The 103,558-nt window shown below is 74.4% G+C and carries 89 protein-coding genes and 1 pseudogene; 52 read left to right on the top strand and 38 right to left on the bottom strand.

Going from position 1 to position 103,558, the window contains the following annotated elements:
* Positions 1-135: 135 nt before the first annotated feature.
* Together ABT263_RS18905 and ABT263_RS18900 are read right to left on the bottom strand one after the other, a co-directional pair.
* A complete protein-coding gene (locus ABT263_RS18905; protein WP_329489157.1) occupies positions 136-1,773 on the bottom strand; it encodes a DNA repair helicase XPB in 1,638 nt (545 codons plus the stop codon).
* An 82-nt stretch (positions 1,774-1,855) separates the two neighbouring features.
* Positions 1,856-2,266, bottom strand: coding sequence for a hypothetical protein (locus ABT263_RS18900; RefSeq protein ID WP_329489158.1), 411 nt, complete (start codon positions 2,264-2,266; stop codon positions 1,856-1,858).
* A gap of 103 nt (positions 2,267-2,369) precedes the next feature.
* Between ABT263_RS18900 and ABT263_RS18895 the strand changes: the two genes are divergently transcribed.
* Entirely contained in the window at positions 2,370-2,630 is a 261-nt protein-coding gene (locus ABT263_RS18895) for a hypothetical protein (RefSeq protein ID WP_329489159.1), read from the top strand.
* Between the two features lie 34 nt (positions 2,631-2,664).
* Here ABT263_RS18895 and ABT263_RS18890 read toward each other — a convergent pair whose 3' ends face one another.
* Positions 2,665-5,220, bottom strand: coding sequence for a helicase-associated domain-containing protein (locus ABT263_RS18890; RefSeq protein WP_352291482.1), 2,556 nt, complete (start codon positions 5,218-5,220; stop codon positions 2,665-2,667).
* A gap of 235 nt (positions 5,221-5,455) precedes the next feature.
* Here ABT263_RS18890 and ABT263_RS18885 point away from each other — a divergent pair, with 235 nt between their 5' ends.
* Positions 5,456-6,421, top strand: coding sequence for a hypothetical protein (locus ABT263_RS18885; protein WP_352291481.1), 966 nt, complete (start codon positions 5,456-5,458; stop codon positions 6,419-6,421).
* 24 nt (positions 6,422-6,445) lie between these two features.
* Here ABT263_RS18885 and ABT263_RS18880 read toward each other — a convergent pair whose 3' ends face one another.
* Positions 6,446-7,081 carry an NAD(P)-dependent oxidoreductase gene (locus ABT263_RS18880; protein WP_352291480.1) on the bottom strand — a complete coding sequence of 212 codons (636 nt, stop codon included), beginning with the start codon at positions 7,079-7,081 and terminating at the stop codon, positions 6,446-6,448.
* Between the two features lie 157 nt (positions 7,082-7,238).
* Here ABT263_RS18880 and ABT263_RS18875 point away from each other — a divergent pair, with 157 nt between their 5' ends.
* A complete protein-coding gene (locus ABT263_RS18875) occupies positions 7,239-8,003 on the top strand; it encodes an SDR family NAD(P)-dependent oxidoreductase (RefSeq protein ID WP_352291479.1) in 765 nt (254 codons plus the stop codon).
* A gap of 116 nt (positions 8,004-8,119) precedes the next feature.
* Positions 8,120-8,719 (top strand): TetR/AcrR family transcriptional regulator, encoded by a 600-nt coding sequence (locus tag ABT263_RS18870; protein WP_352291478.1) that lies wholly within the window; start codon positions 8,120-8,122, stop codon positions 8,717-8,719.
* 37 nt (positions 8,720-8,756) lie between these two features.
* Here ABT263_RS18870 and ABT263_RS18865 read toward each other — a convergent pair.
* Positions 8,757-9,411: pseudogene (locus tag ABT263_RS18865) on the bottom strand (TIGR03086 family metal-binding protein).
* On the opposite strand from ABT263_RS18865, the gene ABT263_RS18860 reads away from it, so the two are divergent.
* Complete coding sequence (locus ABT263_RS18860; protein ID WP_352291477.1) at positions 9,396-10,178, top strand: DUF6597 domain-containing transcriptional factor; 783 nt, start codon at positions 9,396-9,398, stop codon at positions 10,176-10,178. The pseudogene ABT263_RS18865 and the gene ABT263_RS18860 overlap by 16 nt on opposite strands.
* Here the strand turns inward: ABT263_RS18860 and ABT263_RS18855 are convergent.
* Positions 10,154-10,537 (bottom strand): ArsR/SmtB family transcription factor, encoded by a 384-nt coding sequence (locus ABT263_RS18855; protein WP_352291476.1) that lies wholly within the window; start codon positions 10,535-10,537, stop codon positions 10,154-10,156. The genes ABT263_RS18860 and ABT263_RS18855 overlap by 25 nt on opposite strands.
* Before the next feature lie 149 nt (positions 10,538-10,686).
* On the opposite strand from ABT263_RS18855, the gene ABT263_RS18850 reads away from it, so the two are divergent.
* Positions 10,687-11,685 (top strand): zinc-dependent alcohol dehydrogenase family protein, encoded by a 999-nt coding sequence (locus tag ABT263_RS18850; RefSeq protein ID WP_352291475.1) that lies wholly within the window; start codon positions 10,687-10,689, stop codon positions 11,683-11,685.
* 96 nt (positions 11,686-11,781) lie between these two features.
* Here ABT263_RS18850 and ABT263_RS18845 read toward each other — a convergent pair whose 3' ends face one another.
* From ABT263_RS18845 to ABT263_RS18815, 7 genes are all read right to left on the bottom strand, one after another.
* A complete protein-coding gene (locus ABT263_RS18845; RefSeq protein WP_352291474.1) occupies positions 11,782-12,276 on the bottom strand; it encodes a SitI3 family protein in 495 nt (164 codons plus the stop codon).
* A gap of 23 nt (positions 12,277-12,299) precedes the next feature.
* The gene (locus tag ABT263_RS18840) at positions 12,300-13,643 is read right to left on the bottom strand and encodes a putative T7SS-secreted protein (RefSeq protein ID WP_352291473.1); all 1,344 of its coding nucleotides are present in this window, start codon (positions 13,641-13,643) and stop codon (positions 12,300-12,302) included.
* A complete protein-coding gene (locus tag ABT263_RS18835; RefSeq protein WP_352291472.1) occupies positions 13,643-13,969 on the bottom strand; it encodes a hypothetical protein in 327 nt (108 codons plus the stop codon). Before ABT263_RS18835 ends, ABT263_RS18840 begins: the two co-directional genes overlap by 1 nt.
* A 156-nt stretch (positions 13,970-14,125) precedes the next feature.
* Positions 14,126-15,100 carry an ABC transporter substrate-binding protein gene (locus ABT263_RS18830; protein ID WP_352291471.1) on the bottom strand — a complete coding sequence of 325 codons (975 nt, stop codon included), beginning with the start codon at positions 15,098-15,100 and terminating at the stop codon, positions 14,126-14,128.
* Between the two features lie 91 nt (positions 15,101-15,191).
* Entirely contained in the window at positions 15,192-16,013 is an 822-nt protein-coding gene (locus ABT263_RS18825; protein ID WP_329489168.1) for an ABC transporter ATP-binding protein, read from the bottom strand.
* On the bottom strand, positions 16,013-17,065 hold the full coding sequence (locus ABT263_RS18820) for a FecCD family ABC transporter permease (RefSeq protein WP_352291470.1): 1,053 nt from the start codon (positions 17,063-17,065) through the stop codon (positions 16,013-16,015). Before ABT263_RS18820 ends, ABT263_RS18825 begins: the two co-directional genes overlap by 1 nt.
* On the bottom strand, positions 17,062-18,120 hold the full coding sequence (locus tag ABT263_RS18815; protein ID WP_352291469.1) for a FecCD family ABC transporter permease: 1,059 nt from the start codon (positions 18,118-18,120) through the stop codon (positions 17,062-17,064). Before ABT263_RS18815 ends, ABT263_RS18820 begins: the two co-directional genes overlap by 4 nt.
* A gap of 135 nt (positions 18,121-18,255) precedes the next feature.
* Here ABT263_RS18815 and ABT263_RS18810 point away from each other — a divergent pair, with 135 nt between their 5' ends.
* Positions 18,256-18,894 (top strand): HAD family hydrolase, encoded by a 639-nt coding sequence (locus ABT263_RS18810; protein WP_329489171.1) that lies wholly within the window; start codon positions 18,256-18,258, stop codon positions 18,892-18,894.
* Between the two features lie 12 nt (positions 18,895-18,906).
* On the opposite strand, the gene ABT263_RS18805 is transcribed toward ABT263_RS18810, so the two are convergent.
* Positions 18,907-19,143, bottom strand: a complete 237-nt coding sequence (locus ABT263_RS18805; RefSeq protein WP_329489172.1) for a hypothetical protein — start codon at positions 19,141-19,143, stop codon at positions 18,907-18,909.
* 453 nt (positions 19,144-19,596) lie between these two features.
* Here ABT263_RS18805 and ABT263_RS18800 point away from each other — a divergent pair, with 453 nt between their 5' ends.
* A complete protein-coding gene (locus tag ABT263_RS18800; RefSeq protein ID WP_329489173.1) occupies positions 19,597-19,980 on the top strand; it encodes a cold-shock protein in 384 nt (127 codons plus the stop codon).
* Positions 19,981-19,996: 16 nt separating this feature from the next.
* Here ABT263_RS18800 and ABT263_RS18795 read toward each other — a convergent pair whose 3' ends face one another.
* The 4 genes from ABT263_RS18795 to ABT263_RS18780 form a co-directional block, all read right to left on the bottom strand.
* Entirely contained in the window at positions 19,997-20,842 is an 846-nt protein-coding gene (locus ABT263_RS18795) for a 1,4-dihydroxy-6-naphtoate synthase (protein ID WP_329489174.1), read from the bottom strand.
* A complete protein-coding gene (locus ABT263_RS18790; RefSeq protein WP_352291468.1) occupies positions 20,835-21,629 on the bottom strand; it encodes a futalosine hydrolase in 795 nt (264 codons plus the stop codon). The genes ABT263_RS18795 and ABT263_RS18790 overlap by 8 nt, the downstream gene beginning before the upstream one ends.
* Positions 21,630-21,640: 11 nt before the next feature.
* On the bottom strand, positions 21,641-22,174 hold the full coding sequence (locus ABT263_RS18785; RefSeq protein WP_329489176.1) for a hypothetical protein: 534 nt from the start codon (positions 22,172-22,174) through the stop codon (positions 21,641-21,643).
* Positions 22,175-22,267: 93 nt separating this feature from the next.
* Positions 22,268-23,632 carry an MFS transporter gene (locus ABT263_RS18780; protein WP_352291487.1) on the bottom strand — a complete coding sequence of 455 codons (1,365 nt, stop codon included), beginning with the start codon at positions 23,630-23,632 and terminating at the stop codon, positions 22,268-22,270.
* Between the two features lie 554 nt (positions 23,633-24,186).
* On the opposite strand from ABT263_RS18780, the gene ABT263_RS18775 reads away from it, so the two are divergent.
* Together ABT263_RS18775 and ABT263_RS18770 are read left to right on the top strand one after the other, a co-directional pair.
* On the top strand, positions 24,187-25,065 hold the full coding sequence (locus ABT263_RS18775; RefSeq protein ID WP_329492206.1) for a DUF3027 domain-containing protein: 879 nt from the start codon (positions 24,187-24,189) through the stop codon (positions 25,063-25,065).
* A gap of 220 nt (positions 25,066-25,285) precedes the next feature.
* Positions 25,286-28,591: a sacsin N-terminal ATP-binding-like domain-containing protein gene (locus ABT263_RS18770; RefSeq protein WP_352291467.1), complete on the top strand. Its 3,306-nt coding sequence runs from the start codon at positions 25,286-25,288 to the stop codon at positions 28,589-28,591.
* Here the strand turns inward: ABT263_RS18770 and ABT263_RS18765 are convergent.
* From ABT263_RS18765 to ABT263_RS18755, 3 genes are read right to left on the bottom strand one after another with little or no spacing between them, the layout of a single operon-like run.
* Positions 28,536-28,937, bottom strand: a complete 402-nt coding sequence (locus tag ABT263_RS18765; RefSeq protein ID WP_352291466.1) for a hypothetical protein — start codon at positions 28,935-28,937, stop codon at positions 28,536-28,538. The genes ABT263_RS18770 and ABT263_RS18765 overlap by 56 nt on opposite strands.
* An 18-nt stretch (positions 28,938-28,955) precedes the next feature.
* Positions 28,956-31,448, bottom strand: a complete 2,493-nt coding sequence (locus ABT263_RS18760) for an HAD-IC family P-type ATPase (protein WP_352291465.1) — start codon at positions 31,446-31,448, stop codon at positions 28,956-28,958.
* A 52-nt stretch (positions 31,449-31,500) separates the two neighbouring features.
* Positions 31,501-31,803: a DUF2530 domain-containing protein gene (locus ABT263_RS18755; RefSeq protein ID WP_352291464.1), complete on the bottom strand. Its 303-nt coding sequence runs from the start codon at positions 31,801-31,803 to the stop codon at positions 31,501-31,503.
* Between the two features lie 314 nt (positions 31,804-32,117).
* Here ABT263_RS18755 and ABT263_RS18750 point away from each other — a divergent pair, with 314 nt between their 5' ends.
* The 4 genes from ABT263_RS18750 to ABT263_RS18735 all read left to right on the top strand — a co-directional run bounded on the left by ABT263_RS18750 (position 32,118) and on the right by ABT263_RS18735 (position 35,799).
* Positions 32,118-33,578: an NCS2 family permease gene (locus ABT263_RS18750; RefSeq protein ID WP_352291463.1), complete on the top strand. Its 1,461-nt coding sequence runs from the start codon at positions 32,118-32,120 to the stop codon at positions 33,576-33,578.
* Between the two features lie 310 nt (positions 33,579-33,888).
* The gene (locus ABT263_RS18745; RefSeq protein ID WP_352291462.1) at positions 33,889-34,431 is read left to right on the top strand and encodes a hypothetical protein; all 543 of its coding nucleotides are present in this window, start codon (positions 33,889-33,891) and stop codon (positions 34,429-34,431) included.
* A gap of 375 nt (positions 34,432-34,806) precedes the next feature.
* The gene (locus tag ABT263_RS18740) at positions 34,807-35,397 is read left to right on the top strand and encodes a DUF6313 family protein (RefSeq protein WP_352291461.1); all 591 of its coding nucleotides are present in this window, start codon (positions 34,807-34,809) and stop codon (positions 35,395-35,397) included.
* Positions 35,398-35,400: 3 nt separating this feature from the next.
* Positions 35,401-35,799 carry a hypothetical protein gene (locus ABT263_RS18735; protein ID WP_352291460.1) on the top strand — a complete coding sequence of 133 codons (399 nt, stop codon included), beginning with the start codon at positions 35,401-35,403 and terminating at the stop codon, positions 35,797-35,799.
* Positions 35,800-35,882: 83 nt separating this feature from the next.
* On the opposite strand, the gene ABT263_RS18730 is transcribed toward ABT263_RS18735, so the two are convergent.
* Positions 35,883-36,332 (bottom strand): VOC family protein, encoded by a 450-nt coding sequence (locus ABT263_RS18730; protein ID WP_352291459.1) that lies wholly within the window; start codon positions 36,330-36,332, stop codon positions 35,883-35,885.
* 131 nt (positions 36,333-36,463) lie between these two features.
* Between ABT263_RS18730 and ABT263_RS18725 the strand changes: the two genes are divergently transcribed.
* Complete coding sequence (locus ABT263_RS18725; protein WP_329489183.1) at positions 36,464-37,387, top strand: DUF4231 domain-containing protein; 924 nt, start codon at positions 36,464-36,466, stop codon at positions 37,385-37,387.
* A gap of 186 nt (positions 37,388-37,573) precedes the next feature.
* A complete protein-coding gene (locus ABT263_RS18720; RefSeq protein ID WP_352291458.1) occupies positions 37,574-39,286 on the top strand; it encodes a hydrogenase maturation protein in 1,713 nt (570 codons plus the stop codon).
* A 118-nt stretch (positions 39,287-39,404) separates the two neighbouring features.
* Here ABT263_RS18720 and ABT263_RS18715 read toward each other — a convergent pair whose 3' ends face one another.
* Positions 39,405-40,187, bottom strand: a complete 783-nt coding sequence (locus ABT263_RS18715) for an MHYT domain-containing protein (RefSeq protein ID WP_352291457.1) — start codon at positions 40,185-40,187, stop codon at positions 39,405-39,407.
* Between the two features lie 351 nt (positions 40,188-40,538).
* Complete coding sequence (locus tag ABT263_RS18710) at positions 40,539-40,943, bottom strand: VOC family protein (protein WP_329489186.1); 405 nt, start codon at positions 40,941-40,943, stop codon at positions 40,539-40,541.
* 247 nt (positions 40,944-41,190) lie between these two features.
* On the opposite strand from ABT263_RS18710, the gene ABT263_RS18705 reads away from it, so the two are divergent.
* The 7 genes from ABT263_RS18705 to ABT263_RS18675 all read left to right on the top strand — a co-directional run bounded on the left by ABT263_RS18705 (position 41,191) and on the right by ABT263_RS18675 (position 48,349).
* Positions 41,191-41,913: a WXG100-like domain-containing protein gene (locus tag ABT263_RS18705; protein WP_329489187.1), complete on the top strand. Its 723-nt coding sequence runs from the start codon at positions 41,191-41,193 to the stop codon at positions 41,911-41,913.
* Positions 41,910-42,899 (top strand): nucleic acid/nucleotide deaminase domain-containing protein, encoded by a 990-nt coding sequence (locus ABT263_RS18700; RefSeq protein ID WP_329489188.1) that lies wholly within the window; start codon positions 41,910-41,912, stop codon positions 42,897-42,899. The genes ABT263_RS18705 and ABT263_RS18700 overlap by 4 nt, the downstream gene beginning before the upstream one ends.
* 36 nt (positions 42,900-42,935) lie before the next feature.
* Positions 42,936-43,496, top strand: coding sequence for an SUKH-4 family immunity protein (locus ABT263_RS18695; protein ID WP_329489189.1), 561 nt, complete (start codon positions 42,936-42,938; stop codon positions 43,494-43,496).
* A 16-nt stretch (positions 43,497-43,512) separates the two neighbouring features.
* Positions 43,513-44,349 (top strand): nucleic acid/nucleotide deaminase domain-containing protein, encoded by an 837-nt coding sequence (locus tag ABT263_RS18690; protein WP_352291456.1) that lies wholly within the window; start codon positions 43,513-43,515, stop codon positions 44,347-44,349.
* A 66-nt stretch (positions 44,350-44,415) separates the two neighbouring features.
* Positions 44,416-46,236: a hypothetical protein gene (locus tag ABT263_RS18685; protein ID WP_352291455.1), complete on the top strand. Its 1,821-nt coding sequence runs from the start codon at positions 44,416-44,418 to the stop codon at positions 46,234-46,236.
* 41 nt (positions 46,237-46,277) lie between these two features.
* Entirely contained in the window at positions 46,278-46,712 is a 435-nt protein-coding gene (locus ABT263_RS18680) for a MarR family winged helix-turn-helix transcriptional regulator (protein WP_329489192.1), read from the top strand.
* 134 nt (positions 46,713-46,846) lie between these two features.
* Positions 46,847-48,349 carry an MFS transporter gene (locus ABT263_RS18675; RefSeq protein WP_352291454.1) on the top strand — a complete coding sequence of 501 codons (1,503 nt, stop codon included), beginning with the start codon at positions 46,847-46,849 and terminating at the stop codon, positions 48,347-48,349.
* Positions 48,350-48,397: 48 nt separating this feature from the next.
* Here ABT263_RS18675 and ABT263_RS18670 read toward each other — a convergent pair whose 3' ends face one another.
* On the bottom strand, positions 48,398-48,916 hold the full coding sequence (locus ABT263_RS18670; RefSeq protein WP_352291453.1) for a GNAT family N-acetyltransferase: 519 nt from the start codon (positions 48,914-48,916) through the stop codon (positions 48,398-48,400).
* Positions 48,917-48,961: 45 nt separating this feature from the next.
* Between ABT263_RS18670 and thpR the strand changes: the two genes are divergently transcribed.
* Positions 48,962-49,549 (top strand): RNA 2',3'-cyclic phosphodiesterase, encoded by a 588-nt coding sequence (thpR, locus tag ABT263_RS18665; RefSeq protein WP_352291452.1) that lies wholly within the window; start codon positions 48,962-48,964, stop codon positions 49,547-49,549.
* Between the two features lie 412 nt (positions 49,550-49,961).
* On the opposite strand, the gene serC is transcribed toward thpR, so the two are convergent.
* Positions 49,962-51,080: a phosphoserine transaminase gene (gene serC, locus ABT263_RS18660; RefSeq protein ID WP_329489198.1), complete on the bottom strand. Its 1,119-nt coding sequence runs from the start codon at positions 51,078-51,080 to the stop codon at positions 49,962-49,964.
* Between the two features lie 133 nt (positions 51,081-51,213).
* A complete protein-coding gene (locus ABT263_RS18655) occupies positions 51,214-52,314 on the bottom strand; it encodes a citrate synthase 2 (RefSeq protein ID WP_329489199.1) in 1,101 nt (366 codons plus the stop codon).
* Between the two features lie 323 nt (positions 52,315-52,637).
* Between ABT263_RS18655 and pdxH the strand changes: the two genes are divergently transcribed.
* The 12 genes from pdxH (at position 52,638) to ABT263_RS18595 (ending at position 72,093) form a co-directional block, all read left to right on the top strand.
* Complete coding sequence (pdxH, locus tag ABT263_RS18650; protein WP_380382261.1) at positions 52,638-53,363, top strand: pyridoxamine 5'-phosphate oxidase; 726 nt, start codon at positions 52,638-52,640, stop codon at positions 53,361-53,363.
* Between the two features lie 158 nt (positions 53,364-53,521).
* Complete coding sequence (gene fxsA / locus ABT263_RS18645; protein WP_329489200.1) at positions 53,522-53,707, top strand: FxSxx-COOH cyclophane-containing RiPP peptide; 186 nt, start codon at positions 53,522-53,524, stop codon at positions 53,705-53,707.
* 106 nt (positions 53,708-53,813) lie between these two features.
* The gene (locus ABT263_RS18640; protein WP_352291451.1) at positions 53,814-55,151 is read left to right on the top strand and encodes a TIR-like protein FxsC; all 1,338 of its coding nucleotides are present in this window, start codon (positions 53,814-53,816) and stop codon (positions 55,149-55,151) included.
* The gene (fxsT, locus tag ABT263_RS18635) at positions 55,141-59,154 is read left to right on the top strand and encodes an FxSxx-COOH system tetratricopeptide repeat protein (protein WP_352291450.1); all 4,014 of its coding nucleotides are present in this window, start codon (positions 55,141-55,143) and stop codon (positions 59,152-59,154) included. Before ABT263_RS18640 ends, fxsT (ABT263_RS18635) begins: the two co-directional genes overlap by 11 nt.
* A 44-nt stretch (positions 59,155-59,198) precedes the next feature.
* A complete protein-coding gene (locus ABT263_RS18630; RefSeq protein ID WP_352291449.1) occupies positions 59,199-60,371 on the top strand; it encodes an FxsB family cyclophane-forming radical SAM/SPASM peptide maturase in 1,173 nt (390 codons plus the stop codon).
* Positions 60,372-60,374: 3 nt separating this feature from the next.
* Positions 60,375-61,412, top strand: a complete 1,038-nt coding sequence (locus ABT263_RS18625) for an aKG-HExxH-type peptide beta-hydroxylase (protein ID WP_352291448.1) — start codon at positions 60,375-60,377, stop codon at positions 61,410-61,412.
* Positions 61,413-61,877: 465 nt separating this feature from the next.
* Positions 61,878-62,063: an FxSxx-COOH cyclophane-containing RiPP peptide gene (gene fxsA, locus ABT263_RS18620; RefSeq protein ID WP_352291447.1), complete on the top strand. Its 186-nt coding sequence runs from the start codon at positions 61,878-61,880 to the stop codon at positions 62,061-62,063.
* Positions 62,064-62,124: 61 nt separating this feature from the next.
* The gene (locus ABT263_RS18615) at positions 62,125-64,512 is read left to right on the top strand and encodes an FxsB family cyclophane-forming radical SAM/SPASM peptide maturase (RefSeq protein ID WP_352291446.1); all 2,388 of its coding nucleotides are present in this window, start codon (positions 62,125-62,127) and stop codon (positions 64,510-64,512) included.
* A gap of 133 nt (positions 64,513-64,645) precedes the next feature.
* Complete coding sequence (locus ABT263_RS18610) at positions 64,646-65,356, top strand: AAC(3) family N-acetyltransferase (RefSeq protein ID WP_352291445.1); 711 nt, start codon at positions 64,646-64,648, stop codon at positions 65,354-65,356.
* A gap of 209 nt (positions 65,357-65,565) precedes the next feature.
* Positions 65,566-66,933, top strand: coding sequence for a TIR-like protein FxsC (locus ABT263_RS18605; protein WP_352291444.1), 1,368 nt, complete (start codon positions 65,566-65,568; stop codon positions 66,931-66,933).
* 150 nt (positions 66,934-67,083) lie between these two features.
* Complete coding sequence (fxsT, locus tag ABT263_RS18600; protein WP_502885817.1) at positions 67,084-71,076, top strand: FxSxx-COOH system tetratricopeptide repeat protein; 3,993 nt, start codon at positions 67,084-67,086, stop codon at positions 71,074-71,076.
* A gap of 48 nt (positions 71,077-71,124) precedes the next feature.
* Positions 71,125-72,093 carry a 2-hydroxyacid dehydrogenase gene (locus ABT263_RS18595; protein ID WP_352291443.1) on the top strand — a complete coding sequence of 323 codons (969 nt, stop codon included), beginning with the start codon at positions 71,125-71,127 and terminating at the stop codon, positions 72,091-72,093.
* A gap of 45 nt (positions 72,094-72,138) precedes the next feature.
* Here ABT263_RS18595 and ABT263_RS18590 read toward each other — a convergent pair whose 3' ends face one another.
* The 3 genes from ABT263_RS18590 to ABT263_RS18580 form a co-directional block, all read right to left on the bottom strand.
* On the bottom strand, positions 72,139-73,065 hold the full coding sequence (locus ABT263_RS18590) for an alpha/beta fold hydrolase (RefSeq protein WP_352291484.1): 927 nt from the start codon (positions 73,063-73,065) through the stop codon (positions 72,139-72,141).
* A gap of 58 nt (positions 73,066-73,123) precedes the next feature.
* Complete coding sequence (locus tag ABT263_RS18585; protein ID WP_329489210.1) at positions 73,124-74,059, bottom strand: DUF4231 domain-containing protein; 936 nt, start codon at positions 74,057-74,059, stop codon at positions 73,124-73,126.
* Between the two features lie 175 nt (positions 74,060-74,234).
* Positions 74,235-74,999 (bottom strand): sugar isomerase domain-containing protein, encoded by a 765-nt coding sequence (locus ABT263_RS18580; RefSeq protein WP_352291442.1) that lies wholly within the window; start codon positions 74,997-74,999, stop codon positions 74,235-74,237.
* 220 nt (positions 75,000-75,219) lie between these two features.
* Here ABT263_RS18580 and ABT263_RS18575 point away from each other — a divergent pair, with 220 nt between their 5' ends.
* Positions 75,220-75,912: an iron-dependent transcriptional repressor DtxR gene (locus ABT263_RS18575; protein ID WP_352291441.1), complete on the top strand. Its 693-nt coding sequence runs from the start codon at positions 75,220-75,222 to the stop codon at positions 75,910-75,912.
* A 576-nt stretch (positions 75,913-76,488) separates the two neighbouring features.
* Here ABT263_RS18575 and ABT263_RS18570 read toward each other — a convergent pair.
* A complete protein-coding gene (locus tag ABT263_RS18570) occupies positions 76,489-77,196 on the bottom strand; it encodes a bifunctional DNA primase/polymerase (protein WP_352291440.1) in 708 nt (235 codons plus the stop codon).
* A gap of 306 nt (positions 77,197-77,502) precedes the next feature.
* Between ABT263_RS18570 and ABT263_RS18565 the strand changes: the two genes are divergently transcribed.
* Positions 77,503-78,879, top strand: coding sequence for an NsdA family TPR-like regulatory protein (locus ABT263_RS18565; RefSeq protein WP_329489213.1), 1,377 nt, complete (start codon positions 77,503-77,505; stop codon positions 78,877-78,879).
* Between the two features lie 173 nt (positions 78,880-79,052).
* The gene (locus ABT263_RS18560) at positions 79,053-80,207 is read left to right on the top strand and encodes a hypothetical protein (RefSeq protein WP_352291439.1); all 1,155 of its coding nucleotides are present in this window, start codon (positions 79,053-79,055) and stop codon (positions 80,205-80,207) included.
* A gap of 99 nt (positions 80,208-80,306) precedes the next feature.
* On the opposite strand, the gene ABT263_RS18555 is transcribed toward ABT263_RS18560, so the two are convergent.
* Positions 80,307-81,608, bottom strand: coding sequence for an ABC transporter substrate-binding protein (locus ABT263_RS18555; RefSeq protein ID WP_352291438.1), 1,302 nt, complete (start codon positions 81,606-81,608; stop codon positions 80,307-80,309).
* A gap of 245 nt (positions 81,609-81,853) precedes the next feature.
* On the opposite strand from ABT263_RS18555, the gene ABT263_RS18550 reads away from it, so the two are divergent.
* Together ABT263_RS18550 and purU are read left to right on the top strand one after the other, a co-directional pair.
* Positions 81,854-82,297, top strand: a complete 444-nt coding sequence (locus ABT263_RS18550) for an SCO4402 family protein (protein ID WP_442906840.1) — start codon at positions 81,854-81,856, stop codon at positions 82,295-82,297.
* A 169-nt stretch (positions 82,298-82,466) separates the two neighbouring features.
* Positions 82,467-83,333, top strand: coding sequence for a formyltetrahydrofolate deformylase (gene purU, locus ABT263_RS18545; RefSeq protein WP_380382233.1), 867 nt, complete (start codon positions 82,467-82,469; stop codon positions 83,331-83,333).
* Between the two features lie 87 nt (positions 83,334-83,420).
* On the opposite strand, the gene ABT263_RS18540 is transcribed toward purU, so the two are convergent.
* Together ABT263_RS18540 and ABT263_RS18535 are read right to left on the bottom strand one after the other, a co-directional pair.
* Positions 83,421-84,605 (bottom strand): zf-HC2 domain-containing protein, encoded by a 1,185-nt coding sequence (locus tag ABT263_RS18540; protein WP_352291436.1) that lies wholly within the window; start codon positions 84,603-84,605, stop codon positions 83,421-83,423.
* A complete protein-coding gene (locus ABT263_RS18535) occupies positions 84,602-85,408 on the bottom strand; it encodes a sigma-70 family RNA polymerase sigma factor (protein ID WP_352291435.1) in 807 nt (268 codons plus the stop codon). The genes ABT263_RS18540 and ABT263_RS18535 overlap by 4 nt, the downstream gene beginning before the upstream one ends.
* A 545-nt stretch (positions 85,409-85,953) precedes the next feature.
* Between ABT263_RS18535 and ABT263_RS18530 the strand changes: the two genes are divergently transcribed.
* Positions 85,954-86,508, top strand: coding sequence for an ATP-binding protein (locus tag ABT263_RS18530; RefSeq protein WP_352291434.1), 555 nt, complete (start codon positions 85,954-85,956; stop codon positions 86,506-86,508).
* A 393-nt stretch (positions 86,509-86,901) separates the two neighbouring features.
* Here the strand turns inward: ABT263_RS18530 and ABT263_RS18525 are convergent, their stop codons facing one another.
* Positions 86,902-87,879 (bottom strand): GlxA family transcriptional regulator, encoded by a 978-nt coding sequence (locus ABT263_RS18525; RefSeq protein ID WP_329489220.1) that lies wholly within the window; start codon positions 87,877-87,879, stop codon positions 86,902-86,904.
* A 162-nt stretch (positions 87,880-88,041) separates the two neighbouring features.
* Here ABT263_RS18525 and ABT263_RS18520 point away from each other — a divergent pair, with 162 nt between their 5' ends.
* The 4 genes from ABT263_RS18520 to ABT263_RS18505 all read left to right on the top strand — a co-directional run bounded on the left by ABT263_RS18520 (position 88,042) and on the right by ABT263_RS18505 (position 91,686).
* Positions 88,042-89,433 (top strand): MFS transporter, encoded by a 1,392-nt coding sequence (locus tag ABT263_RS18520; RefSeq protein WP_352291433.1) that lies wholly within the window; start codon positions 88,042-88,044, stop codon positions 89,431-89,433.
* Between the two features lie 21 nt (positions 89,434-89,454).
* Positions 89,455-89,982, top strand: coding sequence for a GNAT family N-acetyltransferase (locus ABT263_RS18515; protein WP_329489222.1), 528 nt, complete (start codon positions 89,455-89,457; stop codon positions 89,980-89,982).
* A gap of 106 nt (positions 89,983-90,088) precedes the next feature.
* Positions 90,089-90,430, top strand: coding sequence for a DUF4229 domain-containing protein (locus tag ABT263_RS18510; RefSeq protein WP_329489223.1), 342 nt, complete (start codon positions 90,089-90,091; stop codon positions 90,428-90,430).
* 62 nt (positions 90,431-90,492) lie between these two features.
* Positions 90,493-91,686 carry a LacI family DNA-binding transcriptional regulator gene (locus ABT263_RS18505; protein ID WP_352291432.1) on the top strand — a complete coding sequence of 398 codons (1,194 nt, stop codon included), beginning with the start codon at positions 90,493-90,495 and terminating at the stop codon, positions 91,684-91,686.
* A gap of 221 nt (positions 91,687-91,907) precedes the next feature.
* On the opposite strand, the gene ABT263_RS18500 is transcribed toward ABT263_RS18505, so the two are convergent.
* Positions 91,908-93,116 carry an MFS transporter gene (locus ABT263_RS18500; RefSeq protein ID WP_352291431.1) on the bottom strand — a complete coding sequence of 403 codons (1,209 nt, stop codon included), beginning with the start codon at positions 93,114-93,116 and terminating at the stop codon, positions 91,908-91,910.
* A gap of 428 nt (positions 93,117-93,544) precedes the next feature.
* On the opposite strand from ABT263_RS18500, the gene ABT263_RS18495 reads away from it, so the two are divergent.
* Complete coding sequence (locus tag ABT263_RS18495) at positions 93,545-94,891, top strand: dicarboxylate/amino acid:cation symporter (RefSeq protein WP_352291430.1); 1,347 nt, start codon at positions 93,545-93,547, stop codon at positions 94,889-94,891.
* A gap of 112 nt (positions 94,892-95,003) precedes the next feature.
* On the opposite strand, the gene ABT263_RS18490 is transcribed toward ABT263_RS18495, so the two are convergent.
* Both ABT263_RS18490 and ABT263_RS18485 read right to left on the bottom strand, forming a co-directional pair.
* Positions 95,004-96,770: a DUF1906 domain-containing protein gene (locus ABT263_RS18490; RefSeq protein ID WP_352291429.1), complete on the bottom strand. Its 1,767-nt coding sequence runs from the start codon at positions 96,768-96,770 to the stop codon at positions 95,004-95,006.
* Between the two features lie 602 nt (positions 96,771-97,372).
* Positions 97,373-97,576: a cold-shock protein gene (locus ABT263_RS18485; protein ID WP_057227626.1), complete on the bottom strand. Its 204-nt coding sequence runs from the start codon at positions 97,574-97,576 to the stop codon at positions 97,373-97,375.
* 322 nt (positions 97,577-97,898) lie between these two features.
* Here ABT263_RS18485 and ABT263_RS18480 point away from each other — a divergent pair, with 322 nt between their 5' ends.
* The 5 genes from ABT263_RS18480 to ABT263_RS18460 all read left to right on the top strand — a co-directional run.
* A complete protein-coding gene (locus tag ABT263_RS18480) occupies positions 97,899-98,798 on the top strand; it encodes a menaquinone biosynthetic enzyme MqnA/MqnD family protein (protein WP_352291428.1) in 900 nt (299 codons plus the stop codon).
* 161 nt (positions 98,799-98,959) lie between these two features.
* Positions 98,960-100,669: a serine/threonine-protein kinase gene (locus ABT263_RS18475; protein ID WP_352291427.1), complete on the top strand. Its 1,710-nt coding sequence runs from the start codon at positions 98,960-98,962 to the stop codon at positions 100,667-100,669.
* A gap of 92 nt (positions 100,670-100,761) precedes the next feature.
* Complete coding sequence (mqnC, locus tag ABT263_RS18470; protein WP_329489229.1) at positions 100,762-101,985, top strand: cyclic dehypoxanthinyl futalosine synthase; 1,224 nt, start codon at positions 100,762-100,764, stop codon at positions 101,983-101,985.
* A 63-nt stretch (positions 101,986-102,048) separates the two neighbouring features.
* Positions 102,049-102,729 carry an amidohydrolase family protein gene (locus ABT263_RS18465; RefSeq protein WP_352291426.1) on the top strand — a complete coding sequence of 227 codons (681 nt, stop codon included), beginning with the start codon at positions 102,049-102,051 and terminating at the stop codon, positions 102,727-102,729.
* 231 nt (positions 102,730-102,960) lie between these two features.
* Positions 102,961-103,558, top strand: a 598-nt coding sequence (locus ABT263_RS18460; RefSeq protein WP_352291425.1) for a hypothetical protein, incomplete at its 3' end; no start/stop codon positions are given.

Raw genomic sequence — 103,558 nt, 5'->3', positions numbered from 1 at the left:
GGCTCGACGACCGGCCCTTCCTTCTCGCCCATGTCCTGTCCGTTCCGGCCGGCCAGAGCCCTCAGCCGGGCCCCGGCCAGCCTCCCAGATCACGGGCTTACACGAACTTTCTGACACGCTCAGCGCCGCCGGGATTTACAGCACGTCGTCCGCGTCGATGATGCGGTAGGCGTAGCCCTGCTCCGCCAGGAAGCGCTGGCGGTGGGCGGCGAAGTCCTGGTCGACGGTGTCGCGGGCCACCACCGAGTAGAAGTGCGCCGAGTGCCCGTCCGCCTTGGGGCGCAGGACGCGGCCGAGCCGCTGGGCCTCCTCCTGGCGGGAGCCGAAGGTCCCGGAGACCTGGATGGCGACGGTCGCCTCGGGCAGGTCGATGGAGAAGTTGGCGACCTTGGAGACGACCAGGACGCTGATCTCCTTGGTGCGGAAGGCCTCGAAGAGCTTCTCCCGCTGGGCGTTGCTGGTCTCGCCCTTGATCACCGGGGCGTCCAGCACCTCGCCGAGCTCGTCGAGCTGGTCGATGTACTGGCCGATGATCAGGGTCTGGTCCTTCTCGTGCTTCTTCACCAGCGCCTCCACCACCCGGCGCTTGGTCGCCGTGGTGGCGCAGAACCGGTAGCGCTCCTCGGGCTCGGCGGTCGCGTAGGAGAGCCGCTCGGAGTCGGTGAGGGTGACCCGGACCTCGCAGCAGTCGGCGGGCGCGATGTAGCCCTGCGCCTCGATCTCCTTCCAGGGCGCGTCGAAGCGCTTGGGGCCGATGAGCGAGAAGACGTCGCCCTCGCGCCCGTCCTCGCGGACCAGGGTGGCGGTCAGGCCGAGCCGGCGGCGGGCCTGGAGGTCGGCGGTGAACTTGAAGACCGGCGCGGGCAGCAGGTGGACCTCGTCGTAGACGACCAGGCCCCAGTTGCGGGCGTCGAAGAGTTCGAGGTGGGCGTAGACGCCCTTCCGCTTGGTGGTCATCACCTGGTAGGTGGCGATGGTGACCGGGCGGATCTCCTTGCGCGTCCCGCTGTACTCGCCGATCTCGTCCTCGGTGAGCGAGGTGCGCTTGACCAGCTCGTGCTTCCACTGCCGCGCCGAGACGGTGTTGGTGACCAGGATCAGGGTGGTCGACTTGGCCTCGGCCATCGCCGCCGCGCCGACCAGCGTCTTGCCGGCGCCGCAGGGCAGCACGACCACGCCCGAGCCGCCGTGCCAGAACCCCTCGACGGCCTGGGCCTGGTAGGGGCGCAGCTGCCAGCCGTTCTGGTCCAGCTCGATCGGGTGCGCCTCGCCGTCCACGTACCCGGCGAAGTCCTCGGCGGGCCAGCCGAGTTTGAGCAGGACCTGCTTGATCTGGCCGCGCTCGGAGGGGTGCACGACGACGGTGTCCGGATCGATCCGGGCGCCGACCAGCGGGGCGATCTTCTTGGAGCGCAGCACCTCCTCCAGCACCGGCCGGTCGGTGGTGGAGAGCACCAGCCCGTGGACGGGGTGCTTGGTGAGCTTGAGCCGGCCGTAGCGGGCCATCGTGTCGGCCACGTCCACCAGCAGCGCGTGCGGCACCGGGTAGCGGGAGAAGTTGACCAGGGCGTCGACCACCTGCTCGGCGTCGTGCCCGGCGGCACGGGCGTTCCACAGCCCGAGCGGGGTCACCCGGTAGGTGTGCACGTGCTCGGGCGCGCGCTCCAGCTCGGCGAACGGCGCGATGGCGCGACGGCAGTCGGATGCCCTGGGGTGGTCGATCTCCAGAAGAAGAGTTTTGTCGCTCTGGACGATGAGCGGTCCGTCGTTCACGCGGGGAAGCCCTCCACTGGCTGACAGGTCTGCAGGGACGCAGACCCTCCAGTGTCGCGCATTCCGCCGCGAACCCGGAGGGCTACTTCCACTCGTGCACGGTGACCTTGCCGGTGCCGCTGCCGTCGGTGTCGTACTCGAAGAGTCCGACGGTGTCGTTGAGCTGGGCGAAGGACTCGGACTGGCTCTCGAAGAAGATCGCGCCGCGCCACGCCATGGCGCCGCCGGGGCCGGTGAAGCGGCCGATGCCGCTGCCGTGCCAGCTGTAGCCCTCGCCGCGCTCGCTCATGCCCACGCCCTGGCCCTCGCCGAACAGCGTGCCGTCCGAGCGAAGCTGCGACTCGTAGGTGGCGAACTCCCTGACCCCGACGCCGAGGACGTCGCCGGTCGCCTCGAACGAGACCTCGACCACGGGATGGATGCCGTCCGTGGTGGCCAGCACCCGCCGGCCGGTGTCCCTGGTGGTCTGCGTGACTATCCGGTTGCCGAGCACGATGACTCCCTTCGCGAGCCCCCACCTTCCGGAGTACGCCGGGTGCGACCGGCTCGTCAACCGCGGGCAGTGACCGGTGGACCGGTCGGTCGTTGTGCGGGGCATGAACAAGTCGAAGCGCGCCCTCACCGCCCTCGCCCTCCTCGGTTCGGCCTTCGCCGCGACCGCCTCCTCCGCCGGCTCGGCGCACGCCCTCGCGGGCATCGGCGAGGGCCCGGGCGGGCTGATGGCCGCCCCCGCCTTCCTGCTCGCGGACACCGTCGGCGGCGGCAGCCTGCCGGTCGGCCAGGGGGACATCGCGGCCATGGCCGACAAGGCGATGCAGGAGAAGGCGAAGGAGCAGGCCGCCAAGCAGGGGCACTGACCGCCGGTCGCCGGGCGGTTGCCCCGGGAGGGCGCTACTCCTCCAGCTCGGCCACGCCGGTGATCCGGTGCAGGGCGAACGTGCGGAGTTCGTCCGCGTGGTGGTCGAAGGCGGTGACGAAGCCGCCTTCGACCTTGACCGGGTCGATGATGCGCTGGCTGGCGATCCCCTCGGCGTTCAGGTAGCCGATCCACATCCGCTCGCCGAGCAGGACGGCGGTCTGGAGCGAGGCGAGGGTCTCGGCCGCCGCCGTGCGGGGGAGCCGGCGCGGGTCGGGGGCCGGCTCCCGGCGGACGGCGGTGGCGGCGCGGTCGCCGGCCCGGATCGCCTTGATGGCGGCGGCGAGCAGGACGTCGTCGGGCGTCGGGGGACCGTCCGGTACCGGTACGGGGGCCGCGCGCGGCGGGGTGCGGTGGCTGTCCGGGCGGGTGATCAGGACGTCGCCCTCGGCGGACTCGGCCGCGGGCGCGTAGCCCATGGTGCGCAGGGTGGCCAGCAGGACGTCCGGCGCGGCCTGGGAGGCCAGGACCGTCGGGGCGAGCAGGCGCAGCCGCAGGTCGACGGAGCGCCGGTCGGCCAGCACCTCGCCCAGCAGCGCCGGGTCGTCGCAGCGCAGGTACGAGGAGGCGGCGCCGACCCGCAGGATGCCGTGCCGCCGGGCCACGTCGTCGATCAGGTAGCTGAGCGGCTGCGGGACGGGCGTGCGGGAGTGCTGCTCCAGGAAGGCCTGGAGGTCGGCGGCGCTGCGGCCGGCGTCGAGGGCGCGGCGGACCGACTCGGGGGTGAACCGGTAGACGGTCGCGCCGCCCTTGGACTCGATGTCGGCGCAGAGCGCGAGCGCCTGGGCGAGCGGGGTGAGCAGCGGGCCGGGCGCGATCGCGGTGAGGTCCGGCTGGAGGATCACGTGGTCCAGCGGCCGCGGCAGCAGCGGGGCGAGCACCTCGGCCGGGTCGGCCTCGGCGGTGAGCAGCGCGCGGCCGGGGGAGGCCAGTGCGCCGCGGCCGGTGATGCCGAGCAGTTCGGCCTCGGCGAGGGTCCAGCCGACGAGGTCGTCCCGGAGGTCGCGCCCCGGACCGGCGGCCGGGTGCGCCCCGGCACCGCCGTGCGGCCCGTCGGCGGCGGGCCGGGCGGTGACCGGTCCGCCGCGCAGCGGGCGCTGCCACCGCAGGGTGGGCAGCAGTTCGTCGGCGGTGGCGGGGGTGCCGGGCGGCAGCTCGGCGAGCAGGGCCAGGGCGGCCCGGCGCACCGACGGGGCCAGGGTGCGGTCGAGTTCGGGGCCGAGGGCGGCGCGCGGCTTGCCCTTGCCGTCCGGGGTGCCGGTGAGGGCCGGGACGCGGGTGGCGGTGAGCCAGCCGGCGGCCAGGGCGGCCCAGCGGTCGGCGGTGTCCTGCTGGAGCCAGCCGTCGTACGCCGGGGTGGGGGACCAGCGCTCGTCGGCCTCGCCGTCCGGGGCCAGCAGGCCCGCCGTGTAGGCGAGTTCGAGCCAGAACGCGGTCTGCTGCTCGGTGCTCTCCAGGGTCTGGGCGGTGCGCTTGAGGTCGCGGACGCCGAGGCCGCCGGCGCGCAGGGTCGGCGGCGGGTTGAGGCCCCAGAGGTCGAGCAGCTCCTCGACGGTCCGGACGGCGGTGTACGCCTGCCCGGCGGCGGCGCCGTCCACAGCCTGGGGATCGCGCGCGGCGGCGGCCGGGGCCGGTTCGGGCTGGACCGGCTCGACCAGGCGGTGGGTGCGGCCGCCGCGCAGGTGCAGGGCGAGCTCACGGGGCAGCACCACGCTGCCGGGGCTGCTCGGCAGCAGCAGGCCGCGGGCCAGCAGCCACTCGACCGGGCTCTGCGCGTCCTCGGCGGTGACCGGGCGGGTGGCGTCCGGGACGGTGCCGGTGGGCGGGCCCCAGACCAGGCGGTCCAGCAGGCGCAGGGCCGGCTCGGGGGCGGTGGCGAGCAGCGCGTCGCACCGGGCGCGGTCGGTCAGCAGGGCGGTGAGCGCGGCGACGGCGGTCACCGGGTCGGGCGTCGGCGGCTGCCCGGCGGAGACCAGCAACTGCTGGATCCGGGCCGGGGACATCCCGGCGGTCGCGTCGGCGAGCGTCGGGCCGAGGCCGGTGCGGCCGGGATTGGCGGCGGTCGGCGCGAGTGCCTCGCGGGCGGCGATGACCAGTCGCAGCCCGTTGTCGGGGCCCCAGAGCAGCGCCCGGTCGCGCAGGGTGGCGAGGGCACGGGGGAGCGCGGCGGTGACGGCGGCCCGGTCGGCGGTGCTCAGCGGGGTGGCGCCCGGGTGCGGCTTGACCTTGGCGGGGCCGGTCAGCAGGGTCCGGACGGTCGCCGGGGGCGCGCCGTCGGGGGCGGCGGCCAGGGCCTCGGCGACCTGGAGGGTGAAGCGGTCCAGCCGCTCCAGGGCGCGCAGTGCGGAGGCCCGGGAGGAGAGCCGGGCGGCGAGCTGGGTGAGGTCGCCGGGGACGGGGTTGAGCAGGTCGGGGCGGGACCGGAGCAGGGCGGCGAGGTCGTCGTCCGCGCGGCTGCGGAGCTCCTCGGCGAGGGTGCGGGGGCCGGCGGGCGCTTTGCCGGTGCGTTGGGGGCCCTGCTGTGTGGTCATTCGACCTAGGTTAGTCGGGTCGGGTGGTGGTGGGGATCCGTCGTCGGAGGGTGATCCGGCCGTGGTCGCCCGGGTGCGCGAGGCGGTGGACCGGCCGGTGGGCGGACCGGGCTCGCGTGGGTGGGGGCCGGGTGGGTAGCGTCACGAGCAGCGGGGATCCGCGGGGCCCGGCGCGGTCCCGCGCGGTCCCGCGAGGTCTTCGGGGACGGGCTCGGGCGAGGCGGGGTGCTGGGTGATGGCGGACGGCGAGTGGTGGCGCAGGCGCGGGCCGTGGAGCGAGCCGTCCGGCGGCGGTGACGGCGCGCGCGGTGGGACGGGTGACGGCGCGGGCGGTCGTGCGGGCGGTGCCGGTGCGGCCGGTGGTTCCGGCGGCCCGGCCAACGAGGACAGCGTGTACGCCACCGGCGCGCCGGTGGCGTACACGCGCCCCTCCGCCCCGCCCGCGCCCCCGCGGTCGGGGCGGCCGGCCGGTCCGGACGACCAGGGCTCGCCGTGGGTGGCGGAGTCGTTCCGGGACGCCCCGGCCGACCCGGACGCCCTGCCGTCCCCGCAGCTGTACGCGTCCTCCGACGCCGGGGGCTGGGATCTGGTGATGCTCAACTTCTCGGACGGTCCGGGGGCGGCGATCACGCCGATCCCGGAGCAGCGGGCGGAGGACGGGGAGGCGGCCGCGGCGGCCGGGCCGCCCGCCGAGCCCGACCCGGCCGAGGGCAAGGACAAGGGCAAGCGCAAGAACAAGGACAAGGGCGCGAGCGGGCCGGGAGCCGGGGGCCGGGCGCGGGGCCGGGGGAAGACGCCGCCGCCCGAGCCCGCCGCCGCGCCCCCGAAGCCGTCGGCGATGGCCGGCCGCCGCCCGTCGCCGCTCCTGCTGCTCGCCTCGGTGACGCTGGTCGGCGGAGCCGTCAGCGGCCAGATCGTGGTGATGCTGGTGGGCTGGGCGCTCGGCTACATGTCCCGTCAACTGAGCGATCTAACCCGGAAGTTCGCCATTCTCGGGATCCCGCTGGCGACGATCAGCGGGACCAGTCTCTGGTACTGGGGCCGGGCCCAGGGGCGCTGGGGCGGAGGGCTCCAGCCCGGGCAGCCGGCCGGCGAGATCGCCTGGTCGGCGGCCCCGGGGGTGCTCCGCCTCGCGGCCGTGCTGTCGGCGCTGTTCCTGCTGGCCATGGCGCTGAAGAAGCGTGCTCAGCCGGAGGGTTGAGCATTTCGTCGCTGTGCGGGGGAGTCAGCCGTCGGCGATGGCGATCCGGCGGCGGAAGGTCGCCGTGGCGCCCAGGTGCCGGACGATCCAGGCGGCGACCGTGGCACGGTTGGCGGTGCCGGTGCCGGGCAGCGGGAGGTCGAAGGAGACGCGCGGGGCGGCCGCCGGCGGGCCGTCCTTGAGCATCGGGGCGCGGACGATCGTCCAGGCGGTGTCGGAGCTGCGCAGGACCGCCTCCATCCGAGCCAGGTCGTGGTGGATCTCCCGGTAGAGCCGGTCGACCACCAGGCGCGTCACCACCCGCTGGGCGAAGGGGAGATGACCGGTCTCCAGCCCCGCCGAGGACATCACCACGAGGTGTCCCACCCCGCCGGCCCGGGCGGCGGACACCAACTCCCGCGCGCCGTCCGAGAAGACGGTGGTGGCCGTCCGGCCGGTTGTGCCGAGGGTCGAGACCACGGCGTCCTGGCCGGCCAGCGGTTCGAGCAGGGAACCGGGCCGGCCGACGTCGGCCTGTGCGGTGCGCGGGGTGCCGTGCGCGAAGGGCGGTAAGCGGTCCGGTGTCCGGGCCACCGCCGTGACGGTGTGCCCGGCGGCCAGGGCGAGGTCGACGACCAGGCGTCCGGTGCGTCCGGTGGCGCCCACCACGGCGAGCTTCATGGGGTTCTCCTCGGCTTGGGATTCGGGGCGCCGGGCCGCGGTTCCCGGTACGGGTTCTCGGCCCGGGGCCCGGTGCGGTTCGGTCTTGCCATTCATTCAGACAGACTGTATGACTGAAATCAAGTGAACCACAGACCGACCAAAGGAGCGATGGCATATGGGAGTTCGCTACCCCAACCTGGCCGGAAAGGTCGTCGTGATCACCGGGGGCAGTCGCGGTATCGGTGCGGAGACCGCTCGTGCGTTCGCCCGGCAGGGGTCGGCGGTCGCCGTCCTCGGGCGGGACGAGGCCGCCCTGACCGCCGTCTCCGGGGAGCTGCGCGCGGCCGGCGGCGTCGCGCTCGGCCTGGTCGCCGACTGCACCGACGCCGCCGCGCTCGCCCGGGCGGCGGTCCGGATCGAGGACGAGCTCGGCCCGGCCGACGTCCTGGCCGCGTTCGCCGGCGGGAACGGCTACCCCGTGCCGACCGTCCGGGAGACCGAGGAGCACTGGCGGGCCGTCCTGGACGCCGACCTCACGGCCACCTTCCTCACCGTCCGGGCCTTCCTGCCGGGCCTGCTGGAGCGCGGCAGCGGCTCGGTGATCGCCATGGCGTCCACGGCGGGCCGGCTGCCCGGCGGTTCCTCCGCCGCGTACGCCGCGGCCAAGGCGGGGGTGCTGATGTTCGCCCGCCACCTCGCCCTGGAGGTGGCGGGCACGGGCGTGCGGGTCAACGCCCTCGCGCCGGGCGCCGTCCGGACGGAGCGGACCGCCGCCGCCATGCCGGCCGAGGTGCAGGCGGCGGTCGCCGCCGCCCACCCGCTGGGCCGGCTCGGCGAACCGGCGGACATCGCGGCGGCCGCGCTCTTCCTGGCCTCCACCGCGTCCTCGTGGATCACCGGGCAGACGCTGGACGTCAGCGGCGGGCGGGTCATCGTCTGACACCCGCTCGGCCCGCGTCCGCCCGGCCGGTCGGGCCCGTCGGGGATACTGCCTGTTCACGAGGAGTCCGCCGGCGGTGTCACCGGCGGCGGGCCGAGCGAGTGGAGGCGAGCGCGATGAGCCCCCGGTCCTACCGGATGGGACAGCGGCAGGCGGACGTGGACGGGACGCGCGCGCGGATCGTCGAGGCCGCGCGGGCCCGGCTGGCCAAGACGGGCACGCTGTCGCTGGATGCGGTGGCCCGGAGCGCCGATGTCGCCCGGGCCACCGTCTACTACCAGTTCGGCTCGAAGACGGGCCTGCTGGAGGCGGTCTGCGACGCGCTCGCCGAGCAGGGCGGGATGGCCCGGATCGTCGAGGCCTTCACCCTGCCCGACCCCTGGGCGGCGGTGGACCGCTTCGTCGAGGTCATGGGCGGCTTCTGGGCGGTGGACCGCGTCTGCACCCGTCGGCTGCGCGCGCTGGCGGCCCTGGACGAGGAGGTGGGCCGGGTCGTCCGCGAGCGCGACGCCCGGCGTCGCGAGGGCGCCGAGGTGCTCACCGGCCGGCTCGACGGCGCTGCGAGGGACGCGGCGGCGGTGCTGTTCGTGCTCACCGGCTTCGAGACCTACGACGTGCTGGCGGGCGAGAGCGTCGGCCCCGACGGCGACCTGCGGGCGGCCGTCCCGGCGGTGACCCGCATGGTGCGCGGCGCACTGGGCGGGCCGGCGGTCTGAGGACCGCGGTCGGCGGGGCCCGCTCCCCCGGGGGCGCTCAGACGGCCGGCGCCGCGTCGGTCGGCACCGGAATCATGGTCGGCGCCGGAGCCGCGGCCGGGGCCGGGCTCGGAGTCCACAGCGGGTCGCGGCCGGAGGCGGCGAGGGCGCGGTCGAACAGGGGGGCGTCGGCCGGCACCGGCACCGGATCGGTGAACCCGCCGTACTGGCGGTAGATCCCGGCGTACTCCTCGACCACCCCGAGGACGGTCCCGGCCAGGTCGTCCGCGACCTCGGTCCGCCGGCCGGTGGCCCGGGCGACGTCCCAGCCGTGCACCACCAGCTCCTTGATCAGCATCCGCGCGACGGCGGTCGCGGGCATCGCCGTCCCGCCGAGGTCGATGTCCCCCTCCCAGGCGGCCGGGTCGGCCCAGGCCGCCACGGCCCGGTCCAGCTGGGCCGCGTAGGCGTCGGCCCAGGCGGGGTCGGCGGTGAAGTCGCGTTCGGTCAGCTCCTGCGGCAGCGGCTCCCGGCGGGCCCGGTGCTCCAGGCCGTGGGACGTGTAGAGCACCCAGCGGTTTGACCAGTGCGCGGGTGTCGAATTCCGCGCAGGGGGTGGGGCCGTCCAGCTGTTCCGGCCGGACGCCCTGGGCGAGGCGTGCGGCTTCCGTCGCGGCGCGGGCGGGCAGGGGGTGGAATGCGTGACCGTTCATGTGCCGATCCTGGACCGGCGGGCGTGGTCGACCTGGCCCGGTACGAGCCCGGTCCCGGGCTGGCCCGCCTCGTCGAGTTCTGCTGGCTGGTGCGCTGGGACCGTCGCGGCCTGCCGTGCCACGAGCAGAAGGTGCTCGCCCACCCCAACGTCCACCTGGTCTTCGAGGCGCCGCGGGCCGGCGTCTACGGGGTCGACCGGTCGCTGTTCGTCCGGCGGTTGGAGGGGGCCGGGCACGTGCTGGGGGTGAAGTTCCGGCCGGGTGGGCTCGCTCCGTTCAGCGACCGTCCGGCGGCCGGGTTCGCCGACCGGGTGGTGCCGGCGGCGGACGTCTTCGGCCCGGCGGTCGACCGGCTCAACGAGGCGGTGCTCCGGGGCGGTTCGGAGCAGGTCGGGTCGGTGGACGCGTTCCTGCTCGCGCGGTTGCCGGAGCCGGTGGCGGACCCTTCGGCCGAGCTGGCCGGCGCGATGGTGGAGCGCGTCACCGCGGGGTCCGATCTGCGCCGGGTGGGCGAGTTGGCGGCGGACGGCGTCTCCGTCCGCCGGCTCCAGCGGCTCTTCGCCGAGTACGTGGGCGCGAGCCCCAAGTGGGTCCTGCGCCGCGCCCGTCTGCACGAGGCGGCCCGGCGCGCCGACCAGGGCCTGGACGTGGACTGGGCGGCGCTCGCCGCCGACCTCGGCTACGCGGACCAGGCGCACCTCACCCGTGACTTCACCGCGGCCGTGGGCATGCCGCCGGCGCGTTACGCCGCGGGCGGGCCGGGCTGAGCGGCCGGCGGGCCGCTTCGGCCCCGTTCGCGCTCGACCCGCAGTGCGCCGAGCAGGCCGGGGAAGGCCTCCTCGAACTCCTCGCGGCGCAGCGCGTTCATCCGCGAAGTACCCCGGTAGTACTGGCGGATGAGCCCGGCCTCGCGCAGTACGTGGAAGTGGTGGGTGGCGGTGGACTTGCTGACCGGCAGGTCGATCGTCCCGCAGGCGAGGTCTTCGGCGGCGGCGTCCAGCTCGGCGACGATCCGGCGGCGGACCGGATCGACCACGGCCTCCAGGACTTGCTGAAGGCCGATCTCCCGGACGTCCGGGTGCGGCGGGACGCGGTCCCGCTGCCCGTTGCGCTGCGTTGTCACCATCGATGTCCCCGTCTCTCGCGGCCATGGTACGGCAGCCATCAAAGTACGATAGCCATCAAAGTTTGACAGCTGACGTACTTTCGGATTCAGTGAGCTGCGGCGGCGCGCACTCCGCACCGCCGTCACCGATCGGAAGGGGGCGATGCGCGATGGCCAGGACGGTGCGGTTCCACGAGCACGGCGGGCCGGAGGTCCTGCGGCTGGAGGACGTGGAGGTCGGCTCGCCCGGCCCCGGTGAGCTGCTGATCCGGGTGGACGCGATCGGGATCAACCGGGCCGAGGTGCTGTTCCGCAGCGGCACCTACATCGAGACCCCCCGGCAGTTCCCCGCCGGGCTCGGCGCCGAGGCGGCGGGCGTGGTCGAGGCCGTCGGGGCCGGCGTGACCGGGTTCGAGCCCGGGGAGCCGGTCAGCGTGGTGCCCGCGTTCTCGATGAACGACCACCCCGTCTACGCCGAGCGCGCGATCGTCCCCGCGGCCGCGGTGCTGCACCGGCCCGCCGGGCTCGGCGCGGTCGAGGGCGCGGCGGTCTGGATGCCCTATGTGACCGCCTACGGCGCGCTGGTGGAGGTCGGCGGCCTGCGGGCGGGGGACACCGTCGTGCTGACCGCCGCCTCCAGCAGCGTGGGCCTGGCCGCGATCCAGATCGCCCGGCGGGTGGGGGCGGTGCCGATCGCGACCACCCGCAGCCGGGCCAAGCGGGACGCCCTGCTCAAGGCGGGCGCGGCCGAGGTGATCGTCACGGACGAGGAGGTCGTCTCCGAGCGCGTGGCGGCCCTGACCTCGGGCCGGGGCGCCGAGTTCGTCTTCGACGCCGTGGCCGGCCCCGGCGTGGCGGACCTCGCCAAGGCGGTCGCCCCCGGCGGCACGCTGCTGCTGTACGGGTGGCTGAGCGGCGAGCCGACCCCGTACCCGGCGTTCGAGATCGGCATGCCCGCACTGAACATGCGCAGCTACACCCTGCACGAGACGACGCGCGACCCGGAGCGGCTGCGCCGCGCGGAGGCCTTCGTCGCCTCCGGTCTGCGCAGCGGTGCCTTCACCCCGGTGGTGGACCGCGTCCTCGGCCTGGACGAGATCGCCGAGGCCCACCGCTACATGGAGGCCGGCACGCAGGTCGGCAAGATCGTGGTCACCGTCGACCACTGAGGCGCCGCGGTGCCGGCCGGCAGCGCGGATTCGCCGCCGGTGCGGGAGCGGGAAGTCGGCGGGTCCGACGTCCCGCTCCCGGCGCCGACCCGGAGGTCAGTCGTCCTCGGGGAAGAAGAAGTCCTGCGTCTCCCGCCGGTAGGGCGCCGGCACGGCGGCCAGGCGGTGCGCCGGCCAGAGGTCGGAGCGCTCGTTCAGGGTCAGTTCGCCGCCCTGGCGGACCAGCCAGACGTCCTCGTAGTCGAGGTGCAGCGCGGCGTCGCCGGGGACCCGGCCGAGCAGGCCGAGCGTCAGCCGGACGGTGTCGTCCTGCTGGCCGGAGATGTCGGTGTCCTTGTCCAGGCGGAAGGCCACCGAGACGGTCGCGCCGAAGGGGCGGCCGCCGATCAGCGGGTCCCCCCACGGGATCGCCTTGGTCGCCACCACCCGGACCCAGGTGCCGCGGGCGGTGACGGCGCCGTCGGCGACCAGGGTGCCGGCGTCCTCCCCGGCGCCGAACAGCGCCTGCGGACGGGCGATTTCGTCGAGCTTCTCTGCGACCTCGGCCGCGGTGAGCGGGGTCACCAGGTCGAGGCTGTAGGCAATAGCCATGCTGGGCGTCTCTCTCGGTTCGTCTAGGGGTAGAAGTGGACCACGTTGCCGGACGAGTCGATGACCTTGATCTCCTTGAGACCCTCGATCGGCCAGTCCTGCAGCTGCTTGCGCATGGCGGCCGCGTCGACACCGCTGTCGGAGAGGTTCAGCACGATGCGGTCGGCCTGGCCCGAGTCCACCTTCTTCTGGATGCCGGTGGAGATGGAGCGCGGGTTCGAGGCGGTCGGCGCGTAGCAGTCGAACACCTCGCCCTCGATGCGGTAGTCGGGGTTCTTGGTCGTCCCGGTGACGTTCGGGTTCTGCTCGACCTTGTAGCCGTTGCGCGCCATGATCTCGGCGGACTCGTTCTCCCGCTGGAACGCGCGGACGGTCGTCGCGTCGGCGTTCCTCGGGATGTTGGTGGTGTGCCCCTCCGGTGTCGCGGCCGGGTCCACCCCCTTCGACGGCTGGGTGTGCAGCTCGCTCGACGCGCTGCCACCGCCGCCGCCCTCGCCCTCCATGTGGACCCGGTTGGCGCCCATGGCGTCCTTGCCGATCTCGCTCGCGCCCATGCCGGCCACGCCGAGGCCGGTGGCGATGACACCGGCCGAGAGCACACCGACCGGAACGCCCACGACCGCGCCGACGCCGGTGAGGTCCAGGCCGACGCCGAGGACCTCGCCGCCCGCGCCGACGGTGGCGAGGGCGAGCCCGCCCGCGACCTCCAGGGCGGCGCCCGGGTTGTGCAGCATGGCGTTGCCGACCGAGGCGAGGTCCTCCACGACGACCTGGCCGACGTCGGCCAGGAAGTCCCCCGCGTCGGAGAAGAAGTCGCCCACGCCGTCCCAGAAGCCCGGCTCCTCGGGAGCCTTGTCGCGCGCGGTGGCGACGGTCTTCGCCGCCGTGTCACCGGCGGACTTGAGCTGGCTGCGGGCGTTGTTCAGCGTCGCCTTCGCGCCGTTGCGAGAGCCCTCGCCGGGGTCGGTGAACGGCAGCTCGTGGCCGGCGTTCTTCTCCGCGTCCTGGTGGTCGCTCTTGGCCTTGCTGCTGGCGCTCTGGCCGGCGTCCCACTGCCGGATCGCCTCGGCCGCCTGCCCCTGCGCCCAGGTCAGGGTCGACTGGTAGGCGGTGAGCGCGGTGGCGGCGTTGTGGAAGCAGTCACCGGCCTCCAGCCACTTGCCCGGCTCGCCCTCGAAGGCCTCCCGGAAGGCGTCGCCGGCCTTGCCCGACCACCCCTCGACGGTGTCGATCTTCTTCAGGCCCTCGCCGGTCGAGTGCAGGGTGTCCCCGTAGCTCTTGAGCCAGGCACAGGTGGAGGAGATCGATTCCGGATCGCCCGGTACGAGCTCCTTCGGGTCGGACGTGCTGCCCAGTTCCTTCGCCATCACTTCGCCCCCGGGTCCTCGCCGCTGTCACGGCTGAGGGTTCCGTTCAAGTGGCCGACGACGTGTCCGTCGACCTCGCGGTAGGCCTTCACGCTGGCGTTGAGCCGCGCCGTGACGGACTGTGCGTCCTTGGCCAGGTTCTCCACGCCGAGCTCCCAGCGGGTGCAGAACTTCTCGACGACGTCGGCCAGGTGGCCGTGCCCGAAGTCCTCCTTCTTCGGGTCGAGGTCGCTGACCTTCTTGAACTGCAGCTTCGCCAGGGTGTTCGTGATCCCTGAGGCGGCGTCGTCCAAGGCACCCAGATCGACCTTGAATCCGTCTCCCATGAGTCCCTCCCCCGTGTGGTTCGATCGGGCGCCGTGCGGACGCCCGGGATAGGTGACGCGGGCCCGGATGGTCCGGTTCCGGCCCGGTGTAGTGATCATTGTCCGATTCGGTGAAGACCGCCGGGTACCCGGCCCCGCCGCCCGGGGCGGCCCGCCTCAGGCCCCCAGGAAGCGCTGGAGCTCGGCGAGGACGAAGTTGGCCCCCGTGTACCCGATCCCCTGGAACCAGAGCTGGTCGTCCACCTCGAAGGCCCGGTGGGCGCGTACGGCGCCGAGGCCCTGCCAGGCGGGGGAGGCCAGTACGGCCCTGGTGCCGGCCCGTCCCGGGTCGCCGTAGGTGGCGTACAGCAGCAGGTCGCCGTCGGCCCTGGTGATCTGGTCCGCCGGGATCTCGACGTCGAACTGGTCGACGTTCTGCGCGTCCGGCCGGCCGAGCTGGACGTCGGCCAGCACCGTGCCGAGGAAGTTCTGCTTGGCGTACAGCCGGATGCCGCCGCCCTCGATGAACCTGACCAGGCTGATCCGGCGTCCGGACGCCTTGGCGTTGGAGAGCGCCTGGATCACCTGGGAGACATGCCGCTGGTAGGAGCCGACGAAGGCCTCCGCCGCGTCCTGGCGGCTCAGCGCCTGCGCGTGCAGCTGGACGTTCGCCTTCCACGGGTAGCCGGTGGTCTGGGTCAGCACGGTGGGGGCGATCTCGCGCAGCTGGTCGTAGCGGCCGCCGTCGCGGGCCTGGTTGGAGAGGATCAGGTCGGGCCGCAGGGCGCGGATCGCGGCGAGGTCCGGGGCGCCGATGTCGCCGACCCGGGTGATCCCGGCGAGCCGGGAGGTGGGCCAGTAGTCGGGGAACCCGGAGTCCAGGGGTGCCAGGGCCGCGCCGACGGGGGTGATGCCGAGGGTCAGCGCGGAGTCCAGCTCGGCGGTGTCCAGGGTGACGACGCGCATCGGTGCGCCCGGTACGGTCACCGGGCCCGTCGCGGCGGTGACGGTGGCCTCGGGCACCGGGGTCGGGCTCGGTGTGACGGTCGCGGCGGCGCTGTCGGCGGGCAGGGCGGTCTGCCGGGTGCTGCACCCGGCGAGGGCGGCGGCGCCGAGCCCCGCGAGCAGGGTGCGGCGGGTGATCGGGGGCATCGGCGGTCCTCGGCGGTCCTCGGGCGGGGCGGACAGGGAACGGGCGTACCCGCGGCGGCCGCGGGCGCGTCGATTATGTCCGAATTGCCCGCTAGGCGTCGGCCTTCACCGCCCACGGCGCGCCCGGGACCACCAGCGGGGTACCGGTCACCGGGTCCGGCACGACCACCGAGTCCAGACCGAACACCTCGCGCACCAGCTCCGCCGTCACCACCTCGGCCGGCGGACCCTGTGCGACGATCCGGCCGGCGCGCATCGCCACCAGGTGGTCGGCGTAGCGGGCGGCCTGGTTGAGGTCGTGCAGCACGGCCACCACCGTCCGCCCGCGCTCGACGTTGAGCCGCCGGACCAGGTCCAGCACCTCGACCTGGTGCGCGATGTCCAGGAACGTCGTCGGCTCGTCCAGCAGCAGGATGTCGGTGCCCTGGGCGAGCGCCATCGCGATCCAGGCCCGCTGGCGCTGGCCGCCGGACAGCTCGTCCACGCTGCGCTCGGCCAGTTCGGCGGTGGAGGTGCGCTCCAGCGCCTCGGCGACCGCCCGTTCGTCCTCGGCCGACCACTGCTGCCACCAGCTCTGGTGCGGCTGGCGGCCGCGGGAGACCAGGTCGGCCACCGAGATGCCCTCGGGCGCGGTCGGGGACTGCGGGAGCAGCCCGATCCGCTGGGCGATCCGCTTGGTCGGGACGCGCGCCAGCTCGGCGCCGTCCAGCAGCACCGCGCCCCGCACCGGCTTCAGCAGCCGGCCGAGCGCGCGCAGCAGCGTCGACTTGCCGCAGGCGTTCGGGCCGACGATCACCGTCACCCGGCCGTCCGGGACGGTCAGGTCCAGCCCCTCCACGACCGTGCGCGCCTCGTAGGCGAGGGTCAGGCCCCGGGCTTCGAGACGGTGGGCCGGCGTCGGACGGGCGGACATCAGGAACCTCCACGGCGGGATCGGACGAGCAGCCACATCAGGTACGGCGCGCCGACCAGGCCGGTCACCACGCCGACCGGCAGCTCGGTGGGCGAGAGCAGCCGCCGGGCCAGCAGGTCGGCCAGGACGACCACCAGCGCACCGGTCAGGGCCGAGCAGAACAGCGGGATCTGCGCCGAGCGGGCCAGCCGCAGCGCGATCTGCGGGGCCATCAGCGCGACGAAGTCCACCGGCCCGGCCGCGCCCGCCGCACAGGAGGCCAGCACGACGCCGAGCAGCCCCATGCCGAGCCGGATCCGGTCCAGCCGCAGGCCCAGCCCGACGGCGGTGGCGTCGTCGAAGGAGATCGAACGCTGCGCCCGCGCCGCCCAGAGCGCCACGGGTACGGCGGCCAGCAGCACCCAGGCGAGCCAGCCGGCCTGGTCGTACCCGGAGCCGTTCAGGCTGCCGGTCATCCAGACCTTCGCTGCCTGCGCCTGGAAGCCGTCGCCCTTGGTCAGGAAGACCGAGGTGAGCGAGGAGAGCGCGACGCTGATGCCGATGCCGATCAGTACGAACCGCTGGGCGTGCAGACCGCGCCGCCAGGCCAGCGCGTACACCAGCACTCCGGCCACCAGGCCGCCGGCGACCGCGGCCCACGGCACCTGGCCGGCGGAGCCGACCACGCCGTACGCCATCAGCCCGACCACGGTGGCGGTGGCGCCCCAGGAGACGCCGACCACGTCGGGGCTGGCCAGCGGGTTGCGGGCGACGGTCTGCACCAGCGCGCCGGCCAGGCCGAGCGCGGTGCCGACCAGCAGTCCGACCACCACCCGGGGCAGCCGGAACTCGCCGACCACCAGCTCGTGCGGGCTGGGCCGCCCCAGCACCACCTTCACCACCTCGGCCGGGGAGACGGTGGACTCGCCCAGGCAGAGCGAGGCGACGACGGTGGCGGCCAGCGCCAGCAGCAGGCCGAGCACCGCGACGGCGGAGCGGCGGTGCAGCAGGAAGGAGGCGCGCCCGGCGCGCAGCACGGTGTAGCCCCGCAGCGGGACGGCGGAGGCGCTCACGCGGCCACCACCGTGCGGCGCCGGACCAGCGCGACCAGCACCGGCACCCCGACCAGGGCGGTCATCACCCCGGCGGGCACCTCGGACGGCGGGAAGAGCACCCGGCCGAAGGCGTCGGCGAGCAGCAGCAGCGCCGGGCCGAGCACGGCGGAGAAGGTGAGCACCCAGCGGTGGTCCGCCCCGGCCACCGCCCGGGCGGCGTGCGGCACGGCGAGTCCGACGAAGGCGATCGGACCGGCGGCGGCGACCGCCGAGCCGGTCAGCACGGTGGCCCCGAGCGCGCCGACCGCCCGCACCAGGCCGGTCCTGGCACCGAGCCCCTTGGCGGTGTCGTCGCCGAGCGCCAGCGCGTCCAGCCCCCGCGCCACCGCGAACACCAGGACGGTGCCGACGAGCAGGAAGGGCAGCAGCTGCCAGGCCACGTCGGCGGTGCGTCCGGAGAGCGACCCGACGTGCCAGAACCGGAACTGGTCCATCGCGGCGGCGTCGGTGGTGAGCACCATGGTGTTGAGCGAGGCGATGAACGCCGACATCGCCGAGCCGGCCAGCGCCAGCTTGATCGGGGTCGCCCCGCCCCGGCCCCGGCCGGCCAGGCCGTACACCAGCACGGTGGCGATCACCGCCCCGGCGAAGCCGAACCAGACGTACCCGGTGAGGGTGGAGACGCCGAACGCGGAGATCGCCAGGACCACGCCGGCCGCCGCGCCCTGGCTGACGCCGAGGATGCCCGGGTCGGCGATCGGGTTGCGGGTGATGCCCTGCATGACGGCGCCGGCGAGGCCGAGCGCCGCGCCCACCGCGAGACCGACCACCGTGCGCGGCACCCGCAGCTCGCGGACCACCACGGCGTTGGTGGTGTCCCCGCCGTGCCACAGGGCGTCGAGGGTCTCCCCGAGCGGGATGGTGCGGCTGCCGACGGCCAGGCTGAGCAGGACGGCGGCGGCCAGCAGGGCCAGTGCGGCGGCGAGCCACAGTATTCGGCGGCGCGGCAGCGGGCGCGTGCCGGGCGCGGGTGCGGACCGGGGTGCGGCCGTCGGCGCGGTGGTGTCGGTCATGGCTCTCTCTCGCAGATAGCTCAGGCAAACCTAAGTTCCACGGAGAAGCCGGGGCAAATCGCTCCGGACCCCGGCCGGGAGCCGGACCGGGACGGAGCCGGCCGTTCCGGCGGCGGGGTTGGATAGCCTGGCGGCATGCCTGCGACCCCGGACGTCCCGCTCACCGTCGGCTTCGACCTCGACATGACCCTGCTGGACACCCGGCCCGGTATCCGGGCCACCTATCTGGCGCTCGCGGCGGAGACCGGCGCGCACATCGACGCCGACCTCGTGGTCACCCGGCTCGGCCCGCCGCTGCTGGACGAACTGCGCAACTGGTTCCCGGCCGAGCGGGTGCAGGCGGTCGCCGACCGCTACCGCGTGTTGTACCGGGACCTCGCCTTCGCCCCGACCGTCGCCCTGCCCGGCGCGCACGCCGCGATCGACGCGGTGCGCGCGCACGGCGGCCGGGTCGTGGTGATCACCGGCAAGTACGAGCCGAACGCCCGGCTGCACCTGGAGCACGCCGGGCTGCACGCGGACGCGCTGGTGGGGGACCTCTGGGCGGAGACCAAGGGCGTCGCGCTGCGCGAGCACGGCGCCTCGGTGTACGTCGGCGACCACCTCGGCGACATCCGGGGGGCCAAGCACGCGGACGCCGTGGCGGTCGGCGTGGCGACCGGGCCGTACGGCGCCGAGGACCTGCTGGCGGCGGGCGCGGACGTGGTGCTGGCCGACCTCACCGGCTTCCCCGAGTGGCTGGCCGGCCACCTGGCCGCGCGGCCGGTCGGCTAGGGCACGGGCCGGTCAGGCCCCGGCGTGCACCCGGCGGCGCTGGGCGCGGGCGGAGAGCAGCAGGCCGGTCAGGGCGAGCAGGAAGCCCAGCGGCATCAGCATGCTCAGCCAGTACGCGGCCGTCGGCAGCGGCGTCAGGTGCAGGAACAGCGGGACGAAGGTGACCAGGGTGGCGAGCGCGCCGAACCCGAAGACGATCGCTCCGGCCTTGACGTAGGCGTCGCCGCGGTCGGCGCTCTGGCTGCTCACTGGGGTGCTCCTCTGCGGTCGGTCGGCCGTCCCAGTCTGGCAGAGGACGCCACCCGCGCCGGCGGCGGACGGTTTCGGGGGCGACCCGTCCGGTCACGTTGCGCAGTTTCCCGGAAGCTGGGAGTTTTGATCCCTGCTGGGCGGGGGTATGCACGCTGTGCCGAGGGGTGCGACAGGTGCGCCCCGTCTCCTCAGACCGGGGGTGTGAGCCAGTGGAAAGCGCGAAGCCGCGTCCCGGCCGTGCCAGTACCTGGTCGCCGGTGGCCACCAGAGCCCGGTACGGATCCTCCGCGGATCGCGGATGAGGCAGTGACTGACCGTTAGTCTGCTCTCCACAGCGTGCTGACCATGAGCGCCCCACGGGCGCGGAGCCGAGGTCGGCCCGCCCTCCACCACCCAGTGATCCCCGGCCAGGGCCGGGATCCCTCACACCCACATCGAGGACTGTTCGAGATGCCCACCGGCCAGGTGAAGTGGTTCAACGAGACGAAGGGCTTCGGCTTCCTTTCGCGCGACGACGGCGGCGACGTCTTCGTCCACACCAAGGCGCTGCCCGCCGGTGTCACCGTGCTGAAGCCCGGCCAGCGGGTGGAGTTCGGCGTGGTCGCGGGCCATCGCGGCGACCAGGCGATGGCCGTGCAGCTGCTGGACGCGCTGCCGTCGGTCGCCGCCGCCACCCGCAAGAGCGCGGACGACATGGCGGCGCTGGTGCAGGACCTGATCACCATGATGGACGCGGTGCTGCCCGGGCTCCAGCACGGCCGCTACCCGGCCAAGCCGACCGGCCAGAAGCTGGCCGGGGTGCTGCGCGCGGTGGCCGACCAGTTCGACGTGTAGGCCGGTCCGGCCGTCCTCAGGCGTCCAGCGCACCCGGGTCGAGCGGGGGTACCAGCCCCTCGGCGGCGGCCCGGGTGAGCAGCGCCCGCACCGCGGCGTAGCCGTCCTCGCCGAGGTCGGCGGTGAACTCGTTGACGTACAGGCCGATGTGCTGGTCGGCGACGGCCGGGTCCATCTCCTGGGCGTGCGCGAGCACGTACTCCCGGCTGGCCGACGGGTCGGCCCAGGCCTGGCGGACGGAGGCGCGGATCGCCTCGGTGACCGCGCGCAGCCGTTCGGCGCCGAGCGAGCGCCTGGCGATGATCGCGCCGAGCGGGATCGGCAGGCCGGTCTCGCGCTCCCAGGCCTCGCCCATGTCGGCCAGGCTGCGCAGGCCGTACTGCCGGTAGGTGAAGCGGGCCTCGTGGATCACCAGGCCGGCGTCCACCCGGCCGTCCCGGACGGCGGGCATGATCTCGTGGAACGGCAGGACGACGATCTTCCCCAGGCCGCCGGGCACCGCCTTGGCCGCCCAGAGCCGGAACAGCAGGTAGGCGGTGGACCGCTCGGAGGGGACGGCGACCGTCCGGCCGCTCAGGTCGTCGCCGGTCTCCGGGCGGGTGAGCACCAGCGGGCCGCAGCCGCGGCCGAGCGCGCCGCCGCAGGGCAGCAGCGCGTACTCGTCCAGCACCCAGGGCAGCGCGGCGTAGCTGACCTTCAGGAGGTCCAGTTCGCCGCGCTCGGCCAGGCCGTTGGTGACGTCGATGTCCGCGAAGGTGACCTCGGGGGCGTCCGCGCCGGGCACCAGGCCGTGCGTCCAGGCGTGGAACACGAAGGTGTCGTTCGGGCAGGGCGAGTGGGCGATGGTCAGCCGTTCAGCCACGGCGGGCCTCCTCGGAGGTGGTCAGGAGCTCCGGGTAGGGGAGCGCGGTGAAGGCCCGCTCCAGCGCGGCGAGGGCCTCGCCGATCCGCCAGGCGGCCCGGTCGCGGGGGCCCACCGGGTTGGAGACGGTGCGCAGCTCGAAGACCGGCACCCCGTGCCGGGCGGCGGCCTCGGCCACCCCGAAGCCCTCCATCGCCTCGGCCACCGCGTCGGGGTGGCGGGCGGTCAGGGCGGCGGCGCGGGCGGCGCTGCCGGTCACCGTCGAGACGGTGAGCACGGTGCCGGTGACCACCGGGGAGTCGCCGGCCGCGGCGCCCAGCGCCTCGGCGGCGCGGGCCACGGCGGCCCGGGCGGGGGTGTGCCGCACCGTCCCGAAGCCCAGTTCGGTGACGTCGGCGAAGCCCTCCGGGGTCTCCGCGCCCAGGTCGGCGGCGACGATCGCCTCGGCGAGCACGGTCGCGCCGACCGGCGCGGCCGGGGCGAACCCGCCGCCGATGCCGGCCGAGAGCACCAGGTCGTACTGGCCGACGGCGAGCGCGGCGGACGCGGCCGAGGCGGCGGCGGCCGGGCCGACCCCGCCCGCCAGCACGTCCACCGTGACCCCCGAGGGGTGCTCGGCGCGGTGCAGCCCGCCGCCGGGCACCGGCACCGGGACGGCCTCCGCGCCGTCCTCGCGGCGGCCCAGGCCCCGCAGCACGGCGGCGGCCTCGGCCGGCACCGCGACGACGACGAGCAGTCGGCCCCGCCCGGGGGCCGACTGCTCGTCGTCGTGGAGTCGCGCGGTCATCGGACGGCCGGTCAGGCGTCCTGGGTGTTCAGCTGGAAGTACCAGACGCCGTAGATCGCGTCCGGCTGCTTCGGGTCCGACTCGACCACGGTGACCAGGGTCTTGCCGGAGGCGTTGAGGGCCTTGGAGGCCGACACCGAGCCGGAGTAGGTCGAGCCCTTGGCGGCCGAGGCGAGGATGAAGCGGCCGCCCTGGGCCTGCTGGCCGCCGTTGGTGTTGGCCCACCAGCCGCGGTCGGCCACGTCCGGGGTCACGCCGAGGCCGAGCTGGTCGCTGGCGACCACGTCGGAGGAGGGCAGCTTGCCCTCGTCCAGCGCCTTGCTCGCCCGGTTCTGGCACTCCTCCTGCTGCTCGTCGGTCAGCGGCTTGCCGTCGTTGAAGCAGAACGGCCCGACCTCCATGGAGGACCGGCCGACCGTGAGGGTGACACGGTGGCTGGAGGGTTCTTCCTGGCCCGTCGCGTAGGCGATGGACCCGCCGACCGTGCCGGCGCCGATCACGACGACGGCGCCGACGGCGGCGATGACACGGGTGCTGAGGCTCATGCGTCAGAGGCTACCGGGCTTTGCCGATCACGCTACGCGGGGGTCGGCAACCGCGTGTTGCGGCCCGGGGGCGGTGCGGGGGGCGGCGCGGGGCTAGGCCACCCGCGGGGCGGTCGCGCGGCGCCGGGTGCCCACCTTGAGCAGCGCGCGAACCGTCCAGAGCAGCACCACGCCGACCACGCCGGCCGCCACCGAGAGCCCCAGCGCGCCGTCCAGCGGCAGCAGGATGCCGACCGCGCCACCGGCCACCCAGGACAGCTGCAGCAGCGTCTCCGAGCGGGCGAAGGCCGACGTCCGCACCGACTCCGGGACGTCCCGCTGGATCAGCGCGTCCAGCGCCAGCTTGCCCAGCGAGGCCGCCACCCCGGACGCGGCGGCGACCACCACCACCGTCACCACGCCGTACCAGAGCGCGGCGGCGGCCGTCGCGCAGGTGGCCAGCAGCAGCATCGCGGTGACCGTCGCCTCCGAGCCGCGGGTCCGCAGCCAGGAGCCGAGCACCGAGCCGAGCGCGTTGCCGGTGCCGGCGGCCAGCGCCACCAGGCCGAGCGCCAGGGTCGGCTGCAGCCCGCCGACCGGCTCCTCGCGCAGCAGGAACGCCAGGAACATCACCAGGAAGCCGACCAGCCAGCGCAGGGCCGACATCGCCCGCAGGGCCAGGATCACCGACGGGCCGACGGTGCGCAGGGACGCCTTCGGGGTGCCGGCACTCCTGGCCTCCTCGGCGCCCGGCACGGCGGCGGGCTCGCCGTGCGCCTCGGCGTGCAGGACGGCCCGCTGCTCGCCCTTGGCGGAGTCCACCTCGTGCGGCAGGTGGAAGGCCATCAGGGTGCCGACCACGAAGACCAGGAAGGCGCCGCGCAGCGGCCAGCCCGGCCCGATCAGGTGCAGCACCCCGCCGACCCCGGCCGCCACCATGGTGGCCAGCAGCCCGGCCAGGGTGACCCGGGAGTTCGCCTTCACGAGTGACAGCCGGCTCGGCAGCAGGCGTGGCACCACCACGCTGCGCACCACCCCGTACGCCTTGGACGCCACCAGGACGCCCAGCGCCTCCGGATAGAGCGCCAGCCCGCCGCCGGACACCGTGCCGGCCATCGTCCACGCCAGCACCGCGCGGGCCAGCATCGACATCGCCATCGCGGCCCGCCGACCGTGCGGCAGGCGGTCCAGCAGCGGGCCGATCACCGGCGCCAGCAGCGCGAACGGCGCCATGGTGATCAACAGGTAGAGGGCTACCCGGCCGCGCGCCTCGCCGGTGGGGACGGAGAAGAAGATGGTGGAGGCCAGCGCCACGGTGATCAGCATGTCGCCGAAGGAGTTCAGCGCGTGCAGCTCGATCAGCTTGGCCAGGCCGGACTCCCCGGCGCCCTCGGCGGAGGTCGCCCGGCGGATCCGCCGGCCGGTGCCGTGTACGACCTTTCCGGTTCGGGCGCCGGCCGCGGAGGCGGTGCGGACCAGGAAGTGTCGGCGGGCCTCGGGCGCGCCGTCGAGTTCTCCGGCGGCGTCGGACGCTTCGTCGGCCGGCCGGTCCGGGCGCTTCACGAGATCCACCGGCGGCCCGTCGCCGTCCCGTCCGGGCACCGCCGAGGCGCCCACCTGGTGCGGTTCGCCCGCACCGGGGGCCGGAGCCTGCTGTCGCGGCACGGCGTTCGCCTCGTCGGGGCTGCCGGCCTGCGAGGCGCGCAGTGCGTGCTGCGACGGTTTTTCGTCCGCCACAAGCCCATCCTGCCCCAGAATCGGTACTGCGACGCGGGATTCCGCTCCGCTCGGCGCGGCCCTTCCGGAGCCGGCGGGCGCCCCGGACTGTGCCGGGTGGCCGACCGGCGGGTAGCCTGCCCAGGGTCCGCCCGAACGCGCGCCGGACTCCGGAGGACCGGACGGGCGGCGCGGCCGGTATCCGCGGCGGCCCGTGGTCGCGCAGAATGGTCGAGGGAAACCGAGCCGCGACGGAACAGGCAACACGCCGTGGGCAACAGAAGAACTGGGAGAGAATCGACGCCGTGAGTGCTGCGATGCGAAGCCGTACCCCCGATCGGCTCTGTGCCGAGGCCGTCGAACTCGCCCGGCAGGCAGCGGACGAGGCCGTCGGAGCAGAGACCGTAGGGGCGCACCTCGGCGTCCAGGCGGATGCCGACCGCGTCGTCACCCACACCTTCGAGTGCCTGGACGCGGCATACCGGGGCTGGCACTGGGCGGTCACCGTGGCCCGCGCCCCCCGCGCCAAGAACGTGACCCTGGACGAGGTCGTGCTGCTGCCGGGCGACGACGCCGTGCTGGCCCCGCAGTGGGTGCCGTGGAGCGAGCGGCTGCGCCCCGGCGACATGGGCCCCGGGGACCTGCTGCCCACCGACGCCGACGACCTGCGCCTGGAGCCGGGCTGGACCGGCGAGGACGAGCCGGCCCCGAACTCCGTGGTGGCGCTGGCCGAGGAGGACGTGGTCGTCTCCGACCCGTCGGTCCAGCCGGCCCCGGCCCGCGCCCAGATCGGCGCCCTCGCCGAGGAGCTCGGCCTGGGCCGCAGCCGGGTGCTCTCCCGGCTCGGGCTGCACCTGGCCGCCGACCGCTGGGAGAAGGCGCACGGCCCGCAGACCCCGATGGCACAGGCCGCGCCGGCCTCCTGCGCGAGCTGCGGCTTCCTCGTCCCGATCGGCGGCTCGCTCGGTCAGGCCTTCGGCGTCTGCGGCAACGAGTTCGGCCCGGCCGACGGTCAGATCGTCTCCTTCGCGTACGGCTGCGGCGGGCACTCCGAGGCGGCCGTCATCCCGGCCCCGCCGGCGCCGTCCGAGCTGATCCTGGACGAGTTGGTGGTCGAGCCGCTCCAGCTGCACCCCGACCGCACCTCCGGTTCGGTGGAGCCCGACGCCCCGGCCGAGGAGCTCGGCCACTCCTGAGCACGGTGGCTCCTGAGTCCGGCCACTCCTGAGTCCGGTGGCTCCTGAGCCGGGCCGCGTTCCCGAGCCCGGCTGTTCCCGGACCGGGCCCGGCAGCGGCCCGGAACCGCCCCCACCGGGCGGAACGGCGCCACGGCCCGGGCCCGGTCCGCAGGGAGTGCCCGGGCGGGGGAGAATGCCCCCCGTACGAAGTACAGGGCGGCGGAGGGTGGCAGTTCCAGTGGAACCTCGGATCATCGGCAGCGGCACGGACGAGCACCACGCGGACCCCTTCGGCAGCGCCGTCCTGCGCCGCCGGGTGCTGGACGCCTGGGCCGCCTCCCCGGCCCGGTTCCGGGAGGACGCCAACGCCGAGGAGGAGCTCGCCCTCGGCGGCTACCGTGACCGGCTGGTCGTCGAGTTGGCGCAGAACGCGGCCGACGCGGCGGCCCGCGCGGGCGGTGCCCCGGGCCGGCTGCGGCTGACCCTGGCGGACGGTGTGCTGGCCGCCGCCAACACCGGTGCGCCACTGGACGCGGCCGCCGTCGAGTCGCTCTCCACCCTGCGCGCCTCCTCTAAGCGCGCCGACGAGCAGCCCACCGTCGGCCGGTTCGGCGTCGGCTTCGCCGCCGTCCTCGCCGTCACCGACGAGCCCGCCGTGCTGGGTGCCGACGGCGGCGTGCGCTGGTCGCTCGGCGAGGCCCGCGCGCTGGCCGAGGCGCAGCCGGCGCTCGGCGAGGAGCTGCGCCGCCGCGACGGCCACGTGCCGCTGCTGCGGCTGCCGTTCTCGGCCGAGGGCCCGGCCCCGGCCGGGTACGACACGGTGGTCGTGCTGCCGCTGCGCGACGCCGCGGCCGAGGACCTCACCCGCCGGCTGCTGGCCGGGATCGACGACGCCCTGCTGCTCACCCTGCCCGGGCTCGCCGAGATCGTGGTGGAGACCGAGGAGGGCACCCGCACCCTCACCCGCGGCGCCGCCGAGGCGCGCCCCGACGGCGTCGCCGAGGTGACCGTCACCGACGACGCCGGCGGCCGGCTGCGGCAGACCGTCTGGCAGACCGCCGGCGCCTCCGGCGCCCTGGACGCCGCGCTGCTCGCCGACCGCCCCACCGAGGAGCGCGCCCGTCCGTACTGGACGGTGACCTGGGCCGTCCCGGTCGCCGCCGACGGCAGCCCGCAGCCGACCGGGATCGCCCCGGTGCTGCACGCGCCCACCCCCAGCGACGAACCGCTGGGCCTGCCCGCGCTGCTGATCGCCTCCTACCCGCTGGACTCCACCCGCCGGCACGTCGCCCCCGGCCCGCTCGCCGACTTCGTCACCGAGCGCGCCGCCGACAGCTACGCCGACCTGCTGCGCGCCCGCGGCGGCGACCTCGGCTCGCTCGGGCTCGTCCCCGGCCCGCTCGGCCAGGGCGCGCTGGACAACGCGCTGCGGGCCGGCATCCTCGCCCGGCTGCCCGGCACGCCGTTCCTGCCGCACACCGCACCGGTCGAGGAGGGCACGCCCGCGCTGCGGCCCCGGGACGCCACGGTGCTGGAGGGCGCGGACCACTCGGTCGTCGAGGCGCTGGCCCCGATCTTCCCCGGCCTGCTGCCGGCCGGCCTGGAGCGCCGCACCGAGCTGCGGGTGCTGAACGTGCGCCGGGTGCCGCTGGCCGACGTGGTCGACCAGCTCGGCGGCCTGGACCGCGAGCCCGCCTGGTGGCGCAACCTCTACGCGGCGCTCGGCGCGGCCGACCCGGAGGCGCTCGGCGCGCTGCCGGTGCCGCTCGCCGACGGCCGGACGGTCACCGGTCCGCGCCGGGTCCTGCTGCCCTCGGAGGACGCCGACTGGGCGGCCTTCCCCGGCTACCCCGAGGCGCTGGCCGGCGCGCTGGCCCTGCTCGACCTGCGGCTGGCCCACCCGGAGGCGGCGCACCCGCTGCTGGCCAAGCTCGGCGCCGGCACCGCCACCCCGGCCGGGGTGCTGGACACTCCCGAGGTGCGGGCCGCCGTGGCCCGCTCCTACGAGCTGGCCGAGGACGACCTGGACGCCGCCACCGACGTCGCCGAGTCCGTGCTCGCCCTGGTCAAGGCAGCGGCTCCGGCGGTCGGCGAGCACCCGTGGCTGGCCCGGCTGGCGCTGCTGGACGACGAGGGCGAGCCGGCCCGCGCGGGTGAGCTGATCCTGCCGGACAGCCCGTTCGCCGCACTGGCCCGGGAGGAGGACGCCGGCTGGATCGACGACGAGCTGCTGGACCGCTGGGGCCCCGAAGTCCTGACCGCTGTCGGGGTGTTGGCCGACTTCGTGCTGGTCCGCGCCGAGGACGTGGTGCTCGACCCGGACGACCTGGAGCGGCTCGACCCGACCGCCCCCGCCGACCGCGCGGCCGGCGGCCACCCCACCGGGCTGCTGGACGAGGCGCCCGACGGCCTCGCCGAGTGGGCCGAGGACGCCCTGGAGGCACTGCACGCCGACGACGCCGACCCGGTCGGTGTCCCGCCGGTCGCGGCCGAACTGCTGGTCGTCCGCGACCTCGACCTGGTGGACGACGACGCGTGGCCGCAGGCGCTCGCCGCCCTCGCCCGCCCGCCGTACCGGGAGGCCGTGGTCAACCCCGTCCGCACCCTGCTGCCCGACGGCTCGTACGCGGACCTGCCGCCGTACACCGCGTGGTGGCTGCGCGACCACCCGGTGCTGGACGGCCGCGAGCCGGCCGGGCTGCGGGCGGCAGGGGCCGACCCGCTGCTGCGCGGCCTCTTCGAGGAGGCCCGGACGACGCTGGACGAGCAGTTCCTGCACGCGCTCGGGGTGCGCACCACGCTGACCGCGCTGCTGGCCGAACCGCACGGGCCGGACGAGCTGCTGGACCGGCTCACCGACCCGGCCTCCGTCGTCGGGCACCGTCAACTGCACGGCATCCACAGCGCGTTGGCCCGGGTGGCGGCGGACCGGATCGAGCCGCTGGACGTCGTCCGGGCGCTGCCGCCGCTGGACCGGGAGACCGGCCGCCGACCCGCGCACACGGTGCTGGTGGACGCCACCGAGGCGGTCGTCGCCGATGCCCCGGACCTCGTCCAGCTGCTCCACCCGTACCCGCTGCTGCCGGTCGCCCCGGCGCTGGCCGCCGACCTCGCCGAGCGCCTGCACGTCTCGCTGGCCAGCGAGGTGGCCGGCGGCCGGGTGCTCTCCGAGGGGCAGCTGCACCGGGTGCCCGCCGTGGTCCGCGAGCTGCTGCCCGGCTGCCCGGTGGCCTACGAGGAGCACGAGGAGCTGCTGGTGGTCGGCCCGGACGGCGAGGAGGCCGCCGTGGACTGGCGGTGGGACACCGCGGCGGACGCCCCGGAGGCGCCCTACGACCCGGACGCCGCCGAAGCCGCGGACGAGGACGACGAGTTCGAGCTGCCGCCGGTGCCGGGGCTGCTGCACGCCGCGACCCCGGAGGGTCTGGCGGCCGGTCTCGCCTGGTCGGTCGGGCAGTGGCACCGCCGGTTCGAGGTGCTGGCCGCGCTCACCGAGCCGGACCGCGCCTACGAGCTCTCGGCCGCCCGGGACTTCGAGGGCTGACCGGGCTGGCGGGCCCGCGGCCGGGGCGGCGGGCCGGCGCCCGGTCGGCTCCGGCCGGGCGCGGGTGGGCCGCCCGGTGCCCGTCCCGGCCGGCGGGGCGGGAGCCGGGCCCGGGCGCCCGTGCCCCGGTCCAGCCGGTCCGGGCGGCCGCGCCCAGCCACCGGTAGAGGCCGACCGTGACGGTCAGCCAGAGCACCGCGACCACCACCGGCGCGGCCTTGCGCAGCCACGGCCCCGGTTCGATCAGGGCATCGGCGCCGACCAGGGCGAGCCCGGCCGCCCCGGCCGCCAGCATTCCCCCCAGGAAGGCGGTGAACGCCTCCAAGTCCCCACCCCTGCGCGCCATTCAGGACCCCCTTCGGGGTCAATCATCCGCCTTCCGCCGCATGATCCGCCAGGAGACCTCCAGCAGGAGTCCGGCCACCAGGGCGATGCCGACACCGATCCACGGGTCCCGGGTGCCGGAGAGCGAGAGCTGGAAGAAGTCGGACAGCCACGGGACCGTCAGCACCAGCGTGAACGCCCCGCCCATCGTCGCGATCAGCAGCAGCCGCCACCAGTTGTACGGCCGGGCCACGATCGCCAGCACCCACAACGCCACCAGGAACAGCGTCAGCGTCGCCACGCTGGTGTCGGACTTCAGGTCCGTGGCGTGGTCGGCCCGGGCCAGCGCGTACGCGGTGAAGGTGGCCGTGCCGGCGATGATCCCGCCCGGCACGGCCATCCGCAGCACCCGGCGGACGAAGCCGGTCCTGGCCCGTTCGTTGTTGGGCGCCAGCGCCAGGAAGAAGGCCGGGATCCCGATGGTGAGGGTGGAGAGCACCGTCGAGTGCCGGGGCAGGAACGGGTACGGCGAGTGGGTGAAGATCACCAGGAGGGCGAGCAGGACCGAGTAGACCGTCTTCACCAGGAAGAGCCCGGCCACCCGCTCGATGTTGCCGATCACCCGGCGGCCCTCGGCGACCACCGACGGCAGGGTGGCGAAGGAGTCGTTCAGCAGCACGATCTGCGCGACCGCCCGGGTGGCGTCGCTGCCGGTGCCCATCGCCACGCCGATGTCGGCGTCCTTGAGCGCCAGCACGTCGTTGACGCCGTCGCCGGTCATCGCCACGGTGTGCCCGCGCGACTGCAGCGCGCCGACCAGGTCGCGCTTCTGCTGCGGGGTCACCCGGCCGAAGACGCTGGTCCGGTCGGCGGTGTCGGCGAGCTCCTGCGGATCGGTCGGCAGGGTGCGGGCGTCCAGCGGGTGGTCGGCGCCGGGCAGGCCCAGGTGCGAGGCGACCGCGCCGACCGAGACGGCGGCGTCGCCGGAGATCACCTTGGCCCGGACGCGCTGCCCCTCGAAGTAGCGCAGGGTGTCGGCGGCGTCCTCGCGCAGCCGCTGCTGGAGCACCACCAGGGCGAGCGGCTGGAGGTCGGCGGCCGGGTCCGGGGAGTCCAGCGGGACGGGCGTGCGGCCGAGCAGCAGCACCCGCAGCCCCTTGGTGCCCAGTTCGTCCACCTCGGTGAGGGCCGGGTGGCCGGCGGGCAGCAGCACGTCCGGGGCACCCAGCAGCCAGCTGGCCTCGCCGCCCTGCGGTTCCAGCAGCTGCACACCGCTCCACTTGCGGGCGGAGGAGAAGGGCATCGCCTCGATCACCCGCCAGCCGCCGCCGTTGCCGTGCTCCGTGTCGCCCCTGCCGTACGCGTCGATGACGGCCTGCATGGAGGGATTGGGGCGGGTGTCGGCGCCGGCCATCACCCCGAGCGCCTGCTTGACGACCTCCGGGTCGGAGAGGACCGGCCGGCCCGGCGGCGCGTCCGCCCTCGGCCGGCCGTCGGCCTCCGGCCCCGGCGGCAGGGTCCGCAGCTCGACGACGTCCATGCCGCCCTCGGTGAGGGTGCCCGTCTTGTCCAGGCAGACGGTGTCCACCCGGGCCAGGCCCTCGATCGCGGGCAGCTCCTGCACCAGGCACTGCTTGCGGCCCAGCCGGACCACCCCGATCGCGAAGGCGACCGAGGTCAGCAGCACCAGTCCCTCGGGGACCATCGGCACGATGCCGGCGATCATCCGCCGGACGGCCTCCCTCCAGTCCCGTCCCTCCACCGCGAGCTGGCTGATGATCAGACCGATCGCGGTGGGGATCAGCAGCCAGGTGATGAACCGCAGGATGCTGTCGATGCCGCTGCGCAGCTCCGACTTGACCAGGGAGAACCGGCTGGCCTCCTCGGCCAGCTGCGCCGCGTAGGCCTCCCGGCCGACCTTGGTGGCGGTGAACGCGCCCGCGCCGGCCACCACGAAGCTGCCGGACATCACCTGGTCGCCCGGCTGCTTCAGGACCGAGTCGGGCTCGCCGGTGAGCAGCGATTCGTCGATCTCCAGACCGTCCGCCTCGGTGACCTCGCCGTCGACGATCACCTTGTCGCCGGTGCCGAGCAGCACGGTGTCGTCCAGCACGATCTCGCCGGTGGCGATCTGCTGGACGGCGCCGTCCCGGCGGACCTGCGGTCTGGCCTCGCCGATCAGCGCGAGGCTGTCCAGGGTCTTCTTGGCGCGCATCTCCTGGATGATGCCGATCGCCGTGTTCGCCACGATGACCAGGCCGAACAGTCCGTCCTGGATCGGTCCGACGACCAGGATGATGCCGAACATCACGCCGATGATCGCGTTGAACCGGGTGAAGACGTTGGCCCGGACGATCTCCCGGGTGGAGCGGCTGGACCGCACCGGCACGTCGTTGACGTCGCCGCGGGCGACCCGTTCGGCGACCTCCGCGGTGCTCAGTCCGCCGCGCCGGCCGGGCAGCAGGCCGAGCGGGTGGGCGCCGTCGTGCCGGTCCCCGGGCGTCTCTTCGGCAGGCTGCGCAGGGTGCGTCATGGCACCGACTCTACGGGCGCCTTATGTCCGATGCGTGCTACTAAAGGACTATTCAGTCCGACTGGGTGGCCGGGTCGCCGCCGTCACCGGCGGCGGCCTGCGCCGCGGCCGCGGCGGCCCGGTCGCGGGCGATGGCGTCCCGGCGGGCGCGGCAGTACCAGAGGCCGATCAGGCCGAGGCCGGCGCCGGACAGGCAGATCCACGGCCAGCTGCCGTGGCCGTGGTCGGAGAGGGTGCCCTGGAAGGGGAGCAGGACCAGGAAGGCGACGAACCACAGCACCGTGCCACCGCCGACGATGGCGACGTCGTTGGCCTCCAAGGGCGGGGGCGAGGGGTGCAGCGGGCTCTTCGGCATGAGGCCTAGCGTACGGGGCGGGGTGCGGTTGTCCGCCACCACGCGGGCCGGTCCCGGACACCTTCGGCGGGTGGCCCCGGCATCGCCGCGGCGGTCGGGGCGCGCCCGGGCCGGCGGCCACCCCGCGGTTCCTCGGGTGTGATCGTTCTACGCGCGAAGATAGCGCGTGTGCGATTGGGGAACTCATACTTGTGATTCCGGTTGGCCGCGCCATGCCCAGGACGCCTGTGTTCGTGCCCGTCCCACCGGGCCCGCCCGGCCGCCACCGTCGCTCCGGGTGTCCCCCTCCTCAGCCCCCACCAGAGGACGCACGCATGCCTGTGGCCCAGCCGACCACCGAGTCGCCCGAGCCCGCCTCCAACGCGCCGAAGCCCCCCGCCGGCGCGCTGGACCGCTACTTCCGGATCTCCGAGCGCGGCTCCACCCTGCCGCGCGAGATCCGCGGTGGCATCGCCACCTTCTTCACCATGGCGTACATCCTGGTGCTCAACCCGATCATCCTGGCCAGTGCCACGGACATGACCGGCGCCCACCTGGACAGCGCCCAGCTGGTCACCGCGACCGCGCTCACCGCGGGTCTCACCACCCTGCTGATGGGCGTGATCGGCAACGTCCCGATCGGCCTCGCCGCCGGCCTGGGCGTCAACACCATCGTCGCGCTGCAGCTCGCGCCCAAGATGACCTGGCCGGACGCCATGGGCATGGTGGTGCTGGCCGGTTTCGCGATCATGATCCTGGTCGCCACCGGTCTGCGCGAGCGCGTCATGAACGCCGTCCCGCTCGGCCTGCGCAAGGCGATCGCGATCGGCATCGGCCTCTTCATCAGCCTGGTCGGCCTGGTCGACTCCGGCTTCGTCAGCCGCATCCCGGACGCCGCCCACACCACCGTCCCGCTCCAGCTCGGCGGCAACGGCCACCTGCTCGGCTGGCCGGTGCTGGTCTTCGTGCTCGGCCTGCTGCTCACCCTGGTGCTGGTGGTCCGCAAGGTGCCCGGCGCGATCCTGGTCTCCATCGTCGTGATGACCGGCCTCGCCGTGGTGATCGACAAGGTCGCCGACATCCCGGCCACGAGCTGGGGCCTCACCGTCCCCAGCTGGCCCGGCAACCCGGTGGCGGCGCCCGACTTCGGCCTGGTCGGCAAGGTCAGCCTGTTCGGCGGCTTCGAGAAGGTCGGTGTCCTCACCGGCGTCCTCTTCGTCTTCACCGTCCTGATGTCCTGCTTCTTCGACGCGATGGGCACCATCCTCGGCGTCGCCGACGAGGCGCACCTGCTGGACGCCAAGGGCGACCTGCCCGGCATCAACCGGATCCTGATGGTGGACGGCATCGCCACCGCCGCCGGCGGCGCGACCTCCTCCTCCGCCAACACCTGCTTCGTGGAGTCCACGGCCGGCGTCGGCGAGGGCGCCCGCACCGGCTTCGCCTCGATCGTGACCGGCGCCTTCTTCGTGGTCGCGCTCTTCCTCACCCCGCTCGCCACCATGGTCCCCGCCCAGGCCGCCACCCCGGCCCTGGTCACCGTCGGCTTCCTGATCCTGGCCAACTCGATCAAGGAGATCGACTGGGCCGACTACACGATCGCGATCCCGGCCTTCCTGACCATCGTGATGATGCCGTTCACGTACAGCATCACCAACGGCATCGGCTTCGGCTTCATCGCTTTCTGCGTCCTGCGGCTCGCCGCCGGGCGCGGCCGCGAGGTGCCGATCGCGATGTACGCGGTCTCGGCCGTCTTCGCCTTCTACTACCTGATGCCGGCCCTCGGCCTGCTCTGAGCCGCAGTACTGGCTGTCGCAGTGGCCCCGAACTCCTGGTGAGTGCGGGGCCACCGTCGTTGGATTGCGGGGTCACCTGCGTCGTACTGCGGTCATGGGCTCGGGCGGGGCTGGTGGCGATCCGATCGCTCACGTACGGGAACCAGGTCACCAGGAGTCGAGCGAGACGCTCGGGCCGTTCTGGAGGTAGCGGGCGAGGGCCGTTCCCGTGGTGGAGACGAGCAGGCGGTGGACGGCTTGGCTCCAGGCCCACACTGCCGTCGGTAACCCGACCCGGTGGCACGACGAGTTCCCCTCCATCCGGAACGCGGTGCAGAGCCTCGCCGTGCACCAGCGGGTACCACCCAGCCACCTGTGGGGCCAGCCCCTCCCCACCGAACTGGTCACTGCCATGGCGACGGAGGCCCAGCGGGCCCTCTCCGTCGCCGGGTACCAGCACAACGGCAAGCGGAACGCGGCCGTCGGCGAGGCCGCGAACCACTTCGCAGCCCAGGTCGACCTTGCCGCACTCGTGGCACGGTCCACTGGCCTGGAAGTCGAGCAACCGCACACCGGGGTCTATCTCGGCTACACGGCAGGCCAGTTCCTCGACTTCCACGTGGACGAGGCCCGGTTCGGCGAGGCCAATCTGATCATCTGCCTCAAACACGCCCGGCGCGCGGGGGCCGACAAGGCAAGTGCCACCGTCTTCCTCAGCGCCGCCGGTTACCTCGAATGCGGCGCGTCGTGGGCGGCGGTGTCGTTTTCGACGGGGCACTTACGCCGCACGGCCGGACGCCGCTCGGCGCTGGGGAGAGCGTCACCCTCATCAGCCTCGGCTTCTGCGCGAGTGATCAGGCCAAGCGTGTTCTGACGGACCTTCCCTCGGCTCCCGTGTAGTCACGCCGAGTCAGCTGTCCTCTCCATCCGTCGCCGATCCTCACCCACTGCCCGAGACAGTGGTCGCTTCCGTCGCCAACGGCATCGGCTTCATCGCCTTCCTGAGCCGTAGTTCTACCGGTCGCGGCCCCGTTCCCCGTGGAGGGAACGGGGCCGCTTTCGCGCTCTCGCCGCATGGCGGGGCCGGACTGGGGCAGAATCGGCCACGCCGACGGCGTCGCTGGTGAGGTGGCCGCCGGGTCGGCGTGCGATCAGGTGGGGGGAGCAGTTGGTAGTCGGACCCATTCCGATTCCAGGGCATCTGAAGCTTCCGGCCGGGCGGCAGAAGCTGTCGCGGCGAATACGCCGGGTGTGGCGTTCTCGGAAGGCGCTCGGCGGGACCACGCAGTGGATCATCGACTGGGGCCTGCCCATGGCTGTGGCCATGGGGGCCCTGTTCGTGTTCGCGGCCCGGGCGGACAATCCGCTCGCCGTCTACAAGGTCTTCACCCTGATCGACGCGCCGGAGCACGTGCTGCTCTGGGTGGCGTCCCTGCTCGGCTGGCTCCTCGTCCCTGCCATCATCGGTGGTTTTGCGGGCCACATCATCGCCCAGCGGATCAGCAGCGTGAAGGCGATCTCGACCAACAGCATGTTCACGCGCCGCCCGCTGAGTCGGCGCCTGCGGCCGCCGGGGTTGATCGACGACCTCGGCCCGTACTTCCACGGAACCTATGCGCAGCAGGAGTTCATCGACGCCTGGGTTCGGGTGGTGCACCGCAACGACTGGACGAGGGCCCAGGACCACTGGGAGGTCTTCGTCCGCGACCTTATGTCGACCCAGCAGTACGCCCACCTCGACCGGCACGAGTGCCTGCGCCAGGTGCAGAACGCCGGTCGGATCGTTCTCATGCTCTCCGGGCGGACCGGGGGCTGCATCGTGTGTGACAGGAGGCGGTGACGCGTGCGTTCCGAGGACGCCGTCGAGATTGTCCGGGCCGCCCTGGCCCTGGCTCTGCCGACCGCCAGCGCGGAGGGGCTGACCCGGGCTGCGGAGACCGTGATCCGCTGGGGGGCGGAGGAGGCGACCCAGCAGCTCGACGGGCCCCTGACCACGCGGTTGCTGCTCGACCTGCTCGCCGTCGCCGACGTGCCGCCGCCCGACTTCCGCCCGGCCGAGCCTCAGTGGGAGGGTCGGCTCTACGAAGGTGGGGCGGACTATCGAACGTGGTCCCGCTCCGAGGGGATGCCGCGGCTCCCGTTCCTCCCGCGACCGCCGGACGAACGGATCGATCCGACCTACCCGGACGACCCGGACGGCCGGGAGGGGTGGGGCCCGCGCGGTTCCACCCCGCGCGGCTGAGGTCGCCACCGATCGTCCCGCCGGGCCTCTCCCCGCTTCGTGCGGGGAGGGGCCCGGTGCGTTCGCGGGGGCCGGGGCACTCCCTAGTGGACGCAGAACTCGTTGCCTTCAGGGTCCTGCATGACCGTCCAGGAGCCGCCGGGCTCGTCGACCGCGCGCAGGACGGTGGCGCCGAGGGCCTCCAGTCGCTCCACGGTGGCGCCGCGGGCGTCGGGGCCGGGGTGGAGGTCGAGGTGGAGGCGGTTCTTGGCGGTCTTCGCCTCGGGGACCTGCTGGAAGAGCAGGCGGCGGCCGAGGCCGGTGCCGCTGACCGGGTCGAAGGGCTCGTCGGGGTGGCGGACGCCGGCCAGGGTGCGCCAGGCGGCGCGGCCGTCGGTCTCCGTGACGAGGTCGGGGGTCACGGCGCCGGCCGCGAGCAGGCGGGCGATCAGGGCGCTGTGGTCCTCGACGGTGTAGTCGAGGGCGGCGGCCCAGAAGGCGGCCTGGCGGTGGGGGTCGGCGCAGTCGATGACGAGCTTCCAGTGCAGAGCCATGTAACCCGTTATATCGGTTACCTGACGTGCGATCAATGACCGACTTGATGGACCTGCCAAAAATGGCACTGTGTAGGGCAGTTGGCGTTGGGCATACTGCCTGGACGGGAGACGGGGAGGGGGCTCTACCGATGGTGCAACAGGATCCGCCCGGGGGAGACGAGGCGAGGCTGCTGCCGGAGCTGTTCCGGACGGCGGACCAGGCCTCGCTGGACGGTCAGCGCGAGACACTGCGCTGGTACCGGGGGCTGATCGGGATGCTCGTGATCGCCGCGGTGGTCGGCTCGCTGCCGGGGCCCGAGCACCGGGGAGACAGCGACATCACGCCGCTCTTCTCCGTGGTGGCGTTCCTGGTGGCCGGATACTTCTGGTCACGGCTGCGCCGCAGCAACCCGCAGGGGCGGTGGTACGAGGCCCGGGCGGCGGCCGAGTCGGTCAAGACGCTCGCCTGGAAGTACTCGATGCGGGCCCGGCCGTTCGACGGCGAGGCGGAGTCGGCGGAGGTGGACCGCGGCTACCTGCTCCAGATGGAGGACGTGCTGCACGCCTTCGAGGACCCGGAGATCGTGCCGCCGGACACCACCGTGGAGATCACCCCGGAGATGCGCCGGGTGCGCGCCGAGAGCCTGGTCGCACGGCGGACGTTCTACCTGCGCACCCGGGTCGAGGGGCAGCGCACCTGGTACCGCTCGCGGGCCGAGGCGTGCGAGACGCAGGCGGTCTCCTGGGGGCTGGGGATCGCCGCGCTCATCATCATCGGGGCGGCGGCGGCGATCGCGCAGGCGGTCGGCGCGCTGCCGGTGCACGTCTTCGGGGCCAGCTCGGCGGCGGCCGCCGCGGTGATCGCCTGGACCCAGCTGAAGCAGCTGCGCCCGCTGGCCGCCGCGTACCAGCTGGCCGCACGCGAGCTGGAGAACGTCGGGAACCAGCTCTCCGACCTCGATCTGAAGGCCCCGGACGCCGAGGCCCGCTGGGCCCGGCTGGCCGCCGAGGCGGAGGACGCCGTCTCGCGCGAGCACACCACCTGGCGGGCCCGGCGCGCCTTCCCCCGGTGAGCGGCCGACCCGGTGTGGAATCGGGAGGTCGTGAGGAGATCGGGCGAAATGTACGGGGTGCTGTCGGCACAGGTGTGCGAGGTGGGTGAGGGTCGGCCGGAGAAGCGCCGTCCGTAATCGTTACGTGTCCATGCCCTGGTTTCATCGCCTCCGCGCACGACGTCAGTCACTGCCCGGAGGCCCCCTTTGCGCGTTCTTCTGATCGCCACCGCGTTCAACAGCCTGACCCAGCGCGTCCACACCGAACTCCGCGAGCGCGGTCACGAGGTGGCCGTACAGCTCGCGCTCGGCGACGAGCCGGTCCGGGCCGCCGTGGCCCGGACCGACCCCGAGCTGATCATCTGCCCGATGCTCACCAAGGCGATCCCGAGGGACGTCTGGTCGACCCGGACCGTCCTGATCGTGCATCCCGGCCCGAAGGGCGACCGGGGTCCCTCCTCGCTCGACTGGGCGATCACCGAGGGCGCCGAACGCTGGGGGGTGACCGTCCTCCAGGCGGTGGAGGAGATGGACGCCGGGGACATCTGGGCGTCCGTGGACTTCCCGGTGCGGGCCTGCGGCAAGAGCGAGCTGTACCGGGGCGAGGTCGCGGACGCCGCCGTGGAGGCGGTGCTGCTCGCGGTGAGCCGCTTCGAGGGCGGGCTGTTCACGCCCGAACCGCTCGACTACGACCGGCCGGACGTGGGCGGCCGGCTGCGGCCCTTCCTCAAGCAGGAGGCCCGCCGGATCGACTGGGAGGCCGACGACACCGCCACCGTGCTGCGCAAGCTGCGCGCGGGCGACTCCCAGCCGGGCGTGCTCGACGAACTGTACGGGCGCGAGTACTTCCTGCACGGCGGCCACCCCGAGGACGAGCTGCGCGGCGCCCGGCCCGGCGCGGTGATCGCCCAGCGGGACGGCGCGATCTGCCGGGCCACCACGGACGGCGCGGTCTGGATCCCGCAGCTGCGCCCGCGGCGGACGCCCGGCGGGCCGGCCACCTTCAAGCTGCCGGCCGCGACGGTGCTCGCCGACCACCTCCACCGGGTCCGCGAGGTGCCGGTCACCCCGGCCTCGGCGGCCGGGCGGGACACCTGGGCGGAGATCCGCTACCACGAGCGGGAGGACGTCGGTTTCCTCGAATTCTCCTTCGCCGGCGGGGCGATGAGCACCGAGCAGTGCCGCCGGCTGCTGGCCGCCTACCGGGAGGCGGCCGACCGGCCGACCTCGGTGCTGGTGCTCGGCGCGGCCCGGGACTTCTTCTCCAACGGCATCCACCTCAACGTGATCGAGGGGGCGTCGTTCCCGGCGCTGGAGTCCTGGGAGAACATCAACGCGATGGACGACCTGGTCGAGGCCGTGCTGACCACGACCGACAAGCTCACCGTCGCGGCGCTGGCCGGGAACGCGGCCGCCGGCGGTCTGATGCTGGCGATCGCCGCCGACGAGGTCTGGTGCCGCGAGTCGGCCGTGCTCAACCCGCACTACCGGCTGATGGGCCTCTACGGGTCCGAGTACTGGACGTACACGCTGCCCCGGCGGGTCGGCGCCGAGCAGGCGGAGCAGCTGACCACGCAGACGCTGCCGGTGGGCGCGGCCCGGGCCGAGCGGCTCGGCCTGGTGGACCGGACGGCGGGCGGCGGCGCGGCCGAGTTCCGGGGCTGGGTCGAGCGGGAGGCGGCCGCGCTGGCCGGCTCGCCGGAGCTGACCGGCCGGCTGGTGGAGAAGAAGCGCCGCCGGGCCGAGGACGAGGAGGCGCGGCCGCTGGCCGACCACCGGACGGAGGAGCTGCGGCGGATGCACCGCAACTTCTACCGGGAGGGCGAGCCCTACCACCGGCTGCGGCGCGACTTCGTGCACAAGGTCTGCCCGGTGGCGACGCCGGAGCACCTGACGGGACTGCTCGGCCGACCGGAGTAGCGGGCGGCCGCAGTGCGACCGGCCGGAGTAGCGATCGGCCGGAGTAGCGATCGGCCGGAACGAGGACGGTCCGGTGGGGGCGTCGCGCCGGGGCCGGCGCCCCCACCGGACCGGGCGCTCAGCGCCCGCGGCCGGCCAGCGGGGCGGCCCGGCCGATCAGCACCGGCTGCGCGTTGAGGGTGCTCCGGCTCGGCGAGACCGCGAAGGCCAGCGAGCCGAAGAAGATGTAGCAGCCCAGCCCGACCACCAGCGGGAAGATGAACTGGAGCGCCATCACACCGCCCTGGGTGCCCTGTTCGGCGTCGAGCCGGACGGAGACCGCCGCCATCCCGGTGTAGTGCATGGCGCACACCGCGACGCCCATCACCGGGGCGGCGGCCAGGACGGCGACGGTGCCCTTGATGTTCAGCGCGGCCCAGAGCGCGGCCGTCGCCGCGAAGATCGCGATGGCGACCGAGAGCCCCACCGTGGTGTGGTCGTAGCCGAGGTGGCCGGGCAGGACCATCGCGGCCATGCCGAGGTAGTGCATCGCGGCCACCCCGAGGCCGGTGGTGAGACCGCCCGCGAGCAGCGCGGTGCGGGGGTGGCGGCTGTAGCCGACGGTGAAGATGCCGAGCCCGACCACCGCGATCGCGACGAGCAGGCTGAGCACGGTCAGGCCCGGGCGGTAGGTGATCTCGGCCCCGGTGACGGAGAAGCCGAGCATCGCGATGAAGTGCATCGACCAGATGCCCGCGCCGAGCGACGTCGACGCGAACAGCAGCCAGTACGTCCGGGTGCGGCCCGACGAGACCAGGGCCCAGCGGGCGCTGCGCAGGGCGACGAAGGCGCCCAGACAGGCGACGAAGTACGAAACCGCCGGCGTCACCCAGCCGAGGTCGGCATGGTGGATCTCACCCACGAGGAACTCCTGGACGGATTGGGGGAGGACGGACGCCAGGATCGGGCGGACTCGTCGGCCGGGAACGGCCGGTCATGGATGGCGGCAGTGCCGGGACGCGGCACGTGCGGCGTCGTGGTCCTGCCCGGGGGAAGCCTGGCGTGTGGTGCCCCTGACAACGGGGGACAGTAGCCACTACCGGTGAGTCGCACAATGTTCGATCATTTGGTGAAACCGCAGGTCAGAGCCGTCCTTCACGTGATCGGCAAGATCTCGCCACCAAGCCCTGACGCCGCCTGCGCACGCACACGGGCCCTGCGCATGTGCCGTCCGGGCCCGCTGCGGCGCCGGCGTCCGGCCGCCGGGGCGCGGTCACTCCAAGGGGGCTAGGCCGAACGGGTGGCCGGCCGGGTCGATCAGCACCCTGAGCGTGCGGCCGTGCTGGAACTGCGGCTCGGTGGCCCCGAGCGCGAGTGCCCGGGCGGTGGCCTCCTCCAGGTCGTCGACGTAGAAGTCCAGGTGGAAGTGCTTGCTGCCGTCGGGTTCGGTCCACGGCTCCTGGCGGTACCCGGCGACCCGTCCGAACCCGAGCGGGCTGCCGCCCTCGGGGTTGTCCAGGATGGCGAAGCGCTCGTCCACGTGCCTGGTCTCCCACCCGAGCAGCTCACCGTAGAAGGCGGCCAGCGCGACCGGGTCGGCGCAGTCGATGGTGACCATGGCGAGGCGGGCGAAGCCGGTGTCGTTCTGCTCGGCCTGCTCGGCGGCGACGTCGGTCATTTCTGGTCGGCCCTTCTACTGAGGGGTGGTGCTGGGGCCCGCGTGGATCGGGCCCCAGAACCAGCATCGCACCGGGAGTCACGGAGGGCGCGGCCGGTGGTGCGGGGGGCTCGTGTCCGGCGGCCGTGCGCCGTGGAGCCGGGTGGATCGCTACAGAATCAGGACGTTTCCGCCACTGTCGGTGGGATGCGGGATGTATAAACTTTCGACGATATCGAAGGATTGTTGTTAACCGGGGGGTTCTCCAATGGCGATCGAGCTGCCGAGCGAGGTAGCGACGCTCCTGGACTTCATCGGCATCCACTGGCCCTCGGTCAACGAGGACAAGGTCCGTGAATTCGGGGAGCACGTCAAGGAGTTCGCGAAGGGCCTCGAAGACCTGCACGCGGACTCGACGGCGACGGTCCATCAGCTCGGCGGGGCCTACGAGGGGGCGTCCTACGAGGCGCTCATCGCCAAGTGGGCGCTGATGTCCGACAAGCACTTCAACGAGGTCGTCCAGGCGGCCCACGTGGTGGCGAAGGCGCTGGACACCGCCGCCGACGTGATCGTGGCGATGAAGCTGGAGGCGCTCGGCGAGCTCATCGTGCTGGCCGCCTCCTTCGTCGCCGCCCAGGCCGCCGCGGTGGCGACCTTCGGCCTGGCGGAGGCCGGGGTGATCGCGATCCAGCAGGCCGGGCGCAAGCTGATGTCCTACCTGGCGCACCAGTTGGAGGACCACATCGTCTCCGAGGTGATCGAGGCGGCGATCACCCCGCTGGTGGAGATCGTCTCCGGGGCGGTGGCCGGGTTGGTGTTCGAGGCCGCCGAGGCCGCGCTGAGCGGCGGTGGCGGGTCGGGGGGCACCCAGTTCAAGATCAACCCTGACGCGGTGGAGGCGCACGCCAAGGCCCTGCACGAACAGGCCGAGAAGGTGGCCCAGCACGCGCAGGTCTTCAGCAGCCGGGTCGCGGGGGTGAGTTTCGCGTGACGGACCCGATCGTCAAGGCCCTGGAGAAGGGCGCCCAGAAGCTCGGCAAGGCACTCGCCGACGACATGGGCAAGGCCGCCAAGAAGATGTACAAGCAGGCCGGCGACAACCTGTCGAAGGCCGCCAAGCACCACAAGGACAACGACTCCGGCAACGCCCACACCTTCGACGAGAAGAACAAGGACAAGGCCGCGCCGCCGCCGAAGGCGGGCAGCAGCGGCGGCGACGGGCCGAAGACGCCGCCCCGGAAGTACTACGTCCACGACGACGGCCGGGTCCAGGAGATCAAGGACGGCAAGTTCGTCGACGTCGACGGGAGCGACAAGTCCCTGAAGACCCTGCTGGACGGGGCCTCGGAGAAGGTCAAGGACCCGTCCCCGGACGACCTCAAGGACAAGTACCACGCGAAGAAGTACAAGAAGTCCGACAAGGACGAGGACGGGAACCCCAAGAAGGACGAGAAGGTCCCGAGCAGCCGGATCGACGCTCCGACCCCGCTCTCCCGGGCCGTCGAGGAGGCCCGCCGGGCCCAGGGCGACTACGGCGGCAAGAACTACGCGGCGCTCCGCTACAAGCACCCGGACGGCGACGAGATCATCCTGGTCGGCCGCAGCGGTGACCGGAGCCACTCCGAACGGTCCATCGGCAAGCCGCTGCTCGGCGGCCGGGAGGACCACGTCTCCGAGTTGTACACCGAGCGGGCCCCCTGTCAGGCCAACGAGAACTGCGAGCGCTGGCTCGGCCGGCACTTCCAGCCCAAGAACCCCGACCTCGACGTGAACTACGGCGTGGAGTACGACAGCAAGGTCCCCACGAAGAACCGGGACTGGGGCCACCGGGCGTACCTGGACCAGCTCCACCAGGATCACACCGCGGGCCAGCATGGTGGCACGATGGGCACGAAGGACTTCGACGCGCAGGGGCAGCAGGACAAGGCGGCCCACGAGACGAAGCACGTGGCGAAGAAGGCGAAGCATGGACAGTAGGGCAGTTGGCGGGCGGACCGAGAGGACGGATGACCGGTGCTGGTAGGGATCGACTGGCCCCGGGTCGTCGCCGAGGCCGCGCCCGGCGACCTGTTGAGGTTCAAGCCCGACGAGGCGGCCCGGATCTGGCCGGACGGGGACGGCGCCCGCTTCGTGACGGAGATCGGGGTGCCGTTCTCCAACGGGCTGTTCCGGTTGCTGGAGGAGCTCGCGGACCGGCGGCCCGAGAACCCGGACTGGGCGTTCGCCAGGCCGCTGACCGATTCGCTGGTGGAGACCGAGCACGGCACGCTGCGCCAGTTGGGCGAGTTGTCCAGCGCGTTCGTGTTCGTCAACCTCGACGACGGGACGATCTGGGTCTGCGACCCGGACGCCGACGAGGAGTACCAGCTGATCCACCGTGACATCTCCTCGCTGGCGTACCTGGTGTACAAGATCGCCATCGAGCGGCCGCGGCCCGAGGAACGGCCGACGCCGTACGACTGGGCCGATGCCGAGGAGTACATCCGGGAGGGCATGGGCCGCTGGGACGATCTGCCGTTCGGCAGCGAGGCGGAGTTCTGGAACTCCTTCCTCGACTTCTACCAGACGACGTGAGAGGGCCGGTGCGGACATGGACGACGAGCTGACGGCGGCGCTTACGGCGCACTTCGGGCCGCGGGGGCTGCGCAGCCTGTCGGTCGCGCCCGCCGGGCCGCTGCGCGACCCCGGACTGCCGCTCCAGGTGGGGCCGTACTTCCGGGCCGCCGAGGAGTCCGACCCGCTGTCGCTGGGCGAGTACGCGGCCGGGGCCGGGCTGGAGGCCGGAGCGTCGGCCGCCCAACTGCGGATCGGCACCGACGGCGGGGCCGAGCTGTTCTTCGCCCCGGACCGGTCCGTCCGCGCGCTGCTGCTGGGGTCCGAGCCGGCGGAGCTGCCGGTCGCCTCGACGGTGGAGGCGTTCGCGGCCGGGCTGCTGCTGCTGGACCGGTACCTGCCGGCGGTCGCCGCGTCCGACCGGCCGGAGGCGGCCTTCGCCGCCTACCGGGAGCTGCGCCAGGGGCTGCTGGCGGCCGACCAAGCCGCCTTCGAGGACCGCGAGGGCTGGTGGCCGCGGGTGCTGGACGACCTGCGGCGCCCGCTGAACGTCGACTCCTCGGCGGCCTTCGAGGTGGTCGACGAGCAGGGCGGGACGCGGATCGAGACGGCCATCGGCGGCCCCGGCCTGCTGCACCCCGAGGAGGTGCTCTGGCACCGCCTGCGGGCGGAGGGCGTGGAGCCCGAGCAGGTGGTGCGGGTCTACTGCGAGCTGGAGCCGTGCATGATGCCCGGGCACTACTGCGCGCGCTGGATGGCGGCGGAGTTCCCGCAGGCGGAGTTCACCCACGGCTTCGACTACGGGGAGACGGCCGAGTCGCGCGAGAGCGGGATCAAGGCACTGATGATCAGCCTGGCCGAGCGGCAGGGCTGAGCGGTCGGGCCGCGCGGGGAGGCCCGAGCGGTCGGGCCGCGGTGGAACCAGGAGAGGGAAGCGGGAATGGTGCGGGACGGGCGACGGATGCCGCCGCTGGGGGCGGGGCGCAGGGCGGCCGGACTGGCACTGCTCGGCTGGCTGGACGACATGCGGGCACCGCGGCTCTGCCGGGTGGCGGGGCCGCCCGGGGCCGGCAAGTCGCACCTGCTGGCCTGGCTGGTCCGCGGCTGCACGACGGACGAGGCGCCGGGCGAGCGGCGGATCCACGCCGTGCTGCCCGCCGCCGGGGCCACCCTCCGGACGGCCGTCTGGTCGCTGGGCCACCAGCTCGACCTGGTGGCGCACGCCCCGGGCCCGCTGATCGAGGCGATCGCGGCGGACAACCGCCCGACCCTGATCTGCGTCCCCGAGCTGGACCAGGCCGACGACCCGGCCGGCCTGGTGACCGGGCTGCTCGACCCGCTGCTCCGGCTGCCCGGGGTGCGCCTGGTGGTCGAGGCGACGACCGGGGGCGCGGCGGCCGGGGCGTTCACCGCGGTGCCCGCGCCGGCGGTGCTGGAGCTCGGCGATCCGCAGTGGACGGACCGGGAGCGGTTCGCGCAGTGGGCGGCGGCCCGGGGCGGCGACGCGGGCGCGTACCCGCTGCCCGGCCCGGTCCTCGGGACGCCGGCCGCTCCGCCGGCGGTGCCGGCCGGTGCCGATCTGCGGTCCGCCGGCGAGGAGGCGCTGTCCGCGCTCTGGACGGCGGCCGCGGCCGGTGGCGACCCCGGCCCGCTGACCGCCGATCCGCTGCTCTACGCGCTGGCCCGCCCCGTCCCGGTGACGGCGGCCGTCGAGCGGCGGGACGACGCGCTCGGCCGGGCCTGGCGCGCCGCCGGTCCGGCCGTGATCGAGGAGCCCGACCCGGCCGTCCGGGCCGCCGTGCTGCGGACCAGGCTGCTGGGCGCGGACACCGCCGCCGCGGCCGCCGCGGCCGTCCTCGCGCAGCTGCCCGCGCCGTGGTCCGGACGCTGGGCGCGCTGGGAGGGCACCGACCGGGACTGGCCGGGCCCGGCCGTCGCGGTCACCGCCGGGGTCGGGCCGTACCTGTCGCAGGTGCTGGTGGCCGATCCGACCGGCGCGGTGCGGACCTTCGACGTCGCCACCGGCCGCCGGGTCGGTGCCGTGGTGGTGCCGTCCCCGCGCCCGCTGCGGGGGCTGGCCGTGACGGCCGGCGGCTCCGTGGTGCTGCTCGACGCCTGGGGCCGGGCGGAGCTGGTGGTGCCGGCCGAACCGCGGCCGGGGCTGGACGGGTACGGGCTGATGGCGGCGCTGGACGCGGTCCGCGCGGTGGCCGGCGGTCCGGGCGGCGGTCTGAGCGCGGTGGCCGCGATCGGCGGGCTGGCCGACTCCGCGCCCGCCTTCGGCGACGCGGCCGGCGCCGTGCACTGGTACCAGGACGGCGCGGTGGTGAGCGAGCGGCTGCACCACGGGCCGGTCACCGCGCTGGCCGGCGCCGCGCTCGGGGGCGGACCGCTGTCCGATCCGGAGATCCCGCTGCTGGTCAGCGGCGGTTTCGACGGCGCCGTCCGGCTCTGGGGCCCGCGCTCGGCGCCGATGCCCGAGCCGTCCGACCGGCGCGGCTGCCCGGTGACGGCGGTGGCCGCCGGGGCGACCGCGGCCGGCCCGGTGGTGGCCGCGGCCTGGTCCGACGGGCTGGTCCGGGTGCGCGACCTCGGCACCGGCGGGGTGCTGGACCTGCGGACGGGCTCCGAGGTCTGGTCGCTGGCGCTGGCCGGAACGCTGCTGGTGCTGGGCATGCCGGACGGCCTCGCCGCGGTGGACACCCGGCCCCGGCCGCACGGGGCCGCGGCCCCCGCCGTCGGACTGCGGGCCGGCGCCTGAAGCAATTTTCATTAGCGAGAGTAATGACATAGACTAAGGACATGCCCGAGATGTCCGAGCAGGACCTCGCAGCCGTCAGTCAGCTGCGGTCGTCCACCATGCGCCTCTCCCGCCGCCTGCGTCACCAGCGGGTCGAGGAGTCGCTCAGCCCCACCGAGATGGGGGTGCTGGGCACCCTCGCACGCTGCGGGAAGGCCACGCCGGGTGAGCTCGCCCGGAAGGAGCACGTGCAGCCGCCCTCGATGACCAGGATCGTCGCGATGCTGGAGGAGAAGGGCCTGGTGCGGCGGGAGCCGCACCCGGAGGACCGCCGTCAGGTGGTCGTCAGCAGTACCGAACAGGCGGAGGTGATCCTCGCGGAGAGCCGCCGCCGGCGCAACGCCTGGCTCGCCGAACTCGCCGAGGGTCTCGACGAGGAGGAGTGGGCCGCCCTGCGGGCGGCCGCGCCGGTGCTCTACAAGCTCGCACACCTGTAAGACACGCTCGGGGCCCAGCCGTTCCGGTCAGCCGCCGGAGGACGAAGGAGAACCGCATCACCGCAGCACCGACCACCGAAACCAGGAGCGCGACGACCCCCTGCCGGGTCGTCGCGCCGCGAGGGGAGAGCACCGTGACACCGCCGGCCGCAGCCAGCGCCGCCATCCGCACCGACGAACCGACCACCGAACCCGCCGCGGCCACCGCCGCGGCCGCCGACGCCCAGGCACCCGCCCCGACGGGGCCGGCCGGCAACGGCGACGACGACCCCGACGAACGCACCGCGGCGGTCACCCCCGCCGCTCAGGAATCCCCGACCGGAGCCCGCTTCACCCGGCCCGGAGGGATGTTCTCCTCACTGCGCGTCCGCAACTACCGTTACTACTTCGCCGGCCAGGTGGTCTCCAACACCGGTACCTGGATGCAGCGGATCGCCCAGGACTGGCTGGTCCTCAGCCTCACCGGCAGCCCGCTCGCGGTCGGCATCACCACCGCCATGCAGTTCCTGCCGATGCTGCTGCTCGGCCTCTTCGGCGGCGTGCTCGCCGACCGGATGCCCAAGCGCCGGCTGCTGATCTACACCCAGGGCGCGATGGGCCTGCTCGCCGCGGGCCTGGCCGTGCTGACCGTCGGCGGCGTGGTGACGCCCTACTACGTGTACGCGTTCGCGCTGCTGCTCGGCCTCGTCACGGTGGTCGACAACCCGACCCGGCAGGCCTTCGTCTCCGAGATGGTCGGTCCCAAGGACCTCGCCAACGCGGTCAGCCTGAACGCCGCCAACTTCCAGACCGCCCGGCTGGTCGGCCCCGCCGTCGCGGGCCTGCTGATCGCCGCGGTCGGCAGTGGCTGGGCCTTCGCGGTGAACGCGCTCTCCTTCGCCGCCGTGATCGGCGGGCTGCTCGCCATGCGGTCGTCCGAACTGCGCCCCACCGCACCGATCGCCCGCGAGAAGGGGCAGTTGAGGGAGGGGCTGCGGTACGTCAAGGAGCGGCCCGAGCTGCTCTGGCCGATGGTGCTGGCCGGCTTCATCGGCACCTTCGGGTTCAACTTCCCGACGCTGCTCTCCGGTTTCGCCCACGACACCTTCAAGGTCGGCGCCGGGCAGTACGGCCTGCTGAACACCGCGATGGCGGTCGGTTCGCTGGCCGGCGCGCTGCTCGCGGCCCGGCGTGGCGCGCCCCGGCTGCGCCGGCTGGTCGCCGCCGCGCTGGCCTTCGGCGCGCTGGAGGTGCTGGCCGCCTTCGCGCCCGACTACTGGTCGTTCGCGCTGCTGCTGACCCTGATCGGGGTCTTCGGGCTGAGCTTCAACACCTCGGTCAACTCGATGCTCCAGCTGGGCACCGACCCCGCGATGCGGGGCCGGGTGATGGGCCTGCTGGTCCTGGTGTTCACCGGCGGCACGCCGATCGGCGCGCCGGTCGTCGGCTGGGTGACGGCCTCGTACGGGCCCCGCCTCGGGCTGCTGGCCTGCGGGGTGGTCTCGGCGCTGGCGGCCGGCACGGTCGGTCTGGTCCTGGCCCGCAGTGCGGACCTGAAGGTCCGGGTCGATCTGCATCCGGGTCGCGGCGGGCGGGTGGTGGCCTTCGTTCCGCGCACCGTCGCCCCGGCCAAGTCCGAGCTGGCACCGGCCTGCTGACGGCTCGTCACCCCGGAGCGCACCGCGTGGTGCGCCCCGGGCGCGGGGTCAGAGCCGGATCTCCAGGATCTGGCCCCGCCAGGGCCTGCCCTGGTACTCGGACTCGAAGGCCTCGGTCTCGGTGAAGCCGAGCGCCCGGTACTGCTCGACCAGACGGCGGTCCTCGCTCGCGAAGCAGTCCACCCGGAGCAGGCCGATACCGCGCCGGCGGGCCTCGTCGAGGGCGTCGGCGATCAGCGCGGCGCCGATGCCGGAGCCCTTCAGGGAGCGGTCGGTGACCAGGTTGCGGACGTACAGCTCGCGCTCGTCCACGGGGGTGGCGTAGGCGCTGGCCTGCTCGGACAGCACGCAGCAGCCGATGGTGCGGCCCTCGTCGTCCGTCGCGAGCCGGATCAGGAACGGCTCGGCGGTGTACCCGTCGATGCGGTCGATCAGGGCCGGGACGCTGCTCCAGGGCCGGTCGCCCCACTGGTCGGCGCGGCCCCGCGCGGCGAGCCAGGCCACCGCGCCGTCGAGCAGGGCGAGGATGTCGGCGGTGTCGGCGCGGTCGCCGGTACGGATCGTCATGATAAAGGTTCTCACCCCAACCGGGCGGCGGGGGAAGATGAGCCCATGAGGCTCTTTGTGGCGGTGCTGCCGCCGGTCGAGGCGTTGCAGGGGCTCGCCGACGCGGTCGCCCCGGTGCGGGCCCTGCCGGGGGCGGACCGGCTGCGCTGGACGGCCGTCGAGGGCTGGCACCTGACCCTGGCCTTCCTCGGCGAGGTGCCGGTGGAGCGGCTGCCGGAGCTGGAGGCCGGGCTGGCGGCGGTGGCCGGGGTGCACGGGGCGCACCGGCTGCGGCTCGCGGGCGCCGGGCGGTTCGGCGACCGGGTGCTCTGGGCCGGAGTGGAAGGCCAGGCGTGGGCGCTGCGGCGGCTCGCCGAGGCCGTGTACGAGGCCACCGCGGAGGTGGCCGGTGAGGTCGACGCGTTCACCTTCCACCCGCATCTCACCCTCGCCCGGGCCGGCTCCTCCCGGGGGCACCGGCGGGCGGCGCAGCGGGGGGCGGTGGCCGAGCTGGAGGCGCTGGAGTCGGCGCTCGGCGGGTACCGCGGGCCGGAGTGGGAGGCCGCGGAGCTGCACCTGATGAAGAGCGAGCTCGACGGCGGCTTCGCGCACTACGAGACGGTCGCCTCCTGGCCGCTGGCCCGCTGGAGCTGAGGCGCGCCCGGGGGCCGCTCAGAGCCCGGTGGGGCATCGCCGCGGGAGCGGGGCCCCCGGGCGGGACGGCGCGCCGGTCGCCGTACGCGGCCCCGGGCCGGGTCGGCGCGGCGGCCGACGTGGCCTTCCCGGCCTCCGACGGCGCCCGCCGGTTCACCGGACGCGGCCCGGACGCCACCGGCGGAGCCACCCTCGGGGTCCGGCCGCCGACGGGTCGCGGGTACGCTCGATGACCGTGGATCCCAAGACTCGCATGCGTATCGTGACCGGCGCCCTGGTGCTGCTGCTGGTGGTCGTCCTGATCAGCTCGCTCGTCAACAGGTAGCGCGAACAAACGGAAGGGCCACCGCCCGCAGGCGGTGGCCCTCACGCGTGTGCCGGCCCGCTCAGGGCCGTGCGACCGTGCCGGTGCTCAGAGCTGCTCGACCACGTAGTCGATGCAGGCGGTGAGCGCCTCGACGTCCGCCGGCTCGATGGCCGGGAACATCGCGACGCGCAGCTGGTTGCGGCCGAGCTTGCGGTACGGCTCGGTGTCGACGATGCCGTTGGCACGCAGTGCCTTGGCGACGGCGGAGGCGTCCACCGCGTCGTCGAAGTCGATCGTGCCGACCACCTGGGAGCGCTCCGCCGGGTTCGCCACGAACGGGGTGGCGAACGACGACTTCTCGGCCCAGCCGTACAGCCGGGAGGAGGAGTCGGCCGTCCGGGCGACCGCCCAGTCCAGGCCGCCGTTGCCGTTCAGCCAGTCCAGCTGGTCGGCCAGCAGGAACAGGGTGGAGATCGCCGGGGTGTTGTACGTCTGGTCCTTCGACGAGTTGTCGATGGCCGTCGGCAGGTCGAAGAACGGCGGGATGTAGCGGCCGGAGCCGGCGATCTCGGCGGCGCGCTCCAGGGCGGCCGGGGAGAACGTCGCCAGCCAGAGGCCGCCCTCGGCGGCGAAGGACTTCTGCGGCGCGAAGTAGTAGACATCGGTCTCGGTGATGTCGACCGGCAGGCCGCCGGCGCCCGAGGTGGCGTCCACCAGGACCAGCGAGCCCTCGTCCGCCCCGGCCGGGCGCCCGATCGGCATCGCGACGCCGGTGGAGGTCTCGTTGTGGGTGAGCGCGTAGACGTCCACGCCCGCCTCGGCGACCGGCAGCGGGTGGGTGCCCGGGGCGGTCTTGATCACGGTCGGCTCGCCCAGCCAGGGCGCCGCCTTGACCGAGGAGGCGAACTTGGAGGAGAACTCGCCGAAGTCGAGGTGCTGGGACTTCTCCCGCACCAGGCCGAAGGCCGCGATGTCCCAGAAGGCGGTGGAGCCACCGTTGCCGAGAACCACCTCGTACCCCTCGGGGAGGGAGAAGAGGCTGCTCACGCCCTCGCGCACGCGCTTGACCAGGTTCTTCACCGGGGCCTGGCGGTGCGAGGTGCCGAGCAGGGAGGTCTCGGTGGCGGCGAGGGCACTCAGGGCCTCGGGGCGCACCTTGGACGGGCCGCAGCCGAAACGGCCGTCTGCGGGCTTGATGTCAGCGGGGATCTGGATCTGAGCCACGGGCGGCAGCCTACCGGCCGCGATTGCGGAAGTGTTACGGCAGTCCGCCCGCTGAGATGCGATCTTCACGGCTGCGAGCTGCGGAAACAGCGGGTCCGACGGAGCGTCGGACCCGCTGCTCACCAGTGGTTTCTCAGTGCGCGATGGCCTCGAAGCCCTCGATGTCGCGCGGGCTGCGCGGGGCGGGGCCGATGTAGCGCGCGGCGGGGCGGACGAGCCGGCCCGTGCGCTTCTGCTCCAGGATGTGCGCCGACCAGCCGGCGGTGCGCGCACAGGTGAACATCGAGGTGAACATGTGCGCCGGGACCTCGGCGAAGTCCAGCATGATGGCGGCCCAGAACTCGACGTTGGTGGCCAGCACGCGGTCGGGGCGGCGGTTGTGCAGCTCCTCCAGCGCGGCCTTCTCCAGCGCCTCGGCGACCTCGAAGCGCGGCGCGCCGAGCTCCTTGGCGGTGCGGCGCAGCACGCGGGCGCGCGGGTCCTCGGCGCGGTAGACGCGGTGGCCGAAGCCCATCAGGCGCTCGCCCTTGTCCAGCGCGTTCTTCACCCACGCCTTGGCGTCGCCGGTGCGCTCGATCTCCTCGATCATGCCGAGCACCCGGGACGGCGCGCCGCCGTGCAGCGGGCCGGACATCGCGCCGACGGCGCCGGAGAGCGCGGCCGCGACGTCGGCGCCGGTGGAGGCGATGACGCGGGCGGTGAAGGTGGAGGCGTTCATCCCGTGCTCGGCGGCGGACGTCCAGTAGGCGTCGATGGCCTTGACGTGCTTCGGGTCCGGCTCGCCGCGCCAGCGGATCATGAAGCGCTCGACGACCGTCTCGGCCTTGTCGATCTCGCTCTGCGGGACCATCGGCAGGCCCTGGCCGCGGGCGGACTGCGCCACGTACGAGAGGGCCATCACGGCCGCCCGGGCGAGGTCGTCACGGGCCTGCTCGGCGGAGATGTCGAGCAGCGGCTTGAGGCCCCAGACCGGGGCGAGCATGGCGAGGGCGGACTGCACGTCCACCCGGATGTCGCCGGAGTGGACCGGGATCGGGAAGGGCTCGGCGGCCGGCAGGCCGGGGTTGAACTTGCCGTCCACCAGCAGGCCCCAGACGTGGCCGAAGGAGACGTGGCCGACCAGGTCGTCGATGTCGACTCCGCGGTACCGCAGGGCGCCGCCTTCACGGTCGGGTTCGGCGATCTCGCTCTCGAAAGCGACGACTCCCTCAAGCCCGGGTACGAAGTCGGACATGCGACGGCTCCTTCAGCTCTGTGATCGGCGGGCCGCCGTGGTGGGGCGGTACGCCAGTGACCGAATGGTGTTTGGCACTCGGTGCCAGCCTGACAGGCACGGGGTGCATTGCGCCATACACCACGGTGGTGATGTTTCCCGCAGGACCGCTCGACCTTCACCTGAGGGCCGGTCGCGCCCGGCGATTCTCCGGAATCAATCATCGGTTTCCGGACAATTGCCTGTAGCTCGGACGGCCGAGCGGTGGCGAGACACCTTATCTCCCACGGGGGTTTGTCCGGAGGTAGCGGTGCCGGTTGCTTGTCGTACGGGATGATGTTGACGTGCAGACCCCGGAACGCGCCCAGTCGACGCCCCCGAGCCCCGCCTCCCGGATCCTGGCCGAGGAGGCCCGGCCCGGGCCGGACCTCACCGTGATGCGCAAGCACTACACCCACGAGGGCCTGGTCGAGGGGCAGCTCGCGGCCGACCCGGTCACCCAGTTCACCCGCTGGTTCCACGAGGCGGACGACGCCGGCGTGGTGGAACCCAACGCGATGGTGCTCTCCACCGCCGACGCCGGGGGGCGGCCGAGCTCGCGCACGGTGCTGCTGAAGGGCTTCGACCGGCGCGGCTTCGTGTTCTTCACCAACTACGGCTCCCGCAAGGGCACCGAGCTGGCCGTCAACCCGCAGGCGGCCCTGCTCTTCCCCTGGGTGGCGCTGGCCCGCCAGGTGATCGTGCAGGGCCGGGTGGAGAAGGTCGGCCGGGACGAGACCGCCGCCTACTTCCGCACCCGACCGCACGGCTCCCAGCTCGGCGCCTGGGCCAGCGAGCAGTCCAGCCCGGTCGGCAGCCGCGAGGTGCTGGAGCAGCGGTACGCGGAGCTGGAGCGCCGCTACCCGGAGGGCGAGGGGGTGCCGGTCCCGCCGTTCTGGGGCGGGTACCGGGTGGTCCCGGAGAGCGTGGAGTTCTGGCAGGGCCGGGAGAACCGGCTGCACGACCGGCTCCGCTTCCTCGCCGACCCGTCGGAGCCGACCGGCTGGCGGGTCGAGCGGCTCTGCCCCTGACCGCCGGGGGCGGGCCGCCCCGGCCGGGAAAGGGCCTGGCGCGGCGGCGCAGCAGAGCTGATGACCCGTCATGCGCGGGTGTAGTATGCGCGTCGCGGACCGGGTCGACTCCCCGGGGCCACCAGCCCGCTGGGCCGAGCAGATCGAGTGAGGGACTGATGGGCGTCACCGGTGCGGGAACCGCCGTTGGACTCGGCTCTGACCTCGTCGACGTCACCGCCCTGCCGCTGGACGAGATCGACGCCCTGCCCGACACCGTCCTCGGCGACCTGCTGCGCCGGGTGGTCGCGGACGTCCTGGCCCCCGGCGCGGAGCCGGTCGCGGCCTTCCAGTCGTCCCTGTAGTCCCGGAGCCACGAGCTTCGCCGACTCCCGGGCGCGACCGCGGAGTTCGCGACATGCTGGGGAGGACAGCAGCGCAGTCGCGGCACCGTCGGGCCCGGGGGGATCAGTGCGGCCGTACTTCTTCTTCAGTTACGCCCGGCGGGACTACGAGGCCGGGGACGCCTTCGTCGACCAGTTCTTCAACGACCTGCGGGACGAGCTCGGCCGGATCGAGCCCGCCGCCGGCGCCGAGGAGCTCGCCTACCGCGACACCGAGCGGCTGCGCCTGGGCGACAACTGGGAGCAGCAGCTCGCCCAGATGCTGGCCCGCTGCCGGGCCATGGTCGCGCTCTACTCCCCGGCCTACTTCGCCAGCCTCTACTGCGGCAAGGAGTGGACGGCGTTCCGCGGGCGGGTCCGCCGGCACGAGGAGCTGGCCGGCGAGGTCGTCCCGGCCCTGATCCCGGTGCTCTGGGAGACCCTGCCGGGGGAGCTGCCGGACGAGGTGCGGAAGATCCAGTTCGTCCAGCAGGGCATGGGCGACGCCTACGCCCGTTCGGGCCTGCGCGACCTGCTGCGCACCGACCCGCTCGGCCCCGACTACCGGCGGGTGGTCCGGGTGGTCGCCGAGCGGATCCGGGACGCGGCCGCCCGGCGGCTGGGCGAGCTGCCCGAGTTCGACCTCGGCGCCGTCCGCGGCTACTTCCCGGTGGTGCCGTCGATGCGGCCGGCGCCCACCGCCGGGATGGTCCGGCTGTTCATCGCGGCCGGCCGCTCCTCCGACGCCGCCGCCGCCGAGGCGGGCGGCTCGTCCCGCGGCGGCTGGTACGGGGCCAAGCCGTGGCAGTGGGCGCCCTACCACCCGCCGACGCAGCCGTCGCTGGCGGTCCGCGCCCAGCAGGTGATCACCTCCGCCGGGCACACCACCACCCTGGAGGAGGTCGGGCCCGGCCTCGGCGAGAAGCTCGACCGGGCCCGGGAGGACAACCAGGTCAGCGTGCTGCTGGTGGACCCGTGGATGGCCGGCGGCGAGGTCTACCGGCCGGCGCTGCGCGAGTACGACGACCAGAACCACCCGGTCACCGGCGTGATGGTGCCGGCCGGTACGGACGACCCGCCGGCCGGGCCGGAGCGCGACGCGCTGTGGACCGGCGTGCGCAGCGTGTTCCGCCGCAACTGGTTGCGCCGGAGCGACCTGGAGCACTTGTTCCGCGTCGCGGTGGGCCGGGAGAGCTTTGACACGGACCTCACCATCATGGTGACGGTTGCTCAGAACAAGCTCATGGACGACAACTTCGATTGGGGGGACGATGTCGACGGCGCCGCCTTCGGCTTCGGCCCCGACGGCGAGGACGCCGCCCCGGCGATGCCCGGGCTGGCCATTCCGGCCGGGCCGCCAGGACCGCGCCGCAGCCCGGACGGCGCGGCGGTGCCGTCGAGGAGGGAACAGGACGATGTTCACTGAGCCCGGAACTGACCCGGAGCGGACCGGACCGGGGTCGGTCGTCACCTTCTACTCGTTCAAGGGCGGCACCGGCCGGACCATGGCCCTGGCCAACGTCGGCTGGATCCTGGCCAGCCGCGGCCTGCGCGTCCTGGTGGTCGACTGGGACCTGGAGGCGCCCGGCCTGCACCGCTACTACCACCCGCTGCTGGTCGACCCCGAACTGCACGCCACCGACGGCCTGATCGACCTGCTGCGGGCGTACGTCAAGCAGGCGCTGCCCACCGCCGCCGGTCCGGGCGGGCTCGCCCCCGCCGACTGGCTGGACGAACCGGGCCGGCTGGGCGGCTACATCTGCGGCCTGGCGCTCGACCTGCCGCCCGGCGGCCGCCTCGACTTCCTGCCGGCCGGGCGGCAGAACGCCGCCTACCCCGCCGCCGTCACCAGCTTCAACTGGCGCAGTTTCTACCACGGCCGGGACATCCGGGGCGGCGAGTTCCTGCGCGAACTGCGCGACCGCTGGGCCCGGGCCTACGACTACGTGCTGATCGACAGCCGCACCGGGGTCAGCGACACCTCGGGCATCTGCACCGTCCTGATGCCCGACTCCGTCGTCGACTGCTTCACCTTCAGCGCTCAGAACATCCGCGGCGGCGTGGACGCGGCCCGTACCATCGCCGAGGCCGAGGAGCGGGCCATCCGCGTCCTGCCGGTGCCGATGCGGGTCGAGGACGCCGAGCAGGAGCGGCTCGAAGCGGGCCGGGACTACGCCCGCGAGGCGTTCGCGCCCTACCTCGGCCGCTGGCTGGGGGCCGAGCGGCGGGCCGCCTACTGGAGCGACGTCGAAGTCCCGTACAAGCCCTTCTACGCCTACGAGGAGGTGCCCGCCACCGTCGCCGACCGGCCGCAGGAGGCGCGCAGCCTGCTCAACGCCTTCGAACGGCTGGCCGGGTGGATCACCGACGGCCGGGTCCGCACGCTGCGCCCGCTCACCGGGGACGCCCGCCGCCGGCTGTACGGCGCCTACCTGCGCTCCACCCGCACCATGCCCCGCCAGGTCTTCGTCAGCTACGCCCCCGAGGACCGGATGTGGGCCGAGTGGGCCGCCGCCACCCTCACCGGCTTCGGCTACCAGACCTCCCTGCACAACGCCGCCGAGCCCTACCCCGGCGGCCGTCCGCCGGAGGCCGCCGGGCCGCTGGACGGCCAGGGCCGGCTGCTCGCGCTGCTCTCGCCCGAGTACACCGCGCTGCCCCGCGCGGCCGAGGCCTGGCAGCTCCTCAGCGGGCGCGAACTGAGCTCCGGCTCGCCGGCCCTGGTGGCGCTGCGGCTGCAGGACTCGGACGAGCCGGTGCCCCGCCCGTTCGTCGGCCCGGCCGTCCCCGACCTGGTCCGCTCCTCGGCGGTGCTCGCCGAGTCCCAGCTGTACAGCGAACTCGGGCCGCCGCCGGGCAGCAGCAGCCGGCCGGACGGGGACAGCGGGGAGCACGCCGCCCCCTCGCGCTTCCCCGGCACCGCGCCCAAGATCCAGGAGGCGCCCTCGCGCAACGCCTCCTTCACCGGGCGCGGCCGGCTGCTGGAACTGCTCCGCAACCGCTTCACCGGCGGCCCCGGCGCGGTGCTCAGCCAGGTGCTCTACGGCTTCGGCGGCGCCGGCAAGTCGCAGATCGCCGCCGAGTACGCGCACCGCTTCAAGGCCGCCTACGACGTGATCTGGTGGGTGCCCGCCGAGGAGCCCGCCAACATCCCGCAGAAGCTCGCCGAACTCGCCCCCCGGATCGGCGTGCAGAGCAGCGACGACGTCGCCCACACCGCCGTCGCGGTGCTGGACGCGCTGCGACGCGGCGAGCCGTACCGCCGCTGGCTGCTGGTCTACGACAACGCCGGCACCCCCGAGGAGCTGGCGCCCTGGCTGCCGGCCGGCTCCTCCGGCGGGCACGTGCTGATCACCTCGCGCAACCAGGGCTGGTCCAAGCACGCCGGCCTGGTCGAGGTCGACGTCTTCACCCGGGAGGAGAGCGTCCGGCTGCTGCGCCGCTTCAACGGCGGCCTCGCCCCGGACGACGCCGACCAGGTCGCGCACCGGCTCGGCGACCTGCCGCTCGCCGTCGGCCAGGCCGCGGTCTGGCTGCAGGAGACCTCGATGCCGATCGCCACCTACCTGGAACTGCTCGACGAAGAGCTCACCGAGATGCTGGAGCGCACCCGGCTGCGCACCGCCGAGTACCCGCACTCGGCCGCCGCCACCTGGCGGATCTCGGTCGAGGAGCTGCGCCGGATGAACGCCCCCGCCGCCCAGATCCTGGAGATCTGCGCGTTCTTCGGGCCCGACGCCATCCCGATGCGGCTGCTCTACAGCCGGGCCGTCACCCACGCGCTGCGGCTGCCGCCGCGCGCGCCCCGCGACAAGCTGGCGATCGGCGAGTTCCTGCGCGCCATCAACCGGTTCGGCCTGGCCCGCACCGACCAGGGCAGCGAGACCATCACCGTCCACCGGCTGGTCCAGGCCGTCCTGCGGGACCAGGTCGACGAGGAGCAGCGGACCGGGCTGCGGGCGGTGGTGCACGCCGCCCTCGCCACCGCGAACCCCGGTGACCCGGACATCCCCGCGAACTGGCCGCAGTACGCCGAACTCCTGCCGCACCTGTGGCCCTCCGGCGCGGCCGGCAGCGGTGACGAGGACGTCCGGCAGTGGATCATCGACTCGGTCCGCTACCAGTGGAAGCGCAGCCTGCACGAGTCCGGCCGCGACCTCGCCGAGCGCACCCTGGAGATCTGGCGCCAGGAGGACTACGGCGGCGCCGGCTTCGACGCCGAGAACGACGCCCAGACCCTGATGCTGCGCACCCAGCTCAGCAACATCCGCCGCTCCCAGGGCGCCCTGCACGAGGCGTACGCGATGGACCAGGACATCCTGGACCGCTTCACCGCCACGCTCGGCCCCGAGCACTCGCACACCCTCGCCGTCGCCAACAGCCTCGGCGCCGACCTGCGGTTCCTCGGCCGGTACGAGGAGGCCAGGGCGCGCGACCGCAGGACCCTGGACGCGGCCCGCCGAACCCTCGGCCCGGACCACCCGCGCACCCTCATGATCACCAACAACCTGGCGGTCTCCGACTACCTCGCCGGCGACCGCCGGGCCGCCCTGGAGCGCCACCGCAGCAACTACCTCCAGCAGCGCGACGCGCTCGGGGCGCACAGCCTCTACGCGCTGTCCTCCGCCTCCAACTACGCCCGCGACCTGCGCGAGACCGGGCGGCTGCGGGAGGCCCTGGACCTGCTGGAGGAGACCGTCCGGATCTACCAGCAGACCATCGGCGACGGCCACACCGACACCCTGCGCGCCCGCAAGAACCTCGCCGTGGCGCTGCGCCGGGCCGGCCGGTACAACGAGGCGCTGGAGATCGACGAGGACATCTACCAGCGCTACCTGGACATCAACGGCGCCGAGCACCCCGACACCCTGGCGGCCGCCACCAACCTGGCCAGCGACCTCAGCGCGCTCGGCGACACCGACCGGGCCATCCAGCTCGCCGAGCGCGCCCTCGCCCGCTACCGGGACTACCTGGGCGAGGACCACCCGGTCACGCTGGCCGGGGCCAACAACCTCTCCGTCTACCTGCGGCTGGCCGGCCGGACGGCGGAGGCGCGGGAGCTGTCCGGGCGCACCCTGGCGCAGTTCCGGGCCGTCCTCGGCGACCAGCACCTGTACATACCGATCGCGATGATGAACCACGCCAACGACCTCGTCCTGTCCGGGGAGCCGGCGGCCGCGCTGGCCTTCGAGGAGCAGGCGGCGCCACTGATGGCCGAGACCCTCGGGCCGGACCACTACGACTCGATCGGGGTCAACTCCAACCTGGCGCTGTCGCTGGCCGCGGCGGGGGAGGGCGAGCGCGCGGCCCAGCTGCGCGGCGACTGCGTCCGCCGGGCCCGGCAGACGCTCGGCGAGGAGCATCCGACCACGGTGGCGGTCAAGGCGGGGCTGCGGCTGGACTCCGACATCGAGCCGCCTTCGGTGTGAACTCCACCGCGGCGGCCGGTCCGCGGCGGGCTAGGCTCGCGGGCATGGTGCCGTTCCGCCAGTTCCTGCTCAAGGTCCACAGCCGGTGCAACCTGGCCTGCGACTACTGCTACATGTACGAGGCGGCGGACCAGAGTTGGCGCCGGCGGCCGCGCCGGATGGAGCTGGCGACGGTCCGCCGGGTGGCCCGGCGGATCGCCGAGCACGCGGCGGGGTGCGGGCTCGACGAGGTCGGGGTGATCCTGCACGGCGGTGAGCCGCTGCTCGTCGGGGCCGGCCATCTGGACGCGCTGCTGGCGGAGTTGGCCGGTGTCGCGCCGAGGGTGCGGTTCAGCCTGCAGACCAACGGACTGCGGCTGCTGGACGAGCCGGCGCTGCTGGAGGTGCTGCACCGGCACCGGGTCGCCGTCGGGGTGTCGCTGGACGGCGCCGCTCCCGACCACGACCGGCACCGGCGGCTGCCGTCCGGCGGCGGCAGCTGGGAGCGGACGGCCGGGGCGCTGCGGCTGCTGGGGTCGGACCGGCACCGGGAGCTGTTCGCCGGGCTGCTCTGCGTGGTGGACCTCGCCGCCGATCCGGTCGCCACCTACGAGGCGCTGCTGGAGTTCGCGCCGCCGCGCGTCGATCTGCTGCTGCCGCACGGGACCTGGGCGGCCCAGCCGGCCGGGGTGCGGCGGTCGCTGCCGACCCGCCCGCCCTCGGGCGAGGACGCGGCGCCGTACGGGGAGTGGCTGATCGCCGCCTTCGACCGCTGGTACGGCGCCCCGCGGCGGGAGACCGGGGTACGGCTCTTCGAGGAGCTGGCGGTGCTGCTGCTCGGCGGCCGCGCGGCCAGCGAGGCGGTCGGGCTGGCCCCCGTGGACCTCGTGGTGGTCGAGACGGACGGCACGATCGAACAGGCCGACAGCCTCAAGGTGGTGGCCGACGGCGCCGCCGGGACGGGGCTGGACGTGTTCCGGCACGGTTTCGGCGAGGCCGCCGCCCACCCGGCGTTCCGGGGCCGCCAGCGCGGCCTCGCCGGGCTCGGGCCGGTCTGCGCGGCCTGCCCGCTGGTCCGCGTGTGCGGAGGCGGCCTGTACGCGCACCGCTACCCCGGGCCGGACGCCGGGGGCGGCTTCGCTCACCCGTCCGTGTACTGCGCGGACCTGGACCGGCTGATCCGCCACATCGCGGGGAGGCTGCGGGCGGACACGGCCGCTGCGACGCGAGGAGGATGACCGGTGGCGGGTACGGGTGGGCGGACGACGGACGGACTGCCCCGGCACGGGGTGGACCGGGCGACCTTCCGGGCGATCGCGGCCGCGCGCGGCGGACCGGAGGCCGTCCGGCTGCTGCGCGCCGGACAGCTGAGCAAACGCGCGCTGCTGCTCCTGGCCCTGCGGCGGGCGGCGCCCGAGGACACCGCCTACCAGGCGGCCTACGCCGAGCTCCGGGCGTCGCAACGGGCCGACCGGGCGCGGTGGGAGGAGGTGCTGTTGCGGCCGGAGCTGGACGCCTGGGCGGCCGACCGGCTGCGCGCCCGCGCGGCGGGTGAGACCGTCCGCCTGGACGGGCTGGCGGAGTTCCTCCGGTCCGCGCCGGGCGAACCGCTCCGGCTGGAGTGCGACGGGCTGCGGTGGACGCCGGCGCTCGACCACGCCGGGCCGCGCCGGGTGGACTACGGACGGCCGCCGGCCGGGCCGCTCGACGAGCGGGAACTCGCCCACTGGGGAACCGAACTGGCCCTCGCCTGGCAGGTCCTGGTGCGCCGCCACCGGCCGTACGCGGAGGCCGTCGCGGCCTGCGTCACCACGATCGTCCCGCTGCGCCCGGCCCCGGGCGGCGAGGCGGTCAGCGCCGCCGCCCGCCGGGCGTTCGGCGCGGTGGCGGCCTCGCGGCCGGGGGATCCGGTGCTGCTCGCGCTCGCCCTGGCGCACGAGTTCCTGCACCTCCAACTCGGCGCGCTGCTCGACCTCGTGCCGCTGCACCACCCCAACGGCGCCGCCGTCCACCACGCTCCCTGGCGCCCCGACCCCCGCCCGGTCGGCGCCCTGCTGCAGGGCACCTACGCGCACCTCGGGGTGGTGGACTTCTGGTGCGCCGAGCTGGCCGCCGGCGCGGGGGACACGCGCCGCGCCGCCGGGGAGTTCACCCGGTGGCGCGGCCACGCCCTGACCGCGGGTGCCACCCTGCTGGACAGCGCGGAGCTCACCGGGCACGGCCGCGAGTTCACCGAGGAACTCGTGCGCACCGTACGCGAATTGGACGGTCCTCGATAGCGTGCGGGCCGCCCGCGCCACGGCGGGCACCGACCTGCCGCGCGGTAGTGATGATTTCCGTAAGAATGAACGGGAGAAATGTCATTGACGAACGCTCAGGCGTGCGGCCGACCCGTCGCGGACTCTCCCGGGAGCCGTGCCCCGCGTGGGCCGCGCCGGGGCCTACCGGGGTCCGGGCCGCGGGCGACCCGCCGGGCGCGCCGGTGGACGGGGGCGGTGAGGAACCGGGGCCGCCGAGTCGCCGCAAGGGCCGAGGGAACGCTTCGGCGCGCGCCACGGCGAAGTGCGCGACCGCCGGACGGGTGAATTCTTGAGGCTCCGGGCGCCGCCACAGGGCGTCGACCGGGCGTGGAGACCAACTTGAGACCGCAAGGTGCCGCGCGGACGTCGCGCTGGCACTACATTGGTCGCAATCGGGTGGCTTACCCACCCCCGGCAGGTCCTAACCGCGCCTAAGGAACGAATATGACACCGGTAATCAGCACCAGGCCAGACACCGAGCTGACGGCCCCCCAGGACCTGGACCGAGGCCCCTCGCTCGCCGCACTCGCCGCCCTCGGCGCGGAGGAGCTCGCCGCCCGACTGCAGCGCGCCCTGCCCGGCGCGGAAGCCGGTCGCGTCGCGGTCGCCGCCTTCAATTCCTCGATCTGACCGGTCCGGGAATGCCGGACCGGATTTCCGTCCGACCGGGCCCGAATTCACCAGAGCTACGATGAAGCGAATTCCGCTGCCTTTCTCGCAATTCGTGGTCAAGGTGCACAGCCGCTGCGACCTCGCCTGCGACCACTGCTATGTCTACGAGCACGCGGACACCAGTTGGCGCACCCGGCCGAAGGTCATCGGCGACGAGGTCCTGGCCAAGGCCGCCGAACGGATCGGCGCGCACGCGGCCGCGCACCGGCTGCCCGGCGTCCGGGTCGTCCTGCACGGGGGAGAACCCCTGCTCGCCGGCCCGGACCGGCTGCGCGGGGTGGCCGAGGCGCTCCGGGCGGCGCTCCCGCCCGGGTGCGCCCTCGACCTGCGCATCCACACCAACGGCGTCCTGCTGAACCGTGAGTTCTGCTCCCTGTTCGCCGAGTTGGGCGTCGGGGTGGGCATCTCGCTGGACGGCGACCGGGCCGCCAACGACCGGCACCGCCGGTTCGCCGACGGGCGCAGCAGCCACCCCCAGGTGCTGCGGGCCGTGGCACTGCTGCGCGAACCGGAGTTCCAGCACCTCTTCGCCGGGCTGCTCTGCACCATCGACGTCGAGAACGACCCGGTGGCCGTGTACCGCGCGCTGGCCGAACTCCAGCCCCCCGCGGTCGACTTCCTGCTGCCGCACGCCACCTGGGACGATCCGCCGAAACGCCCCGCCGGCCGGGGCGAGCACCCGTACGCCGACTGGCTGCTCGCCGTGCACGACCACTGGGAGGCCGACGGGCGGCGTTTCGCCGTCCGCACCTTCGAGTCGGTGCACCGGACGCTGCGCGGGTTCACCAGCCTCACCGAGTCGCTCGGCCTGGAGCCGTCCGACCTGGTCGTGCTGGAGACCGACGGCACCTTCGAGCAGGTCGACAGCCTCAAGACCGCGTTCGACGGCGCCCCCGCGACCGGCTTCGACGTGTTCGCGCACAGCCTCGACGACGTCGCCCGGCACCCCGGCATCGTCGCCCGCCAGTCCGGCCTGGCCGGGCTCGCCGCCACCTGCCGCGGCTGTCCCGTCGTGCGCACCTGCGGAGGCGGCCTGTACGCCCACCGCTATCGGGGCCACGATGGTGGCGGCGGCTTCGACAACCCCTCCATCTACTGCGGGGACCTCATGACGCTCATCAACGGCATCACGGCGCGGAGCGGGCCGGTCGCCCTGCCGGCCCAGGTCGCCGCACCGGTCGTGCCGGCGGCGCTCGCCCCGGCGCAGCTCGACGAACTCGCCCGCGGATACGGCGGCGCGGACACCGTGCGCGCGCTGGGCCGCTCCCAGCTCGCCCTCACCCGGGCGATGCTGGCCGCCGCCTGGGACGCCTCGGGCCAGGGGCGTCCGGAGGCGTGGGCGCTGCTGTCCGAGCTGGACGCCGCCGCTCCGGCCGCCGTCGACACCGTGCTCGCCCACCCGTACGCCCGCGCCTGGGCCGCCCGGCAGCTGGCCGGCGACCTGGGGACCGGGCTGGGCCCGCTGGCGGGCCTGGCCGCCGCCGCGGCGGTGCGGGCCGGGCGGGGCGACGCCGTCGCCGTACCGGTGCGCGGCGGGTGGCTGCACCTGCCGACGCTCGGGCGGATCGCCCTCCCCGACGGGGAGGCGGTCGTCACCGGCCGGGCCGACGGGTTCACCGTCCGGGCGGCCGACGGGTCGGTGCGCACGGCCCTGGACGAGCCGCTGCGGCGGATCCGGCTGGCCGGGGGGTGGACCGTCGCGCTGGAGGACGTCGACCCGCTGCGCGACAGCCACGACCACGCCGTGGCGGAACGGCTGCCGGACGCCGAACTGCTCCACTGGACCGGTGCGCTGCGCGAGGCCTGGGAGCTGCTCGGGCACGACCTGCCGGGGTACGCGGACGGCATCCGGGTGGGGCTGACGGCGGTCACCCCGCTGCGCCCGGGCCCGGCCGGGCGGGACGTCAGTTCGGCCGCCCGGCAGGCGTTCGGAGTGGTCGGCATCGCCCGGCCCGCCACCGCGCCGACCCTCGCCCTGCTGCTCGCGCACGAGTTCCAGCACGTGAAGCTCGGCGCGGTGCTGGACCTGCTGGACCTGTACGACCGGAACGACGACACGCTGTACCTCGCCCCCTGGCGGCCCGACCCGAGGCCGCTCGAAGGGCTGCTCCAGGGCACCTACGCCCATCTGGCCGTCACCGAGTACTGGGGCACCCGCACGCTCGCGTACGACGGCCTGCCCGGTGAGGCCGCCGACCGGGCGCGGCTGCAGTTCGCGCTCTGGCGGCAGTACACCGCGGAGGCGGTCGAACGGCTGGCCGGGTCCGGCTCGCTGACCGCGCTCGGCCTGCGCTTCGCGGACGGCATGCGGGCGACGGTCGCCCCCTGGCTCGCGGTGGCGCTGCCCGACGCCGCCGAGCGGGCGGCCCGGCTGGCCCGGGAGGAGCGCGCGATGGCCGGCGGCTGAGCCTCCCCCCACCCGCGTCCACCGTCCGCCGCCCTCACCCCGGGGAGCCGTCATCCTCACCGAACTCCGTGCCCTCACCGAGGCCCGGCTGACCGAGCACGTCACGGCCCTCGGGGTCCGCCCCGGCGCGGTCGTGCACGTCCAGGCGTCGCTGCGGTCGCTCGGCCCGGTGGCGGGCGGGGCCGCGGCGGTGGTGGCGGCGCTGCTGGCGGCGGTCGGCGACCGCGGCACCCTGGTCGGGTACACGGCCACCCCCGAGAACTCGGCCACCTCCCGCATCCACGCCACCGCCACCGCCGGCCTCTCGCCCGCCGAGGTCGCCGCCTACCGCGCCCTGATGCCGCCCTTCGACCCGGCCACCACCCCCTGCTCCCCGACCATGGGAGCCCTCTCGGAGGCGATCCGCACCCACCGGGGCGCCCACCGCAGCCACCACCCCCAGACCTCCTGGGCCGCCATCGGCCGGCACGCCCGGCGGATCACCGAACGGCACCCGTACGACTGCCACCTGGGCCCGGACTCCCCGCTCGGCCGGCTCTACGACCTCGACGCCCGGGTGCTGATGCTGGGCGTCCCGATGGCCAACTTCACCGCCTTCCACCTGGCGGACCTGCGGATGCCCGACGTCCCGCTGCGCGAGTACCGCTGCCGCGGTGCGGAGGGCTGGATCTCCTTCAAGGCCCCCGAGCTCGACGACCTCCACTTCGGTGCGCTGGGCGCACAGGTCCTCCGCGAGGCCGAGGGCGTGACCGCGGGCGAGATCGGCGGCGCGCCGTGCCGCCTCGTCCCGGTCCGCGAGGCCGTCGACCTCGCCGAGCGGATCCTCCGCCGCTCCCGCGCCTGAGCGGCGGCGCCGACCGCCGGGCACCGACCGCCGGGCGCGCCCGGCGCCGCCCCCGGGCCGGGCCGCCGTCGCACCCGGTTCGTTTCGGTCATGTCAATTCGTGCGGGGCGAGGTGCTATTCCATTAGTCCCGCAGTCGTTCCTACACTGAAGCCCCGCGTACGGGGACTCGCGGTAAAGAGGTTGCCGGCGGGCCAGGGGGAGGCGCGTGTGAACGACCATGGCTGGGACGAGGACGCCGCCCGGCCGTACTTCTTCCTCAGTTACGCCCACACCCCGAGATCGGGGGCACGCGGTGCGGGGGACCCCAACCACTGGGTGCGGCAGCTGTACCGGGACCTCTGCGAGGCGGTGCTCCAGCTCACCACGGTGCCGGCGGGAGTCCCGGTCGGTTTCATGGACGAGTCCATGCACCAGGGGGAGTTGTGGGCCGAGCGGCTCTCCGAGGAGCTGGCCACCTGCCGGGTCTTCGTGCCGCTGTACTCGCCGCGCTACTTCAACAGCGTGCCGTGCGGCCAGGAGTGGCACTCCTTCACCCGCCGCCCGGTGTACCCGGCGAACCTCGACTCGGAGCGGACCAGCGGGATCGTCCCGGTGCTCTGGGCGCCGATGAGCCGCTACCGCCTGCCCCGGGTGGCGAGCGAACTCCAGTTCAACCACACCAGTTTCGGGCCGGACTACGCCACCGAGGGCCTGTACGCGCTGATGAAGCTCACCTACTTCCGCTCCGCCTACGAGCTCGCCGTGCACCGGCTGGCCCGGCGGATCGTGGAGGTGGCGGAGGAGACGGTGATCCCGGTCGGGCGCCGGCTGGACTTCAACTCCCTGCCCAGCGCGTTCGACGTCACCGCGCCCACCAAGCAGCTGCGGATCTCCGTGCTCTCCTACCACCGGGGCGAGCTGCCGGGCGACCGCAACCCCGACTACTACGGCGCCAAGCGGACCGACTGGCACCCCTACCGGCCCGCCGCCACCCGCCCGCTCGCCGAGCACGCCGTCCGCCTCGCCCGGCAGCTGGGGTTCCAGGCCACCGTGCACGAGTTCGACGACGAGGCCGAGGCGATCATCGCGGGCAGTGAACCCAGCGCCCCCGGCCTGCTGCTGCTGGACCGCTGGGCGCTCCAGGACGAGCGGCGGCGCGAGCTGGTCCGCCGCTTCGACCGCTCGGACTCCACCTGGGTGAGCGTCCTGGAGCCGTGGAACCAGGACGACCCGGACTGCGTGGAGCGGCACCGGGAGATGGGCGAACTCAGCGACCAGATACTGCGGATCACCCACCGGTCGGCCCGGCCGAGCTTCCTCGGCGCCGTCGGCGGGACCCCCGGGCTGGGCAGTCTGGAGGAGTTCGACGACGCGCTGCCGCGGGCCGCGATGAAGGCCAAGTACGCGTTCGAGGGCCGGACCAGGACCGAGCCCGACGAACCGGCACCACCGCGGCCCAATCTGCGCGACGCCTTCCGCCACGGCCGCGGCCGGGACGGGCCGGGCCCCGCTCCCTTCGGCGACGACGACCACTCAGCCAGCGACTTAGGCGACCGCCCGGACCACGGGACGCCGCCCGGGGGAGGAATCACATGAGCGAGCGCAGCGAGCGAATCATCGGGGGCGGCGCGTCTCGCGAGGCGGTCGTCGAGTGCGGCGGGGTGGGCGTATGAGCGAGCGCAGCGAGCGAATCATCGGGGGCGGCGCGTCTCGCGAAGCGACCGCCGAGGGCAGCGAGGTGGGCGCATGAGCGAGAACCGCACCAGGAACCTCCGCATCGGCGGCCTGACCGCGGCCGAACTCGCCGCCCAGCGCGAGGCGGAGCAGGACCGGCAGGGCCGGGTCATCACCTTCTACTCCTACAAGGGCGGGACCGGGCGCACCATGGCGCTCGCCAACACCGCCTGGATCCTGGCGGCCAACGGCTTCCGGGTGCTCACCGTGGACTGGGACCTGGAGGCGCCGGGCCTGGCCAAGTTCTTCCACCCGTTCCTCGATCCGGCGGTGCTGGCCGGCACCACCGGGATGATGGACCTGATCGCCGAGTACCGGGAGGAGGCGCTGCGGCCGGTCGAGCACGAGGAGGGCTGGCACCTCGACTTCGCCCGGGTGCACCCGCACGCGCTCTCGCTGTCCTGGCCGCTGTTCCCCGGCGGCGGGAGCCTGGACTTCCTCTCCGCCGGCCAGTTCAACCGGGACTACTCCGAGGCCGTCACCCACCTGGACTGGGACATCTTCTACGACCGCTTCGACGGCGGGCAGTTCTTCGACGCGCTCAAGGCCGACATGAGCAAGCGCTACGACTACGTACTGATCGACTCCCGTACCGGCCTGTCCGACATCGCCGAGATCTGCACCGTCCAGATGCCCGACGACCTGGTGGTCTGCTTCACCCTGAGCGACCAGTCCATCGACGGCGCCTCCCGGATCGCCCAGCACATCCACGACCGCTACCGCGAGCGCGGCATCCGGATCCTGCCGGTGCCGATGCGCATCGACGAGGGCGAGAAGGAGAAGGCGGACGCCGGCCGGGCGCTGGCCCGGATCCGCTTCGACGGCCTGCCGGCCGGTCTGTCCGGCGAGGAACTGGCCCACTACTGGGGCTCGGTGGAGATCCCGTACCGGCCGTTCTACGCCTACGAGGAGATCCTGGCGACCTTCGGTGACCAGGGCGGTACCCAGACCTCGATGCTGGCCGCCTGCGAACGGCTGACCGGCGAGATCACCAACGGCCGGGTCACCTCGCTGCCGACGGTCGACGAGGAGGTCCGGCTGCGCTACGTCGACGCCTTCACCCGGCGCCGCCCGTCCGTCCCGGCCGACCTCTACCTCTCCTACGTCCCCGAGGACCGGATGTGGGCGGACTGGATCGAGTCGGTGCTGACCCGGGCCGGCTTCCGGGTGCTGCCCCGGGACCTCAGCGCCGGCTCCGACCCGCGCCAGGAGACCGAGCGCGGCATCGACGCCGCCTACCGCACGGTCGCCGTGCTCTCGCCCGCCTACCAGCGCTCTCCGCAGGCCCGTGCGCTCTGGGAGTCGGTGGTCAGCTCCGATCCGTCCGGCACCCGGCGCCAGCTCGTCCCGGTCCGGGTCGGCGACGTCCGGCTCACGGCGCCGTTCAGCAACCGCAACCCGGTCGACCTGGTCGGCCGGGACGAGACGCAGTCCGTGCAGACGCTGCTGCGCGCCCTCGGCCGGGCCGACGTGCCGCTCGCCGAGACCACCGGGACGGGCCCGCGCTTCCCCGGCAGCAAGCCGCAGGTCTGGGACGTGCCGCCGCGCAACCCCTCCTTCACCGGGCGGGCCGCCGTCCTGGAGCAGCTGCGCAACCAGCTGCGCGGCGGGATGGCCGCCGTGCTGCCCACCCCGCAGACGCTGTACGGGCTCGGCGGCGTCGGCAAGACCCAGGTGGCGCTGGAGTACGCGCACCGCTTCATGTCCGACTACGACCTGGTCTGGTGGATCGACGCGGAGCAGACCGAGCTGGTCGCCCCGGCGCTGGCCGACCTGGCCCGCCGGCTAGGTCTGCGGGTCGGCGACTCGGTGACCGAGGCCGCCGAGGCGGCCCGGGAGGCGCTGCGCCGCGGGGTGCCCACCGCGCGCTGGCTGCTGATCTTCGACAACGCCGACGAACCCGCCGAGATCCGCCGGTTCTTCCCCGGCGGCTCCGGCCACATCCTGGTCACCTCCCGCAACCAGGCCTGGTCCGGGCACGCGGAGGCGCTGGAGGTGGACGTCTTCACCCGCGGCGAGAGCGTCGAGCACCTCTGCCGCCGCGCCCGCGGGCTCTCCCGCTCGGACGCCGACCGGGTGGCCGAGGCGGTCGGCGACCTGCCGCTGGCCGTCGAGGTCGCCGCCGCCTGGCTGGACACCACCGGCACGCCGGTGGACACCTACGTCGCCCAGCTCCAGGCCGAGGCCGCCCGCGCGCTGGCGGGCGCCCGTCCGGCCGACTACCCGACGCCGGTCGGCGCGACCTGGAACGTCTCGATCGCCCGGCTGCGCACGCAGTCCCCGGCGGCGGTCCGGCTGCTCCAGCTCTGCGCGTTCTTCGCGCCGGAGCCGATCTCGATGAACCTGTTCTACAGCGACCAGATGATCCGCGCGCTGGTGCAGTACGACGCCGACCTCAGCGACAAGTTCATGCTGGGCAAGGTGATCCAGGCGATCGGCCGGTACGCGCTCGCCAAGGTCGACGCCGGCACCAACAGCTTCCAGGTGCACCGGCTGGTCCAGGCGGTGATCCGGGCCGAGATGACCGAGGACGAGCAGGAGGTCGCCGTCCACGAGGTGCACCGCATCCTGACCGGCGCCCGGCCCGTCCTCGGGGACACCGACGACCCGGCCAACTGGCCGGCCTTCGACGAGATCTGGCCGCACCTGTCACCCTCCAGGGCGCACAACTGCGACGAGGCGGACACCCGGCAGCTGCTCATCGACCGCGTCCGCTACCTGTGGAAGCGCGGCGAGCTGGACCGCGCCCGGGACCTCGGCCACGCGCTGGACGCGGAGTGGACCGGCAAGCTCGGCGAGGACGACCGGCAGACCCTGCTGCTGCGCTTCCAGCTCGCCAACGTGCTCCGCTCGCAGGGCAACTACGCCGACGCCCTGGCGCTGGACGAGTCCACCCTGGAGCGCCAGCGGGCCCTGCTGGGCGAGCACCACCCCTACACCCTGATGACCGCGGGCTCGCTCGGCGCCGACCGCCGGGCCCTCGGCCGGTTCCAGGAGGCGCTCGACCTGGACCGCGAGATCCTGGACCAGTTCCGGGAGCTGTTCGGCGACGACAACCCGCGCACCCTCTCGATGGCGAACAACCTGGCCATCGACTACCGGCTGGTCGGGGACAGCGAGGCCGCCCGCGAACTCGACCAGGAGACCCTGGACCGGCGCACCGCGGTGCTCGGCCCGCGCCACCCCTACACCCTCTCCACCAAGTCCAACCTCGCCCGGGACCTGCGCGAACTCGGCGACTACCGGGGCTCGGTGGAGCTGCTCCAGGAGGTCACCAACGACCTCGGCGACGTGCTGGACCCGGACCTCCCGGAGAACCTGCGCAACGCCAAGTCGCTGGCCGTCTCGCTGCGCCGGACCGGTCAGCTGGCCGAGGCCCGGCGGATCACCAAGGAGACCTACGAGCGCTACCTGGAGCGGTACGGCGCCGACGCGCCCGACGCGCTGGCCTGCGCGCTCAACCTGGCCGCCGACCACAGCGCCTCCGGCGACAAGGAGGCCGCCCGCGACCTCTGCACCACCGTGTACGAGGGCCACCGCCGGCTCTTCGGCGAGGAGCACCCGTTCACCCTGGCCTGCGCCAACAACCTCGGCATCTACCTGCGGGGCAGCGGCGACGTCCCGGGGGCCATCGAGCGCGGCCGGGACACCGTGGACGGGCTCACCCGCTCGGTCGGCCCGGAGCACCCGTACACCCTCAACGCGATGATCAACCTGGCCAACGCCCACGGGGACGCCGGCCAGGTCGGACTCGCCGAGGAGCTGGGCCGCCGGGCCTACGCCGGACTGTGCGAGCGCTACTCGCCCCGCCACCCGGACGCGGTGGCCTGCGAGGCCAACCTGGCCGTCACCCTGCGGGCCGCCGGCCGGCACGGCCAGGCCGCCGACCTGCGCGCCCGGGCGATCGCCGAGCTGATCCGCCAGTTCGGCGAGGAACACCCCAACACCGTCGCGGCCCGCGGCTGGAAGCGGATCAACCGGGACCTGGAACCGCAGCCGGTGTGACCGGAGCGCTGCTCGCTCATAGGGCCCGGAGCGTATGCTTCGGGCCCTATGAGCGAGCAGCCCCCGCCCCCGGTCCTGGTCACCCGACGCCTCGCCCCCGGGGTGATCGAGCGGCTCACCGCACGGCACACCGTGACGCGGCACGACTCGGACCTGCCGATGGCCCGCGAAGAGCTGCTGGCCGCCGTCCGCGGCCGGTCGGCGGTGATCACCACGCTGGACGACGTGGTGGACGGCGCCTTCCTGGACGCGGCCGGGCCCGGCCTGCGGATCGTCGCCAACCACGCGGTCGGCCACCACAACGTCGACCTCGCCGCCTGCGCCGAGCGGGGCGTCGTGGTCAGCAACACCCCCGGGGTGCTCACCGCCGCCACCGCCGACATGGCCTGGGCGCTGCTGCTGGCCGCCACCCGCCGGCTCGGCGAGGGCGAGCGGCTGCTGCGGTCCGGCCGGCCGTGGGCCTGGGCGCCGAACTTCCTGCTAGGCCTGGAGCTGGCCGGTACCCCGCTGGGTGTCCTCGGCATGGGCCGGATCGGGCAGGCGGTGGCCCGCCGGGCCCGCGCGTTCGACATGCCGGTCGGCTACCACAACCGCCGCGAACTGCCCCCGGAGCAGGCCGAGGGCGCCGAGTGGCTGCCGCTGGAGGAGCTGCTGGCGCGGTCCACCGTGCTGGTGGTCACCTGCCCGCTCGGCCCCGCCACCCGGCACCTGCTGGACGCCCGGCGGCTGGCGCTGCTGCCGCCCGGCGCGGTGGTGGTCTCGATGACCGCCGGGGTGGTGGACGAGGAGGCGCTGGCCGCCGCGCTGGAGTCGGGCGCGCTGTTCGCCGCGGCGGTGGACAACTTCGAGCGCGAGCCGGCGGTGCCCGCCGCGCTGCTCGCCCAGGAGCGGGCGGTGCTGGCCCCGCACCTGGGCAGCGCGACCGTGCGGACCAGGCAGGCGATGGGCGGCCTGGCGGTGGACAACGTGCTGGCGGTGCTGGCGGGCGGCGAACCGGTCACCCCGGTCGGAGTCTGAACGGCTCCGGTCTCCCCACGGGCTCCCGGGCCCCGGGAGGCCGCGTCAGGGCCTGAGCGGGCCGCCCGGCGGCAGGCCGGCCGAGGGCAGCCCGGTGGGGGGCAGCCCGGTGGAGGTCTGGCCCGCCGCCCAGGCCAGCGCGGCGGTCATCACCCGGAAGGCGCCGAAGTGCGCGGCCCCGGGTTCCAGGAAGAGCGAGGCACCGGGGATGTGGTCGCCCAGCCAGCGCGAGTGGTCGACCGGGGAGAACTGGTCGTCGGCGCCGTGCCAGAGCCAGGTGGGCACGGCGATGTCCTCCACCTTGAAGCCCCAGTCGGCGGTGAACGCCAGCACGTCGTCGATCCAGCCGTCCGCGCCGTGCCGGAAGGCCTCGCGGTAGTTGCTCTGCAGCATCCGGCGCAGCCCGGTGTCGGCGACCACCTCGCGGTCGGTGGGCGGCAGTTCCGGCCGCAGACCCCGCAGCAGCCGGCCCGGGTCGGCCCGGATCTGCTCGGAGCGGAACCGCATCGTGTCGGCCATCCGGTTGTGCCCGCGCTCGGCCTCCCGGTACGCCCGCACGTTGGAGGGGGTCATCCCGCCGTACCAGTCCAGGCCGGTCGCGTTCCTGGGGGCGAGGCCGACCAGGACGGCCACCCGGCTGACCCGCTCGGCCAGCAGCGCCGCGCAGGCCAGCGCGTGCGGTCCGCCGCCGGAGCGGCCGAGCACCGCGAACCGGCTCAGCCCGAGGGAGTCCGCGATGGTCCGCACGTCGGCGGCGGCCGCGCTCACGCGGCGGCCGCGCAGCCGGGTGGAGTCCCCGTACCCGGGCCGGTCGTAGGAGATCAGCCGGACCCCCAGCCGGTAGAGCACGGTGCTGCGGGGGTGCGGGCCGACCCGGCTACCGGGCATGCCGTGCATCAGGAACACCGGCCGGCCGCGCGGGTCGCCCACGGTCTCGACGGCGAGGGCACGGCCGTCGGCCGCCTTGACCATCCGTAATGACACGCGCGGCCTCCTCAGGCTCCGGTCCGGGCTCCGCTCGGGGCCCCTGTCAGTGGTCCCGGTCGGTCGTCCCGCGCACCTCGCGGCGGGCCTGCCAGGTGGTGTGCTCCCGGGACACCGCGTCCTCGGCGTCGCGGGCCAGCCGGGCCCAGATCTCCTCCGCGTCGGCCGAGGCGACGTCCAGCCCGGCCAGCTGGCGGCGGATCAGCTCCAGTTCGTCGGCGGCCAGGCGGTAGGCGGCGGCCAGCGGCCGGTACTGGCGCAGCTGGGCCCAGGCGGTGACCGAGGCGGCCACCGCGGAGACCGTGCCGAGCGCGTCGTAGCGGAACCAGCCCATCGCCCGCAGGACGGCCAGCACCAGGCCGAGCAGCGGCAGCACCACGCCCAGCACGCCGGTCCAGAAGCCGGCCCGGGCGCAGTAGCGGGCCTTGGCGCGGTACCAGCCGTGCTGCACCTGGATCCGCTGCCGCAGGTACACCTCGCGGCGCACCGCCAGCGGCTGGCCGCGCAGGCCGCGCATCGCCTCGGTGACCCCGGTGCCGTCGCCGCCGTCCGGGCCGGCGCCCCCGGCGGCCGGGCCGAGAGCGCCGCTGCCCCGGAAGGCGTTCAGCACCCGGCCGAGCTGGAACCGGTACAGGCCCTCGGCGTCCGGAAGGCTGCGCGGCGGCGGCTGGTACGCGTCGGCCCGGACGGCGAACTTCCAGGCGAGCGTCTTCACCGACTCGGCGGCGGCCCGGCCCTCGTACCAGAGGCCCTGCGGGTTCTGCCGGCTGATCACCAGCGCGAGGACGATCGCGCCGAGGTAGGCGACGGCGGCCGGCCAGGCCCAGGGCTCGCCGTCGGCCGAGCCCGCCGCGGCGGCGGCCACCAGCAGCGCCAGCTCCCAGGCGGAGAGCAGGACCGACCGCCGCTGGCCCCGCAGCGAGGCGGTGTCGGCGACCCGGAACAGCTCGGGCAGCAGGTCCTCCTCGCGCGCCCACCCCATCGGATCCGCACCCGACGCCATCCTCGGCCCCCACCCGTCGCTCCGGTCGCACCGTCCTCCTGCCCAGCCCGCCCGCCCGGCACGCCCGGCCGGGGCCGGGCCCGGCCGCATTGGCCGGGATGCCGCCGGAGGTTGTCCCATATCGTGAGGGTCCGGGGCGGCCGGGCCGGGCGGCTCAGTAGGTGTAGAAGATCCGCTCCGCGTTGTCGGCCATCTGCTTGGCGTTCCACTCGGTGCCGCCGGGGACGTTGCCGGAGCGGAACAGCGGCGGGGCGGCGCCGTCGCCGGCGGCCGCCGCGTCGGCCAGCCGGCCGACCGCCGAGGCGACCACGGCCTGCATCAGCGCGCTGGTGACGATGGTGGAGACCGGGCCGAAGGTGGTCTCGGCCGCCGGGTGGGTCAGCTCGCCGTCCCCGACCGCGATCTTGTTGTCCAGCACGACGTCGCAGTGGTCCTTCAGATAGGTGCCCGACGGGTGCGCCGACGGGACCTCCGCCGGGTACGCCAGCGAGGTCACCCCCACCACCTTCAGGCCGCGGGACCGGGCGTACTGGGCCAGCTCGACCGGCATCACCTGGCGGCCGGAGAGCGAGATGACGAACAGCAGGTCCCCGGCGGTGGCGGGGGTGAGGTCCAGGGTGGTGGTGGCCAGCCCGGAGACCCGCTCCAGCGCGCTGGCCAGCGGGGCCGGCATCACCGTCACCCCGGCCATCCCGGGGACGTCCAGCAGGTTGACCGGGACGAGCCCGCCGGCCCGGTAGACCACGTCCTGGGCGGCCAGCGAGGAGTGGCCGGAGCCGAAGGTGAAGATCCGGCGCCCCTCGCGGACCGCCCCGGCGAGCAGCGCGGCGGCCGCGTCGATGTTGCCGGCCTCCTCGGCGCGGACCCGCCGCAGGTGCTCGATCGCGGCGTCGAAGTACCGGCCGACCAGGTCGCTCATCTGTTGCCTTCGCTCTCTGCCGGTGGGGGCCGCCGGCCGGGTGGGACGGCCCGCCGACCGGGCCGCCGATGGAGAAAGCTACGGCGAGCACGGTGCTGCCTCACCGGTGCCGCTGTCAACAGGAACGAAAACCCGCCCCCGGAGCCCCTGCGCGGGCCCGGTTGCCTGCCCGGTACGTCAGAATTGGCGATGAGGACACCGAGGAACGGAGCCAGCGGCGATGTCTGGGCTGATCGACACCACTGAGATGTACCTTCGCACCATCCTGGAACTGGAGGAGGAGGGCATCACCCCGATGCGCGCCCGGATCGCCGAGCGCCTGGAGCAGAGCGGCCCCACGGTCAGCCAGACGGTCGGGCGAATGGAGCGGGACGGGCTGCTGCAGGTCGCGGGCGACCGCCACCTCGAACTCACCGAGGAGGGTCGCCGGCTCGCGGTGCGGGTGATGCGCAAGCACCGCATCGCCGAGTGCCTGCTGGTCGACGTGATCGGGCTGGAGTGGGAACAGGTGCACGAGGAGGCCTGTCGCTGGGAGCACGTGATGAGCGAGACGGTCGAGCGCAAGGTGCTCGCCATGCTCGGCCACCCCAGCCAGTCGCCGTACGGGAACCCGATCCCCGGGCTGGACGAGCTGGGGGACGCCAAGGCCGAGGGCGAGGGCTTCGACGCCGCGCTCGTGCCGCTGGACTCGGTGCGGCCGGGTGACGGCGGCGCCGACGTGGTGGTCCGCCGGATCGGCGAGCCGATCCAGACCGACGGCGAGCTGATGCGCACGCTGCGCCGGGCCGGGATCCGGCCGGGCTCCACGGTGCGGGTCTCCGCCGGGGTCGGCGGGGTGCTGGTGGGCACCGGCGACAACGCGGCCGAGCTGGGCAAGGAGATCGCGGCGCACGTCTTCGTCGCGCAGCCCTGACCACGGCGCGGTGCGCGGCCGTGACGGCCTCGCCGGCCGTGCGACGCGAAGCGATGAGCAGGGCCCGGTGCTCCCGAAGCACCGGGCCCTGCTCGCCCTCCCCGTCCCTCCCGCTCCCGTGGCACCGGCCTCCCCGAACCCGGCCGGTGCCACGGCCCCTCCCGCTCCCCTCCTGTTCCCTCCCGCTTCCCTCCCGGTTCCCCTCCGCTCCCTCCCGACCGCCTCGCCCGGCTTCCCCGTCCGAGCGACCCTTCCGGCGTCCCCTCACGGTGGAATTCCTCCCCTCGGCAGATCATGGCAATCCTTGAGCGTTGTCACTCGTACGAGGGGCTTTCGCCGTTGACCAGCGGGTACACCGAAGCCTTATCCGCACATGCGTCTGACGGGCCCCGCCTCCGGTGGGGGGCAAGGCCCGTCAGTCGCGCGCGGGGTGTCGCGCATCGCACGCCCTCACCCGATAGGCGTAGGGCGGCTGTCCACGGGGTGGTGAATCATTCGGCCGATCACCGGCCCGATCACCGGCCCGATCACCGGCCCGTCCCGGCCCGGGGCCCGGGCCGGTCGGTCGGCCGGGCCTCAGCGCACCGCCGCCGGCTGGGCCGGCCGGGGGCGGACCGAGGGCGCCTCGCGGCCGCACGCGTACGCCAGCGGGCTGATCAGCTCCGCGGCGTCGGGCAGCCAGCGGTTCAGCGCGGACGGCGAGCGGGCCCACTGCGCGAAGCCGCTCGGACCGACCCGGGACGGCGGGGCCACCGTCCAGTCGCCCTCGCCGCGGGCCACCAGGTCCAGCCGGCCCGGCGGCCAGCCGAGCCGGCGCAGCATCTCCGGCAGCTTGGCCGCCACCCCGGGCAGTACCAGGAAGTGCAGCCGCCGCCCGTCCCGGCCGGGCGCGGCCGGGACGGCCACCACCGGGCCGAGCTGGAGGTCCATCCGCTCCATCCGGGCCAGCGCGAGACAGCCGGCCACCTCCGGCACGTCCAGGACGTCGAAGGACCGGCCGGTGGGCAGCAGGATCGAGGCGTCGGGGCGCTCGGTCCACCAGCGCCGCACCGCACCCGGACCGGCGCTCGCCTTGCGGGCCCAGTCCGCGTCGATCGGGTGCGCACCGGGCAGCGGGCAGCGGCCGTCGCCGCAGGAGCAGCGGGCCGGCCCGTCGCCGTCGATCAGCCAGGCGCCCGGGGCGACCTCCCAGTGGCGGTTCTCGGCATAGCCGACGGCTTCGACGAGCAGCGGAGGGAGGCCGGCGTCGCCGCCTTGGTCGGGGGAGTCTGGGATGTCTTCCACGCGCTGCTCAACTACCGTGCGTGAGGCTGGTTACGGCCCGGCGCGAGCGGGTCTGCCCGGCGGCACCGATTGTCACCCGAACCGGTGAGGCAACCGAGTTGGGGCGGGCGACGGTGGGCGCAGTGGGGGCGCACGGGAGCATTTACCAGGGCGCGTGGGGGGTGGGGATCGTCACCGTGGGTATCCCGGTGGCGTTGCTGATCGCTAACCTGGTGTCAGATTCCTTGGACGGTCGGACAGTCGGCAACAGATCAGCAGAATCGTCGCCCGCCGGCCGGGACCGGAGGGTGTGGGGAGGCGAAGCCAATGGCCGCGAGACCACTTGTCGCACGACAGCCCAACGAGCGTCTGCAGCAGCTGATCCAGGAGGCCAGCTGCTCGAACGCCGGCCTGGCGCGGAGGGTCAACCTCTGCGGGGCCGAACACGGCCTGGACCTGCGGTACGACAAGACCTCCGTCGCGCGCTGGCTCCGCGGCCAGCAGCCGCGCGGGCAGGCGCCGGCGGTGATCGCCGAAGCGCTCGGGCGCAAGCTCGGCCGGGGCGTGTCGGTCGAGGAGATCGGCATGGCCGACGGCAAGAACCTCAGCTCCGGGATCGGGCTGCAGTTCGCGCCGACGCTCAACGCCGCGCTGGAGCAGGTCTGCGAGCTCTGGCGCAGCGACGTCGGCCGGCGGGACTTCCTGACCGGGGCGACGGTGGCGGCCTCCGCCCTGGTCGAGCCCAGCCGGGACTGGCTGATCACCCCGCCCGACCCGGTGGTGGCGCGCACCGGCGGCCCGCGGGTCGGTCCGACGGACGTCGCCGCCATCAAGGCGACCACGGCGATGCTGGTCGACCTGGACCACCGGTTCGGCAGCGGGCACGTCCGCCCGGTGGTCGTCCACTACCTCAACAGCGTGGTCTCCGGCCTGCTCGGCGGCGCCTACCGGGAGGAGACCGGGCGGCAACTCTTCGCGGCGGTCGCCCGGTTGACGGAGCTGGCCGGCTACATGGCGGTGGACACCGGGCAGCCGGGGCTGGCCCAGCGCTACTACATCCAGGCGCTGCGCCTCGCCCAGGCGGCCGACGACCGCGGCTACGGCGGGTACGTGCTGGCTGCCTCGATGAGCCACCTGGCGGCGACGCTCGGCAATCCGCGGGAGATCGCCCAACTCGCCCGCGCCGCGCAGGAGGGCGCCCGTTCGGTGGCCACTCCGACCGCGATGGCGATGTTCTACGCGGCCGAGGCCCGCGGCCACGCCCTGCTCGGCGACGCCCGCTCCTGCGAGGCGGTGGCCGCCAAGGCGCTGGAGGCGATGGAGCGGCGCCGTCCGGAGGACGACCCGGACTGGATCGTCCACTTCGACGACGCCTACCTGGCGGACGAGCTGGCCCACTGCCACCGGGACTTGGAGCAGGCCGGCCAGGCCGAGCACTACGCCCGCCGGGCGCTCGACCTGCACCCGCCGACCAGGGTGCGGCGCCGCGCGGTGGACCTGGTGCTGCTGGCCACGGCCCAGTTGCAGCAGCGGGACCTGGAGCGCGCCTGCGAGACGGGCGCGCAGGCGGTCCGGCTGCTGAGCGGGCTGCGGTCCAACCGGGGCGTCGAGTACCTGGACGAGTTCCGGCGGCGGCTGGAGCCGTACCGGGAGCAGCGGGTGGTCCGCGAGTTCCAGGCGCGGGCCGAGGCGGAGGCCGCCTGACCGGGGCGAGGAGCGGCGCGTGAGGGGCCGGTGAGGGATGGACCGCCCACGTGGTCACCCGGTTCGGTGAACCGGTAGCGTGGGCGCGACGTCCAAGGAACTGTGATGCCCCCAAGAACCGACGAGATGTGGTCCGCCGTCAGCGCGCGGTCGTGCACAGGTGAGGAATCGCGTTGAGCCAGCGCCGCTCGTACCCCAACTCGGGTGACTTCAACCTGGACGATCTCTTCCGTCCCGAGCCGAGTCAGCCCCCGGGGCCGGACGCCCAGGGCCAGCTGCCGCCCCCGATGCCCGGCCAGCAGCCGCCGGCCGGGCTCCAGGGGCAGCAGCAGCCGCCCGGACAGCCCTCCGGGCAGCCGGAGTACCTCGGCGGCGGTGGGCCCGGGCTGCCGGCCCAGGGCGCCTCGTGGGGCGGCCAGCCGCTGCCCGCCCAGGGCGCCCCGTGGAACGGCGCTCCGCAGGCCGCCCAGGCGCCGGAGACGCAGTACCTGCCGCCCTACCCCTCGGGGGACCCGCAGGCGGCCGGCTACCCGGCGCGGCCCGGGCACCAGCAGCCCGCTCCGGGCTATCCGCAGCAGCCGGACCACGGCTACCCGGCCTACCAGCAGGCCCCGCCGGAGTACCCGGCCCCGCAGCAGGGGTACCCCGGGCAGGACTTCCCGACCCAGGCCGGCAACCGCGGTGGCGGGCGGTCGTCCGGCAAGCTGATCATCGGCGGGGTGGTGGCCGGCTGCGTGGCCGCCGGCCTCCTGGTCGCCGTGCTGATGAACGGGGACGACGACACGGCGGACCCGGGGAAGAAGGCCGCCCCGGCGGCCACCGGCAGCAGCACGGCCGGCAGCCCGCCGCCCGCGAGCGGTTCGGCGGCGGCCGTCAGCCCCGAGGTCAAGGCCCAGGCCCAGCCCCTCTCCGACCTGCTGGGCACCGCCAACGACAGCCGCCAGGCGGTGATCGGCGCGGTCGCCGCGGTGCAGAAGTGCGACAAGCTCCCCGAGTCCCAGCAGGCCCTGACCGAGGCCGCGGGCAAGCGCCGGGAGCTGCAGACCAAGCTCGCCGCGCTCAAGACGGACAAGCTGCCCGGCGGCCCGCAGCTGGTCGAGCAGCTCAACGCGGCCTGGCAGGCCTCGGCGACCGCGGACGACGAGTACGCGGCCTGGGCCGCCGACGCGCAGAGCGCCTGCGACCCCAAGAAGATCGACAACCAGCACTACAAGAACGCGGTTCAGGCCAGCGGGACCGCCACCCTCGCGAAGAAGCAGGCCTCCGGCCTGTGGAACACCATCGCCGGCCAGACCGGCCTGCCGACCCGCGGCGACGGCGACCTCTGACGACGACGGGGTCCGCCCCCGGCGGGGCCGGCCCGGACATGCGGCGGGGCCGGCCCGGGTTGACCGGTCCGGCCCCGCGGCGGGCCCCGTCGAGGCCCGTCAGGCCGGCGGCCGGCTTCCGGTGAGCACCCAGCGGACGTCCACGAAACCCGGCTGCTGCAGGGCCAGCCGGCCGCCCTTGACCACCTGGTAGGTCACCCAGGTGTTGACCAGCCGGGGCGACTCGGTGCTGGCCAGCATGTTGGTGGTGCCCCAGTTCAGCGGCGGGGTGAGTCCGACGTCGATCTGCTCGCCGCCGTCCAGCAGGGCGGTCACGGTCTTGGCGGTGAGCGGGCGGCCGGCGGCGGAGAGCCGGTCGGCGACCTGCCGGAAGACCTCGTAGGCGACCCAGGTGGTCTGCGCCCCCGGGTCGGAGACGTCCACGCTGCGGCCGCCGGCGGAGTCGCCGGACACCACCGAGCGCAGCGCGTCCCAGACCTTGGCCGACTCAGGCGGGTACCAGCTGGTGACGAACGCGCCGGCCAGCGGGCCGCTGTCGCCGCCGGTGGAGTCGACCACCGACTGCTGGACGCTGCCGATCACCGAGGCGACCCGGGTGTTCTTCGGGCCCAGCCGGCGGTAGGAGTCCAGCAGGTTGCCGGTCGGCTCGGCGGCGAGCGCGGAGGTGATGCAGTTCCCCGGTTCGTCCTTGCCGATCGCCTTGCGGACGACCGGCGCGTAGTCGCTGGACTGCTCGGGCGCCTTGACGTCCAGCAGCTTGATCCCGGCCGGCTTGAGCGCGTTGGCCAGGTAGCCGAGCAGGTTGTCGCCGGCCGGGGTGTCCGGCCGGACCAGCGCGACGGCCTTGCAGCCGGCCTCCACCAGCTGCCGGCCGCTGCCGCCGATCAGCGCCGGCAGACCGCCGCCCACCGGGTAGGACAGCGGGCTGCTGAACTCGGGCTGGGAGAGCCCGTACCCGCCGATCAGCGGGATGCCGGCGCGCTCCAGGACGGGCATGAAGCTGTCCCCGTACTGGCTGTAGGAGCCGAGCACGGCGACCGCCTTGGCGTCCACGGCCTGCTGCGCGCAGGCCGCGGCCCCGTCGGCGGTGTTGTGCTCGTTGCAGGTCAGGACCCGCAGCGGGCGGCCGTTCAGACCGCCCTTGGCGTTGAGGTCGCGGCCGATGGCCTCGGCGAGGGCCGTCATGCCGGGCCGGTCCGCGGTGCCGGTGCCGGACGGGGCCCAGGTCATCACGGTCAGTTCGCCCTTGCCGGTGGCGGCGTCGGCCGGTCCGCCGCACGCGGAGGCCGAGAAGAGGGTGGGGAGCAGCGCCACGGTGATGGCGGCTGCGGCGATCGGGCGGCGGTTGCGCCGTGCCACGATCGGGTTCTGAGCCTGGGACGAGCCCTTGAGGCCGGTCATCGGTCTTCCCTCCCGGGGCGCTTCTGCTGCGTACCGGCCCAGCCAAGCCCGGGCGTCGCAAGCAGAGAGGGCCGAAAAGCGAACGAACGGCAAACGCCGACGGAACTCCGGGCGGGGACGCGTGTAGATGGGGAGTGGAGCACGAACCGTCGGGGAACGTACGATCGCTGTCCATGTCCGCCAGCTCAGATTCTTCGTATCGGTCTTCCCGAAACCCTTCTCGTCCGGGCCACCGCTCCAGCACGATGGGCGGCATGCCGCTCAACGACCTGCCCTGGTGGCGCTGGCGAGCCCGACTGCGCTCGGCGCTGCACATGCTGTCCGACCCCGGGTTCCAGCAGGAGACCTGGCTCTCCGGCCGGGAGGGCTTCGGGGACGTGACCGACGCCGTCTACCGGCTGGTCGAGGACACCTGGCTGGACCGCTGGTCCGCCGAGAAGTACGTCGGCACGATCTTCCGGGACTCGGCCGAGGCGGCGGTGGTGGACGTCGCGGTGCTGCGGGTGGTCCGGATCCTGCACCAGGTCGGCGCGGACGCCCCGGCCTCCGCCTACCTGGGGCACCACGGCTGGCCGGAGGCGGTCCGGGCGGCCCGGGAGGCCCACGTCAAGCTGGCGGTCAACGACGGCGAGGACCCGGACGCCCCGCCGCGCTCGCTGGACGTGCTGCGCATCCTGACCTCGTCCTGAGCCCGTTCCGGGCGCTTCGGCGCGGACCCGCGCCGGCGGCTCGGGTCCCGGCCTGCCCGCCGGTGGGCCGGAGCGTCCCGCAGTGCGGGCAGCGGAACGGTCGCTGTCCAGGATGTGACACGCTGGACCATTCACCACCGGCACGACCTCAGGACGGGATATCCCCACCGTGGAACAGCAGACGGCCAGCGCCCAGTACGTCCTCACGCTGTCCTGCCCCGACAAGCAGGGCATCGTTCACGCGGTCTCCAGCTACCTCTTCATGACCGGCTGCAACATCATCGACAGCCAGCAGTTCGGGGACGGGGACAGCGGACTGTTCTTCATGCGGGTGCACTTCACCGCGGCCGAGCCGGTGAGCGTGGACAAGCTGCGGGCCAGCTTCGCCGCGATCGGCGCGTCGTTCGGGATGGAGTGGCAGATCCACCCGAGCGAGGAGCGGATGCGGATCGTCCTGATGGTCAGCAAGTTCGGGCACTGCCTGAACGACCTGCTGTTCCGCACCCGGATCGGCGCGCTGCCGGTGGAGATCGCCGCGGTGGTCTCCAACCACACCGACTTCCGCGACCTCACCGAGGGCTACGGGATCCCGTTCCACCACATCCCGGTCACCCGGGACAACAAGGCCGCGGCCGAGCAGGAACTGCTGGACCTGGTGGCCAAGGAGAACGTCGAGCTGGTCGTGCTGGCCCGCTACATGCAGGTGCTCTCGGACGAGCTCTGCACCGCGCTGTCCGGCAAGGTGATCAACATCCACCACTCCTTCCTGCCGAGCTTCAAGGGCGCCAAGCCCTACCACCAGGCCCACACCCGGGGCGTGAAGCTGATCGGCGCCACCGCGCACTACGTCACCGCCGACCTCGACGAGGGCCCGATCATCGAGCAGGAGGTGGCCCGGGTGACCCACGACATCACCCCGGACCAGCTGGTCGCGCTCGGCCGGGACGTCGAGTGCCAGGCGCTGGCGCGCGCGGTGAAGTGGCACAGCGAGCACCGGGTGCTGCTCAACGGCACCCGCACGGTGGTCTTCACCTAGAGTCCGTCCGGGTCCGCCCGCGTCCCGCCCGCGTCCCGCCCGCGTCCCGCCCGCGTCCCGCCCGCGTCCCGCCCGTGTCCCGCCCGGCTAAGGGCGGGACAGCAGCGGCGCCGCCCGGAGCACCTCGCGGATCGCCGCCCGGTCGCCGTGCTCGCCGACCGGCACCCGGTCCGGGTCGCGGTGCGCGGCGGCCAGCTGGCAGAACTCCAGCCCGTCCAGGACCATCGCGGCCACCGGCTCACCGCCGGGCGGTCCGCACTCCGGGCCGTCCAGCGGTATCAGCCACTCGCCGGCGGCCGGTCCGTCGATGACCAGCCGGATCTGCCGGCCGGTCCGGGCGGTGCCGTCGGGCGGTCCGCCCGCGGGGGTCCCGGCGTGCTCGGGCCGGGAGGCCCGCAGGCCCGCCAGCGCGGCCGGGAGCATCCGTACGGCCAGGTCGACCATCTGCCGCAGGTGCTGCGGCGCCGGCGGGGCGTACGGGTAGGCGACCGCGCGGGCCACGTCCTCGCCGTGCACGTAGCACTCGAAGGCCCGGTCGACGAAGGCGTCGCGCAGCGGGACGGTCACGAAGCCGAAGTCCACGGGGGTGTTGCCCTGCGGGGCCAGGGCCGCGGTGCGGACCAGCTCGTGGCAGTGCCGGCGCCACCGGGCCCGGACCCGCTGCGGGGGCTGCCCGGCCTGCTCGGCGGTCAGCCGGGCGGTGCGCTCGGTGATCCCGGCCCACGGCGGGCCGCTCTGCCGGGGCACCCGGGGGAGCGGGGGAGCCGCGTCCTGCGGCGGCACCCGGCGGTCGGCCGTCGCCGCGCCGCCGCCCGGGACGGGGTCGGGCAGCCCGAGGGCGAGTGCCACGTAGCCGTCCACCGCGGCGAGATGGCAGAGCACCTCGGCCGGGCGCAGGTACTCGGTACCGCCGTGCCAGGGGAGTTCGGCGACCTCCTGCCACTCCTCCGGGCCGAGGTCGCGCAGCAGTGCGTCGAGCTTGGCGGTCTCCGCGGTGTAGGGAACGCCCCAGTTGGGGACGGGCAGTTCGGCCGGCCGCCGGGTCAGGCACCAGTCGAGGACCTGCTGGCGCAGCGAGGCGGGCTGGTCGAGCGGCTCGTCGGCGGAGAGCCAGCCGGCCGCGTCCCGGAGCCGGGCGGCCTCCTCGGCGCAGCCCGGGCAGCCGCGCAGGTGCTGCTCCAACTCGGCGGCCTCGCGCCGCGGGCAGGCACCCAGGGCCCAGGCGCCGAGCAGCGAGCGCAGGGCCTCGTGCTGCTCCTCGGTGATGGTCACGTGCCCCCGCCCTCGTTCCCGTGGCGCGGTCCGTCGTGCCGGCGCCCGTCGTGCCGCTGTCCGTCGTCGTGCCGGCCTTCGTGGTGCTGTCCTTCGTGGTGCTGTCCTTCGTGGTGCCGATCGCCGTGCCGCTGCCCCGGGTGCCCCGGTCCCTCGTGCGGCGCGGTGCCCTGCCGCGGCCCGCCGTCGCACCCGTCGTGCCGCCGGCAGTCGGGCGGGCCCGGCTGCCGCTGATGGGCGCGCTCCTCGGCGAGTTCGGTGGCCAGCAGCTCCAGGCCGAGCCGCATCCGCTGCTTGGCGGTCTGCTCGGTGATGCCGAGCCGGCGGGCCGTCTCCTGGTAGGTGCGGCCGTCGTAGTACGACACCTCGATGGTCTCACGCAGGCTCTGCGGCAGGGAGTCGACCACGTACTGGACGCGGGCGGCGGTGGCCACGGCCCGGATCTCCTCCTCGACCGGCCCGCCCGGCGCGCCGGTGCCGTCCGCGCCCTCGACGCCCAGCGGGGCCTCGGCGGCCCGCCGGACCCGCAGGCGGTCGACGGCGCGGCTGTGCGTCAGGGCGCCGAGCCAGGAACGGAGCGAGCCCTGGGCGGGGTCGAAGGCCTCGGGGTGCTCCCAGACGTGGGCGAATATCTCGCGGGTCAGCTGGGTGGCGGCGGCCTGGTCGGCCAGTATCCGCCCGGCCAGTCCGTGCACCATCGGCGCGAGCTGGTCGTACAGTTCGCCCAGCGCCGTCTCCTCGCCGCGGGCGAGGCGCGGTTGGAGCTGTTCGTCCCAGCGCGGGGCGCTGCCGGGGGTGGCCATCGGTAACCACCCTCCTACCGTGGGGTTCGCTGCCGTGCCCAACGGTATCCTGCGGCCTTCCGGGAGCGGGCGGATTCGGGACCGGAGGGGCCACCCGGTTTCGGATCGTCACATCGTGGGATCTGCCGCGGATCCCGCTGTTCGAAGGCCGTTGGACATATGTCGCACGGGTGGTTCGCGAGTGGCGGGCGGCGCGCCCGGGGTGTCCGGCGGTAGGTTCGCCACTGCATGTCCGGCCGGTCGGCCCGGGCCGGACGATCGCCGGTACGAGGCTCGCCAGAGTGAACGGGACAGTATGCACTGCCCTGTCCCCCGATCGTTGGAATATGCCCGAAGCGCTTGCTGCGGTCCGCCCGTCGAACCATCCTGAGGCGTATTCGTGTCGCAGCCGGAGCGCGACGGACGAGATGGCGCGGGCGCGACGTACCGGATGTGGACGTACGGCGGCCCGGCCTGCGGCGGCCCGGCGGGAGCCGGGACCAGCCGGCCGGACGATCCGGCCCGATCGAGACGATGGCCGAACTGCGAGTGCGGGTGGTGGAGCGGTGCAGGTTCTTCAGGTACAGCTTGCGGTGCGGGCGGACCCCGCGGAGGTCGGCCGGGCCCGCCGCTGGGTGCGCTCGCGGCTGCTCAACCACGGGGTGGACCCGGACGCTCCGATCGCCGAGACGGTCGTCCTGGTGGTCTCCGAACTGGTGACCAACGCCGTGGTGCACACCGGCTGTCCGGCCGTCCTGCGGCTCTGCTTCCCCGTCGACGACTCCCCGACCGGGAGCGGTACTTCGGCGGCCGGCGGCTGCCCGACGGCCGGCGGGCCGGTGGACGGGACGGGCTGCGGCGGCGCGCCGCGGGAGACGGCCGCGATCGGCCCGCTCCGGGTCGAGGTCGCCGACGCCAGCCAGGCCGCGCCGGCTCCCCGGCACGCGGGGGCGGACGCCGACGCCACCAACGGGCGGGGCCTGGAGCTGGTCGAACTGCTCTGCGACCGCTGGGGCTGGTATCCGGACGGTTCGGGCAAGCGCGTCTGGTGCGAGATCGGCGCCGGCGCGCCGCCGGTGGACCCGCTGACCGCCGTGGACTGGGCCGCGCTGGCCCAGTGAGGCCCGACGATCAACGGGCCGAAACCTGACGCAACCATTCCGAATTTCGGACAACCCATTGACGTGACGTATCCGACTGATCACTCTGGGAGCAGCTCTCCGTTGCGAGGGGACGCCGAGGGAACACCCGAACGCCGCTGCGGTGCTGCTGTCCAGGGGGATCATGTCAGCAGGGGGGCCGTGGTACGCCGATCGCGCGGTGGCTCCTTGGCGAGTGCGGTGGGCTTTGCGCGGGTTCAGGGCCCGTGCTTCACGATCGGATGGCGGCGGGCCGTGCCGTGCTCGGGGTGCGTGCGGCCCGCCGCCGTCCGATCCGTGCGTTCCGCAGGGCCGGTTCCGGTCATTCGCCGCCCACTTGTCCGCCGCTGAGCGGCCCGCGGGGGTGGCGCACCGTCAGTGCGACCGCTCCACCGACCGGAAGGTGCGCCGGTACGCGCTCGGCGCGACGTCCAGCCGCCCGCGCAGCCGCAGCCGCAGCGAGGCCGCCGTCCCGAAGCCGGACTCCCGGGCCACCTGGTCGATGGTCATGTCGGTGCTCTCCAGCAACTGGCGGGCGCGCTCGGCGCGCTGGACCGTCAGCCACTGGCCCGGGCTGCTGCCCGTCTCCTCGCGGAACCGCCGCGTGAAGCTCCGCACGCTCATGCCCGCCCGGTCGGCGAGCAGGCGCAGCGGGAGCGGCTGGTCCAGGTGCTCCAGCGCCCAGGCGCGGACCGCCGCGGCGCCGGGGCCGGCGTCGACGGCCGGACGGGGGAGTTCGACGTACTGCTTCTGGCCGCCCTCGCGCCAGGGCGGCACCAGGCAGGTGCGGGCCACCGCGTTGGCCACCGCGCTGCCGTGGTCGCGGCGCACGATGTGCAGGCAGAGGTCGATGCCGGCCGCCACCCCGCCCGAGGTGAGGACGTCCCCGTCGTCGGTGAACAGGACGTCCGGATCGAGCCGGACCTTCGGGTACAGGGCGGCGAAGAGCTCGGTGTAGCGCCAGTGGGTGGTGGCCGGACGGCCGTCCAGCAGTCCGGCGGCCGCCAGGACGAAGGAGCCGGTGCAGATCGACACCAGCCGGGTGCCGGGCCGGATCCTGGCCAGCGCGGCGACCAGGGCGGGATCGAGCCGGGCGTCGACCTCCCGGGGCCCCTGGTCCGCGGAGGCCGGGATCACCACGGTGTCCGCCCACTCCAGGAGTTCGGGCCCGTGGTCGACGGCGATCCGGAAGTCCGTACTGGTGGGGACCGGCCGGCCGTCCACGGTGCAGGTGGCCACCTGGTAGTGCGGCACGCCGTCGGCGTCCTTGGCCGACTCGAAGATCCTTGCGGGGATGCCCAGTTCGAAGGCGATCACCCTGTCGAGCGCCAGTACCGCGATCCTGTGCGCCATCGCGCCCGCCCTTCCGTTCCCCACCGGCGCCCGCCGCCGGGCACCCCGCCGCCCGTCGCCCGGGCCGGCGACCAGCGTACGCCGAACCGCTGGCCCGATCTTTGCGAAAGCTGGCAGTCAGGCCACTCGTGGTCGTTCGGGCCGTTCGGGAGACTCGGCCGGGTGAACGAACGCCACACCCCCACCCCGGGCCCGACCGCCGCGCCGGCCCGCGCCGAGGCACCGGCCCCCGCACCGGACCCCGCCCCCTCCGGGCCCCCGCGGCCGAGCCGCACCGGACGCCCCCGGCCGCACTACGCCTGGGTGGTCGCCGCGGTCTCGCTGCTGGTGCTGCTCGGATCGGCCGGCTTCCGCTCCACGCCCAGCCTGATGATGGACGCGCTGCACAACGAGTTCGGCTGGTCGATGGGGACGATATCCAGTGCCACCTCGGTCAACCTCGCGCTCTACGGCCTCACCGCCCCCTTCGCCGCCGCGCTGATGGACCGCTTCGGTGTCCGGCTGGTGGTGGTCTGCGCGCTGCTGACCATCTCGGTCGGCGCCGGGCTCACCATGCTGATGCGCGAGCCCTGGCAACTGGTCCTCTGCTGGGGCGTGCTGGTGGGCCTCGGCAGCGGCTCGATGGCCGGCGCGTTCGCCACCACCGTCACCGGCCGCTGGTTCCGGGCCCGCCAGGGCCTGGTCACCGGTGTGCTCACGGCCGCCGGCGCGGCCGGCAACCTGGTCTTCCTGCCGGTCGGCGCCTGGCTGGTGGAAGAGCACGGCTGGCGTTCGGCGGTCGTCGTCGTCTCGCTGGCCGCCAGCGCGGTCGCCGTCCCGGTGCTGCTGCTGATGCGCGAGCGCCCCGCCGACCTCGGCCTGCTCCCGTACGGCGCGACCGAGGAGCCGCCCCCGCCGGTGGCGGACAACCGGGCGCTGGCCCGCTCGCTGCGGGTGCTCCGGGACGCCTCCCGCAGCCGGGCGTTCTGGCTGCTGGCCGGCTCCTTCGCGATCTGCGGCGCGACGACGGCCGGGCTGGTCGGCACCCACTTCATCCCCGCCGCGCACGACCACGGCCTGCCGGTCACCACGGCGGCGAGCCTGCTGGCCCTGATCGGGATCTTCGACGTGATCGGCACCATCGCCAGCGGCTGGTTCACCGACCGCTTCGACTCCCGGCTGCTGCTGGTCGTCTACTACGCGCTGCGCGGGTTCTCGCTGTTCCTGCTGCCGCAGCTGTTCGCGGGTTCGCTGGAGCCGCCGATCCTGGCCTTCGTGATCTTCTACGGCCTGGACTGGGTGGCCACCGTCCCGCCGACCGTCGCGCTCTGCCGACGGCACTTCGGCGACGACGCGCCGATCGTCTTCGGCTGGGTGCTGGCCTGCCACCAGCTCGGCGCGGCCGCGGTGGCCGGGCTGGCCGGCCTCGCCCGGGACGCGCTCGGCACCTACGACCTCGCCTGGTACGCGGCCGGCGGGCTCTGCGCGGTCGCCGTGCTGCTCTGCCTGGCCCTGCGGGCGGACCGGCCGGGGGTGGGGGCGGAGCCGGGGGCGCCGGCACCGGGCCTGTCGTGAGCGGACACTAGGCTCACCGTCATGACGCTCGCCTTCACCCTCGACCCCGAGCCCGGTCCGGACCTGCGCGCCGACATCGTCCGGCTCTGGACCGACGTCACCAACGCCGGCGGTGCGGTCGGCTTCGTGGCGCCGGTGACGGAGGACGAGGTCTGGAAGACCGCCGACCCGCACTTCGCCGGCCTCGCGCCCGCCGGGCCGGACCGGCTGCTGATCGCCCACGAGCGGGAGAGCGGCCGGCTGGCCGCCCTGCTCTTCCTCGACTCCATGCGGTTCGGCCTGATGGACCACTGGCGGCTGCTCAAGCGCGTCATGGTGCACCCCGACTTCCAGGGCCGCGGCTACGGCGCCGAGCTGATGGCCGAAGCCGAGCGGGTGGCCCGGGCCTGGGGGCTGGAGGGACTGCGGCTGACCCTGCGCGGCGGTCTCGGGCTGGAGGCCTTCTACGCCCGCTGCGGCTACACCGAGGTCGGCCGGGTCCCCGCCGCGATCCGGGTGGCTCCCGGGGACGACCGCGACGACGTCACGATGTGGCTGGACCTGCGCTGACGGAGGGGCCGCGCGGGGGCCGGGTGACCCGTGCCCCGCGCGGCGCGGCGGGCATGCTTCACTGGGATACCGGTCCGGTCCCCGCGCAGAGAAGGATGTGTCCCCCGTGAGCAGCAAGGTGAGCGACAAGTCCCACGCCACGCTCCGTTACACCTCCATGCGGGTCAGCATCTTCCTCGGCTGCCTGCTGGTCGCCCTGCTGCTGGGCCACTTCCAGGTCATCCCGGTCAAGGGGCAGACCGGCGCGATCTTCCTGTTCCTGGTGGCCGCCGTGGTCTCGGCGCCGCTCAGCTACGTGCTGCTGAGCCGGCAGCGCGACGCGATGTCGGCCCAGATCTCCGGCAGGGTCGACGGCCTCCGCAGCCGGACGGCCGCGCGGATCGCCGACCAGAACGCCGAGGAGGACGCGGCCGACGACGCCGCGCGCGCGACCGCCCTGCAGGGCTGATCCGCGTCACCGCCGTGCCCGCCCCCGACCCCGAGCCGCCGGCCGAACCGGTGTCCGAACCGGTGTCCGAATCCGAGCCGCCGGCCCACCGCGAGCCGCCGGCCGGGCCGCTCTCCGAGCCGCTGCGCGAGCCGCTGCCCGGGCCCGCCGCGCCGCAGGGCGGGAGCGTCAGCGGTACCTGGCCGGCTCCGGTCCGCAAGCCCACCGGGCGGGACGTGGCACGGCTCGCCGGGGTCTCGCAGGCCACCGTCTCGCTGGTGTTCTCCGGCACCGAGGCGGGCCGCCGGGTCTCCGACGCCACCCGGGAGCGCGTCCGGGAGGCGGCTCGCAGCCTCGGCTACCGCCCGCAGGCGGCCGGCCGGCAACTGCGGCTCGGCCGCAGCGGCATGATCCTGCTGGCCGTGCCGAACATCCTCGGCCCGTTCTTCGGCCGGGTGCTGGAGGGCGTCCACGAGGAGGCCGGCCGACACGGCCTGGCCGTCGTGGTCAGCTCCGGCTGGGGGAGCGCCACCCTCGCCGACGCGGCCACCACCAGCCGGTTCGACGGCCTGCTGATCTGCTCCCCGGACGACAGCCAGCTCGGTGCGCTGCCCGCCGACACCCCCGCGGTCTTCCTGGACGCCGACCCCGGCACCGACCCGGCCCGGCCGACCGTCGAGCTGGACGTGGCCGGCGGCATGCGCGCCGCCGTCGAACACCTGGCCGGGCTGGGCCACCGGCGGATCGGCCGGCTGCGCTCCACCCACGCCGCCTACACCTTCCGGGTCCGCCAGGCCGCCTTCGAGCAGGCCGCCGCGGAACTCGGCCTGGACGTGGTCGAGCTGGGCGTCAGCCTCAACGAGGGCCAGCCCGCCGCCCGCGGCGCCGCCCGCCGGATGCTGGTGGGCCCCGACCGCCCGCACGCGGTGATCTGCGACGACGACGTGGTGGCCTCCGGGGTCTACCAGGCGGCCGCCGAACTCGGTCTGCGGGTGCCCGCGGACCTCTCGGTGGTCGGCATCGACAACATCCCGGTGGCCGAACTGCTCACCCCGCCGCTCACCACCGTGGACCTGCCCGGCGAGGAGCTGGGCCGGGCCGGGGTCGCGGCCCTCGCGGACCTGCTCCGCGGCGAGCCGGTCGCGCCGGTGCCGCCGCTGGCGACCTCGCTGGTGCTGCGCTCCTCGACCGCGGCCGGGACCGCCGCGGCCGGGAGCCCCGCCGCCGGCGCCTCGCCCGCCGGGACCTCGCCCACCGGGACCGGCCGTTCGGACTAGTTCGGACAGGTGAAATGCCGTCAGGACGTCTCGCGCCGCAGCGGCGGGCGAATGGACGGACGATGAGATTCCGGCGTGCGGACGCTCCGATCAACGGTCTGATCACCGACACCCCTGCCGGCCGGGACGGAGTTCGTCGGCCGGACCCGTCGACGTCAGTGACCGCGCCCATCGGCCAGACCACCCGGTCCGACGGGCGCGGTCACGTATGAGGGGTGGGTTCAGCCCACCGGTACCGGCTGCGCCACCGGGGCCGCCGGCAGCGGCTGGAACCAGCGGCGGGCGCCGAACAGCAGCAGCCCGCCCAGGCCGATCCCGCCGGCCGCGCAGAGCGCCACCGGGCGCAGCGAGTCCTCGGCGAGGTTGCCGGAGACGGCGTAGCCGAGCGAGTTGCCGGTCGCGAACAGCGTCACCAGCCAGGCGAACGCCTCGGTCACCGTGCCCACCGGGGCCAGCTCGGCGACCAGGACGAACGCGGCCGCCAGCAGCGGGGCCAGCCCGATCCCGGACAGGAAGGCCATCGCGGCCATCGCGTACGGCCCGGGCAGCAGCACCAGCGGGAGGTAGGAGACGGCCATCCCGAGCGCCATCACCCAGGTGCGGGTCGCCGTTCCGCTGCGCCAGCGCACCGCCCCGTACCCGAGCGCGCCGAGCAGTCCGCCCAGCGCGGCCAGCGCCAGCAGCGTCCCCGCGCCGCCCGGCAGGCCGCCCTCGTGCGCCTCCGCGTAGGCGATGAACAGCACGTTCTGGGCACCGACCGCCCAGCCGGCGCCGGCCAGGCCGATCAGCAGCAGTACCAGGCCGGGCGAGCGGAGCGGCCCGAGCAGACCGGCCGAGTGCGCGCGCGGCGGTGCCTGCCAGGCCCGGGCCGGTCCGGCGGTGGCCACCACCAGGGCCCCGGCCAGCCCCAGCCCGGCTGCCACCCAGAGCGCCGCGACCGGGCTGAAGACCCCGGCGATCCCGGCCACCGCGAGCGGGCCGGCCACGTAGAGGATCTGCTGCGAGGCGGAGTCGAAGGCGTACGCGGTGTCGAGCTGCTCCTCGGCGACGACATCCGGCCAGAGCGAGCGCAGGCAGGGTTCGAGCGGCGGCATGGCCAGTCCGGCGATCGCGGCGCCGACCGGTGCGGCCAGCGCCGAGCCCGGCGCGAGTGCCAGGAGCGCGTACCCGCCGCCCGCGACCACGGCGGAGGCGAGCAGCACCCGCGGCTGGCCGGTGCGGTCCACGATCCGGCCGAGGACCGGCCCGCCCACGGCGGCCGAGATCGCGTAGGCGGCGGTGGCCAGGCCGATCCGGCTGTAGGGGGTGCCGGCCTCGCGCAGGGCCAGCGCGATCACCAGGGCGGTCATACCGGCGGGGAGGCGGCCGAGCAGGGTGCCGAGGAGCAGACGGCTGACGTGCGGGGCGCGGAGCAGGGCGACATAGCCCATGGACGGTTCTCCGGGTCGGGGCAGGGGAGGGCGGGGACTCTCTCCAAGTTATACGTATAACTGCTGAGCGGTCAATCGGGCCCGTGGCGCGATCTGATGGTGCGTCAGCCTCGTTCGTGTCCGGATTTACCCTTGCGCGGGTCACATCTCAAACAAGTACTTTGAACATCTCAAACCTTTACTGCTAACGTATCGGCCATGACCACCTCAGGAGCAGCGCGGATGTACGGCTCGGGCCCGGTGCCCACGGCCGCCCGCGCGTGCTGCCTGACGGGTGCTGTGGACAGCGCGCGCCGTTGTCGTGCCATGAGCTGTATCCAGGCGGCACGCCCCTGACGGGGCCGCGTCCTCCCGTCCGGCCCACCCGCCGTGCCGCCTTCCCCGCCTCACCCCACCGTCAGCAACGCCCTCCCCGGAGCCGCACCGTCATGTCCACAGCGCCCGAGGCGACCTCGTCGCCGTCCGTGCTCGCCAGAATCCGCAAGACCCCGTTCTGGGTCCAGATCGTCGCCGGCCTCGTGCTCGGCGTCGGCCTCGGCTACCTGGCCCGCGCGGCCGACATCTCCTGGCTGGCCACCACCCTGGAGACGATCGGCAAGATCTTCGTCCAGCTGCTGAAGCTGGCCGTCCCGCCGCTGGTCTTCACCGCGATCGTGGTGTCGGTCGCCAACCTGCGCAACGTCACCAACGCGGCCCGGCTGGCCGCCCGGACGCTGCTCTGGTTCCTGATCACCTCGCTGATCGCCGTCGCGATCGGCCTCGGCCTGGGCCTGCTGACCAACCCGGGCCAGGGCACCGACCTGAAGACCGAGGGCCTGAAGGCGCCGAAGTCCACCGGTAGCTGGATCGACTTCCTGACCGGCATCTTCCCGACCAACATCGTCACCGCCTTCACCGAGGTCGAGGTCCTGCAGATCGTCTTCCTGGCGGTCGTGACCGGTGCGGCGATCATCAAGCTGGGCAAGAAGGCCGAGCCCGTCCTCAAGCTCAGCGAGTCCGTCCTGGAGCTCGTGCAGACCGCCCTCTGGTGGGTCATCCGGCTCTCGCCGCTCGGCACCCTCGGCCTGATCGGCAAGTCCGTCGCCAAGTACGGCTGGGACCTGCTGAAGCCCTTCGCCACGCTGACCATCGACGTCTACGTCGGCTGCGCCCTGGTGCTGTTCGTGGTCTACTCCCTGCTGCTGAAGTTCGTCGGCGGCCTCAACCCGCTGAACTTCTTCAAGGGCGCCTGGCCGGCCATCCAGCTGGCCTTCGTCTCCCGCTCCTCGGTCGGCACCCTGCCGGTCACCCGCCGCGTCACCGAGCGCCTCGGCGTCCCGAGCGAGTACGCCTCGTTCGCCGTGCCGTTCGGCGCGACCACCAAGATGGACGGCTGCGCCGCGATCTACCCCTCGCTGGCCGCGATCTTCGTCGCCCAGGTCTACGGCATCGACCTCGGCATCAAGGACTACCTGCTGATCGCCTTCGTCTCGGTCATCGGCTCGGCCGCCACCGCGGGCCTCACCGGCGCGATCGTGATGCTGACCCTGACCCTCTCCACCCTGGGCCTGCCCCTGGAGGGCGTCGGCCTCCTCCTCGCCATCGACCCCATCCTCGACATGGTCCGCACGGCGACGAACGTCGCCGGTCAAGCGGTCGTGCCGGTCCTGGTGGCGGCCCGGGAGAAGACGCTCGACCTGGTCGCCTACAACAACCCGCACGGTGACCTGTACGACGACGCCCCTGCGGCGACCGTCCCGGCGCAGGCCTCCGCGAAGGCCCCCGCCGCGGCCTGACAGCCGCACCCGCAGCACCACGGGCCCTCTCCCCACGCCGGGGGAGAGGGCCCGTTGCCGTCGGTTCAGCGGGCGGCCGGCCCGGCGGCCCGCCCGGGCGACGGCCGCCGGTTCACCAGCGGCCGGTGAGCGGGGTGTCGGTGGCCTCGCCGAAGCGGAGGCTGTAGAGCGGAGCGCCGGAGTCCTGGAACGCGCCGTAGAAGCTCGCCGCGCCCGGCCGGTAGATGCCGACCTTGTCCGTCCCGCTGCCGTTCCAGTCGCCCTTGACCGGGATGTCGCCGGTGTCGCCGAACAGGACCGTGTGGTCGACGCCGATCGACGTGTTGGAGTCGCTCAGGTAGAACCCGTGCGTGCTCGGCCGGAAGATGCCGATGGTGTCCTTGCCGTCGCCGTTCCAGTCGCCCACCATCGGGACGTCGCCGGTGTCGCCGAACGGGACCGAGAAGGTGACGTTGGCGTTGTCGTTGGTCAGGTAGAACGCCCGGTCGCCCGGCCGGTAGATGCCGATGGTGTCCTTGCCGTCGCCGTTCCAGTCCCCGACCAGCGGGATGTCGCCGGTGTCGCCGAACGGGACGGCGAGGGTGACGTTGGCGTTGTCGTTGGTCAGGTAGAACGCCCGGTCGCCCGGCCGGTAGATGCCGATGGTGTCCCGGCCCGGCCCGCTCCAGTGCCCGGTGAGCGGGATGTCGTTCGCCGAGCCGAACGGCGCGGCGTGGGTGAGGTTGCCGACGCTGTCGGCCAGCGCGAAGGTCTGGCTCCCGGGGCGGTAGATGCCGGTCTGGGTGGGCTTGCCGGTCGGCCTGGTGGTGACCTGGACGTCGAGGTAGTCCCGGTCGATGCCGATCGTGACGCCGCCCCAGGTCTCGGTGGCGTTGCCGTCGTACTGGTGGGCCCGCTGGTGCCCGGCCCAGGCGGTGCTCGGGAGCGCCGGGTCGGCGGTGTCCGCGACACCGTTCCAGCGCGCGGTGAACAGCGCGTCGGGCATGGCGTAGCCCTTGCCGCTCGCGGCCGTGGCGACCAGGTCCGCCATGCCGGTCGCGGCACTGCTGTAGAGGCCCGAGTTGTAGCCCAGCGCGTGGAGTTCGGTCGTCCAGGCGGAGAGGAACGGCTGGACCACCCCGGAGTAGGCCGCGACGTTGTAGGACTCCATGTCGTAGTACAGGACGCTCCCGGGGCCGAGCCCGAGGGCGGCGGCCTGCGCCACGGCGTCGTCGGCCGCGGCGGTGCCCTGCGCGGCCGGCGAGGTGATCCGCGACGCCTGGGCACCGACGTACACCGGCAGGAAGCGCCAGCCGGCGGTGTACTGCTGCTGCATCCAGGCGGCCGTCAGGTTGGGCTGGGCGCAGGCCCGGGCCGCTCCGCCGATGTAGATGCCGACGGCCTGGTAGGGCGAGTCGGCGCGCCAGGCGCTCATCGCGGCGGAGTCGGGTGCGGTGCAGGCGTCGAAGCCCTTGCCGGTGTACCTGGTCGCGTCGGCCGGCAGCGCGGGCGCGGCGGCCGTGGTCGCGGCGGCGGACCCGGTGGCGGGCGCTCCCGCGGCCGGCGCCGCCGCGGCCGGGCCCGGCTTCCGCGCGGGGCCGGCCGGGAACCCGGCCGAGGCGAGGATCGTCCGGACCAGCGCCTGGTCGTCGCCGTACACGCCGGTGGCCGTGACGCCCGGGGCGGTGACGCGGACCTCGCGGTCGATCTCCGACACGGTCGTGGCGGACGGGGCGCCCTCGGCGCCGGGCTCCAGGAGCAGCGCCTCGGTCCGGCCCACCAGGTGGGCGGGGCAGTCCTGCCGGGTCCCCGGCGTGCCGAGGTAGACGGCGTGCTGGTCGAAGCGCACGCAGGCCGTCGGATCGGCCGTCAGGTCGATCACGGGCCAGTCGGCCGGCACCGTGAACGTGTGTCCGAGGTAGGAGACGTTCTTGCCGGGGGCGGGCGAGGTGCCGGGCGCGGCCTGCGCCGGTCCCAGAGCCGCGACGGACAGGACCGCCGTCGCGCCGAGGGCGGTGAGTATTCGGCGGCGGGCGCCGGAATGCGTGGTGATGACGTTCTCCCTGGGGACACGGCCCCGGCGGTGCCGGGGCTCACGGCTGTGCCGCGCGCCCGGGCACCGGTGACCGGGTCGGGAGGCGGCAGCACAGCATAGGGATCACGTCTGACAGTCCGACAACACCTCTACGTTCCAGGAGGTGTCGCCACGAGCGGTGCCGGTCGGGCACCGGAGCCCGCCGTCCCGGGGCGGGCCGTCGGTCACGCCGTCGACCGGCGGCGGAGCAGGGGTGGGCGGGGCCGGGAGAGGGCCGGAGGGGTCCGCGGCCGCCGGGAGGGGGCACCTGTGCGGGGTTCCGCGAGACCGGCGCCGGGCCGGGAAAGGCAGGGGGCCCGGCAGTTGGCCGGGCCCCCTTGGGTACTGCTCTTGTGCTCATGATGACGGCCGCCGGGGGCCGTCTGCGGACCCGAGGGGTCCCGAGCGATCAGGTCATCAGAGGATGATCAGATAGCGGTAACGTTCTCCGCCTGCGGGCCCTTCGGACCCTGGGTGACGTCGAAGCTGACCGCCTGGTTCTCCTCCAGCGAGCGGAAACCGTTCGCGTTGATGGCGGAGTAGTGGACGAAGACGTCGGGGCCGCCGCCCTCCTGGGCGATGAAGCCGAAGCCCTTCTCAGCGTTGAACCACTTGACGGTTCCCTGAGCCATGCCGTTCTCCTTGCGAGGGACGTATTGGGGGCCACACCGTGTGGCACCCGGTCCGCTGCGCTGATCGCCCTGCCTCCGGACGGGTCCGGAGTTTTTCGATATTGCTGAAAAACTACAAAAAGCCTGCGGTTACATGCTCCGCAGGCTTCAAGTACTGCAAGGGGAATCAAACTGCAACTGAGGGCAACGCTAGCATGCGGTCGCGGTGACGACCAGGGGTGACTTACGGGCCGGACAGGGCGTGTCGCAAGGCCGGTGCGGGGCTTCCGGAAGGGCGGGCATACCCTGCCTGGAGGCCCACGAACAGCAAGGGAGCGGCGCAGTGGCGGTACCGGATGCGGAAACGCACGAGCCCCGGCAGAACCCCCCGGTCAGGCCGCGGGTCGGACACATTCAGTTCCTGAACTGCGTACCCCTCTACTGGGGGCTGGCCAGGACGGGCAATCTGCTCGATCTCGACCTCACCAAGGACACGCCGGAGAAGCTCAGCGACCAGCTGGTCGGCGGCTCCCTCGACATCGGCCCGATCACCTGCGTCGAGTACCTGCGGCACGCGGACGAGCTGCTGGTCCTGCCCGACATCGCGGTCGGCAGCGACGGACCGGTGATGTCCTGCGTGATCGTCAGCAAGGTCCCGCTGGCCGAGCTGGACGGCCGCCGGGTCGCCCTCGGCTCCACCAGCCGGACGTCGGTGCGGCTGGCCCGGCTGCTGCTGGAGGAGCGCGAGGGGGTGCGGCCCGAGTACTTCAGCTGCCCGCCCGACCTGGACGCGATGCTCGCCGAGGCCGACGCCGCCGTGCTGATCGGCGACCCGGCGCTGCGGGCCTACCTGGGACAGGCGGCCGACCAGGGCCTGACCGTGCACGACCTCGGCGCGATGTGGAAGGAGTGGACCGGTCTCCCCTTCGTCTTCGCCGTCTGGGCCGCCCGCCGCGACTTCGCCGACCGCAGCCCCGAGCTGACGGCGGCCGTGCACCGGGCCTTCCTGGAGTCCCGCGACCTCTCGCTGGTCGAGGCCGGCGCGGTGGCCGCGCACGCGGCCCGCTGGGAGGAGTTCGACGCCGGGGTGCTGGAGCGCTACTTCAGCGAGGCGCTGGACTTCTCGCTCGGCGAGCGGCAGCTGGCCGGCATGGCCGAGTTCGCCCGCCGGGTCGCCCCGGACAGCGGCTTTGCCCCGGACGTCACGGTCCGGCTGCTGGAGCCGGCACCGGCGGTGGTCTGACCCCGCCGGGGAGGTCCGACCGCGGGGGAGGGGGTGCACCGGTCCTTCCGCGCCACCCCTCCCGCCCCGCGCGGCCCGGTAGCGTCTGCACGCGAGATCCGTGCGGTCGGCGGTGCCTGGAGGGCGCCGGCGACGCCGGGCGGTCGAGGGGAGCGTGCGGGATGCGGGCACTGGGGGCGGACGACCCGCGACAGGTCGGCGGGTACCGGCTGCTGCGGCGCCTCGGCGCGGGCGGGATGGGCCGGGTCTACCTCGGCCGGACGGCCGGCGGCCGCACGGTGGCCGTCAAGCTGGTCCGCGGCGAGCTCGCGGAGGACGCCGAGTTCCGGGCGCGGTTCCGGCAGGAGGTCGCCGCCGCCCGCCGGGTCGGCGGCGCCTGGACGGCGCCCGTGCTGGACGCCGACACCGAGGGCGAGCACCCCTGGGTGGCCACCGGCTACGTGGCCGGTCCCGCGCTCGGCACCGCCGTCCGGGACTTCGGCCCGCTGCCCGAACAGGCCGTACGGACCCTCGGCGTCGGGCTCGCCGAGGCGCTGGGCCATGTCCACGGCCTCGGACTGGTGCACCGGGACGTCAAGCCCTCCAACGTCCTGCTGACGCTGGACGGGCCGCGTCTGATCGACTTCGGCATCGCCCGCGCGCTGGACGCGACCAGCGGCTTCACCCAGTCCGGCTACGTGGTCGGCTCGCCCGGCTTCATGTCGCCCGAACAGGCGAACGGGCAGCCGGCCGGGCCGCCGAGCGACGTCTTCTCGCTGGGCGCGGTGCTGGCCTTCGCGGCCACCGGGGTGCAGCCCTTCGGCGAGGGGGTGAGCGTGGCGGTGCTGCTCTACCGGGTGCTGCACGAGGAGCCGGACCTCTCCGGGCTGGTCGGGCCGCTGCGCCCGATCGTGCTGGACTGCCTGGCCAAGGACCCGGCCGCCCGCCCGGCCCCGTGGCAGCTCCGGGAGCGGCTGGACGCCGACGGCGCGGCCACCGTACGGCTCGGGCGGGGCGGCTGGCTGCCGCCCGCGCTGGCGGCGGGGGTCGGCCGAAGCGCGGTCGAACTGCTCGACCTGGAGGGGGAGGTGGAGGCCGGGGGAGCCGCCGCCCCGCGGCGCCCGGCCGCGGCGCCGGACCTGCCGGGCGGCCGGACCCCGACCGACCGGGTGCCGCTCGGCGGCGGGCCGGTCGGCCCCCAGCAGGCCGGCCACCGGGCGCACGACGATCCGCCCCGCGACGCCGTGCCGCGGGACCGGGTGCCGACCGGGCCGGAGCGGCCGGGGCACCGGGTGCGGAACGCGGCGCTGGTCGCGGTGGCCGTCCTCCTGGTGCTCTCGGCCGGCGGCTACGGCGCCTACCGGGGCTTCCGGGGCGAGGCGGCGGTGGAGCACCCGCCCACCGACGGGCCGACGGTCACGTCCTCGTTCAGCTGGTCGGCCAGTTCGACCTCCACCACCTCCTCGTCCACGACCTCCTCCTCCACCACGCTGCCGCCCGGCCCGGTGCCGCCGGGCACCGGCGGCCCGAGCGTCGTGCCGGCCGGCTTCCTCGGCACCTGGCGCGGGGAGATGACCACCGACAAGGGGCTGCCCGCCGGCACCACCACGCTGGTGATCGGCCCGGCCGCGGTCGGGCAGGAGAACACCACCAGCCGCAACGCCGTCACCGGGCTGATCTCGGTCAGCTGCGAGGGCGCCTGGACGCTGGACTCGGCGTCCGAGGGGAAGCTGGTGTTCACCTCCCGGCTGGTCCGCTCCTCGCTGCCGGGGGCGTGCAGCGGCGGCTCCAACGCGGAGACGCTCACCCTGCAGAAGGACGGCACGATCCGGTTCTCCTCCGCCGATCCGGCGGCCGGGAACCCGACCGGGACGATGCGGAAAGCGGCCTGACGCCGACGCGCGAAAGCGCTGGCGTAGGCTGGTTCGGCCGTACCCGGAAGCACTGAAACGCACAGCAGTACCGAGAGAGAGAAGGCCGCCAGGTGTCCGAGCTCGCAGCGACCACCCTCGATGCGCCCAGCACCGACCTGCAGGCCGTGCTCGACCGGGCGGCCGGCGGTGGCCGGATCAGCCCGGAGGAGGCCCTGGAGCTGTACCGCTCGGCGCCCCTGCACGCGCTCGGCTCGGCGGCCGACGCGGTGCGCCGCCGCCGCTACGCCGGTACCGAGCACATCGCGACGTACATCATCGAGCGGAACATCAACTACACCAACGTCTGCGTGACGGCGTGCAAGTTCTGCGCCTTCTACGTGCCGCCGAAGAGCGACAAGGGCTGGTCCCGCGACCTCGACGAGATCCTGCGCCGCTGCGCGGAGACGGTCGAGCTGGGCGGCACCCAGATCATGTTCCAGGGCGGCCACCACCCGGACTACGGCGTGGAGTACTACGAGCGCGCCTTCGCGGCGATCAAGGCGGACTTCCCGCAGCTGGTGATCCACTCGCTGGGCGCGTCCGAGGTCGACCACATGGCCCGGCTCTCCGGGGTGTCGGTCGAGGAGGCCATCACCCGGATCCACAAGGCGGGCCTGGACTCCTTCGCGGGCGCCGGCGCCGAGCTGCTGCCGGCCCGGCCGCGCAAGGCGATCGCACCGCTCAAGGAGTCCGGCGAGCGCTGGCTGGAGATCATGGAGGCCGCGCACGGCCTCGGCGTGGAGTCCACCTCCACCATGCTGATGGGCACCGGCGAGACCAACGCCGAGCGGATCGAGCACCTGCGGATGATCCGCGACGTGCAGGACCGCACCGGCGGGTTCCGTGCCTTCATCCCGTACACCTACCAGCCGCAGAACAACCACCTCAAGGGCTCGACCCAGGCGACCGTCTTCGAGTACCTGCGGATGATCGCGATCGCCCGGCTGTTCCTCGACAACGTCGCGCACATCCAGGGCTCCTGGCTGACCACCGGCAAGGAGGCCGGCCAGCTGTCGCTGCACTACGGCGCGGACGACCTCGGCTCGGTCATGCTGGAGGAGAACGTGGTCTCGGCGGCCGGCGCCAAGCACCGGTCCAACCTCACCGAGCTGATCCACCTGATCCGGGCCGCCGACCGCGTCCCGGCCCAGCGCTCGACCACCTACGAGCACCTGCGGGTGCTGGACGACCCGGCCAACGACCCGGTCGACCCGCGGGTCGCCTCGCACATCGCCTCCACGGCGATCGCGGGCGGCACCGCGCACCCCGAGCTGAAGATCCTCGACAACGGCTGACGCCGGCGTCCGGGGCGCCCGCCGCAGGGGCGCCCCCGCCGGTCCCGCAACGGTGACCTCGCCATGCTGACGCTGCACCGGGCCGCCCTCGTGCTGCCCGACCCCGCCGACCCCACCGCCCCGTCCGTCGCCGACGGGGCGGTGCTGGTGCACGGCGAACTGATCGCCGCGCTGGGCCGCCACGACAAGCTGGCCGCCGCCCACCCCCGGGCCCGGCCGCGCGACTGGGGCGACGCCCTGCTCACCCCCGGGCTGCGCAACCCGTACGGGCACTGGCTGCTGGAGAGCGCGTACCACCCGGACCCGCGCGAGGAGCTCGGGGACGCGCCGGTGCCCGGTGGACTGCTGGGGGAGGCCGACGAGGCGCGCTGCGGCGCGAGCGCCCGGCGCGGGCTGCAGCGGATGCTCGGCTCCGGGGTGACGGCGGTGGCCGGCCCGTTCGAGCGGGCCGCGGTGCGGACGGCGGTGGCCCGGTCCGGGCTGGCCGCGCTGCCCGGTCCGGCCGGTCCCCCCGGCGCGGAGGGGCCGCTGGACCCGCTCGCCGTGCTGCCGCTCGCGGCGGCGGTGCACGGGCGGCTGGCCGTGGGCGGGCGGGCCGACTTCGCGGTGTTCGCGCCGGCCGGTGCCGCCGGTGCCGGTGCGTCCCGTGCCGGTGCCTCCGACGGCGCTCGCGGGCCGGCCCCGCGGCCGGCCGGCTGTCTGGCGACGGTCCTGGCCGGGCGGTTGGTGTACCGCCGACGCTGAGCCCCGGCTACTCGCGGGTAGCCGGACTCCCGTGCGACGTACGGTCGTTCCTTCGTGTGCCGCCGAACTGCGGTGTCGGCCATATTGTCTGATTCACCCTTCGCCGTGACCTGAGGGCCCGCCAGCGGATACGATCCCGGCAGCTCAGTCCGTACCCTCACCACGCACCACCCGTCCCCGCGGGTGGCGGGGCCCCGTCCCAGGCCCCGAAGGCTAGCCAGGACAGGAACCATGCGATCCGCGACCGTCCCCCCGCCGCGCTTCCCGCGGTTGGGCCGTGGCTGGTACCTCACCGCCGTGCTCAGTGCCGTGCTGGCCGTCGGCATGTGCCTGCTCGGCTGGCGCCAGACCGAGCAGGCCGACCGGATCGGCGCGCACCCGGTGAGAGTGGACGGCGTCGTCACCCAGATGCCCTCGGGCGGCGGCTCCTACAGCACCGTCAGCTACCGGGCCGCCGGCCAGCAGCACACCGCCGCCGCGCTGCCGCTGGCGGACGGCGCCAAGGTCGGTGACGCGGTCTGCCTGGAGCACGCCGCCGACGACCCGGGCGCGGTCCGGATCTGCGGCGCCACCTACCCGCAGCCGGTCGGCGTCGGACTGGCCCGGTTCAGCGTGCCGGTGGCCGTCGTGCTCTTCCTGGTCTGCGTGCTGAGGATCCGCCGGCACCGCCGGGCGGTCGCCATCCGCAGCGGCACCGGGCGGTTCGCGACCACCGTCGCGCTGGCGACCGGCGCGCTGGCCGAGGGGATGCCCGCGATAACGCAGGGCAAGCGCTCGCGCCGCAGGCGGCGTTCGGGCGGGCGGCGCGGCCGGCGCAGGGGGCGCGCCC

It is taken from the genome of Kitasatospora sp. NPDC001603, from assembly GCF_040298365.1.
Lineage (GTDB): Bacteria > Actinomycetota > Actinomycetes > Streptomycetales > Streptomycetaceae > Kitasatospora.
This window is presented reverse-complemented; position numbering and strand designations above follow the sequence as displayed.

Coding starts and splice junctions, on each gene's coding strand:
- ABT263_RS18895 (WP_329489159.1), top strand. CDS start 2,370: ATGAACAAGTCGAAGCGCGCCCTCACCGCCCTCGCCCTCCTCGGTTCG.
- ABT263_RS18890 (WP_352291482.1), bottom strand. CDS start 5,220: ATGACCACACAGCAGGGCCCCCAACGCACCGGCAAAGCGCCCGCCGGC.
- ABT263_RS18885 (WP_352291481.1), top strand. CDS start 5,456: ATGGCGGACGGCGAGTGGTGGCGCAGGCGCGGGCCGTGGAGCGAGCCG.
- ABT263_RS18880 (WP_352291480.1), bottom strand. CDS start 7,081: ATGAAGCTCGCCGTGGTGGGCGCCACCGGACGCACCGGACGCCTGGTC.
- ABT263_RS18875 (WP_352291479.1), top strand. CDS start 7,239: ATGGGAGTTCGCTACCCCAACCTGGCCGGAAAGGTCGTCGTGATCACC.
- ABT263_RS18870 (WP_352291478.1), top strand. CDS start 8,120: ATGAGCCCCCGGTCCTACCGGATGGGACAGCGGCAGGCGGACGTGGAC.
- ABT263_RS18860 (WP_352291477.1), top strand. CDS start 9,396: ATGCGTGACCGTTCATGTGCCGATCCTGGACCGGCGGGCGTGGTCGAC.
- ABT263_RS18855 (WP_352291476.1), bottom strand. CDS start 10,537: ATGGTGACAACGCAGCGCAACGGGCAGCGGGACCGCGTCCCGCCGCAC.
- ABT263_RS18850 (WP_352291475.1), top strand. CDS start 10,687: ATGGCCAGGACGGTGCGGTTCCACGAGCACGGCGGGCCGGAGGTCCTG.
- ABT263_RS18845 (WP_352291474.1), bottom strand. CDS start 12,276: ATGGCTATTGCCTACAGCCTCGACCTGGTGACCCCGCTCACCGCGGCC.
- ABT263_RS18840 (WP_352291473.1), bottom strand. CDS start 13,643: ATGGCGAAGGAACTGGGCAGCACGTCCGACCCGAAGGAGCTCGTACCG.
- ABT263_RS18835 (WP_352291472.1), bottom strand. CDS start 13,969: ATGGGAGACGGATTCAAGGTCGATCTGGGTGCCTTGGACGACGCCGCC.
- ABT263_RS18830 (WP_352291471.1), bottom strand. CDS start 15,100: ATGCCCCCGATCACCCGCCGCACCCTGCTCGCGGGGCTCGGCGCCGCC.
- ABT263_RS18825 (WP_329489168.1), bottom strand. CDS start 16,013: ATGTCCGCCCGTCCGACGCCGGCCCACCGTCTCGAAGCCCGGGGCCTG.
- ABT263_RS18815 (WP_352291469.1), bottom strand. CDS start 18,120: ATGACCGACACCACCGCGCCGACGGCCGCACCCCGGTCCGCACCCGCG.
- ABT263_RS18810 (WP_329489171.1), top strand. CDS start 18,256: ATGCCTGCGACCCCGGACGTCCCGCTCACCGTCGGCTTCGACCTCGAC.
- ABT263_RS18800 (WP_329489173.1), top strand. CDS start 19,597: ATGCCCACCGGCCAGGTGAAGTGGTTCAACGAGACGAAGGGCTTCGGC.
- ABT263_RS18790 (WP_352291468.1), bottom strand. CDS start 21,629: ATGACCGCGCGACTCCACGACGACGAGCAGTCGGCCCCCGGGCGGGGC.
- ABT263_RS18785 (WP_329489176.1), bottom strand. CDS start 22,174: ATGAGCCTCAGCACCCGTGTCATCGCCGCCGTCGGCGCCGTCGTCGTG.
- ABT263_RS18775 (WP_329492206.1), top strand. CDS start 24,187: ATGCGAAGCCGTACCCCCGATCGGCTCTGTGCCGAGGCCGTCGAACTC.
- ABT263_RS18765 (WP_352291466.1), bottom strand. CDS start 28,937: ATGGCGCGCAGGGGTGGGGACTTGGAGGCGTTCACCGCCTTCCTGGGG.
- ABT263_RS18760 (WP_352291465.1), bottom strand. CDS start 31,448: ATGACGCACCCTGCGCAGCCTGCCGAAGAGACGCCCGGGGACCGGCAC.
- ABT263_RS18755 (WP_352291464.1), bottom strand. CDS start 31,803: ATGCCGAAGAGCCCGCTGCACCCCTCGCCCCCGCCCTTGGAGGCCAAC.
- ABT263_RS18750 (WP_352291463.1), top strand. CDS start 32,118: ATGCCTGTGGCCCAGCCGACCACCGAGTCGCCCGAGCCCGCCTCCAAC.
- ABT263_RS18730 (WP_352291459.1), bottom strand. CDS start 36,332: ATGGCTCTGCACTGGAAGCTCGTCATCGACTGCGCCGACCCCCACCGC.
- ABT263_RS18725 (WP_329489183.1), top strand. CDS start 36,464: ATGGTGCAACAGGATCCGCCCGGGGGAGACGAGGCGAGGCTGCTGCCG.
- ABT263_RS18710 (WP_329489186.1), bottom strand. CDS start 40,943: ATGACCGACGTCGCCGCCGAGCAGGCCGAGCAGAACGACACCGGCTTC.
- ABT263_RS18705 (WP_329489187.1), top strand. CDS start 41,191: ATGGCGATCGAGCTGCCGAGCGAGGTAGCGACGCTCCTGGACTTCATC.
- ABT263_RS18690 (WP_352291456.1), top strand. CDS start 43,513: ATGGACGACGAGCTGACGGCGGCGCTTACGGCGCACTTCGGGCCGCGG.
- ABT263_RS18685 (WP_352291455.1), top strand. CDS start 44,416: ATGGTGCGGGACGGGCGACGGATGCCGCCGCTGGGGGCGGGGCGCAGG.
- ABT263_RS18680 (WP_329489192.1), top strand. CDS start 46,278: ATGCCCGAGATGTCCGAGCAGGACCTCGCAGCCGTCAGTCAGCTGCGG.
- ABT263_RS18670 (WP_352291453.1), bottom strand. CDS start 48,916: ATGACGATCCGTACCGGCGACCGCGCCGACACCGCCGACATCCTCGCC.
- thpR (WP_352291452.1), top strand. CDS start 48,962: ATGAGGCTCTTTGTGGCGGTGCTGCCGCCGGTCGAGGCGTTGCAGGGG.
- ABT263_RS18655 (WP_329489199.1), bottom strand. CDS start 52,314: ATGTCCGACTTCGTACCCGGGCTTGAGGGAGTCGTCGCTTTCGAGAGC.
- fxsA (WP_329489200.1), top strand. CDS start 53,522: ATGGGCGTCACCGGTGCGGGAACCGCCGTTGGACTCGGCTCTGACCTC.
- fxsT (WP_352291450.1), top strand. CDS start 55,141: ATGTTCACTGAGCCCGGAACTGACCCGGAGCGGACCGGACCGGGGTCG.
- ABT263_RS18630 (WP_352291449.1), top strand. CDS start 59,199: ATGGTGCCGTTCCGCCAGTTCCTGCTCAAGGTCCACAGCCGGTGCAAC.
- fxsA (WP_352291447.1), top strand. CDS start 61,878: ATGACACCGGTAATCAGCACCAGGCCAGACACCGAGCTGACGGCCCCC.
- ABT263_RS18615 (WP_352291446.1), top strand. CDS start 62,125: ATGAAGCGAATTCCGCTGCCTTTCTCGCAATTCGTGGTCAAGGTGCAC.
- fxsT (WP_502885817.1), top strand. CDS start 67,084: ATGAGCGAGAACCGCACCAGGAACCTCCGCATCGGCGGCCTGACCGCG.
- ABT263_RS18595 (WP_352291443.1), top strand. CDS start 71,125: ATGAGCGAGCAGCCCCCGCCCCCGGTCCTGGTCACCCGACGCCTCGCC.
- ABT263_RS18590 (WP_352291484.1), bottom strand. CDS start 73,065: ATGGTCAAGGCGGCCGACGGCCGTGCCCTCGCCGTCGAGACCGTGGGC.
- ABT263_RS18585 (WP_329489210.1), bottom strand. CDS start 74,059: ATGGGGTGGGCGCGCGAGGAGGACCTGCTGCCCGAGCTGTTCCGGGTC.
- ABT263_RS18580 (WP_352291442.1), bottom strand. CDS start 74,999: ATGAGCGACCTGGTCGGCCGGTACTTCGACGCCGCGATCGAGCACCTG.
- ABT263_RS18575 (WP_352291441.1), top strand. CDS start 75,220: ATGTCTGGGCTGATCGACACCACTGAGATGTACCTTCGCACCATCCTG.
- ABT263_RS18565 (WP_329489213.1), top strand. CDS start 77,503: ATGGCCGCGAGACCACTTGTCGCACGACAGCCCAACGAGCGTCTGCAG.
- ABT263_RS18555 (WP_352291438.1), bottom strand. CDS start 81,608: ATGACCGGCCTCAAGGGCTCGTCCCAGGCTCAGAACCCGATCGTGGCA.
- ABT263_RS18550 (WP_442906840.1), top strand. CDS start 81,854: ATGGGCGGCATGCCGCTCAACGACCTGCCCTGGTGGCGCTGGCGAGCC.
- ABT263_RS18535 (WP_352291435.1), bottom strand. CDS start 85,408: ATGGCCACCCCCGGCAGCGCCCCGCGCTGGGACGAACAGCTCCAACCG.
- ABT263_RS18525 (WP_329489220.1), bottom strand. CDS start 87,879: ATGGCGCACAGGATCGCGGTACTGGCGCTCGACAGGGTGATCGCCTTC.
- ABT263_RS18515 (WP_329489222.1), top strand. CDS start 89,455: ATGACGCTCGCCTTCACCCTCGACCCCGAGCCCGGTCCGGACCTGCGC.
- ABT263_RS18500 (WP_352291431.1), bottom strand. CDS start 93,116: ATGGGCTATGTCGCCCTGCTCCGCGCCCCGCACGTCAGCCGTCTGCTC.
- ABT263_RS18495 (WP_352291430.1), top strand. CDS start 93,545: ATGTCCACAGCGCCCGAGGCGACCTCGTCGCCGTCCGTGCTCGCCAGA.
- ABT263_RS18485 (WP_057227626.1), bottom strand. CDS start 97,576: ATGGCTCAGGGAACCGTCAAGTGGTTCAACGCTGAGAAGGGCTTCGGC.
- ABT263_RS18475 (WP_352291427.1), top strand. CDS start 98,960: ATGCGGGCACTGGGGGCGGACGACCCGCGACAGGTCGGCGGGTACCGG.
- ABT263_RS18465 (WP_352291426.1), top strand. CDS start 102,049: ATGCTGACGCTGCACCGGGCCGCCCTCGTGCTGCCCGACCCCGCCGAC.